This window comes from Streptomyces sp. NBC_00328 (assembly GCF_036139655.1).
Classification (GTDB): domain Bacteria; phylum Actinomycetota; class Actinomycetes; order Streptomycetales; family Streptomycetaceae; genus Streptomyces.
The window spans coordinates 4,196,224-4,311,566 of the sequence record NZ_CP108013.1 but is presented as its reverse complement, the minus strand read 5'-3'; the positions used below and the strand labels follow the sequence as shown (position 1 = coordinate 4,311,566).

General features: G+C 70.5%; 89 protein-coding genes and 3 rRNA genes (2 of these 92 only partly in view). 58 read left to right on the top strand and 34 right to left on the bottom strand.

All coding sequences use genetic code 11. The annotated features are described in order from the left end of the window. Nucleotides 1–128: the final stretch of an imidazolonepropionase gene (hutI, locus tag OG485_RS18780; protein ID WP_328669490.1), read on the top strand. The gene continues 1,048 nt to the left of window position 1, outside the view; the window shows 128 of its 1,176 coding nt (coding positions 1,049–1,176); its start codon lies off the left edge, out of view; it ends in the stop codon at nt 126–128. Nucleotides 129–218: 90 nt separating this feature from the next. Here the strand turns inward: hutI and OG485_RS18775 are convergent, their stop codons facing one another. Both OG485_RS18775 and OG485_RS18770 read right to left on the bottom strand, forming a co-directional pair. After that, complete coding sequence (locus tag OG485_RS18775; RefSeq protein WP_328669489.1) at nt 219–1,802, bottom strand: RICIN domain-containing protein; 1,584 nt, start codon at nt 1,800–1,802, stop codon at nt 219–221. A gap of 373 nt (nt 1,803–2,175) precedes the next feature. Continuing rightward, entirely contained in the window at nt 2,176–3,093 is a 918-nt protein-coding gene (locus OG485_RS18770; RefSeq protein WP_328669488.1) for an RNA polymerase sigma factor SigF, read from the bottom strand. A gap of 250 nt (nt 3,094–3,343) precedes the next feature. Between OG485_RS18770 and OG485_RS18765 the strand changes: the two genes are divergently transcribed. From OG485_RS18765 to OG485_RS18740, 6 genes are all read left to right on the top strand, one after another. After that, nucleotides 3,344–3,712 (top strand): STAS domain-containing protein, encoded by a 369-nt coding sequence (locus OG485_RS18765; protein WP_328669487.1) that lies wholly within the window; start codon nt 3,344–3,346, stop codon nt 3,710–3,712. 276 nt (nt 3,713–3,988) lie between these two features. After that, a complete protein-coding gene (locus OG485_RS18760) occupies nt 3,989–4,552 on the top strand; it encodes an ATP-binding protein (protein ID WP_328669486.1) in 564 nt (187 codons plus the stop codon). A gap of 336 nt (nt 4,553–4,888) precedes the next feature. Continuing rightward, entirely contained in the window at nt 4,889–5,623 is a 735-nt protein-coding gene (locus OG485_RS18755) for an LPXTG cell wall anchor domain-containing protein (RefSeq protein WP_328669485.1), read from the top strand. 30 nt (nt 5,624–5,653) lie between these two features. Next, a complete protein-coding gene (locus OG485_RS18750) occupies nt 5,654–6,631 on the top strand; it encodes a COG1470 family protein (RefSeq protein WP_328669484.1) in 978 nt (325 codons plus the stop codon). A gap of 5 nt (nt 6,632–6,636) precedes the next feature. Next, entirely contained in the window at nt 6,637–7,731 is a 1,095-nt protein-coding gene (locus OG485_RS18745) for a hypothetical protein (protein ID WP_328674545.1), read from the top strand. 62 nt (nt 7,732–7,793) lie between these two features. Continuing rightward, nucleotides 7,794–9,074 carry a hypothetical protein gene (locus tag OG485_RS18740; protein WP_328674543.1) on the top strand — a complete coding sequence of 427 codons (1,281 nt, stop codon included), beginning with the start codon at nt 7,794–7,796 and terminating at the stop codon, nt 9,072–9,074. A 136-nt stretch (nt 9,075–9,210) separates the two neighbouring features. Here the strand turns inward: OG485_RS18740 and OG485_RS18735 are convergent, their stop codons facing one another. Continuing rightward, nucleotides 9,211–10,716, bottom strand: coding sequence for a peptide MFS transporter (locus OG485_RS18735; RefSeq protein WP_328669483.1), 1,506 nt, complete (start codon nt 10,714–10,716; stop codon nt 9,211–9,213). Between the two features lie 525 nt (nt 10,717–11,241). Between OG485_RS18735 and OG485_RS18730 the strand changes: the two genes are divergently transcribed. Beyond that, the gene (locus OG485_RS18730) at nt 11,242–11,919 is read left to right on the top strand and encodes a response regulator transcription factor (RefSeq protein ID WP_018566970.1); all 678 of its coding nucleotides are present in this window, start codon (nt 11,242–11,244) and stop codon (nt 11,917–11,919) included. A 357-nt stretch (nt 11,920–12,276) separates the two neighbouring features. Next, nucleotides 12,277–13,560 carry an ATP-binding protein gene (locus OG485_RS18725; protein ID WP_328451726.1) on the top strand — a complete coding sequence of 428 codons (1,284 nt, stop codon included), beginning with the start codon at nt 12,277–12,279 and terminating at the stop codon, nt 13,558–13,560. A gap of 115 nt (nt 13,561–13,675) precedes the next feature. Here the strand turns inward: OG485_RS18725 and OG485_RS18720 are convergent, their stop codons facing one another. Next, complete coding sequence (locus OG485_RS18720) at nt 13,676–14,221, bottom strand: GtrA family protein (protein ID WP_328669482.1); 546 nt, start codon at nt 14,219–14,221, stop codon at nt 13,676–13,678. A 208-nt stretch (nt 14,222–14,429) separates the two neighbouring features. Between OG485_RS18720 and OG485_RS18715 the strand changes: the two genes are divergently transcribed. Genes OG485_RS18715 through OG485_RS18705 form a run of 3 tightly spaced genes read left to right on the top strand, consistent with a single transcriptional unit; the run spans nt 14,430 to nt 17,328 of the window. Continuing rightward, on the top strand, nt 14,430–15,590 hold the full coding sequence (locus OG485_RS18715; RefSeq protein ID WP_326787361.1) for a 5-(carboxyamino)imidazole ribonucleotide synthase: 1,161 nt from the start codon (nt 14,430–14,432) through the stop codon (nt 15,588–15,590). Next, entirely contained in the window at nt 15,587–16,111 is a 525-nt protein-coding gene (purE, locus tag OG485_RS18710; RefSeq protein WP_151471261.1) for a 5-(carboxyamino)imidazole ribonucleotide mutase, read from the top strand. The genes OG485_RS18715 and purE overlap by 4 nt, the downstream gene beginning before the upstream one ends. 5 nt (nt 16,112–16,116) lie before the next feature. Beyond that, complete coding sequence (locus OG485_RS18705) at nt 16,117–17,328, top strand: dipeptidase (protein WP_443048724.1); 1,212 nt, start codon at nt 16,117–16,119, stop codon at nt 17,326–17,328. A 193-nt stretch (nt 17,329–17,521) separates the two neighbouring features. Here the strand turns inward: OG485_RS18705 and OG485_RS18700 are convergent, their stop codons facing one another. Beyond that, a complete protein-coding gene (locus tag OG485_RS18700; RefSeq protein ID WP_328669481.1) occupies nt 17,522–17,881 on the bottom strand; it encodes a VOC family protein in 360 nt (119 codons plus the stop codon). A 104-nt stretch (nt 17,882–17,985) separates the two neighbouring features. Here OG485_RS18700 and OG485_RS18695 point away from each other — a divergent pair, with 104 nt between their 5' ends. Continuing rightward, nucleotides 17,986–18,645, top strand: a complete 660-nt coding sequence (locus tag OG485_RS18695) for a CGNR zinc finger domain-containing protein (protein WP_328669480.1) — start codon at nt 17,986–17,988, stop codon at nt 18,643–18,645. A gap of 333 nt (nt 18,646–18,978) precedes the next feature. Here the strand turns inward: OG485_RS18695 and OG485_RS18690 are convergent, their stop codons facing one another. Further along, nucleotides 18,979–20,322: a UDP-glucose dehydrogenase family protein gene (locus OG485_RS18690; protein ID WP_328669479.1), complete on the bottom strand. Its 1,344-nt coding sequence runs from the start codon at nt 20,320–20,322 to the stop codon at nt 18,979–18,981. Nucleotides 20,323–20,513: 191 nt separating this feature from the next. Here OG485_RS18690 and OG485_RS18685 point away from each other — a divergent pair, with 191 nt between their 5' ends. Continuing rightward, nucleotides 20,514–21,671 (top strand): acyl-CoA dehydrogenase, encoded by a 1,158-nt coding sequence (locus tag OG485_RS18685; protein ID WP_328669478.1) that lies wholly within the window; start codon nt 20,514–20,516, stop codon nt 21,669–21,671. Between the two features lie 200 nt (nt 21,672–21,871). On the opposite strand, the gene OG485_RS18680 is transcribed toward OG485_RS18685, so the two are convergent. Next, nucleotides 21,872–23,032, bottom strand: coding sequence for a tyrosine-type recombinase/integrase (locus OG485_RS18680; RefSeq protein ID WP_328669477.1), 1,161 nt, complete (start codon nt 23,030–23,032; stop codon nt 21,872–21,874). A 148-nt stretch (nt 23,033–23,180) separates the two neighbouring features. Here OG485_RS18680 and OG485_RS18675 point away from each other — a divergent pair, with 148 nt between their 5' ends. The 3 genes from OG485_RS18675 to OG485_RS18665 all read left to right on the top strand — a co-directional run bounded on the left by OG485_RS18675 (nt 23,181) and on the right by OG485_RS18665 (nt 24,809). After that, nucleotides 23,181–23,732, top strand: coding sequence for a hypothetical protein (locus OG485_RS18675; RefSeq protein WP_328669476.1), 552 nt, complete (start codon nt 23,181–23,183; stop codon nt 23,730–23,732). Nucleotides 23,733–23,752: 20 nt separating this feature from the next. Beyond that, on the top strand, nt 23,753–23,977 hold the full coding sequence (locus OG485_RS18670) for a helix-turn-helix domain-containing protein (RefSeq protein ID WP_328669475.1): 225 nt from the start codon (nt 23,753–23,755) through the stop codon (nt 23,975–23,977). A 181-nt stretch (nt 23,978–24,158) separates the two neighbouring features. Continuing rightward, on the top strand, nt 24,159–24,809 hold the full coding sequence (locus OG485_RS18665; protein ID WP_328669474.1) for a hypothetical protein: 651 nt from the start codon (nt 24,159–24,161) through the stop codon (nt 24,807–24,809). An 84-nt stretch (nt 24,810–24,893) separates the two neighbouring features. Here OG485_RS18665 and OG485_RS18660 read toward each other — a convergent pair whose 3' ends face one another. After that, entirely contained in the window at nt 24,894–25,046 is a 153-nt protein-coding gene (locus OG485_RS18660) for a hypothetical protein (protein WP_328669473.1), read from the bottom strand. A gap of 368 nt (nt 25,047–25,414) precedes the next feature. On the opposite strand from OG485_RS18660, the gene OG485_RS18655 reads away from it, so the two are divergent. Further along, nucleotides 25,415–26,356, top strand: coding sequence for a hypothetical protein (locus OG485_RS18655; RefSeq protein ID WP_328669472.1), 942 nt, complete (start codon nt 25,415–25,417; stop codon nt 26,354–26,356). Nucleotides 26,357–26,788: 432 nt separating this feature from the next. Here OG485_RS18655 and OG485_RS18650 read toward each other — a convergent pair whose 3' ends face one another. Further along, complete coding sequence (locus OG485_RS18650) at nt 26,789–27,481, bottom strand: tellurium resistance protein (RefSeq protein WP_328669471.1); 693 nt, start codon at nt 27,479–27,481, stop codon at nt 26,789–26,791. Between the two features lie 201 nt (nt 27,482–27,682). Between OG485_RS18650 and OG485_RS18645 the strand changes: the two genes are divergently transcribed. The 5 genes from OG485_RS18645 to OG485_RS18625 are packed head-to-tail and all read left to right on the top strand — an operon-like array spanning nt 27,683 to nt 32,606. After that, nucleotides 27,683–29,131, top strand: a complete 1,449-nt coding sequence (locus OG485_RS18645) for a methyl-accepting chemotaxis protein (RefSeq protein WP_328669470.1) — start codon at nt 27,683–27,685, stop codon at nt 29,129–29,131. Beyond that, nucleotides 29,128–29,601, top strand: a complete 474-nt coding sequence (locus tag OG485_RS18640) for a hypothetical protein (RefSeq protein ID WP_328669469.1) — start codon at nt 29,128–29,130, stop codon at nt 29,599–29,601. Before OG485_RS18645 ends, OG485_RS18640 begins: the two co-directional genes overlap by 4 nt. A 17-nt stretch (nt 29,602–29,618) precedes the next feature. Continuing rightward, the gene (locus tag OG485_RS18635) at nt 29,619–30,284 is read left to right on the top strand and encodes a vWA domain-containing protein (RefSeq protein WP_328669468.1); all 666 of its coding nucleotides are present in this window, start codon (nt 29,619–29,621) and stop codon (nt 30,282–30,284) included. Nucleotides 30,285–30,306: 22 nt separating this feature from the next. Further along, nucleotides 30,307–31,653, top strand: a complete 1,347-nt coding sequence (locus OG485_RS18630; RefSeq protein ID WP_328669467.1) for a PP2C family serine/threonine-protein phosphatase — start codon at nt 30,307–30,309, stop codon at nt 31,651–31,653. Beyond that, the gene (locus tag OG485_RS18625; RefSeq protein WP_328669466.1) at nt 31,650–32,606 is read left to right on the top strand and encodes a hypothetical protein; all 957 of its coding nucleotides are present in this window, start codon (nt 31,650–31,652) and stop codon (nt 32,604–32,606) included. Before OG485_RS18630 ends, OG485_RS18625 begins: the two co-directional genes overlap by 4 nt. Nucleotides 32,607–32,737: 131 nt before the next feature. Here OG485_RS18625 and OG485_RS18620 read toward each other — a convergent pair whose 3' ends face one another. Further along, nucleotides 32,738–34,039, bottom strand: a complete 1,302-nt coding sequence (locus OG485_RS18620; RefSeq protein ID WP_328669465.1) for an LCP family protein — start codon at nt 34,037–34,039, stop codon at nt 32,738–32,740. A gap of 118 nt (nt 34,040–34,157) precedes the next feature. On the opposite strand from OG485_RS18620, the gene OG485_RS18615 reads away from it, so the two are divergent. Then, nucleotides 34,158–34,706 carry an acyl-CoA thioesterase gene (locus OG485_RS18615; RefSeq protein ID WP_326787373.1) on the top strand — a complete coding sequence of 183 codons (549 nt, stop codon included), beginning with the start codon at nt 34,158–34,160 and terminating at the stop codon, nt 34,704–34,706. A gap of 29 nt (nt 34,707–34,735) precedes the next feature. Here OG485_RS18615 and OG485_RS18610 read toward each other — a convergent pair whose 3' ends face one another. Next, nucleotides 34,736–36,229, bottom strand: coding sequence for an LCP family protein (locus OG485_RS18610; RefSeq protein WP_443048723.1), 1,494 nt, complete (start codon nt 36,227–36,229; stop codon nt 34,736–34,738). 175 nt (nt 36,230–36,404) lie between these two features. On the opposite strand from OG485_RS18610, the gene OG485_RS18605 reads away from it, so the two are divergent. Then, complete coding sequence (locus OG485_RS18605; RefSeq protein WP_328669463.1) at nt 36,405–37,436, top strand: glycosyltransferase family 2 protein; 1,032 nt, start codon at nt 36,405–36,407, stop codon at nt 37,434–37,436. Nucleotides 37,437–37,542: 106 nt separating this feature from the next. Here OG485_RS18605 and OG485_RS18600 read toward each other — a convergent pair whose 3' ends face one another. The 4 genes from OG485_RS18600 to OG485_RS18585 all read right to left on the bottom strand — a co-directional run bounded on the left by OG485_RS18600 (nt 37,543) and on the right by OG485_RS18585 (nt 43,616). Beyond that, nucleotides 37,543–39,249 (bottom strand): LCP family protein, encoded by a 1,707-nt coding sequence (locus OG485_RS18600; RefSeq protein WP_328669462.1) that lies wholly within the window; start codon nt 39,247–39,249, stop codon nt 37,543–37,545. A gap of 120 nt (nt 39,250–39,369) precedes the next feature. Then, nucleotides 39,370–41,139: an LCP family protein gene (locus tag OG485_RS18595; protein WP_328669461.1), complete on the bottom strand. Its 1,770-nt coding sequence runs from the start codon at nt 41,137–41,139 to the stop codon at nt 39,370–39,372. A gap of 246 nt (nt 41,140–41,385) precedes the next feature. Further along, nucleotides 41,386–42,663, bottom strand: coding sequence for an LCP family protein (locus OG485_RS18590; protein WP_443048722.1), 1,278 nt, complete (start codon nt 42,661–42,663; stop codon nt 41,386–41,388). 197 nt (nt 42,664–42,860) lie between these two features. Beyond that, nucleotides 42,861–43,616 carry a TIGR03089 family protein gene (locus OG485_RS18585; protein ID WP_328669459.1) on the bottom strand — a complete coding sequence of 252 codons (756 nt, stop codon included), beginning with the start codon at nt 43,614–43,616 and terminating at the stop codon, nt 42,861–42,863. Between the two features lie 128 nt (nt 43,617–43,744). Between OG485_RS18585 and OG485_RS18580 the strand changes: the two genes are divergently transcribed. Both OG485_RS18580 and OG485_RS18575 read left to right on the top strand, forming a co-directional pair. Continuing rightward, entirely contained in the window at nt 43,745–45,145 is a 1,401-nt protein-coding gene (locus tag OG485_RS18580) for a peptidoglycan recognition protein family protein (protein ID WP_328669458.1), read from the top strand. A gap of 195 nt (nt 45,146–45,340) precedes the next feature. Then, a complete protein-coding gene (locus OG485_RS18575; protein ID WP_328669457.1) occupies nt 45,341–46,423 on the top strand; it encodes an NDP-sugar synthase in 1,083 nt (360 codons plus the stop codon). A gap of 297 nt (nt 46,424–46,720) precedes the next feature. On the opposite strand, the gene OG485_RS18570 is transcribed toward OG485_RS18575, so the two are convergent. From OG485_RS18570 to OG485_RS18555, 4 genes are all read right to left on the bottom strand, one after another. Beyond that, nucleotides 46,721–47,746 (bottom strand): DNA-3-methyladenine glycosylase family protein, encoded by a 1,026-nt coding sequence (locus OG485_RS18570; RefSeq protein WP_328669456.1) that lies wholly within the window; start codon nt 47,744–47,746, stop codon nt 46,721–46,723. Between the two features lie 371 nt (nt 47,747–48,117). Further along, on the bottom strand, nt 48,118–49,488 hold the full coding sequence (locus OG485_RS18565; RefSeq protein WP_328674539.1) for a coenzyme F420-0:L-glutamate ligase: 1,371 nt from the start codon (nt 49,486–49,488) through the stop codon (nt 48,118–48,120). Nucleotides 49,489–49,493: 5 nt separating this feature from the next. Next, on the bottom strand, nt 49,494–50,477 hold the full coding sequence (cofD, locus tag OG485_RS18560) for a 2-phospho-L-lactate transferase (protein ID WP_328669455.1): 984 nt from the start codon (nt 50,475–50,477) through the stop codon (nt 49,494–49,496). Between the two features lie 87 nt (nt 50,478–50,564). Beyond that, nucleotides 50,565–51,053 (bottom strand): cysteine dioxygenase, encoded by a 489-nt coding sequence (locus OG485_RS18555; protein WP_328669454.1) that lies wholly within the window; start codon nt 51,051–51,053, stop codon nt 50,565–50,567. A 728-nt stretch (nt 51,054–51,781) separates the two neighbouring features. Here OG485_RS18555 and OG485_RS18550 point away from each other — a divergent pair. From OG485_RS18550 to OG485_RS18540, 3 genes are all read left to right on the top strand, one after another. Continuing rightward, nucleotides 51,782–52,045 (top strand): WhiB family transcriptional regulator, encoded by a 264-nt coding sequence (locus OG485_RS18550; protein ID WP_003975777.1) that lies wholly within the window; start codon nt 51,782–51,784, stop codon nt 52,043–52,045. Between the two features lie 230 nt (nt 52,046–52,275). Next, nucleotides 52,276–56,010: a glycosyltransferase family 2 protein gene (locus tag OG485_RS18545; protein WP_328669453.1), complete on the top strand. Its 3,735-nt coding sequence runs from the start codon at nt 52,276–52,278 to the stop codon at nt 56,008–56,010. Beyond that, the gene (locus OG485_RS18540; protein ID WP_328669452.1) at nt 56,007–57,515 is read left to right on the top strand and encodes a DUF5719 family protein; all 1,509 of its coding nucleotides are present in this window, start codon (nt 56,007–56,009) and stop codon (nt 57,513–57,515) included. The genes OG485_RS18545 and OG485_RS18540 overlap by 4 nt, the downstream gene beginning before the upstream one ends. Nucleotides 57,516–57,564: 49 nt before the next feature. On the opposite strand, the gene OG485_RS18535 is transcribed toward OG485_RS18540, so the two are convergent. Continuing rightward, the gene (locus tag OG485_RS18535; RefSeq protein ID WP_328669451.1) at nt 57,565–58,014 is read right to left on the bottom strand and encodes a metallopeptidase family protein; all 450 of its coding nucleotides are present in this window, start codon (nt 58,012–58,014) and stop codon (nt 57,565–57,567) included. Nucleotides 58,015–58,285: 271 nt separating this feature from the next. Here OG485_RS18535 and OG485_RS18530 point away from each other — a divergent pair, with 271 nt between their 5' ends. The 9 genes from OG485_RS18530 to OG485_RS18490 all read left to right on the top strand — a co-directional run bounded on the left by OG485_RS18530 (nt 58,286) and on the right by OG485_RS18490 (nt 69,180). Continuing rightward, nucleotides 58,286–58,759, top strand: coding sequence for a DUF3499 domain-containing protein (locus OG485_RS18530; RefSeq protein ID WP_328669450.1), 474 nt, complete (start codon nt 58,286–58,288; stop codon nt 58,757–58,759). A gap of 200 nt (nt 58,760–58,959) precedes the next feature. After that, the gene (locus tag OG485_RS18525) at nt 58,960–60,576 is read left to right on the top strand and encodes an L-lactate permease (RefSeq protein ID WP_328669449.1); all 1,617 of its coding nucleotides are present in this window, start codon (nt 58,960–58,962) and stop codon (nt 60,574–60,576) included. Nucleotides 60,577–60,731: 155 nt separating this feature from the next. Then, nucleotides 60,732–62,096, top strand: coding sequence for a phosphomannomutase/phosphoglucomutase (locus tag OG485_RS18520; RefSeq protein WP_328669448.1), 1,365 nt, complete (start codon nt 60,732–60,734; stop codon nt 62,094–62,096). A 461-nt stretch (nt 62,097–62,557) separates the two neighbouring features. After that, on the top strand, nt 62,558–62,728 hold the full coding sequence (locus OG485_RS18515; RefSeq protein ID WP_078943765.1) for a Trm112 family protein: 171 nt from the start codon (nt 62,558–62,560) through the stop codon (nt 62,726–62,728). Between the two features lie 310 nt (nt 62,729–63,038). Next, nucleotides 63,039–64,166, top strand: a complete 1,128-nt coding sequence (locus OG485_RS18510) for an SIS domain-containing protein (RefSeq protein WP_328669447.1) — start codon at nt 63,039–63,041, stop codon at nt 64,164–64,166. Nucleotides 64,167–64,300: 134 nt separating this feature from the next. Continuing rightward, nucleotides 64,301–65,452, top strand: coding sequence for a mannose-6-phosphate isomerase, class I (manA, locus tag OG485_RS18505; RefSeq protein ID WP_328669446.1), 1,152 nt, complete (start codon nt 64,301–64,303; stop codon nt 65,450–65,452). 146 nt (nt 65,453–65,598) lie between these two features. Beyond that, nucleotides 65,599–66,573: a cation diffusion facilitator family transporter gene (locus OG485_RS18500; protein WP_328669445.1), complete on the top strand. Its 975-nt coding sequence runs from the start codon at nt 65,599–65,601 to the stop codon at nt 66,571–66,573. A 392-nt stretch (nt 66,574–66,965) separates the two neighbouring features. Next, entirely contained in the window at nt 66,966–68,423 is a 1,458-nt protein-coding gene (gene ahcY, locus OG485_RS18495; protein ID WP_328669444.1) for an adenosylhomocysteinase, read from the top strand. A 100-nt stretch (nt 68,424–68,523) separates the two neighbouring features. Then, nucleotides 68,524–69,180 carry a hypothetical protein gene (locus OG485_RS18490; protein WP_328669443.1) on the top strand — a complete coding sequence of 219 codons (657 nt, stop codon included), beginning with the start codon at nt 68,524–68,526 and terminating at the stop codon, nt 69,178–69,180. A 50-nt stretch (nt 69,181–69,230) separates the two neighbouring features. Here the strand turns inward: OG485_RS18490 and OG485_RS18485 are convergent, their stop codons facing one another. Continuing rightward, a complete protein-coding gene (locus OG485_RS18485; RefSeq protein WP_328669442.1) occupies nt 69,231–70,355 on the bottom strand; it encodes an RDD family protein in 1,125 nt (374 codons plus the stop codon). A 129-nt stretch (nt 70,356–70,484) separates the two neighbouring features. On the opposite strand from OG485_RS18485, the gene OG485_RS18480 reads away from it, so the two are divergent. The 4 genes from OG485_RS18480 (at nt 70,485) to rrf (ending at nt 77,333) form a co-directional block, all read left to right on the top strand. Next, nucleotides 70,485–71,492, top strand: coding sequence for a stage II sporulation protein M (locus tag OG485_RS18480; RefSeq protein WP_328669441.1), 1,008 nt, complete (start codon nt 70,485–70,487; stop codon nt 71,490–71,492). A 671-nt stretch (nt 71,493–72,163) separates the two neighbouring features. Next, nucleotides 72,164–73,689, top strand: a 16S ribosomal RNA gene (locus OG485_RS18475). A 314-nt stretch (nt 73,690–74,003) separates the two neighbouring features. Continuing rightward, nucleotides 74,004–77,127 (top strand): 23S ribosomal RNA (locus tag OG485_RS18470). A gap of 89 nt (nt 77,128–77,216) precedes the next feature. Beyond that, a 5S ribosomal RNA gene (gene rrf, locus OG485_RS18465) occupies nt 77,217–77,333 on the top strand. The 16S, 23S and 5S rRNA genes sit together here, the layout of an rRNA operon. Before the next feature lie 124 nt (nt 77,334–77,457). Here rrf and OG485_RS18460 read toward each other — a convergent pair. The 5 genes from OG485_RS18460 to OG485_RS18440 are packed head-to-tail and all read right to left on the bottom strand — an operon-like array spanning nt 77,458 to nt 83,044. Continuing rightward, the gene (locus tag OG485_RS18460; protein WP_328669440.1) at nt 77,458–78,768 is read right to left on the bottom strand and encodes a DUF58 domain-containing protein; all 1,311 of its coding nucleotides are present in this window, start codon (nt 78,766–78,768) and stop codon (nt 77,458–77,460) included. Next, complete coding sequence (locus tag OG485_RS18455; protein WP_328669439.1) at nt 78,768–79,766, bottom strand: AAA family ATPase; 999 nt, start codon at nt 79,764–79,766, stop codon at nt 78,768–78,770. The genes OG485_RS18460 and OG485_RS18455 overlap by 1 nt, the downstream gene beginning before the upstream one ends. Next, on the bottom strand, nt 79,766–80,956 hold the full coding sequence (locus tag OG485_RS18450; protein ID WP_328669438.1) for a DUF4350 domain-containing protein: 1,191 nt from the start codon (nt 80,954–80,956) through the stop codon (nt 79,766–79,768). The genes OG485_RS18455 and OG485_RS18450 overlap by 1 nt, the downstream gene beginning before the upstream one ends. Then, nucleotides 80,953–81,711 (bottom strand): DUF4129 domain-containing protein, encoded by a 759-nt coding sequence (locus OG485_RS18445; RefSeq protein ID WP_328669437.1) that lies wholly within the window; start codon nt 81,709–81,711, stop codon nt 80,953–80,955. The genes OG485_RS18450 and OG485_RS18445 overlap by 4 nt, the downstream gene beginning before the upstream one ends. Before the next feature lie 4 nt (nt 81,712–81,715). Next, nucleotides 81,716–83,044 carry a DUF7544 domain-containing protein gene (locus OG485_RS18440; protein ID WP_328669436.1) on the bottom strand — a complete coding sequence of 443 codons (1,329 nt, stop codon included), beginning with the start codon at nt 83,042–83,044 and terminating at the stop codon, nt 81,716–81,718. Nucleotides 83,045–83,185: 141 nt separating this feature from the next. Between OG485_RS18440 and mtnA the strand changes: the two genes are divergently transcribed. The 7 genes from mtnA to OG485_RS18405 all read left to right on the top strand — a co-directional run bounded on the left by mtnA (nt 83,186) and on the right by OG485_RS18405 (nt 91,970). Continuing rightward, nucleotides 83,186–84,331, top strand: coding sequence for an S-methyl-5-thioribose-1-phosphate isomerase (gene mtnA / locus OG485_RS18435; protein WP_328669435.1), 1,146 nt, complete (start codon nt 83,186–83,188; stop codon nt 84,329–84,331). 8 nt (nt 84,332–84,339) lie between these two features. After that, complete coding sequence (gene mtrA, locus OG485_RS18430; RefSeq protein WP_192582811.1) at nt 84,340–85,029, top strand: two-component system response regulator MtrA; 690 nt, start codon at nt 84,340–84,342, stop codon at nt 85,027–85,029. 1 nt (nt 85,030) lies between these two features. Then, on the top strand, nt 85,031–87,115 hold the full coding sequence (mtrB, locus tag OG485_RS18425) for an MtrAB system histidine kinase MtrB (RefSeq protein WP_328669434.1): 2,085 nt from the start codon (nt 85,031–85,033) through the stop codon (nt 87,113–87,115). After that, nucleotides 87,105–88,949: an LpqB family beta-propeller domain-containing protein gene (locus OG485_RS18420; protein ID WP_443048721.1), complete on the top strand. Its 1,845-nt coding sequence runs from the start codon at nt 87,105–87,107 to the stop codon at nt 88,947–88,949. Before mtrB ends, OG485_RS18420 begins: the two co-directional genes overlap by 11 nt. A 134-nt stretch (nt 88,950–89,083) precedes the next feature. Beyond that, nucleotides 89,084–90,010 (top strand): ComF family protein, encoded by a 927-nt coding sequence (locus tag OG485_RS18415; RefSeq protein ID WP_328669433.1) that lies wholly within the window; start codon nt 89,084–89,086, stop codon nt 90,008–90,010. A gap of 315 nt (nt 90,011–90,325) precedes the next feature. Next, complete coding sequence (gene hpf / locus OG485_RS18410) at nt 90,326–91,018, top strand: ribosome hibernation-promoting factor, HPF/YfiA family (RefSeq protein WP_387308373.1); 693 nt, start codon at nt 90,326–90,328, stop codon at nt 91,016–91,018. 205 nt (nt 91,019–91,223) lie between these two features. Continuing rightward, entirely contained in the window at nt 91,224–91,970 is a 747-nt protein-coding gene (locus OG485_RS18405; protein WP_328669432.1) for a response regulator transcription factor, read from the top strand. Nucleotides 91,971–92,042: 72 nt separating this feature from the next. Here OG485_RS18405 and OG485_RS18400 read toward each other — a convergent pair whose 3' ends face one another. Beyond that, a complete protein-coding gene (locus OG485_RS18400; protein WP_328669431.1) occupies nt 92,043–93,296 on the bottom strand; it encodes a winged helix-turn-helix domain-containing protein in 1,254 nt (417 codons plus the stop codon). A gap of 121 nt (nt 93,297–93,417) precedes the next feature. Then, nucleotides 93,418–93,984, bottom strand: coding sequence for a GNAT family N-acetyltransferase (locus tag OG485_RS18395; RefSeq protein WP_326787408.1), 567 nt, complete (start codon nt 93,982–93,984; stop codon nt 93,418–93,420). A 244-nt stretch (nt 93,985–94,228) separates the two neighbouring features. Here OG485_RS18395 and secA point away from each other — a divergent pair, with 244 nt between their 5' ends. Beyond that, nucleotides 94,229–97,069 carry a preprotein translocase subunit SecA gene (gene secA / locus OG485_RS18390; RefSeq protein ID WP_328669430.1) on the top strand — a complete coding sequence of 947 codons (2,841 nt, stop codon included), beginning with the start codon at nt 94,229–94,231 and terminating at the stop codon, nt 97,067–97,069. Nucleotides 97,070–97,216: 147 nt separating this feature from the next. Here secA and OG485_RS18385 read toward each other — a convergent pair whose 3' ends face one another. Continuing rightward, nucleotides 97,217–97,801, bottom strand: a complete 585-nt coding sequence (locus OG485_RS18385; protein ID WP_328669429.1) for an Rv3235 family protein — start codon at nt 97,799–97,801, stop codon at nt 97,217–97,219. Between the two features lie 345 nt (nt 97,802–98,146). Between OG485_RS18385 and OG485_RS18380 the strand changes: the two genes are divergently transcribed. Beyond that, complete coding sequence (locus OG485_RS18380) at nt 98,147–98,665, top strand: DUF6912 family protein (RefSeq protein WP_328669428.1); 519 nt, start codon at nt 98,147–98,149, stop codon at nt 98,663–98,665. Between the two features lie 227 nt (nt 98,666–98,892). After that, nucleotides 98,893–99,558 (top strand): HAD family hydrolase, encoded by a 666-nt coding sequence (locus OG485_RS18375; RefSeq protein ID WP_328669427.1) that lies wholly within the window; start codon nt 98,893–98,895, stop codon nt 99,556–99,558. Between the two features lie 56 nt (nt 99,559–99,614). Here OG485_RS18375 and OG485_RS18370 read toward each other — a convergent pair whose 3' ends face one another. Continuing rightward, nucleotides 99,615–100,181: a DJ-1/PfpI family protein gene (locus OG485_RS18370; RefSeq protein ID WP_328451823.1), complete on the bottom strand. Its 567-nt coding sequence runs from the start codon at nt 100,179–100,181 to the stop codon at nt 99,615–99,617. 625 nt (nt 100,182–100,806) lie between these two features. Between OG485_RS18370 and OG485_RS18365 the strand changes: the two genes are divergently transcribed. The 4 genes from OG485_RS18365 (at nt 100,807) to OG485_RS18350 (ending at nt 110,638) form a co-directional block, all read left to right on the top strand. After that, on the top strand, nt 100,807–105,744 hold the full coding sequence (locus OG485_RS18365; RefSeq protein ID WP_328669426.1) for an NAD-glutamate dehydrogenase: 4,938 nt from the start codon (nt 100,807–100,809) through the stop codon (nt 105,742–105,744). A 205-nt stretch (nt 105,745–105,949) separates the two neighbouring features. Next, complete coding sequence (locus tag OG485_RS18360) at nt 105,950–106,453, top strand: GtrA family protein (protein WP_328669425.1); 504 nt, start codon at nt 105,950–105,952, stop codon at nt 106,451–106,453. A 37-nt stretch (nt 106,454–106,490) separates the two neighbouring features. Continuing rightward, nucleotides 106,491–109,484, top strand: coding sequence for a bifunctional glycosyltransferase/CDP-glycerol:glycerophosphate glycerophosphotransferase (locus tag OG485_RS18355; protein WP_328669424.1), 2,994 nt, complete (start codon nt 106,491–106,493; stop codon nt 109,482–109,484). Further along, nucleotides 109,481–110,638 carry a glycosyltransferase gene (locus OG485_RS18350; RefSeq protein ID WP_328669423.1) on the top strand — a complete coding sequence of 386 codons (1,158 nt, stop codon included), beginning with the start codon at nt 109,481–109,483 and terminating at the stop codon, nt 110,636–110,638. Before OG485_RS18355 ends, OG485_RS18350 begins: the two co-directional genes overlap by 4 nt. 220 nt (nt 110,639–110,858) lie before the next feature. On the opposite strand, the gene OG485_RS18345 is transcribed toward OG485_RS18350, so the two are convergent. Both OG485_RS18345 and OG485_RS18340 read right to left on the bottom strand, forming a co-directional pair. Next, entirely contained in the window at nt 110,859–111,662 is an 804-nt protein-coding gene (locus OG485_RS18345) for an ABC transporter ATP-binding protein (protein WP_443048922.1), read from the bottom strand. A gap of 34 nt (nt 111,663–111,696) precedes the next feature. Beyond that, entirely contained in the window at nt 111,697–112,617 is a 921-nt protein-coding gene (locus OG485_RS18340) for an ABC transporter permease (RefSeq protein WP_328669421.1), read from the bottom strand. Nucleotides 112,618–112,776: 159 nt separating this feature from the next. Here OG485_RS18340 and OG485_RS18335 point away from each other — a divergent pair, with 159 nt between their 5' ends. Beyond that, complete coding sequence (locus OG485_RS18335; RefSeq protein WP_328669420.1) at nt 112,777–113,445, top strand: TetR/AcrR family transcriptional regulator; 669 nt, start codon at nt 112,777–112,779, stop codon at nt 113,443–113,445. A 232-nt stretch (nt 113,446–113,677) separates the two neighbouring features. Here the strand turns inward: OG485_RS18335 and galE are convergent, their stop codons facing one another. Beyond that, entirely contained in the window at nt 113,678–114,658 is a 981-nt protein-coding gene (galE, locus tag OG485_RS18330) for a UDP-glucose 4-epimerase GalE (protein ID WP_328669419.1), read from the bottom strand. Between the two features lie 133 nt (nt 114,659–114,791). Further along, nucleotides 114,792–115,343, bottom strand: partial view of a glycosyltransferase family 2 protein gene (locus OG485_RS18325; RefSeq protein ID WP_328674536.1) — the 3' end only. The gene runs 1,044 nt beyond the window's last position; 552 of the gene's 1,596 nt are visible here — the last part of the coding sequence; its start codon lies beyond the right edge, outside the window — the gene reads right to left on this strand; its stop codon occupies nt 114,792–114,794.

The following is a 115,343-nucleotide window of genomic DNA, read 5'->3' as shown; positions in this document are numbered from 1 at the left end:
GCCGGATCGCGCCGGGCGCGTACGCGGACCTCACCCTGCTGGACGCCCCCAGCCACGTCCACCTCGCCTACCGCCCGGGCGTTCCGCTGGTCACCGGCGTCTGGCGGCGCGGCGTCCGCGAGGTCTGAGCGCGCCGGCGGAGGCGGGCCGAGGCCGGCCTGCCTACGCGGACCGAGACGGTGCCGGGACCGAGACGGTGCCGGGACGAAGGGGCACCGTCAGGTGGTGCCCGCGCGCCAGCGCTGGCCCGTGCCCCCGTTCAGCGGCACCAGGGTCAGCCCGCCGTCGCCGTCCGGTGTCAGCGCCGTCTCGATGGCCACGGCCGGGCGGATCACACCGTCACCGTCGACGGTGAAGTGGAGGTTGTCGCCGTGGTCGCCGTCGAGCGAGGAGCACTCCCAGATGCCCACGCCCTTGTCGACCGAGCCGCGGCTGTCCAGGCAGAAGCCGTCGTCGGCGGCCGACCGGAGGGAACCGCTGCCGGTGTCGACGCGCCAGCGCTGGGTGGAGGAGGAGGTGCAGGGCGCGGTGACGACGTCCGTGCGCTTCTCCAGGTCGCCGTCGCGGATGTCCAGGCACAGCCCGGAGGCGACGTTCACCACCTGGGCGTAGGAGCCGCCCGGCGGGCGGAAGACGGCGGTCGGGGCCGGCTTCGGGCTCGGTGACCTCGGCGGCGCCGAGGTGCGGGACGGGGAGGGCGACGCGGACGTCGCGGACGGCGACGGCGAGGCCGAGGCGGTGGGGGCCGACGGGGTGACCGGGACCGTCGCCGTGATGGTCACCGCGGGCGGGCCCGAGGGCGTGGCGACCGAGCCCGCCGCGTCCGCGGACGGCGTGCCGCCCGAGGACAGCAGCAGGAAGAGGACCGGCGCCAGGGCCACGCCGAGCGCCGCCGCCGAGGTCAGGACGACCCGGCGGGACGGCGGCCGGGACAGCACCGACGTCCGCGGGGCGGCGGGAGGCCCGGGCGGGGCGGCCCCCGCCGCCGGCTCGTCGTTCGTGACGTACGCCGTACCCGCCCACGGCAGCAGGCCCTCGGCCAGGGCGGAGCGCGGATGGTCGCGCAGGACGGTCAGTTCCTCGTACGCGGCCGAGCAGTGCGCGCAGCGCGCCATGTGGGTGTGCAGGTCGGTGCTGGAGCGGGGGTTGTCGGGCCGCACCGACTCCTCGATCAGCCGGCGGAAGTCTCCGCAGCGCGGATCGTCCGAGGCGGCCAGCCGGTACTTCAGACAGGCCTGGCCCAGGGACTGGAGTGCCTGGGTGGTGCCGTACGTGACGTCCTCGGCCGTGAGGCCGAGCAGGACCGCCGTCCGTTCCGCCGGTTCGCGCTCCACGACCGCGTACCAGATGAGCCCCTGGGCGCGGGACGGGAGGGACTGGAAGGCCGGGAGCAGCGACGGGACGGGGCCGCCGGGGCCCGCCGTGCTGAGGACGAGGAGCAGGCCGGGGTCGAGGCCCGCTGCCCGCTGGTCCCGGGCCCACGAGGCGGCCGCCACCTGCCCGGTGAGCAGCAGGAGCCGGTGCCGCCAGGGGACGTTCGGGTCGATGCCGCGTGCCGTCTCGCGGGCCGCGAGGGTGAAGGTCTGCGCGGCGAGCTGGCCCGCCCCGGAGTCGCCGGTGGTGCACAGCCGGGCGTAGGCGAGGACCGATGCGCGGTGGCGTGCGCGGAGTTCCTGGAGGGCCGCGTACGCGGTCGAGGTCCCGGCGCGCAGCAGCTCGGTCAGCCGTGCGTCGGACGCGTCCGCGGGCAGTCCGTCGCTCCCGGCCGCGGTGTCTTTGCCGGGCGGGTCGCCCTGCGCCATGTTCGTCCGCCTCCCCGCACCTGGTGCGTGCTCGTCCCGTCCTGACGTACCGGCCAGTTTGGGATGCCCATAGTGACGGGATCGGCCCTCTGGGAAAAGAGTTGTCGAACAACGATTCCGTGGGAGCGCTCTCAACCTCCCCGCGCGACAGGCAAGTTGTCTGTGCTGCGCAGATGTTCCCTCTTCCCGGGTTCGGGGCTAGCGCTCCGACGGAGACCGGGCCGGAGTGCCGCGGGGAGGCCGGGCGGCCGGCGGGCCGGGCGGACAGTGGGGAGGCAGGGTGGCCGGGTGGGCTGCTGGAAAGACGGAGCGGTCCGGCGCTCTCGGCGCCGGACCGCTCCGATGCGCGGCCGCCGTGGGCCGCGAAGTCCTGTCACTCCTCGACGGTCAGACCCTTGCGGAGTCGCACGAGGGTGCGCGACAGCAGCCGGGAGACATGCATCTGGGAGATGCCGAGTTCGTCGCCGATCTCGGACTGGGTCATGTTCGCCACGAACCGCAGGGAGAGGATCTGCCGGTCGCGCTGCGGGAGTTCCGCGATCAGCGGCTTGAGGGACTCCACGTACTCGATGCCCTCGAGTCCGTTGTCCTCGTAGCCGATGCGGTCCGCGAGCGCGCCCTCGGAGTCGTCCTCCTCGGGCTGGGCGTCCAGCGAACTGGCCGTGTAGGCGTTCGACGCGGCCATGCCCTCGACGACCTCGTCGCGGCTGATGCCGAGCCGTTCCGCGAGCTCGTCCACGGTCGGCGCGCGGTCGAGGCGCTGGGCCAGTTCGTCGCCGGCCTTGGCCAGGTCGAGCCGGAGTTCCTGGAGCCTGCGGGGTACCCGCACCGACCAGGAGGTGTCGCGGAAGAAGCGCTTGATCTCGCCGATGATCGTCGGCATCGCGAAGGTGGGGAACTCGACGCCGCGGCTCAGCTCGAACCGGTCGATCGCCTTGATGAGGCCGATGGTGCCGACCTGGATGATGTCCTCCATCGGCTCGCTGCGGGAGCGGAAGCGGGAGGCGGCGAACTTCACCAGCGCGAGGTTGAGTTCGACGAGTGTGTTGCGGACGTACGCGTAGTCGTGCGTGCCCTCTTCGAGGGACTCCAGCCGTGCGAAGAGCGTCTTGGACAGAGCCCGTGCGTCCACCGGCCCCACCTCGTCGTACGGGGGGATCTCCGGAAGTCCGGTGAGTCCGGTGAGTGCGTCGACTCCGTCGGTTCCGGTTCCGTCGACGTGCTCCGGGGATTCCGGAGAAGGTGTCGACGTCGCCGTCAGGTTCTGCGATGCGTCGAGCCGGGGTGACATGTGTCCTCCATCGTTCTCGGCATATGGCCGCCGATGCCGATACGTGCACTGCGGTGTGCGGCGCCTCCAAAGCCGGCCGGGGTCGGATAGGTGTCTCTACTAGCCCTACCCGGTTTGCCGAACTCATCGCAAGTGTCATATGCGGCGAAATGTCCATTTTCATGGGGTTGTTCGGGTGTCGGGTGACGTGGAGAAGGCGTAGTGTTCGAGTGCGTACGTCAGTAGTCGCGACACTCGGGAGAGAGACGGCATGGACCGTGGGACGGTCGGCAGCGCTCAGTCTGGCCGGCTTCTTGTCGAGGTGCGGGAAGAGGGCACGAGTGCCGTCGTGACTCCCGCGGGTGAGCTCGATCACCACACGGCCGATCTGTTGCGTGAGCCACTCGAAGAGTGCCTCGAAAAGGGGTACGCGCGACTGGTCATCGACTGCTCCCGGCTGGAGTTCTGTGACTCCACCGGGCTCAACGTGCTGCTCGGCGCCCGGTTGAAGGCCGAGGCCGCGGGCGGCGGGGTCCATCTGGCCGCGATGCAGCCGGTGGTGGCGCGGGTCTTCGAGATCACGGGGGCGGAGGCCGTCTTCACCGTCCACGACACGCTCGAAGCGGCGCTGTCCGGCTGAGCCGCGGGGTCCTCTGCCATGGCGCCGTCCCCGTCCCGGATGTCCCTGCGTGATCGGCGCGTTACTCGCGTCACAGGTTCCGTGCCGAATAAGTGGGTGTTCGGACGGTTCCGTCGGGCAGGAGACATCCAGGATGCGTCGGCGGTCCAGGGGCCGGCGGCCGGTGCGGCGCAATTTGTTGATCCACAAGCGGTGAAAGCCGTTGATCCATCCGTACTGAGTACTGCGTACTGAGTCTTGAATCGTGAACCGGTGAATCGGTGAGGTGAAGCGCTGATGAGCACCACCCGGCCCTGCTCGCCGGGCGACCGCGGCCCGGAGTCGGGCGACGGCGGCGCTTCCGCGGTGTCCGCGGGGAGCGCGGCGCCCGTGGACGGCGCGACGTCCGTCGACAGCGCGTCCCCGGCCGCAGCGGCCCCCGCGCCCGTCGGGCGCCAGGCCCGCAGGCTGAGCCTCGAGGGCGAGAGCGGCGTCGTGCCGCTCGCCCGCGACTTCGCCCGGCAGGCGCTGTACGCGTGGGGCTGGCTGCCCGCGGCGAGCGCCGACCGGCGGGCGGCCGCCGAGGATGTCCTGCTGGTCGTCTCCGAGCTGGTCACGAACGCCTGCCTGCACGCCGAGGGCCCGGACGAACTCCGGATCTCCTGCGACAACAAGGTGCTGCGCATCGAGGTCTCCGACCGCGGGGCGGGCCAGCCCGCCCCGCGCACCCCGCACCGCGCCGGGCGCCCCGGCGGCCACGGCATGTTCATCGTGCAGCGGCTCTGCCTGGACTGGGGCGTCGTACGGACGCCCGGAGTCGCGGGCAAGACGGTATGGGCGGAACTGGGCGCCCCCGCGTAGCCCGTCCGTCCGGCCCCGCGTCCGGGTGGCGGCCTGGTGCATCGGCCCGCCCGCCCGCTTCCGGTGGCCTGGTTCATCCACCCGGCCGCCCGTGTGCGGTGGCCCGGTGCACCGGGCCGGCGCTCGTCATCGGCCCGGTCCGGCCCGGCAGTGAACCGCCCGCCGGTTTCCGGTTCTTGGTCACCCGCGGTTCGAACCCCTCTTCGTGCGGCACCCGATGCGCGCCGGATCCCCACGGATCCGGCGCGCACTTTGTCTTCCCTCCACAAGTCACCGGGCGTACCTTGACGGCCGATCTGATGTTCCGTCAGGAAATCGCCAAGGATGCCGTCAGGAATGAGGGGCAGGCCCGTGTCGTACCGGACGTACCAGAAACGAACCGCCGCGCTCGCGTTCGCCGCGGCCCTGGCCGGCTCGGCGGTGCTGACGGCCGCCCCCGCAGCCCAGGCCGCCGTGGTGGACGTCAACTACCAGTGCAAGACGCCGATCGGCGACAAGAGCGCCGTCTCGCCCATCGACATCAAGAGCGTCAAGAGCGGCAGCGCCTACAAGCTCACCATGTCCTGGCAGAAGGGCGTCTCCTCCAGCCCGGTCGAACTCGGCAAGGGCGCGATGACGCCGAGCGCCGTCATCAAGGTGGGCGGCGCGGACAGCGGCACGGTGGCGGTCAGCGGCGCGGCCAACGCGGCCGCCATCCCCGCCAACACCCCCATCAAGATCAATGACTTGAGCGGAACCTACACGCCGAAGAAGTCCGGCAAGGTCACCTTCACCGCGGGCGTCCTCACCATCAAGGCCCTCGGCACCACGACCACCTGCACGCCCTCGAACAACCCGGGGCCCTCGCTGACCCTCGACGTCACGGCGGCCGGCGGTTCGGGCTCCTCGACCTCGGGCTCCTCCGGCTCCGGTTCCAGCGGGTCCCAGAGCTCCGGCTCCGGCGACTCCCTCCCGCAGACCGGCCCCGAGGACTCCGTGATCGCTCTCGGCACCCTCGGCGGAACGGTCCTGCTCGCCGGCGCGGCAGGCGCGCTGTGGCTGACGCGCAGGCATCAGGCGGTACGCCGCTGACCGCCCCGCACCACGACCTGGAGCCGCCGCATGCCGTACGCACTCCCCGCCGCCCACGTGCTGGGCCTGACCCTGGTGCTGCTGAGCGCGGCACCGACGGCCCTGGCCGCCGAGGGCTGGTCCGTCGTCCCGGCCGCGGGCGGCACGGCCGGCGGACGGCCCTCCGTCTACGCGGAGGGCGCGCCCGGCACGGTCCTTCAGGACGCGGTGTCCGTGCTCAACCCGGGTGCGCGTCCCCTCACCGTCCGGCTGCGCGGCGCCGACGCGGACAACACCGCCGACGGAGGCTTCACCGTCCGCGAACGGCCGGCAGACGCGGGCGCGTGGATCGCCTTCGCCGGACACGCGGACGGCCGCAGGACCGCGGTGCGGGAGCTGTCCGTACGGGTGCCGGCGCGCACCCGTGCCGACGTGCCGTTCACCATCGCCGTCCCGGCCGGGGCGGCGCCCGGTGACCGTCCCGGCGCGATCGTCGCGAGCGGCGGCGGCCGCACCTCGGCGGTCCGGGTCCAGCTCCGGGTGGCGGGACCGGCGTTGTCGGCGCTGACCGTCGAGCACGTCAGGGTGGGCGGCGGACGGATCTCCTACGAGCTGGTCAACCGCGGCACCACGGTCCTCGCCCCGCGGCTCGCCGTGCACGCCGACGGGGTCTTCGGCACCCTGCTCGACCGGGGCCCGCGCGCCCTGCCCGTCGAGCTCCTGCCCGGCCGCCGCGTCACGCTCCACGAGCCGTGGACCGGCCCGCCCTCGCTCGACGCGGCGGACGTGCGGCTGACGGTGACGGCGGCGGGCGGTGTGCGCTCGACGGCCACCGCTTCGGTGCGGTTCGTGCCGTGGGGGCCGGTGGCCGGGGCGGGAGCCGCCCTGGTGGCGCTGCTGGGTGCCTTGTGCGCCGTACGGCAGCGCAGGCGGGCCGGGGTGCGCGGGCGTCCCGGGCGCCGGGCGCGGGACGGCGGGGCCGGTGAACAGGGCGGCACGGAGGTCGAGTCGACGGGGGCGGTGTCGTGAGGGTCCTGGGCGGCAGGGTACGGACGGCGGTCCTGGGGGCGGTGCTGGCGCTCGTCCTGGTCCCGTCGGCGCTGCCGGCGTCGGCCGCCGGGAAGCCGGGCGTCACGCTGTCCAAGTCCGAGGCGGGAAGCGGTGGTTCGATCACCGTCACCGGCAGCGGATGGCGGCCCGGGACGCTGCTGATGATGCTCATCTGCGGGCAGTCCGTGCCCGCGCGCGGGGTGATCGGCGGCACCAACTCCTGTGCCAACGCGGACGGACGGGCCGTCACCACCGACGCCAAGGGCGGCTTCAGCAAGAAGCTGCCGGTCGCCGAACCGCCCAAGCCCTGCCCCTGCGTGGTGCATGTCGCCACCGTCACCGGGGAGAAGGCCGAGGCCGACGCCATCTTCATGGTGGCCGGCCACGCGGTCGAGCCGCTGCCTAAGGAGGAGGGCGGCGGCCGGATCGCGGTACTGACCGACCCCCGGCTCGACGGTTCGAGCGGTCTGCTGACCTGGTTCGGCTCGCCTCCCTCGCGCACCCTCGTCCTCACCGTCGGCAACGTCGGCACCGGCCCCGTGAAGGACCCGGTCCTCCAGGTCGGCACCTCCCACGGGGTGTTCGCCCCGCAGTGGGAGGAACAGCAGTGGCGCGGCACCATCGCGCCCGGCCGCAAGGCGCAGATCAGACTCCCGGTCGAACTGCCGGCCGGGGCTCACGGCGACTACACGGTCTCGCTGAGGTACGGCGGGAAGGTGCTCGCCGAGCAGCCCTGGGGCGTGGGCCGACCCTGGGGAGTCACCGTCTTCTGGATCCTGCTCTGCGTGGTCGTCCCGGCCGCGGTGTTCCGTGCCGGCATGGCGGTGGTGGACCGGGTGCGCCCCCGCAGGCCGGCCGGGCGGGCGGGCCGGCACCGGGGGCTGAGGCCGGCCGAGCTCACCCTGCGCATGCCCTGGGTGAACGCCGCCCCCCGGACACCGGCGGACGACTCGGCCTCCCCGGTTCCGGCCCTGCCCTGGTTCACCGCGGACAACGATCCGGGGACCGGGGTGAACGGTCAGCTCTCCGCACCGCAAGAGAACGGTCCGACGACGCAGACGAGGAAGGGGCACACGTGAGCAGGCAACGGAGAGTGGTGCCGGCCCAAGGCCGCAGAGCGGGCGCGGCCGGGGTCGCGCTGATGCTCGGCGGTGCGGGCATCCTGCTGGGGGTGGCCGCCGTTCCCGCGCAGGCCGCCGAGGTGTCGTACAGGACGGAGTGCATTCCGCCCGCGATCTCCGGGCTGCCCGCCGTGCAGGGCACCACGAAGGCGGAGATCACCGCGCCCGCCGAGGCGAAGGTGGGCGACGAGGTCACCATCACCTGGAAGTTCACCCAGGCCGCCTCGAAGAACCCCGACGTCCTCGACCTCGACAAGGACACCGTCAAACCCACCGGCACGCTGAAGGCGGGCGGCGCGCAGACGGCGGACATCGCGATGGAGGGGCCGCGCACGAACCCCGCGATCCCCAAGAACAGTGACATGAAGCTGTCCGACATGACGGGCAGGCTGAAGCTGACGGCGGCGGGCGATGTCACGCTCACCCCGGACGCGTACAACATCAATGTCAGCAAGCCGATCTCCACCGACACCAAGTGCACGCCCAAGGAGGCGGTGAGCCCCTCGGTGACCATCAAGGTGACGAGCGGTGGCGGTTCGGGCGGCACGCCGACCCCGACCCCGACTCCCACCCCCACGCCGACTCCGACCTCGACGTCGCCGAGTGGTTCGGCCACCCCGTCGCCGAGCGGCAGCGGGACCGACGGGGGCGCCGACACCGGCGGTTCAGGCGGGCAGACCGACTTCACGGGCAAGGAGGTCTCCGTCCCCTACGCGTGCAAGACGCCCATCGGAGACAAGAACGCCACCTCGGCCGTCCAGATCGACGCCAAGAAGAACGGCGGGAGTTTCGGCCTCACCGTGCAGTTCAAGGCGTCGGTGATGGACAGCCCGGCGGACATCCCCGCGGACTCGGTGAAGCCGTCGATGGAGGTGGTCCTGGGCGGCGCCGACAAGGGCACGGTGCATGTGGAGGGTCCGACGAACTCCGCGCCCATCAAGTCCGGCGACCCGATCGAGATCCCCGATCTGACGGGCACCTACAAGCCGGGCGCGACCGGTAGTTCGACCCTGTCCCCGGGCGTGCTGACGGTTATGGCCCTGGGCACGACGACGACCTGCACCCCGACCAAGTCCGAGGTCTCCCTGACCCTGGACACCTCGGAGCAGGCGAGCGGCGCCTCGGGCGGCGGGTCCTCCTCGTCCGGCTCCGGTTCCGCCGGCACGTCGGCCGGCGGCGGCCTGGCGGAGACGGGCTCCGACAGCCACAGCGCCCTCAAGGCGCTCGGACTGGTGGCGGGCACGGTCGTCCTGCTGGGCGGCGCGGTCTTCACCTTCATGCCGGGGCGCCGGACACGATGACCGGCACCGGCACCCGCCGGCCCTGACCGTGGCACTCGCCCCGGTCCCCGCCCCGGCCGCCGGCCGGCCGCGGAAACGGCGAGGGGCCGCCGCACCGAACGGTGCGGCGGCCCCTCGCCGTTTCGTGGGACCGACGTCAGTGGACGTCGCCCATGAGCTGCTTGACCTTCTTGCGGTACATCCACACCGCGACACCGGCGAGCACGGCGAGGACGGCCTCCAGTGCCACGAAGCCCTTCGTGTCGAGGTTGACCCCGCCCACGGCCGGGTTGGACAGCAGGGCCGTGACCGAGTCACCCGCGGTGACCGCGAGGAACCACACGCCCATCATCTGGGAGGCGTACTTGGCAGGCGCCATCTTGGTGGTGACCGACAGGCCCACCGGAGACAGTGTCAGTTCACCGATCGTCTGGACGAAGTAGATCGCGACGATCCACATCGCCGCGGCCTTGTGGCCGTCGCCGGCGATCGACAGCGGGACGAGGAAGAGGAAGAACGACGCACCGATCAGGATGAGACCGGCAGCGAACTTCACGGCCGTGCTCGGCTCCTTGCCACGCCGGTTCAGCCACAGCCACAGCCAGGCGAAGACCGGGGCCGCCGCCATGATCATGACCGGGTTGACCGACTGGTACCAGGAAACCGGGAACTCCCAGCCGAAGACGCTGTTGTCGGCCGACGAGTCGGCGAAGATCGACAGGGTCGTGGCACCCTGGTCGTAGATCATCCAGAAGACGGCCGCAGCCACGAAGAACCAGATGTACGCGGACATCCGCGACCGCTCGGTGGAGTCCAGCCTGCGGTCCCGCTTGATGCGGGCGATGACCACGATCGGAACGATCAAGCCGATGATGGTGAGCGGGATCATGGCCCAGTTGAGCGTGAAGTGGCCGGTGAAGCCGACGACCCCGTAGAAGACCGCGGCAGCGGCCAGCCAGGTCAGGCCCTTGCGCAGGGTGGCGGACTTCTCCGCGGCGGACATCGGCGTCGGTACGACGCTGCTGCGCTCGCTCAGGTGGCGGCTGCCGAGCAGGTACTGGATCAGGCCCAGCGCCATGCCGAATGCGGCCAGCGCGAAGCCGAGGTGCCAGTTGACCTTCTCGCCGACGGTGCCGATGATCAGCGGTGCGGCGAAGGCGCCCGTGTTGATACCGACGTAGAACACGGTGAAGCCACCGTCGCGGCGGGGGTCGTTCGGGCCGTCGTAGAGGTGGCCGACCATCGTCGAGATGTTGGCCTTCAGCAGACCCGAGCCGAGGGCCACCAGGGCGAGACCGACGTAGAAGATGCCGGACACCGGCACGGCCAGGGTGATGTGGCCGAGCATGATGATCAGACCCGCGAGGGCGACCGTCTTGCGGGGGCCGAGCACGCGGTCCGCGAACCAGCCGCCGGGAAGGGCGAGCAGGTACACGAGCGACACGTACACCGATGCGATGGTGATCGCGGTCGCGGCGCTGAGGTGGAGACCGTTGTCTGCCACCAGGTACAGCGGGAGCAGGGCCTTCATGCCGTAGTAGGAGAAACGCTCCCACATCTCGGTCATGAAGAGAGTGGCCAGTCCGCGGGGGTGGCCGAAGAAGGTCTTCTCGGAGCCGGAGATTCCCGGAGTCGCCGAGTCCTTCGTCAGGCTGGACGCCATTTCGATCCTTGCTGGTCGGGACGCGCTGTTGGGGGGTCCCCCGCTCACGGGGAAACCGAGAGCTCGGGGGAATTGCGCGCCCATGGGGGGCGGCCGGCACCGGCGGGACACGGCGTCCGTCCCCACGCCCACGGGGAGTCCGCTCCGGAAGTACCGGAGCGGTGGACGGCGACCACCGGGATCCACGCCCGTCACGCGTCAGCGTGTCCGGGCCCGGCCACAGGTCTTTCCTTCGAGGCTGGCTGTCACCAGCCCGCACACAGAAGAGACCTTCAGCATCAAGTTCGAGCCAAAGGTCCCGATGTGGTGCAACAGGCGTTCGGTCACCTTACGACATCACAATGCCCCATATGGAAGGACTTGAGATATGGATCACAGGCGATCATGGAACCATGGGCGACCTTTCGAAGGTGTCAGCCAGGATCGCATCCCACACCCACAGGTAAGAAACACCCGGACGGAGGGTGTGAATCACGGACGCGGATCACTGCCCGGGCGTACTCCACGGCGGACTACCATCACCCCATGACCCGTGTACTGCTCGCCGAGGACGACGCGTCCATCTCGGAGCCGCTGGCCCGTGCCCTGCGCCGGGAGGGTTACGAGGTCGAAGTCCGCGAGGACGGCCCCACCGCGCTCGACGCCGGAATGCAGGGCGGTGTCGACCTGGTCGTCCTGGACCTCGGACTGCCCGGCATGGACGGCCTGGAAGTCGCCCGCCGGCTGCGCGCCGAGGGCCACACCGTGCCCATCCTCATCCTGACCGCGCGCGCCGACGAGGTGGACACCGTCGTGGGCCTCGACGCGGGCGCCGACGACTACGTCACCAAGCCGTTCCGGCTCGCGGAACTCCTCGCCCGGGTACGGGCGCTGCTCCGGCGCGGCGCCGCCGAACCCCAGCAGCCGCCCGCCACCCACGGCGTACGCATCGACGTCGAGTCGCACCGCGCCTGGATGGGCGACGAGGAACTCCAGCTCACGGCGAAGGAGTTCGACCTCCTGCGCGTCCTCGTCCGGGACGCCGGCCGCGTCGTCACCCGCGACCAGCTCATGCGCGAGGTCTGGGACACCACGTGGTGGTCCTCCACCAAGACCCTCGACATGCACATCTCCTGGCTGCGCAAGAAGCTCGGCGACGACGCCGCGAACCCCCGCTACATCGCGACGGTACGAGGCGTCGGCTTCCGCTTCGAGAAGAGCTGAGTCCTCACGGGAGACTCCCGAAAGGGGCCGGGTCCCGAAAGGGGCCGAGGCCCGGCCGGTCCGGTCGGCGACGGAAGACCCGCGCTCCCGGACCGGTGACGCGTCCGGCGACGGAACCCGCGCTCCCGGACCGGTGACGCGTCCGGCGACGGAACCCGCGCTCCCGGACCGGTGACGCGTCCGGCGACGGAACCCGCGCTCCCGGACCGGTGACGCGTCCGGCGACGGAACCCGCGCTCCCGGACCGGTGACGCGTCCGGCGACGGGAAAGCCGCGCTGGCGGACCGGTGACGTGCTCGGGCCGGAGCGGCGAACGTGCACACTGGTCCCGGTACAGCCATCTGCCCGGAGGGCCCCGTGCGTCGCCGTCTGATCCAGTCCACCCTCGCCGTCGTCCTCGTGGTGATCGCCGTCTTCGGTGTCTCCCTCGTCATCGTCGAGACCCGCACGATCAGCAACAGCGCCCAGGAGCGCGTGGACTCCGAGGCGCTGCGCCTGGCCAGCATCGTGGACAGCCGCATCGTCGGCGACGAGAACATCACCGGCACGACGTTCAAGAACCAGGTCACCGACCGGCGCTACGCCGTGATCAGGATTCCGGGCCGCGATCCCATCGAGGTCGGCAAGCAGCCCACCGGCGACGTCATCCAGTACACCGCCAAGGGTGAGTCGGGTGAGACCGTCACCGTCCAGGAGCCCCGCTCCTCGGTGACCAAGGAGGTCGGCCGCACGCTCCTGGTCATCGGAGCCGTCGCCCTCCTCGCGATCATCGCCGCCGTCCTGCTCGCCGTACGCCAGGCCAACCGCCTCGCCTCCCCCCTCACCGACCTCGCCGAGACGGCGGAACGGCTGGGTTCGGGCGACCCCCGCCCGCGTCACAAGCGCTACGGCGTTCCCGAGCTCGACCGGGTCGCCGACGTGCTGGACGGCAGCGCCGAGCGCATCGGCCGCATGCTCACCGCCGAGCGCCGCCTCGCCGCCGACGCCTCCCACCAGCTCCGGACACCGCTGACGGCGCTGTCCATGCGTCTGGAGGAGATCACCCTCACCGACGATCCCGACACGGTGAAGGAGGAGGCGACGATCGCGCTGACGCAGGTGGAGCGCCTCACAGACGTGGTCGAGCGCCTGCTCACCAACGCCCGCGACCCGCGTACCGGCTCCGCCGTCTCCTTCGACCTCGACGAGGTCATCAAGCAGCAGCTGGAGGAATGGCGCCCGGCCTACCGCAGCGGCGGCCGGGCGATCGTCAGCTCCGGCAAGCGCCATCTCCAGGCGGTGGGCACGCCGGGCGCGGTCGCCCAGGTCCTCGCGGCACTGATCGAGAACTCCCTCATGCACGGCGGCGGCACCGTCGCGCTGCGTACCCGCGTGACCGGCAACCAGGCCGTCATCGAGGTCACCGACGAGGGCCCCGGTGTCCCCACCGACCTCGGCGCCCGCATCTTCGAGCGCACCATCAGCGGCCGCAACTCCACCGGCATCGGTCTCGCCGTCGCCCGCGACCTCGCGGAGGCCGACGGGGGCCGTCTGGAGATGCTCCAGGCCCAGCCGCCGGTCTTCGGCCTGTTCCTGTCCCGCACCCCGCACAAGCGCCCGCCCCGGCTCGCCGAGGACGACGACGAGCGCACGGTCAGGTAGGGACGACGGGCCCACGGTCGGGCAGGGAGAGGGCCGGGCAGACGCGAACGCACCGGTCGGGCGGGAAACGCGCGGTCTCGGGCGGGAGCGGACCGTCACGCGGGATGCGGACCGCTCAGTTCGCGCGGGCCCGCGGACGGCGCGTCTCGGGCTCGGGCTCCTCGTCCAGGAACGATTCGGCGCTGGCCACCGCCTCGCGGGCCGGAAGCGCCCGGAACACCCAGGTGCGGTAGGACCAGAAGCGGAAGAGCGTCGCGACGCCGATGCCGAGGAACTTGAAGACGTTGCTCTGCAGCGGGGTGTCCCAGCCGAAGCCGTACGTCGCCGCGTACAGCACACCGTTCTCGATGACCAGGCCCACCACGCTGAACAGCAGGAACAGCGTCAGCTCCTTGGTGCGCCCGCCCTTGTCGCGGTCCCGGTAGGTGAAGTAGCGGAATCCGACGTAGTTGAAGACGATGGACACGACCGTGGCGATGACACTGGCCCGCACGACCTGCAGGCCCGTGAGATGGCGTACGAGGTTGAACACGAGCAGGTTGACGAGCAGCCCCGCACCGCCCACCGCGCCGAACTTGGCGACCTCACGGAAGAGCAGGTCGAAGCGGCGCCGAACCGCGCTGCGAGGCCCGGCTTGAGGCCCCGATGTAGCACTGTCCATGGTGTCGCCAGCCCCCGTCGGTGGGTCTTGTCTGTGCCGCGCCGGTGAACGCGCGATGGAATACGCCAACCAGCCCATGCTAACCAGCGCCCCCGCGCGGTGCCTGTGCATGTGCTCACAGGTAAGAAAAGACCCGGTCACCGGAAGGGAAAATCGGGCGAATCGGCGCGGAAACCGGCCACTGTGGCGCGGCCGATACTCTTGGAGCGTGACGTTCCCGGTAGTCGGCATGGTCGGCGGGGGGCAGCTCGCTCGTATGACACACGAGGCGGGCATCCCGCTCGGCATCAAGTTCAAGCTCCTCAGTGACACTCCGCAGGAGTCCGCGGCGCAGGTCGTCGGCGAGGTCGTCGTCGGCGACTACCGCGACCTCGACACGCTGCGTGACTTCGCGCGGGGCTGTGACGTGATCACCTTCGATCACGAGCACGTCCCCACCGAGCACCTGCGGGCCCTGGAGGCGGACGGCATCCCCGTCCGGCCGGGCCCCGACGCGCTCGTGCACGCCCAGGACAAGGGCGTGATGCGCGCGAAGCTCGACGCGATCGGTGTGCCGTGCCCACGGCACCGCATCGTGACCGATGTCGCGGACGTGGCCGCGTTCGCGGCGGAAGGCCTCGCCGAAGGGCAGGAGGGCGACGGCTTCCCGGTCATCCTGAAGACCGTCCGCGGCGGCTACGACGGCAAGGGCGTCTGGTTCGTCCGCTCCCTGGAGGAGGCCGCCGACCCGTTCCGCGCGGGCGTTCCCGTCCTCGCAGAGGAGAAGGTCGACTTCGCCCGCGAGCTCGCCGCGAACGTCGTCCGCTCCCCGCACGGCCAGGCCGTCGCGTACCCCGTAGTCGAGTCCCAGCAGGTCGGCGGCGTCTGCGACACCGTCATCGCCCCGGCGCCCGGCATCGCCGAGGAGCTGGCCCTGGAGGCCCAGGAACTCGCGCTGCGCATCGCCAAGGAACTCGGTGTCGTCGGGCACCTGGCCGTCGAGCTCTTCGAGACCCGCGACGGACGCATCCTCGTCAACGAACTGGCCATGCGCCCGCACAACTCGGGCCACTGGACCCAGGACGGCGCGGTCACCTCCCAGTTCGCCAACCACGTCCGCGCGGTCCTCGACCTCCCGCTCGGCGACCCGCGCCCGCGCGCCCGGTGGACGGTCATGGCGAACGTCCTCGGCGGCGACTACCCCGACATGTACTCCGCGTACCTGCACTGCATGGCCCGCGACCCGCAGCTGAAGATCCACATGTACGGCAAGGACGTGAAGCCCGGCCGTAAGGTCGGCCACGTCAACACCTACGGCGACGACCTGGACGACGTGCTGGAGCGCGCCCGTCACGCTGCCGGCTACCTGAGAGGGACCATCACCGAATGAGCCCGGTTGTAGGCATCGTCATGGGTTCGGACTCCGACTGGCCGGTCATGGAGGCCGCGGCCCAGGCGCTGGACGAGTTCGAGATCCCCTACGAGGTGGATGTCGTCTCCGCGCACCGCATGCCCCACGAGATGATCGCGTACGGCGAGCAGGCCGCCGAGCGCGGGCTCAAGGCGATCATCGCGGGCGCGGGCGGCGCCGCCCATCTGCCGGGGATGCTGGCGTCCGTCACCCCGCTGCCCGTCATCGGTGTGCCCGTCCCGCTCAAGTACCTCGACGGCATGGACTCGCTGCTCTCCATCGTGCAGATGCCGGCCGGCGTGCCGGTGGCGACGGTCTCCGTCGGCGGCGCCCGCAACGCGGGCCTGCTGGCCGCCCGGATGCTCGCCGCCCACGACGAGGAACTCCTCGGCCGGATGAGGGAGTTCCAGCAGGAACTGAACGACCAGGCCACCGAGAAGGGCAAGCGGCTGCGCGCCAAGGTCGAGGGCGCCGCCGGCGGCTTCGGCTTCGGGAAGTGACGCGGATGTCCTCCTCCACCCGAGCCCCCGAGTCCTCGCTGCCCTCGATCGACCGTGCCCGGGCCCTGCTCGACGAGTACCCGGTCGTCGACGGGCACAACGACCTGCCCTACGCCCTGCGCGAGCAGGTCCGCTACGACCTCGGCGCCCGTGACATCGCCGCCGACCAGAGCGCCCACCTGCACACGGACCTGGCCCGGCTGCGCGCGGGCGGCGTCGGCGCCCAGTACTGGTCGGTGTACGTCCGCTCGGACCTGCCCGGCGCCCTCACCGCCACGCTGGAACAGATCGACTGCGTACGGCAGCTGATCGACCGGTATCCGGCGGACCTGCGTGCCGCGCTGACCGCCGCGGACATGGAGTCGGCCCGCGCCGAGGGCCGTATCGCCTCCCTCATGGGCGCGGAGGGCGGTCACTCGATCGACAACTCCCTCGCCGCCCTGCGCGGGCTGTACGCGCTCGGCGTCCGCTACATGACGCTCACCCACAACGACAACATCGCCTGGGCGGACTCGGCGACGGACTCTCCCGTGGTGGGCGGTCTGTCCGCCTTCGGCCGTGAGGTCGTACGGGAGATGAACCGCGAGGGCATGCTCGTGGACCTGTCGCACGTGGCCGCGACGACCATGCGCGACGCGCTCGACACCTCCGTCGCGCCGGTGATCTTCTCCCACTCCTCGGCCCGCGCCGTGTGCGACCACCCGCGCAACATCCCGGACGACGTGCTGGAGCGGCTGCCCGCCAACGGGGGAGTCGCGATGGTGACGTTCGTGCCGAAGTTCGTCCTCCAGGAAGCGGTCGACTGGACGGCGGCCGCCGACGAGAACATGCGCGCCAACGGCTTCCACCATCTCGACACCACCGCCGAGGGCATGAAGGTCCACCGCGCCTTCGAGGAGGACAACCCGCGCCCGATCGCCACGGTCTCGACGGTCGCCGACCACCTCGACCACATGCGCGAGGTCGCCGGAATCGACCACGTCGGCATCGGCGGCGACTTCGACGGCACCGCGTTCACCCCGGCCGGGCTGGACGACGTCTCCGGCTATCCGAACCTGATCGCCGAGCTCATCGACCGCGGCTGGTCGTCCACCGACGTGACCAAGCTGACCTGGCAGAACGCCGTGCGCGTGCTGGGCGCGGCGGAGGACGTGTCCCGCGACCTCCGGTCCCGCCGGGCACCGTCGAACGCGACGCTGGAGCAGCTGGACGGCTGAGGGCCGGACCGCCGAGGGCCGGCCGAGCGCTGAGAGCCGAGGGCTCCCGGCAGCCGCCGGCCGGCTCGGTGACCGCCGGTCCCGGGCGGCCGAGGGCATGCCGCCCTCGGCTCACCGATCACTGAGCCAGGGGCATCGCCGGCAGCCCGCCTCCGCGAGGATCGCCGACCCGGCCGGCCGCCGTCGGACGTGTTCAGCAGGCGCAGAGGCAGAACGGGTGCCCGGCCGGGTCGGCGTACACCCGGAACGAACGCGCCCTGTCCTCGGTGTCCAGCGGCGTCGCGCCGAGCGCCAGCACGCCCTTCTCCGCCACGTCCAGGTCCTCGACGGCCAGGTCCAGATGGAACTGCTGCGAGCCGTCGGGCGAGGGCCAGCGCGGCGGTACGTACGCGGGTGACCCCTGGAACGCCAGCTTCCGTCCGCCGGGCACCTCCAGGTCGACCCAGTCGGTCTCCTCCGTGATGGTGCCGCCCAGCACCCCCGCGTAGAACTCGGCGAGCGCGAGCGGGTCGGGACAGTCCAGGACGACGACGTCCAGTTCGGCAAGAGCCATGACTTCCTCCGTGGGATCTCCAGCAGCACCGATGGGTTACCCGTGAACCTGCTCAAGAGGTAACGGTTACTCCATGCTCCCGCACAGGAGGTAACGTCGCAAGCATGAATGACCGAGCGTCCGCACCCGGCGGTCTGGCCCTGGTCCAGGCCCTGGTGAACACCCTGGACATCGAGTCGGGCGCCGACTCCCTGGACACGCCCGAGGGGCTGGCGCGCTTCGGCCTGGCGGCGGACGAGGCGGCGGGGGCCCGCGAGCTGCGCGAATCGCTGCGGGCGGTGTGTCTGGCGCACGCGGGGCATCCGGCACACCGGAAAGTGACCCCGCTCGGGGAGCTCCTCGCCCGCGCGCCCCTGGTGGTGACGCTGGACGAGGACGGAGGTGCCGCGCGCCTGGTGCCCGCCGCCGGGGGAACCCCGACCTCCCCGGTCCCCGGCCCGGACGCCCCGGCGCCCCTGGCCCACCGTGTCGCGGCCGCGATCGCCGAGTCGCTGATCGAGGGCACCTGGCCGCGGCTGAAGGCCTGTGAGGCCCCGACCTGCCATTGGGTGTACTTCGACCGCTCGCCCGCGGGCCGGGGCCGCTGGTGCTCGATGGCGGTGTGCGGGGCGCGCGCCAAGATGCGCCGCTACCGCGCCAGGCGGCCCGCGGCCGCCGCAGATCCTGCGGGCGGCGGAGCCGGGAGCCGGACGCAGTCCGGCGGTCTCCGGTCACCGCACAGCGAAGTGGTGCAGAATGCAACCGGCGCCGGTCCGGCCGACTGAGCCTCGGCCGGACCGGCGTCCCGCGCGAACCGGCGTCCCGCGCCCCGGCCCCGGATTCTTGCCCGGCACTGCCCGGCGTCCCGCGTCCTGGCCCCGGACCGGTGTCCTGCGTCTCGGTCCCGGGCCCTTGCCCGGCACTGCCCGGTGTCCTGCGCCCCGGCCCCGGCCTTTGCCCCGCCCGGCGCCCGGCCTCAGTCCTGTCCGCCGCCCGGACCGGGGGCCCGCCCGGCGTCCCGCCCGGAGCCCGGCGCCCGGACCTGGGGTCTGGGAGCCTGCCCGGAACCGGAACCGGAACCCGTGCCCCGACGAGCGGCGTCCGCCCTCGTCAGGGGCTCAGGCGGTGGGCCGCCCCATCGCCCGGTACGTCCAGCCGGCCCGGCGCCACGTCTCCGGGTCCAGCGCGTTCCGCCCGTCCAGCAGCACCCGGGCCGTCGCCGCCTCGCCCAGCACCGCCGGGTCCAGCTCGCGGAACTCGCGCCACTCCGTCAGGTGCAGCACGACATCGGCACCCCGTACGGCCTCCACGGCGGAGCCGGCGTACCCGAGCGTCGGGAACAGCCGCTTGGCGTTCTCCATGCCCTTCGGGTCGTACACGGTGACCTGGCCGCCCTGGAGGTGTATCTGCCCGGCGACGTTCAGCGCCGGGGAGTCGCGCACGTCGTCCGAGTCCGGCTTGAAGGTGGCGCCGAGCACGGCGACCCGCTTGCCGAGGAACGAACCGCCGCCGAGCGCGTCGCGGGCCATCTCCACCATCTGCCCACGGCGCCGCATGTTGATGGAGTCGATCTCGCGCAGGAAGGTCAGCGCCTGATCGGCGCCCAGCTCACCGGCGCGCGCCATGAAGGCGCGGATGTCCTTGGGCAGACAGCCGCCGCCGAAGCCGATCCCGGCCCGCAGGAACTTCTTCCCGATCCGCTCGTCGTGTCCTATCGCCTCGGCCAGCTTGGCGACATCGCCGCCGGCGGCCTCGCAGACCTCGGCCATCGCGTTGATGAAGGAGATCTTGGTGGCGAGGAAGGAGTTCGCGGACGTCTTCACCAGCTCGGCGGTGGGGAAGTCGGTCACGACGAACGGCGTGCCCTCGGCGACCGGCGTCACGTAGACCTCGCGCAGCAGCTTCTCGGAGCGCTCGCCGCGCACGCCCACCACGATCCGGTCGGGGTGCAGCGTGTCGTTCACGGCGAAGCCCTCGCGGAGGAACTCCGGGTTCCAGGCCAGCTCGGCGCTCTCGCCCGCGGGTGCGAGCTCGGCGAGCCGTGCGGCCAGCCGCTCCGCCGAGCCGACCGGCACGGTGGACTTGCCGACGACGAGGGCGGGACCGTGCAGATGCGGGGCCAGTGACTCGAAGGCCGCGTCGACGTACGACATGTCGCAGGCGTACTCGCCGTGCTTCTGGGGCGTGTTCACGCACACGAAGTGGACGTCGCCGAAGGCGCCGACCTCGGCCCAGTCCATGGTGAAGCGGAGCCGGCCCGTGGAGCCCTCGATCCCGGCCACGTGCTTGCGCAGCAGCTCCTCGAGACCGGGCTCGAACATCGGGACCTCGCCCCGCTGGAGCATCTCGATCTTCTCCGGCACCACGTCGAGCCCGAGGACCTCGAAGCCGAGCTCGGCCATGGCCGCGGCGTGGGTGGCGCCGAGGTAGCCGGTGCCGATCACGGTGATCTTGAGGGCCATGGATGCTCCTGAGGTGTGCGGCGCGTAGGTGCGCGCCTGAGCATAGTCGGGGCTTCGGGGAGCGCTTTCACCGGCGGTTTTACCCCTGTCGCCAAGGTCACGTATCCGTCTTGCGGGCACGCCCTTAAAATTTGTGTTACTTAACGGTAGTTAGCGCCGCCAGCACAGCACCTTTTGGAGCGTGAGAGACCTTGGCCGGATCGGCTGATTTCGACCTGTACCGCCCGTCGGAGGAGCACGACATGCTCCGGGACGCGATCCGCTCGCTGGCCGAGGCGAAAATCGCGCCGTACGCCGCCGCTGTGGACGAGGAAGCACGCTTCCCGCAGGAGGCACTGGACGCCCTGGTGGCCAACGACCTGCACGCCGTGCACGTCCCCGAGGAGTACGGCGGCGCGGGCGCCGACGCCCTCGCGACGGTCATCGTGATCGAGGAGGTGGCCCGCGTCTGCGTGTCCTCCTCCCTGATCCCCGCGGTGAACAAGCTGGGCTCGCTGCCGGTGATCCTCTCCGGCTCCGAGGAACTGAAGAAGAAGTACATGAGCCCGCTCGCCAAGGGCGACGGGATGTTCTCGTACTGCCTCTCCGAGCCGGACGCCGGTTCGGACGCGGCCGGCATGAAGACCAAGGCCGTCCGCGACGGAGACTTCTGGGTCCTCAACGGCGTCAAGCGCTGGATCACCAACGCGGGCGTCTCCGAGTACTACACGGTCATGGCGGTGACCGACCCGACGAAGCGCTCCAAGGGCATCAGCGCGTTCGTCGTCGAGAAGTCCGACGAGGGTGTCTCCTTCGGCGCCCCGGAGCGCAAGCTCGGCATCAAGGGCAGCCCGACCCGTGAGGTCTACCTCGACAACGTGCGCATTCCCGCCGACCGCATGATCGGCGAGGAGGGCACCGGCTTCGCGACCGCCATGAAGACCCTGGACCACACCCGCGTCACCATCGCGGCCCAGGCCCTCGGTGTCGCCCAGGGCGCCCTCGACTACGCCAAGGGCTACGTCAAGGAGCGCAAGCAGTTCGGCAAGCCGATCGCCGACTTCCAGGGCGTCCAGTTCATGCTCGCGGACATGGCCATGAAGATCGAGGCCGCCCGCCAGCTCACGTACGCGGCCGCCGCCAAGTCGGAGCGCGGCGACAAGGACCTCACCTTCCAGGGCGCCGCCGCCAAGTGCTTCGCCTCGGACGTCGCCATGGAGGTCACCACGGACGCCGTTCAGCTCCTCGGCGGCTACGGCTACACCCGCGACTACCCGGTCGAGCGCATGATGCGCGACGCGAAGATCACCCAGATTTATGAAGGCACGAATCAGGTCCAGCGGATCGTGATGGCCAGGAACCTTCCCTAGCAAGGTTTTTGCAGTTCAGAGCCACTTTGAGGCGTCGTGAGGGACGCTTTCGGCATGCTGCCCGTTCCGGGCCGATCAAGGCCGTTCCTGGGCGTCATGCTGGGGGAATCCTGGGTCACTGACGGCCCCGATTAGGGCTGCTGACCAGCACAAACACAACAGCCCCTGGCATCGCGCCAGGGGCTGTTGTCGTACGAGCATCAGGCGACGTCTGACGTCTCCGTGGGGTCGTCGGCGCCAGGCGTCAGCATGGTGGCGATGGCTGCTCGCCCGCGCTGCTCAGCCCCTTCGAAGATGTAGTGATAGTGCTCCCTGAGTACGTCCGTACTGCCGTGGCCCATCCAGTCGGCTACGTCGTTCTCCGGGACTCCGGCGTACAGGAGCCGGGACCCGTAGTAGTGACGGAGCGAGTGAGACTTGCTGTAGGACACCCCGCCCTTCTTCAGTGCCACCATCCAAATCTTTGAGTAGAAGTACGACGCGTACAGGTACCCGGTGCGCGTCACGTTGGGGAACAGGAGCCGTTCCGGACCCCACACGCCGTGGTTCTTGATGTGCCGCCGCAGCTCGAAGGCGACGTTGGGCGGCAGGGGAACGAGTCGCCCGGGCTCTTCCTCGTCCCGGGCCTTGATGTGCCGCCGCTGAAGCGCACTGTTCTTGCCTGACTCGGTTGCGCCGTCCTCGGTGATCTGGAAGTCCACGCGAAGCGTCTCGGCCTTGAAGTCGATCTGTTCCCGGGAGACGCCCATGGCCTCACCGAGCCGCAGCCCACACCCGGCCATGAGCCACACCATCGCCCGGTATCGGGGAGGGCAGCCGTCCAGCACGGCCAGGACTTCACGCGTCGTCAGACGGCTGGCCTTGCTCTTGTGTTCGCGGATCTCCTTGGCACGGCTCCCCGCGTGCCGGATCTTCTTGCACGGGTTGCGCCCGATGATCTCGTTGATCACGGCCCAGTCCATCATCCCGGAGAAGTACGAGAACCGCTGACGCCTGGTGCGCGTCGACAGCTTGCGATCCTGCTCCATCCACAACATCCACTGTTCGATGTCCGCGACCTTCAGGGACACGATGGAGCAGGCTTTGAAGAAGGGCTCAATGGTCGTGCCGAGGATGGATCGGTACTGCTTCTTCGTGCTGTTGGTCAGCTTGCGCTGACTCATCCACTGCTCCCAGACGGCCGTGACCGGCTGTTTGCCCAGACGGTCATCCAGGTACGTACCCGCGTCTAGCTCCTGCTTCTTCCGCTTCCGGTGGTCGTCCGCGCGCTTCTTGGTGTCGAAGCTCTTCTGCCGCTGCTTTCCGTCCGGGTCGTACCAGAACGCCGTCCACGTCTTCGGGGCGTCATTCGACCGCGTCACCCATGCCCTTGCCACAGGGTCCCCCTCCTGCTGATGACGCACGGACCGCCCGGCGCCGCGCCGGTCGCCCAGCGTGACCAAGTCTGCACACGCTCCACCCTGGGTTGTCAACACAGGGTGGAGCGCCCTGTGTGGTACGTTCGAAAGTGTGAGGGCAGACGAGAGCGGATTCGAGATCACGCAGGAGCAAGGCGCTTGGGTGATCCGCATGTGGTGGCCGACAGGGCCGGTCACCGGTGGCCCGCAGCGGATCACCGTGGAGGCGGCAGAGAACGCTGCCGTTCGGGACGTGGCGCGCGGCATCTCCACGACCGTTCTCCGGAGGCTGGACCTGGCGGCGGCCATGAAGCTTGCGAAGAGCGCGCCGGAGATGCAGGAGGGGTTGGCGGACGTGGCGTCCAAGGTCGAGCAAGCAGGGGAGGCAACAGGCTTGTTGCTGACCAGTGAAGGTGTCTCGGCGTCGTACCTGGCCATGCTGGCCGCGACGTACAAGAGCATGGCCGACATGGGGGCTCCTGCCCCTGTTCCGTGGTTGGCGCGGCTGATCGGTCGGCGCCCGGAGACGATAAAGGACCACCTCAAGCGGGCGAGGAGAGAGGGGTACTTGACCACAGTTGCGGGCAAGGCGGGCGGCGAGCTAACCGAGAAGGCCACTTCGATACTTGCCACCTGTGGTAATTCAGAAGACAGACGAGACTGATATTCGCTACTGCTGAGTTCATGCACGACGGCCTCCAGGGAACTGGGGGCTTTTCTGTTAGGTGGGGGAATATGCGCGCGAATCTCATGACGGTTAACGATGTGGCCGACTACCTGAACAAGCCCCGTTCGTGGGTGTACGGGAACTGGAAGGGCGAACAGATCCCGTTCCGGAAGGTGGGCCAAGTGCTCCGTTGTCGACCGAGTGATCTTGGCAAGTGGCTGGATGGGCGCGGAATTAACTGAGATCCGACGCCAGGGATATTCCACTGGTGCCCCCGAGGCGACTCAGGGGCCTTTACAGAGGGATTCGGAAGCAGGGCGACGTTGTCCACATCAACTCGCTTCTGCGGCCCGCTGTCGGGGACTGCACGGTCGCCGACGGCATGACCGTGCAGCGCCGGAGACTGTCGACCAGAAGCTCCCCATGGCAGAGGGCAAGCACCTACAGGTGCTCGTGGAGGACGCGGAGCGTGTCCAGCTTGCTGCCGGCCTGGACTCTCCGATCAGTCAGCAGATGATCCGGTTCCTGGCCCGTGAGGCTGACGCGTTCATGGGCAACATGATTGCCGCCGGTGCGACGGCGCTCCCGGCCATCACGCCGAATGCTGACAACATCCCGCACAGCCTGTACAGCGCGGTCCTGGACGTGATGCTGGCCCTGGACGGCAACGACCTCCCGGCAGGCCGTTACGTGGTCGTCTCGCCCCGTGTGAAGCGACACCTGATCGAACACCCTTCGGTGGCCAGCGCTGCCGCGCACGGCAAAGAAGACGTGACCGCCAACGGCGTCGTCGCTCGCCTCGCAGGGTCCACCATCCTGACCACTACGGCCATGCCCACCGGTGTGGACATCGCGGCGGGACACTCGGAGTTCGCCACCTACGCAAGCCAGTTCACCGGATTCCGTGAGGGGAAGTCGGAGAAGTGCCGGGCCGACTACATCGACACCCTGCACCTGTACGGCGGCAAGATCGTGCGATATCCCGAGCTGGACACCAAAAAGACTGACAGCATTTTTGACGAGACCAGGCCTACGAGGGGAATCGTCAAGACTGCGATCGAGTGGCCTGCCTGACGTATCAAGTGGGTCAGCTACCGGCACGACGGCTAGCCCCGGTCCAGAAGACCGGGGCTCTGCCTCGGTCGAGAGGCACGGGCTTCAGCCAACCGTCACCGAGAACCCATTACTGAGGATGATCAGCGCTCCCACGAGGACGCCAACCGTCACCAGGAGGCTGATGAGGCGCGCCGTCCGGCGCTCCTCGGCGATGGCGTATCGCACCGTCCGCCACCATTCCTTATCGAACTTCACTCTCGTCACCTCACGTCCTGAGCAGGTGAGTTGAGCTTCGGGCACCCCTCGCGGTGATGTTTCGCGGCGGTACGCTATGACGCACAAAGATTCGTGGTGAACCGTGGCGACACGAATCCGGAGCCGCCACGGTGGGGAGGGGTGCATTGGCCGGTTCGGCGAGCAGGGCGGTCGAGATCCCAGCCTCGATCCCAGAAGGCCCGCTGAGGACGTGGCTGGAGTGGCTGAAGGAGCTGCGGCGCCGAGCCAACACTCCATCCCTGAAGGTCATCGCGGAGAAGGCTCAAGAGCGCGGCGGGGCTGTTAGCACTGCCACCGTGCGCCGCCTACTTCGAGGCGACAGCCTGAGCGAGGGGACGGCCCACGCAGTGGCCTACGTCCTGGCCGATATGGACAAGCGTCCTGGTGCAGGGACCCCTGCGCAGGACTGGGATGCCTTCGACGCAGAGCTAAACAGACGGTTCCTGGCAACCATGGCAGTTGAGGAGCCACCTTTGCCGGCTACTCCCGCAGAGCAAATCCAAGGCAGGGACGGTCTGGCGGCCGTTGTGGATGCGCTGGGCACAGTGAAAGCTGGGCGTAAGTCCCTGACCAACTCCGCAGAGCCTGTAGCGGAGAGCGCCAATTTCTCGACCGCTTTCCCCATCGATACCCGGACTTATCGTTACCTGTACCGAGCGATCGGCCCAACTGGTTCAGTGTTGGGTGACAATGATGCGGTCCTGGAATCTGCGGTTGCCGTTACCAGTCATCTCGTTCTTGGGAATGTCGATCTCGTAAGCACCGAGAACCATTTTTCTGCACTCGAAACCTTTAGGCCCGGCCAATTCCACATGCAGGCAAGGGCTCTATTTGCTATTTTCGAAGGGTTCGAAAGAAGCTATGTAACAATAGAGGGCGCAATCGCTCTGGAATCATTCGCTGATGGAATCTCCCGGAGGCGAGAACAGTTCGAATCTCTCATTCATGTTGTCCCTCCGTTCGAGCTGGCAATAATCGTACTCGTAAGTGATGCATCCCCTGGCGAGGATGCATTTCCGCCGTCGGATATGGCTTCGTTCATTTCAGATGCTCCGTATGGGACAGCCATGGTGGTTGAAGTGTCACCGCCTGAGGGGCTGCCAAACGTCCTTCGCGCCCTTGAGTCTCCCCCACGGCCTCTAGCGTGGTCGGGTCCGTTTGTGGTGCTCGAATCGGCGCTATTGGGAGTTGCAGAGGTGCAGAACGTCCATGAGTTTCGGGGCAGTGGCTTCTCTGGCCGATCATGGGTGGACCCAAGGGTCACATACACCAACCGGCGTCATAGATAACGTACGTGTCCTCTGGCTGGGAACAGGACGTCAGAGCCTCAAGGTGTGACCCAAGCAACGATGCTGTTGTTACCGCACCCCAAGTGATGCAACATTGCGGGCCCTGGAGGGCTCCGCCGGCACTCCGAGCCCGCGAGGAGGGGGCCGAGTGGGTCGTGCGCGGACGGCAGCTTGCGCCATGGCGGGGGCGTCTACAAGGTGCAGCCTGGCCAGCAACGAACGTTTGTGATCATGGGGGAATCCTGGGGGAGCCCTCCTCAAATCCTCAAACGTGCCGTACTTGCAGGTCAAAGCCGTAAATGCTGCGATGCGCCCAGATCTACGAAGACACGAGCCAGGTCCAGCGCATCGTGATGGCGTGCAACCTGCCGTAGTACGCCGCCGGTCGGCAGCGAAGGTGAGAGGCACCCGGAGTGCCTCTCACCTTTTGTTTCAGTCCTTCCTCATCCGTACCCACGAGAGGCCGAACCCGTAGGCGCTGTCCATCTGCTCCTGGACCGAGCGCCGGAGGGTGCCGGTGAACCAGCGGACCTCGCGGCTGACCGTGAGGCCGCCTTCGGCGGGCGTGGCCAGGGCGATGGCGCAGCCCGTAGCACCCTCGGGGGAGTCGTCGAGGGCGATACGGAAACCGCCGGACGGGGCGGTCACGGTGGCCGTGGCGCCCAGGCTCCGGAAATCCACGGCGCCGCTGTACACGTAGACGTGGAAGAGCAGTTGCCGGAAGAGTTCGCGCCGCTCCAGGTCCACCCGGACCGTCTCCCCGTCCGAGGACGCCCCGGTACGGTCGTCCTGATCGAGTTCCATGTACGGCCACCGCGTCAGCGAGCCGAAGGTGTTCCCCAGCGGCTGTACGGCCGCGCAGGTGCCGTCCGTGAACGCGGCCATGCAGCCGAGGTCGAGGTCGGCCCCGGTCCCCGGCGGCCTGTTGAGGTTCACCTGAAGGACTCCGCGCCCCGTGATGCGGGCCTGTGGCGTCGACCTGGTCAGCATCGTCTCGGCCCGCGCGGCGGGAAGCCGCGGCGCTTCACGGGCCGCGGGGGCCGCGCGCTGCGTGCCGGTTCCGGGCCGGGCGCCGGGCGCGGGCCTCAGCCGGATGGTCGCCCGTGGACGTTCGTCGTTGCTCAAGTTTCCCCCTCACGCCGCCGTCGGGGAGAGTGGCGGGTGTCGCGAGTTTATGCGCGGAGCGTGTCCGCTGGAGTACTCTCTGTGGCCTCGGTCGCGCGTCTGGTGCGTGTGAACCGGCGGGGGTACGGCGGCACATGACACGGGTGGGGATCCACGGCGCCGTCAACGCGCCCCCGCGTCCGTCGTGTTGTGGGGGTGGGCATGCCGTCAGGCGCCCTGATGGACCGTCATGTGATCGCGCAGAGCATCGAGGAACTCGCGGAGCGGCCGACGCTCGGCACCCGGAAGGAAGAACTGACCGCGCTCGCGGCGGCACTTCGGAAGCAGGACGCCCACGAACTGGACCCGTGGTCCGAACTCGATCTCCTCGCCGCCTACGCCCGCCCCGAGAGCCTCCGGGCGGCCGGCGCGCGGGGCGGGGACCACCCGCTCTGGTCCTACGCCGAGGGCGTGCTGGGCGCGCTGGTCTTCGTGCCGCTGATGCTCACCTGGTACGGACTGACCCGGGCGTCGAGCGCGTACGGGGCGCTGACGGGAGCGGATCCGAGGGCCGCCTCGCGGCCCTTCCTCCAGCTGTGGCAGTCCGGTTTCGAGGGGCACCTCACCGGCGCCTTCACGTTCGGCCATGTGGCGATGAGCGCCACCGTCGCCATCGCGCTGCTCTTCGCGCTGGTGCTCGTGCACGGTCTGCGGCGGTCCGCCGTCGCCCGCCGGGAGGAGGACGCCGATCGCGGCCGCGAGGAGCTGATGGCGGCGCTCGTCCCGGCGCTGACCCGCGCCCAGCTCGTGCTGAACAGGCAGCGGTCGAGTTCCCCGCAGCGCTTCGCCGCCGAGCTCACCGAGGCCGCCGCGACGCTCAGGCGGCTGGGCGACAAGGCGGTCCGGGTCCAGAAGGACCTGACGTCGGCTGCCTCGGCCGTCGGCGACGCGGTGCAGGGCGCCGAACGCAGGCTGGCCGGGGTCGACACCTCCGTCAAGCCCCTGGAGATCGCGGTGGGCCGTGTCGAGGCCGCCGTCAGCGACGGCGGAGCGCAGGTCCGCAAGGCGCTCGATGACGTCCGCGACGCGAGCGGTGAGGTGCGGCTCGCCGTGCAGGGCGCCGGTGACCGTGTCGAGGACTCCGTCACGGTGCTGGCCGCGTCCCAGCGGGCCTACACCACCGGTATCGAGGTGACGTCGGACATCTCGGCCCAACTCCTGGGCCGGTTCGGCGAGGTGGCGGAGGGTACGGCCCTCGCGGTCGAGGAGTCGCAGCACGCGGTGCGCGAACTGAGCGCCCAGAGCGTCGCGTTGCGGGCGGTGGCCGACGAGTTCGCCCGGCTGGTGGCCGAGTTGCGGGCGGACCGCCAACTGCGCACCGACCCGGCGGGCCGCACCGACCCGGCGGGCCGCACCGACCCGGCGGGCCGCACCGACCCGGCGGGCCGGACCGGGTCGGCGGTCGGTCACACCTACGGGCACAGCCGGTCGGCCGACGCGGGCCATGCCCCCTCCGCCGACGCGGGCCACGCTCCCGCGGCCCGGCCCGGCACTCCCGTGGAACGGGCCGGCACTCCCGCCGATGACCCGGGCCGACCGGGCCCCCGGCACGCCGACCCCCGTCGTGAGCCCCCGCAGTCGCCTCCCACGTCCCTGACCGAGGCCCGATGAGGCGCGGGGGAAGGTTCCAGCCGCTGCACATGGCGGGCTGGCTGTTCGCGGACATGCTCCTCGTCCTCGCCCTGGTGGCCATGGGGGACCAGGGCGACCCGCAGGCCGCCGGCAAGCGCCCCGCCCCCGCGTCCTCCGCCGCCGGGAAGAAGGCCCGGCACACCGGACCGAGGGCGGTGGTCCGCACACCGGTCAAGGTGGCCGTCGACGCGCAGGCCGGCGACGGCGAGGGCATCGTGCGGGCACTGCGCGCCGCGACCTCGCGCTACCGGGGACGGCAGGCCGCCTTCGTGCTGACCTTCGGACGCCACACCGACCCGGGCGCGGGAGGCCGCTATGCCCACGAGGTCAACGCCCTGCTGGAGAGGGCCCGTCCGGACATGTTCCGCGCCGCCACCACCCGCGACTTCTGGAAGGGCGGAGCCTCCCCGGGCCACGCCGACATCGAGATCTACTTCTACACGTACTGACCCGGAGGTACGAGACCTTGCAGATCCTGCCCTTCTACCTGCTCTGCGACGAGTCCGGGTCGATGATCGGCGAGCCGATCGACGCCATCAACGGCGCCCTCCCGGACCTGCACCACGAGATCAGCACCAACCCGACCGTCGCCGACAAGACGCGTTTCTGCCTGATCGGCTTCTCCGACACCGCCACCGTGCTCCAGCCGCTCGTCGACCTCAGCGGCATCGACTCGGTCCCCGCGCTCGCCGCGGGTGGGCTCACCTCGTACGGCGACGCCTTCCGCACCCTGCTGCGCTGTGTCGAGGCCGATGTGGCGGCACTGAAGGCGGAGGGCCACGAGGTGTACCGCCCCGTGGTCTTCTTCCTCTCGGACGGCATTCCCACCGACCCGGACTGGGACCAGGCGTACAAGGAGGTCATCCAGTCACGGTTCTGCCCGAAGATCATCGCCTTCGGCATCGGTGAGGCACAGGAGTCGACGATCGCCCGGGTCGCGAACTTCCGGGCGTTCATGCAGAAGGACTCCTCGGTGTCACCGGCGCAGGCGCTGCGCGAGTTCGCCTCCAGCCTCACCCGGTCGATCGTCCGGTCCGCCGAGGGCATCGCCGCGAACGGCGGCAACGGATTCACCCTGGCCGTGGACGACACCGTGCCCGGCTTCTCCATCGTCTCTCTCGACAAGCTGTGAGGTCGCACCGATGGAGAACGACATGAACGCCCCCGGACGGTCCCGGAGGGGCCCGCGGCAGCCCGACGTGCACAGGCCCGACCTGCGCGAGCCCGACACCACCCGCCGTCCCGACCTGCGCGAGCCCGACACGCGCCATCCCGACCTGCGTCAGCCCGAAGCGCGGCAGTCGGACCCGGGACATCTGGACCCGGGACATCTGGACCCGGGACAGCCGGAGGGGTGTCAGCACGACCTGCGGCGGACGGAGTTCAGCTGGCCGGACGCGCGGGAGCCCGACCCGCTGGACGAGACCTGGCAGAGCGTCGACCTGTTCTTCAACGACCAGCCGGAGCCCGGGGCGCCCGCCGCGGTGCCCGGGACGTCCGCGGCGCAGCCCGCCGGACCGATCCCCCTGTCCTACGGGCCGGCTCCGGGGCCCTCGCCGGCGGCCGACGGGCCCGGCGCGCGGACCGGATCCGTCCCGGTGCTCGGCGCGCCGTTCCACTCCGGCCCCAAGCCCCCGCTGTACGCCCCGGAGCCCCGCGAGCTTCCCTCGGTCCGGGAGGACCCGACCGCGGCGCTGACGCCCGACATGGTGGTGGACGGCGCCGGGTACGGCCCTCTGACCGTGCGGGCGGCGTCGGTGCGCGGCGACTCGCACCGCTATCAGGGCGAGCCGCGCCAGGACTCCCTGGCCGTGGTGCGCCTCGGGGCCCCCGGCCCGGACGGGCTGCTGCTGCTCGCGGTGGCGGACGGCGTGGGATCGGCGGCCCGCTCGCACGTCGGCTCCCAGGAGGCCTGCCGGCTCGCCGCGATGGAGCTGGACGCCGTGTCCGCGGAGCTCGCGGAAACCGTGCGCACGGGCGACCAGCCGGGGTTCGCCGCACTGGTGGACACCGCCGTGGGCCGGGTCGCGACCCTGCTCGCGCACCGCGCCCGCGAACACGGCGACGACCCCGCCGCGTACGCCACCACCCTGCGCGCCCTGCTCGTCCCGCTCGATCCCCGGGTGCGGGCCCGCGGCTTCCTGGCCGTCGGCGACGGCGGCACGGCGCTGCTGCGCGCCGGGGAGTGGGACCTGTCCCTCACGGACCCCGAGCACGACGGCGACGGAATGATCGACACCCGCACCGCGGCCCTGCCGCACGCGCACCGCGCCCGCGCCCTGCTCCTTGCTCCGGCCCTGCCCGGCGACGTCCTCGTGCTGTGCACGGACGGCCTGTCCACACCGCTCGCCGGTGACGCGGGGATGCGGGACTTCCTGGGGTCCGGATGGGGCCAGGGGGCCGCTCCGGCACCGGCCGACTTCCTGTGGCAGCTCCAGTACCGGGTGAAGTCGTACGACGACGACCGCACCGCCGTCGTCCTGTGGGAGGCCGGGCCGTGAGCACCGACGACGGCGCCGACGTGACGCTCGGCTCGCTCACCCTCGGCGTGCGCGTCGGCGACGGCGGCCAGGGCGAGGTGTACGACGTCGTCGGTCCCGGCCGGCTGCTGTACAAGAGCTATCGCGAGCCGGGGAAGGCCGACGCCGGCCGGCTGGCGGCGCTCGTGGCCCTGCGCCAGGGGCTCGCCCCGGCCGACCGGGAGCGCCTGGACCGGGAGACGGCGTGGCCGCTGCGCCGGGTCGTGGACGGCGGCAGGGCGACCGGCTTCCTGATGCGCCGGGCGCCGGACTCCATGACCTGGCCGACCTCGCGCGGCGAGACCCGGCTGACCGACCTGTCCTATCTGCTCCGGCCGCCGAAGGCGGCCTGGCAGGCCGTCGCGCAGCCGTCGCCGGCCGAGCGGTTCGCGCTGCTCGTCGCCTTCCTCGGGCTCTTCCGGTGGCTGCACACCCTGGGGCTGGTCGTCGGTGACGTGTCCCACGCGAACGTGCTGTGGACCGTCCGGCCCGCACCCGCCCCGTATCTCCTGGACTGCGACGGCGTCCGCATGGCCGGGCGGCCCCCGGTCCTGGAACAGGCGGACACCCCCGACTGGCACGACCCGCTGGCCGCCGCCGGCAGCGCCACGGTGGACAGCGACCGCTACAAGGCGGCTCTGGTGGTGGGCCGTGTCGTGAGCCAGGACGCGTACGTGACGCCCGGCAAGCCCCTGAAGCCGCTGTCCGGCGTGCTCGACGACCGGCGGGCCGACGCGGTCCGTGACCTCTGGGAGCAGGCGTCGGGCCCGCGTGGCACCCGTCCCCACCTCGCCCAGTGGTGCACCGCTCTCGCGGGCCGCGACACCATCCGTCTCATGGCCGCGGAACCGGCCCCGAGGCCCGTCGTCGACCGCTCGAAGTTCGACGGCCCGCGCACCCGGGGCCGTATCACCCTGCGCTCTCTACGCAATTGACCCACCGTCACCGTCGAAAGGCGGTGTCGGTGGGCCAATGGGGGCGGCGACCTCGTGCGATGCCGGGCCGGGGCGCCGGCGGCGGCGGTCCTGAACGGGTCGGGCCGCCGTCAACGCCGTTCGGTGACGGGTCAGTTGCCTGTCACCGTGACCTTCTCGTCGTTCTTGAGCTCGTCCACGAGTGTCTTGACCTTCGCCTTGTCCCAGACGAGGTTGCCGCCGGTGGAGCCGGAGATCGGCATGTTCATGGACGTGCCGTCGCCGCTGGTGACGCCCTTCATGGCCCAGAACATGTCGGCCAGGTCCCACAGGCTCATGTCCTTGTCGACGACCAGCGAGTCCAGGCCCGCGCCCATCGTCGGGTAGAGCTTGAACGGGTTCAGGACCGTCGAGGGGGTCGCGACCTGGTGGGCCAGGGCGGCCAGGAACTTCTGCTGGTTCTTGGTGCGCTGGAGGTCCGAGGCGGCGAAGGCGTGCCGGGTACGGACGAAGGCGAGGGCCTGCTCGCCGTTCAGCGTCTGCTTGCCCGCCTTGAAGTCGGCGCCGGAGTACTTGTCCTTGAAGCCCTGGTCGAGCGTCATCTCGACGCCGCCGACCGCGTCGACGATGCCCGCGAACCCGGCGAAGCCGATCTCCACGTAGTGGTCGATGTGCAGGCCGGTGTTGTACTCGATGGTCCTGACCAGAAGGGTGGGACCGTCGAACGCGTAGGCCGCGTTCAGCTTGTTCGGGCCCAGCGGGCCCTTGATCTTGCCGGACTCGGAACCCTGGAACTTCGGGATCGTGACGTTCGAGTCACGCGGGAGCGAGACCAGCGTGGAGCCGTTGCTGCCGGTGTGCAGGATCATCATCGAGTCCGTGCGCTTGCCCTCGGCGGAGCCGGTGTGCAGCTTCTTCTTCTCCTCGGCGGACATGCCGGCGCGGCTGTCGGAACCGACGATCAGATAGTTCGTTCCCTCGCCGGTCTCCGGCCGGTCTATGACCTTGGAGAGATCCACGTCACGGTGGAGCTTGGAGTCGGCCCAGAAGTACGTTCCGACGGAGACCACGACCAGCGCGGTGACCAGCGTGATCGCGGTCCACTTGATCCGGCGCCGCCAGTTCGGCGCGGGGCGCCGGGGGTAGGCGTCACCGCCGCCGCCGGGGCCCTGCGGATCTCCCGGCCCGTTGCCGTACACGTGACCGGTGTTGTAGCCGGAGTCGTACCCGTTGTCGTAGCCCTGGCCCTCGTCGTGGCCCTGGCCGTCGACGTACGAGGGCTGCCGGGGCACCCCGGCGCCGTACGGCGGCGCGCCCTGGCCCGGTGCGGGTGCGGCGGGCCCACGGCGGACCTGGCGCATGACGCGGGCGCTCTCAGGCTGTGCGCCTGCGCTGCCGCGTCCGTAGCGGTTGCTGCGGTTGTCGTCGGACCACCCGTCGGGCCAATCATTCATGCCGACCAGTGTGCCGCCCTCCACCAGGCGCCTTACAAGAGAGCAGGGAGATCTGGGTCACGCCTGTTGCAGACCTGATGCAAAGAGACCGCCATGCGCCCGGCATAAGGTGGAGGACATGACAGACCAGGCCCCCAACCCGGAAAACGACATCCCGGGCAAGCCGACCTCCGCGTCCCGGACCACCCTCAGCCACATCATGACCCACAACGACACGAACCTTCTGGGGTCGGTGCACGGTGGCGTGATCATGAAGCTCGTCGACGACGCGGCGGGCGCCGTGGCGGGGCGGCACTCCGGCGGGCCCGCCGTCACCGCCTCGATGGACGAGATGGCCTTCCTCGAACCCGTGCGCGTGGGTGACCTGGTCCATGTGAAGGCCCAGGTCAACTGGACCGGACGGACCTCGATGGAGGTCGGTGTGCGGGTCCTGGCCGAACGCTGGAACGAGTCCACCCCGCCTCAGCAGGTCGGTTCGGCGTATCTCGTCTTCGCCGCCGTCGACGGCGACGGCAAGCCCCGCCGGGTGCCACCGGTCATCACCGAGACCGAGCGGGACGAGCGCCGCTTCCAGGAGGCGCAGATCCGCCGTACGCACCGGCTGGCCCGCCGCCGCGCGATCATGGAACTCCGCGAGAAGCGAGCGGCGGAAGGTCTCGACGAGTAGGGCCTGTCGTTCGGATCACCCATCCCGGGTCAGGGGCACACCACCTGGTCTCCGGTGACCACCCCGGACTCGCCCTGAGCGGGATCGTCGGCCCGTACCCGCGTCACCCGCTTGAAGTCCGCACCGGCGATCACCTTCAGCAGCGGGCCCTGCCCGCGGACCGCGCGCAGCTCGGCGCCGGGCAGCGCGGCCGCGAGGGACTTCGCCGAGCGGTCCCAGCGGGGGTCGTACGCGACGACGGTGCGCCGGACCGTGGGGTCGGGGGCCGTCGTGGGCCGGCCCGTCGTCCGGAAGCCGGTGGCGGCGAGCGCGCCGTCGACCCGCTTGCCGAGACCCGTCGTGGAGGTCCCGTTCTCGATCTGGACCCGGATCCGCTGCGGGGCCACCGCGACCCGGACGGCCGCCGGCCGCGGGGCCCTGGGCGCGGCGAGCGGCTTGTCCTCACGCAGCTCCTGGAACAGCTTCCTCGCCTTCGGCCCGTCCCACTTCAGGGTCGAGCCGATGCCCTTGACGGCATAGGCCATCTGTCCGATCGGCACGGTCGTGAACTCGGACGAGGACGGGGAGAAGTTCCGCATCGCCCGGCCCAGGTCCAGCAGTTCGTCCGTGCCGAACCCCTTGTCGGCCCGCACCGAGCCCAGCACCGCCCGTGTCACGTCCCGGAACCTCATCGGGTTCAGCAGCACCCCGGACGACGTGGCCTGGGAGACGAGTGAGGCCAGGAAGCGCTGCTGGCGCTTCATCCGGCCGAGGTCGGAGGAGCCGTCGGTGTGCCGGGACCGTACGTACTGAAGGGCCTGTCCGCCGCCCAGCACATGCGGGCCGGCCGCCAGGTCGAGGCCGGTGTACCTGTCCTTCAGCGGCTGCGCGGTGCAGATACGGACGCCGCCGAGCACGTCGACGGTCTTCATGAAGCTGGTGAAGTCGACCTCCATGTAGTGGTCGATCTTCACGTGGGTCATGTTCTCGACGGTCCGCACGGTCAGGGTCGGGCCGCCCTCCGCGTACGCCGCGTTCAGCTTGAGGGGGTGGGGGGCGTGCCGTCTGCCGGTGACCTCGTCGGTGTGCTCGGGCGCCTCGGCGTAGGAGTCGCGCGGCAGGCTGACGATGGTGGCTCGCTCCCGGTCCTCCGAGATGTGCACGATCATGACCGTGTCGGTGCAGTGGCAGGGCGCGCCGCCGAGCCGGTACTTCCGCCGATCCGCCTCGGTGATCTTCTCCCGGCCGTCGGTACCGACCATCAGCAGATTCATGCCGTGGCCGCCCTCGGGCCGGTTCTTCATGTCCTTGAACGGGTCGACCCGGGCGATGTCCGCGTCCAGGCTGCTCAGCACCGCGTGTCCGATGCCCGCCGAGGCGAGGACCACCACGGAGACGGTGGTCAGCGCCCGCATGGCCCAGCGTGGCCTCCTGCGCCGTACGGGTCGTACGGGCCGTCCTTCGGAGCGCCGGACGGGACGCCGCGCGGGAGACGGCTGCGGGGGGCGCTGAGGGCGGACGGGGGAGCGGGGCGGCGTGGGCAAGGGGGACACCTCCGCGAGGCTGGACGGGGGAGGGAAGCGTTCCGCTGGGCGGGACGGAGCCGCGTTCCGCTGGCGTGGGGATCCGTGTGCACGGTAGGCCCATACGATCTGCGGCCCGGTCCTTACGCCGGGCGGCGCGCGACTGTGTCCCCCGTTCGCGGTAACGTGAGCTCCGATGAGCGAGAAGTCTGACGTGCGGTCCCCCGCCGTTTCTGTGATCATGCCCGTCCTCAACGAGGAGCGGCATCTGCGCGGGGCCGTCCAAGCGATCCTGGCGCAGGAGTACGACGGCGAGATGGAGGTCGTGATCGCCATCGGTCCCTCAACGGACCGGACGGACGAGATCGCCGCCGAACTCGTCCGTGAGGACCCGCGCGTCCACACGGTGCCGAACCCGACCGGGCGCACGCCCGCGGCCCTGAACGCCGCGATCAAGGCGTCCCGGCACCCCGTCGTCGTACGCGTCGACGGGCACGGCATGCTGTCCCCGAACTACATCGCCACCGCCGTACGGCTCCTGGAGGAGACCGGCGCGCAGAACGTCGGCGGCATCATGCACGCCGAGGGCGAGAACGACTGGGAGCACGCCGTCGCCGCCGCCATGACGTCGAAGATCGGCGTGGGCAACGCGGCCTTCCACACGGGAGGTGAGGCGGCCCCGGCCGAGACCGTGTATCTCGGGGTGTTCCGGCGCGAGGCGCTGGAGCGGCAGGGCGGGTACAACGAGGAGTTCATCCGCGCCCAGGACTGGGAGCTGAACTTCCGGATCCGTGAGGCCGGCGGACTGATCTGGTTCTCGCCCGAGCTGAGGGTGTCGTACCGGCCGAGGCCGTCCGTCAAGGCGCTGGCCAAGCAGTACAAGGACTACGGCCGCTGGCGGCACGTCGTCGCCCGCTACCACGAGGGCTCCATCAACCTGCGCTACCTCGCCCCGCCGACCGCCGTCTGCGCGATCGCGGCGGGCGTGGTCGTCGGCGCGGTGCTGACGCCCTGGGGCCTGATCGTCCCGGCCGGCTATCTCGCGGCCATCGGACTCGGCTCGCTGCCCGCGGGCAAGGGGCTGCCGGCGAAGGCCCGGCTCCAGATCCCCGTGGCCCTCGCGACGATGCACATGTCGTGGGGCTGGGGCTTCCTGACGAGCCCCAGGTCCCTGGCGAAGAAGGTCATCGCGTCCCGTCGGCCGGCGGTCGTCGGCGCGACCCGCTGAGCCGCCGTCCCACCAGACATGAGTTGGGCCCCTCTCGACTTCGAGAGGGGCCCAACTGCCTTTCACCGTCGGCCGGTTACCGTCGGCCGGTTACCGTCGGCCGGTGCTACGACCAGGTGTAGTCCGGGTTGACGTGCATGCAGGCCTTGGTGTCCGAGCCCTTGTCGAGCTTCGCGGACTCGGGCGCCGAGTCGTCGTCCTCGGGCGCCTTGTACGTCGTACCGTCCCGCCAGTCGGCGCCGACGACGAGCGTGACCCCGGAGACGTCCGCCGACTTCTCCACCGCGTGGGTCGACATCCCGAGGGCCTTGGCGAGCCGCAGGGCGTCACCCTCCAGATCGGCGCTCGGGTAGCGGATGACCGTGGCCGCCTCGGTGGTCACCGTCGACGGGTCGGCCTTCGCCTGCGTGAATCCCTCGCCGACGAGCAGCTCGCTCACCGCGCTCGCGCGTCCCGGCACCGGGGCCAGCGTGCTGGTGCGGGTGCCGTTCTGCACCTGCACGGCGATCTTGTCGTCCGCCGCGGCCGGATCCGAGGAGGTCTTCTCCGCGGGCTTCTTCTTGCCCTTGCCGTCCAGCGCGATGTCCTCGCGCAGCAGCCGCCAGACCTTGTCCGCGTCCGTCGGCTTGGGCAGCACCCGGTTGCCGTCGCTGGAGTACACCCACGGCATCGTGGTCATGGTGATGCGCTTGGTCGGGACCTTCTTCAGCTCTTTGCTGAGGTCGTAGAGCTTGGTGACCGAGCCCAGGCCCTGGTCGACGGTCAGCGCGCTGGTGGCCGTCTCCGCGAGGCCGCGCAGCTTGCCAGGGTTGCTCAGCGTGGCGTTCTCACGGAGCTGGCGCACCATCGAGTTCATGTACTGGTGCTGGGCCTTGGTCCGGCCGATGTCGCTGCCGTCCTCGAAGCCGTACCGCGTGCGCAGCCACTGCAGGGCCTGCTTGCCCTTGACGGACGTCGTGCCCTTCTCGAGCTTGAGTCCGGAGCCGTGACCCGTGGAGGTGTGCGAGTAGATGTTGGCGTCCACGCAGACGGGGACGCCGCCGATCGCGTCGGCCATCGACACGACACCCGCGAAGTCGACCATGATGAAGTGGTCGACGTGGATGTCGGTCAGCTTCTCCCAGGTCGCGACCGTACAGCCGGGGCCGCCGCGGCCCAGCGAGTCGTTCGTCATCGTCAGCGACGAGCTCGCGGCGTAGGTCTTCCCGGTTTCCGGGTCGGTGCAGTTGGGTATCTGGAGCAGGGTGTCGCGCGGCATGCTCACGACCGACATGTTGGTGCGGTCCGCGGACAGGTGCAGCAGCATCTGGACGTCCGCGCGGGCCGGTGTGTCGAAGGTGTCCTTCGCGCCGCCGAGCTTCTGGTTCTCGGTGGAGTTCCGGGCGTCCGAACCGATCAGGAGAATGTTCAGCGGGGTCTGGCCCGCCGCGTTCGGTTTCGACTTCGCGGCGCGGTCCTTCGCGTCGCCGATGTTCAGGTCTTCCTGCTTGAGGTTGTTGTTCAGGTGCCGGTAGTAGAGATAGCCGGCACCGGCGGTGCCGAGTATCAGGACCGACAGCACCATCGCCGACCAGCGCAGTATTCGGCGTCTGCGCCGGGGGCGGCCCGTGGTCCCGTGCCGTCCGTCGTCGTCCCCGCCGCGCGGACCCTGCCCCTGCGGACCGGTGCCGTCGCCGTCGGCCCGGGTGCTGACGCCGTCCGCCGTCCGGACGGAGTCGCCGCCCTCCTCGTACATGCTGTCGTCCCAGCCCAGTTCGCCGGCCTGCGGGACACGTGGTCGTGCTCCCTCCCCGCGCACACTGCTTCGCGCCATCTCCCAGCCTCTCCCCACCCTGCGCCTGACAAACGGGTCCGTCGGGCGTCCGGCCGGGCGTTTCCACGCCCGGCCGGACAGCCGCTCGCGCCCTGTAGGACGCCTGACGGACCCGTTAGGTCACTTCGCGCACACCGTTTTGTCCGCCGTGGACTTCTCCACGTCCGGCGCCTTCGTCGCAGCGGTCAAAGGCACTCCGGCGCCCTTGAAGTCCTTGCCCAGGGTCAGCACGATCGCGGGCAGCCCCTGTGAGTTCTTCTCGCTCTTGCCGGGCTTCATCGCCGAGCCGGACAGCCCCATGAGATCCGCCAGCTTGCGTGCCTGGTCGGCCTGGTCGGGAGAGTACTCCAGGGTCGTCTTGCTCAGCGGTGCGTCGGCGTTGCCCAGCTGGCTGGACTTGAGCACGCCCTCATCATTCTGCAGCCAGTTAAGAGTTTCCTGTGCGGAGCCGGACTGGGCGCCGCCGTTGTAGATGTCGACGCGGATCTCGGAGGCGGCGGAACGGGAGCCCTTGAGACGGGCGGCCACCGCGGCCTTCTCCTTCTTCTCCTTCTGCTTCACGGCGCTGAAGGAGACGTCGTTCTTGATCGCGTCGAAGACCGCCTGGGCCGTGTTCGGGTTGGGGACAACCGTGGCGTGCACCTTCTCGGCCGGGTTGTCTATCACCGGAACCGTGGTGAAGGTGATGTTCTTCGGCGGCACCTTCTTCAGCTCCAGGGCCATGTCCTTGAGCGTGTTGACGTTGCCGATGCCGGTGTCGACGGTGAGTGCCTTGGTGGCGGCCTCGGCCAGCTTGACCAGTTTGGTGGGGCTGGTGAGGGTGTCGCTGGAGCTCATCTTGCGCATCAGGGAGCCGATGAACTGCTGCTGCACCTTGATGCGGTCGAGGTCGCCCTGGTTGCCGAAGCTGTGCCGGGTGCGCACGAAGGCGAGGGCCTGCTCGCCCTCGATGGTGTGCTCGCCGGCGGAGAGCTTGAGGTGCGAGTCGTCGTCGTCGACGTCCTTGGCGAGACAGACGTCGACACCGCCGACCGCGGTGGTCAGCGTCTTGACGGCGTTGAAGTCGGCCATCATGAAGTGGTCGACCGTGATGCCGGTGACCGCCTTGACCGTGTCCATCGTGCAGCCGGGGTTCCGGCCCTCCTGGCCCAGGCTCGTGTTGAAGCGGACGTTCTCCGAAGGCTGGATGACCTTCTCGGTGCCGTCCTCCTGCTTCGACCTGCACTCGGGGATGTCGACGATCAGGTCGCGCGGGATGCTCATCGCGGTCGCGTTCGTCCGGTCCTTGGCGACGTGCAGCAGGATGTTCGTGTCGGCGTGCCCGACGCTGTTCTTGTCGCCGTATCCCGAGTTGCCCGCACCGGTGCGCTTGTCGGTGCCGATGATGAGGATGTTGAAGGCCTCGTCCTTGCTGAAGCCGTCCTTGGCGGAATCGCCGACGTCCTCGGTCTGGACATTGCCCTCGAGGTGCTTGAGGTAGGCGTACGCGGCGCCCGAGACAGCCACCAGGACCAGCGCCATGGTGCCGCCGGTCCAGAGCACTATCTTCTTCGCCTTCGATTTCTTGGGCGGCCCCTTGCGGCCGCGCCTGCGCCCCGGCAGGGGCTCAGGAGGCTCGGCGCGCCGACGGCGCGGCCCCGGCACGTCGGGGCCGGGGTCCTCACGGTCCCGTCCCGGTGCGTCACGGTCCCGGCCCGGTGCCGCGCGGTCCCGTCCCGGCGCGCCTCGGGTGCGCGTGGCCGCGGAGGGTGAGCCCCTCCGCGGTCGCGGCACGCCCGATTGCGCTCCGGAAGGGGGCAGTCGCAGTTCGTATTCACCGGTGTTCGGGTTGAGCACCCACTGGTCTGCGGGGTCGATGTCGTCCGCCCGCCCACGGCCTTGCGCGTCCACGGTTGTCTGAATCCTCCGTCGGGGCCACGCGGCGCCCTTTTCCCCCTAAAAGGCGCTCGGGTCTCGGTCAAGCAGTGCGCGACCCCCAGGACGGACCTCGTGGCCGGGTGCACCGGATCGCTCACACTATCCGCCCAGTTCAGCGTCCAGCGACGGCCGTGACAAATTCAACGTTCCTACAACCGGGCAATCCGCCCTATTTTCAGAGACTTCTTAGCTCAGCTGTTCCCCGCCTTGGTGTGCGCTTTACTCGCAGGCGTCCTGTGCCGCCGTGTTGCCTCGGAAAGTCGGGGCCGGATCGGGTGTGCCGGAGAGGCGGGCAACCCCTATTGCCGTCGAAACCGTCGACATTCCGTCGCCGTTCGACTCCTCTTCGTAATCGCGCAAAGAGTTTCCGTACAGGCTTACGGAATGCGGCGCCTGGCCCCGGGCGGGTCGCGCCGGCGGTTCCTTCGCGACCACGACGGGCTTGTCCGCGCGCAGCCGCTTGAAGAGGCGGGCCGCCGCGGGCTCCATGAGCTGATCGCGGTTGGCGTTGAGGACGTAGGACGTCCGGGGCACGGTCAGGAACTGGATGCTGTCCGTGGGGATGTCGCGCAGGCCGCGGACGAGGTCGTACAGGCCGCGCAGGCTCGCCAGCCCCGGGTCGGTGGTCAGCGACGAGGTGGCCGCGTCCAGCACCGGATACAGCTTCGCCGGGTTGAGCAGGACGTCGTCGCTGCGCACCTTGCTGATCAGCGCGCCGAGGAACTTCTGCTGGCGGTCCATCCGGTCGGTGTCGCTGCCGTTGCCGATGCTCTTGCGGGCGCGCACGTAGCCGAGCGCCTGCTCGCCGTCGAGGACGACCTTGCCCGCGGGCAGTCTCAGCTTCGCCGCCTTGTCGTCGATCGGCTCGCGCAGGCACACCTCGACGCCGTCCACCGCGTCGACCATGTCCTTGAAGCCGTGGAAGTCCACCACCATGTGGTGGTCGACGCGGATGTTGGTGAGCTTCTCGACGGTCCGGATCGTGCAGGCCGAGCCGCCCACCTCGAAGGCGTAGTTGAACATCGCGAACATGGGGTCGGTGCGGGTCCCGTCGGGGCGCCGGCAGCCCGGCACGTCCACCATCAGGTCGCGGGGCAGCGACATGGCGGTCGCGCTGCGCCGGTTCGCCGCGAGGTGCAGCAGGATCGTGGTGTCGGACCGTTCCGTCCCCGAGTCGCGGCCGTACTTCTTGTTGCCGGCACCTGAGCGCGAGTCGGACCCGATCAGCAGGATGTTCTGCGCGTCGCGCACGAGCGCGGTGGGCCGTTCCCTCTCGTACCGGGCGAGCTCGGCCGCCGTGTCGTTGTCGGCCGTGATGTTCCCGTTCAGTTTCTCGTACGCGGCCCAGCCGACCGCCACGGCGCCCAGGACCACCACGCTCACCCCGGTCGCCGTCCAGCGCAGCCAGCGCCGCCGCCGGCGTCCCGCCCCGGTGGGCGACGCTCCCCGCCCCTGCTCCTCCGGGCTTCCGGAGGGAGTGCCCGCGGTGTCGGTCACGTCGGGACCACCACCCCTCATGGCGTACGAACGGGTCCGGCTGTTCCTACGACCATGTCCCGGCGCGGCAGGTGAGGGGGGTTGATGATGGGCCGAACGGGCGACGCCCCCGGCGCGGAGGCCACCCCGCGAGAGCCCCGCCGGGAGACGGACACCCCTTGCCGGCCTGTCGCGCCGACCCGTCTTGCCGGCCCGTCCTATCGGGCCGTCGCGGTCACCCGCTCGCTCTCGATCCGCCGGGCGAGCGCGTCGTCGTCCAGCCCGCCGAGATTGCGGCACAGCACCACGGACCCGCCGGTCGCCAGCGGCGCGTACAGGCCCGCGGCCACGCCCTCCCAGGTGTCGTACGAGAGGGCCGACAGGATGCGTGAACCGGGGCCCGTCAGATCCAGGCCCGGGGCGTCGGCGCGGGCCTGCTCCACGACCTCCGCGCCCGTGTACGCGGCCCCGGCGACGACCAGGGCCCGCTCCTCCGGGTCGACGGGCGCGTACGGCGCGAAGCGGTCGCCCTGGCTCGGCACCTCGACGGCGTAGTCGGCGTATCCCGCGGGCGGCGTCGGGAAGCGGCGGCCGAGCGGCGCGAGCGAGAGGGCGACGCGCTCACCGGAACAGGCGAGCCCGGCGTCGAACCGGCCGGGGCCCGCGACGACGTGGTCGGCGGCCGCCGGGTCGCCGCCGAGATCCGCGACGACGCCCACCGAGGAACAGGCGAGCAGCCACACCGCCGTCTGCCAGTGCGCGGGCAGCAGCAGCGCGACCCGCTCGCCGGGCTCGGCGGACATCTCGCCCTGGAGCAGGTTGGCGGTCTTGGCCACCCAATTGGCGAAGGTGGCCACGGACAATTCGACCCGTTCGCCCGTCGCGTCGTCGTAGAAGGTCACCAAAGGACGTGCGGGGTCCTCGGAGAGCGCGGATCGCAGCAGGTCGGCAGGGGTGCGGTCGGTGGCTTTCACGCGAGCAAGCGTACGCGGGGACGCCGCGCGGCACGGGCCGCGCGCACCACCGGTTCGGCGGAGCGCGTCCGACGGTCCGTCAATTCCGCGATGGACAGATATGTATGACTATGTTCAGGATCAGGAGCATGCGTGGATTCCTTGCTTCCTCGGTCGGCGTCACCTGCGCGGCCGCTCTCGCCCTTCCGCTGACCCTGCCCGCCACCCCGGCCAAGGCCGGGCCGTCGACGCTGAGATCGGAGGTCGCCGCCCCCGGCAGCACCCAGTCCCTGCCCCTCGTCCCCCTCACCCGTAAACGGTCTCTCGGCCCGGCCGCACCGACCCAGGGCCTCGCGCGCCGGAACGTACGGCCCTTCTCCCTGGTCGGCGTCGTCTGGGACGACCCGGGCAGTGAGCTGAACGGCCGTGTCCAGGTCCGTACCCGGGCCGCCGCCACCGGCGACTGGTCGGACTGGCAGGACGTCGAGGCCCACAACGACGAGCACGCCGCCGACCCGGACACCGCCGAGAGCGCGTCGAGCCGGGTGCACGGCTCCACCGCTCCCCTGTGGGTCGGGAACTCGGACGGCGTCGAAGTCCGCGTCGAGGCGGAACGGGCGGCGCGGGACGCCGGGGAGGCTTCGGAACCGGAGGACGACGCCGGATACGGCCCCGAGGACAGACGCGCGGCCGCGTCGCTGCCCGGCGGCCTGCGCCTCGAACTGGTCGATCCCGGAGGGGATCCCCCGAGCCGGGACGCCCGGACGGCCGGACGGACCGGGAGCGCGCCCTCGGGCCTGCGCGCCAAGAGCGTGCGCCCGGGCGGGCACGCGGGCGTGACGGACGGCGTCGGTGCGAAGTCCACCGTGATCCCCGCGCTCTCCCGCGAGGAGACCGCGCGCACGTACTCCTCCGACGGCACGGCCCAGCGGCGCACGGCGCCGTACATCGGCCCGCGCCCCCGCATCATCACGCGGCACGGCTGGGGCGCGAACGAGAATCTGCGCGAGCGCGGCTTCCTCTACACGAAGACGGTCAAGGCGGCCTTCGTGCACCACACGGCGTCGGGCAACAAGTACACCTGTTCGCAGGTGCCTTCGATCATCCGCAGTATCTACCGCTATCACGTGGTGAGCAGCGGCTGGCGCGACATCGGCTACAACTTCCTCGTCGACAAGTGCGGCAACATCTACGAGGGCCGCGCGGGAGGCGTCGCGAAGGCGGTCATGGGCGCCCACACCCGCGGGTTCAACACGAACAGCATGGGGATCGCCGTGATCGGCACGTTCGGCGCCACGAAGCCGACCGACGCCGCGCTCAAGGCCGTCTCCCGGCTGACGGCATGGAAACTCGGTCTGTACGGAGCCAATCCGCGTGGCAAGACATACCTGAAGTCGGCCGGTGGCAACCTCTACCGAAAAGGAAAGAACGTACGACTGAACGTGATCTCCGGCCATCGGGACGGGTTCGCCACGGAGTGCCCCGGACGGCTTCTCTACGGCAAGCTCGGCTCCGCCAGGACGACCGCGGCCCGCTACCAGGGCCGTTAGACCGCCGCACGGCTCCCCGGAACGGCACGGCCGGCGGCGGACCGGCCGGGCCGCGCCGGGGGAGATCACCTGAAGTCACGGCAGAGGCCCGTCGAAGGACACCGCACGGCCATCGAGGGCGCCATCGAACGGTCTGCATACACTGGCCGGCCGAAAGACAGTTCGGCCGGTCCCGGCAGGAAGCAGAGACGACAGGTGACAGAAGCGATCCTCCTGGTCGGCGGCAGAGGCACCCGGCTGCGTCCGCTCACCGTGCGCACCCCCAAGCCGATGGTCCCGGCGGCCGGGGTCCCCTTCCTCACGCACCAGCTCGCGCGGGCGCGCGCGGCGGGTGTCGAGCACATCGTGCTGGCGACCTCCTACCTCGCCGAGGTCTTCGAGCCGTACTTCGGTGACGGCTCCTCGCTGGGCCTCCACATCGAGTACGTCACCGAGGAGGAGCCCCTGGGCACCGGCGGCGCCATCCGCAACGTGGCCTCCCGGCTGCACTCGGGCCCCGACGACCCGGTCCTGATCTTCAACGGCGACATCCTCACCGGCCTGGACATCCCGGCGCTGGTGGCGGCCCACGAGACGACGGGCGCGGAGGTCTCCCTGCACCTCACCCGTGTGCAGGACCCGCGCGCGTTCGGCCTGGTCCCCACCGACGCCACCGGGCGCGTCACGGCCTTCCTGGAGAAGCCGCAGACCCCCGAGGAGATCGTCACCGACCAGATCAACGCGGGCGCGTACGTCTTCCGCCGCTCGGTCATCGACACGATCCCCGCGGGCCGCCCGGTCTCGGTCGAGCGCGAGACCTTCCCGGAGCTCCTGGCCACCGGCGCCCACCTCCAGGGCATGGTGGACTCCACCTACTGGCTGGACCTCGGCACCCCGCAGGCCTTCGTCCGCGGCTCCGCCGACCTGGTGCTCGGGCGCGCTCCGTCCCCCGCCGTACCCGGCCGCTGCGGCGACCGTCTGGTCCTGCCCACGGCCACGGTGGCCCCCGACGCCAAGCTCACCGGCGGCACGGTGGTCGGTGAGGGCGCCCGCATCGGCGAGGGCGCCCGGATCACCGGCAGCACGGTCCTGGCCGGCGCGGTCGTCGAGCCCGGCGCCGTCGTCACCGACTCCTTCGTCGGCGCGGGCGCCCGCATCGGCGAACGCACCATCCTGACCGGCACGGTCATCGGCGACGGCGCGGTCGTCGGCCCCGACAACGAACTCCGCGAGGGAGTCCGCGTCTGGTGCGACGCCCAGATCCCGGCAGCAACGCTCCGCTTCTCCTCGGACCAGTAGATCCACCCGCCACCTCACCGGAGGGGCAGACCCCAGCCCTGATTCCAGTCCTGGATTCCAGCCCCTCCGGCACCCTTTCGACTGCACGGGCAGATTTCAGTCCCTCGGCGTCCTGTCGGCCGCGGGGCGGATTTCAGCCCCTCCGGCGTTTGAGGAGCGGGGTCCGGGGCGGAGCCCCAGGTACGGGAAGGGCAGGGGCGGAGGGGGCGAAATCCCGCTTGTGCTCAGGCATGACCGACGGGGACCGCGCAAGCAGGGGCGGCTGGAGACGGCGGACGCCGGGCCGGCCAGGCCCGGCTAGAGCAGCCCGATGTCCGTGCGAGGCATCTTCGGCGTACGCCGCGGCGGCGTACGCCCGGCCAGCAGAATCAGCCGAGCGGCCCTGTGCCGCTGCCCGGCATAGGGCTCCAGCAGCTCCAGCATGACGGAGTCGTCCGCGTCCCGGTCCCCGGCCAGCGCGTACCCGACGATCCCCGGCAGATGCAGATCCCCCACGGTCACGGAATCCGCCGAGCCATGACTGCGCTGCACGACCTCCGCCGACGTCCACGGCCCGACACCGGGCACCAGCTCCAGCCGCCGCCGCGCCTGTACGGGATCGAACCCGACGGCCTCCTCCAGCCGCGCCGCGACCCGTACGGCCCGCAGGATCGTGGCGGCCCGCTTGTCGTCGACCCCGGCCCGGTGCCACTCCCAGGAGGGGATCAGCGCCCAGGTCCGCGGCGCAGGGATGACGTACATCCGCTCGGGAGCGGGCCCCGGCGCGGGCTCCCCGAACTTCCGCACGAGCAGCCGCCACGCCCGGTACGCCTCGTCGGTGGTGACCTTCTGCTCCAGGACGGACGGGATCAGCGACTCCATGACGAGCCCGGTCCGCACCAGCCTCAGACCGGGCCGCCGATGCCGGGCGAGCGCGATCAGCCGGTGCCGCGGCTCGAAGGCCTCGGGATCGTCGGCGGCGCCGAGCAGGTCGGGGAGCCGGTCGAGCAGCCATTCGGCTCCAGGACCCCAGGCCTCGCCCCGGACGACCCCGCCGCGCAGAGCGACCCGCAGCGTCCCCGGCCCGGCGGGCGTACGACTGGTCCGCCACGTGGAGCCGTCGGACGTCGTACGGAACGTCGGATCGCCCGGTCCGCGCCGCAGCGGCCCGAGCACGAGCCCGAGGTCCAGCGGCCCGGCGGGTGTCCAGGTGCGGACGTGTCCGGGCCCGGCCGCCTGGCGGGGCAGTCCGCCCGGCATGCCGCCAGGAGTCCCGCCGGGCACCACGACGTGCCCGCCGCGCACGGTCGTACGCGTCGGCCGGGGAGCGAAACGTCCAGACACGGATGAGGTCCTAGAGATTCTCGGGCTGTCCTACGAGAGTAGGCGCTCCCCCCACGACACGAGGTCCGAACACCACGGACGCCCCCCGAACCAGAACCCACACCCGCCCCGGCCCCCACGCCGAAACGGAACCGCCACCCACGACGAACCCGCCCCGCCACCCACGCCGAAACGGAACCGCCACCCACGACGAACCCGCCCCGCCACCCACGCCGGAACGGAACCGCCACCCACGAGGGACCCGGCCCGCCACCCACGACGGGCCGGAGGGCCACCGTCCCCCGGTGAACGCCCCGGTCGGTGAAGGCGCCCCGCCCGGCAAGGCGCCCCCGGCAGAGGCGCCCCGCCCGATGAAGGCGCCCCCGCCAGAATCAGCGCAGCTCGATGAACGCGGCGCCGTCCCGTTCGGGCCGGGCTCTCGGCTCCTCCGCCGCGTGCCCGACGGCCACGGCCCCCATCGGATCCCAGTTCTCCGGCAGCCCCAGCACCTCACGGACGACGTCACGGCAGAACATCGTCGACGACACCCACGCGGAGCCCAGCCGCTCCCCGGCCAGCGCGACCAGGAAGTTCTGCACGCCCGCCCCGGTGGCGACCACGAACATCTCGCGCTCGGCGCCGTCCCGCCGTCCGTCGCCGTAGGTGTGCGAGCCGTCCATGACCAGGCACGGCACCACGAGGTACGGCGCCTTGCGCAGCACGTCGCCCCTGCGGACCCGCCTGGCGATGGACTCCTCGCTCTTCCCGTCGCCCCGCAGATCCGCGATCCACGCGTCCCGCATGGCGTCGAGCAGCCGCGTCCGCGACCCGGCGGACTCCAGGAGCACGAACCGCCAGGGCGTGGTGTGGTGCGGCGCGGGAGCGGTCACCGCCGCCGCGACCGCACGGCGCACGGCGCCCGGGTCGACGGGCTCGTCGGTGAAGGCCCGTACCGTACGCCGCTGGGTCACGGCCTCCCGTACGGCCTCCGAGGTGCCCAGCCGGAACATGTCGTCCCGAGCGTCGCGCACCATCGCCCGCGCACCCGTGTCCTCCGCGTCGGTCACCAGATGCGCCAGACCGCGCACGACGGCGACGGGCAGCCCGGAGGCCTTGCCCTTGACCAGGTCACCGGCGGCGGCGAGTTCGTCGGCCGTGGCCACGACGGTCGCGCTCAGCGGGTTGCCGTGCGCGTCGGTGTGGCCGCGCAGGTCGTCCAGCACCCGCACGCCCGCGGCGCCGATGGCGACATCGGTGAGCCCGGTGCGCCAGGGCCGTCCGAAGGTGTCCGTGATCACGACGCCGACGTCCACGCCGAGGGCGTCGCGCAGTCCCGCACGGATCGCCTGCGCGGAGGCGTCGGGGTTCTCGGGCAGCAACAGCACTGTCCCGGCGGGGGTGTTGGAGGCGTCGACCCCGGCGGCGGCCATCACGAGACCCTGCCGGTTCTCGACGATCCGCAGAGCCCCGCGCCGTGCCACGACCCGGACGGTTTCGGCGTCGATGGCGGCCTCCCGGTCGGCGGCCTCGACCATCCGGCCCTCGGCCTTCGAGACGATCTTGGAGGTGACGAGCAGCACGTCCCCGTCCACGAGTCCGGGCCCGGCCGTCGCGATGAGCTTCGCCAGGTCGTCCCCCTGACGCACTTCGGGAAGCCCGGCCGGCGCCCAGACCCGGTAGCCCGCGTCGGCGGGCCGCTCCCGGAGCTCCCCGCCGGTCCGCCCTCCCGCGCGTCCCGCCTCACCGCGAAAGGCCGCGTCCATGGTGCTCACGGCGTCCGTACCTCCTCCGCCAGTGCCAGCGCCTCCCGCGCCATGCGCGCCGTCGCGTCGAGGTCGGACATCATCAGCGGTACGGCCCGGCAGCGGATGCCGGCCGCCTCGACGCGTTCCACGGCGGAGGCGTCGACCGTGTCGACGAGCCAGCCGTCCAGCAGGCCCGAGCCGTAGTGCTCGGCGACCGCGGCGGCGGTGGACTCGACGCCCACCGCGGCCAGCACCTTGTCGGCCATGCCCCGCACGGGCGCGTCACCGACGATGGGGGAGAGACCCACGACCGGGACGCCCGCCTCGGCGATGGCCTCGCGGATGCCGGGCACGGCGAGGATGGTGCCGACGGAGACCACGGGGTTGGACGGAGGGAAGAGGATGACGTCCGCCCCGGCGATGGCCTCCAGCACCCCGGGAGCGGGCTTCGCCTGCTCGGCGCCGACCGGCACGATCGCCTCGGCCGGCACGGAGGCCCGCAGCCGTACCCAGTACTCCTGGAAATGGATCACCTTGCGCTCGCCCGCGGCCCCGGCCGGGTCGCCCTCCGGCAGCGTGACGGCGACATGGGTCTCGACCCGGTCGTCGGACATGGGGATGAGACGCACGCCCGGCTTCCACCGGTCGCACAGGGCTTCCGTGACGGCGCTGAGCGGATAGCCCGCGCCCAGCATCTGCGTCCGCACGATGTGCGTCGCGAAGTCCCGGTCGCCGAGCCCGAACCACTCGGGTCCCAGCCCGTACGCCGCGAGCTCCTCCTTCAGATGGAAGGTCTCGTCGGCCCGCCCCCAGCCCTGCTCCTCGTTGATGCCGCCGCCGAGCGTGTACATCACCGTGTCGAGGTCCGGGCAGACCTTCAGCCCGAAGAGGTGGATGTCGTCGCCGGTGTTGCCGATGACCGTGATGTCAGCGTCCGGCACGGCCCGCTGGAGACCACGCAGGAACCGTGCACCACCGATACCGCCTGCCAGAACCACAATGCGCATGGGGTTCAGTCTCGCAGGCGGGTACGACAACGTGTCAGCCGGTTACGAGACCCCGGTGACGGCGGGCCGCTCTCCGGCGCGATCGCGTCACACGGTTTCGGTGACAGCGCAACGCGCGGCGTGCATCGGCATCTCGGTGAGGCCCGGGTAGTAGATGTGCAGGCTGACGGCCGGTTCGAGCGCGTCGTTGACGACCTCGTGGACATAGCTGGGCGCGAACACGCGCTGCGCGCCGGAGCCCAGGGCGCGCGTGCCCCGCTCGGTGCGCTCGGTCAGCGCGCCCTCCAGGACGGTCAGTACGCCGGAGGATCCGCCGTGGTCGTGCAGCCCGCTGCCCTGTCCGGGTACCCAGGACAGGAGCCACACCTCGTAGCCGGGGCCCGTCCGCAGCCGGTGGTACCAGCGCGAGGAGGCGTCGTAGCGGACGAGGTGTTCCCACTGGGACCGGTCGGCGGCGATGGAGCGCGCCAGGCCGGCGAACTCGGCCACGGTGGAGGGGTGTTCGCGCGGCGGCTGGAGCAGGTGCGGGACTTCGAGGATGTCGCCGGCGATCTGGAGGTCGTTGTCGCTGTTCATGGATGCGGTGGTTCCTCGGCGGGAGAGTGCTGGGGTGTCGCTGGCCGTTTCCGCCCGGGTCGCGGGCGGGGATTCCGCCCGGGTGGGGAGCGGGGAGGAGCCCTGGTGCGGGCAGTGGCCCCGGTGGGGGCGGGATGCGCCTCAGTGGCGGCGAGGCAGCTGGAGCGCGGTAGGGCTCAACAGCTGGAACAGCAACAACAGCTACAGCGCGCGTGGGCAGCACCGAGGGACCCGGCGGTGCGGGTCGAGGTGGTTGCCAAGTGCGCGAGCATGCCCACAAGGACACCGGTTCACACCTCGACTGTCAACTGCATGTCCGGTATGCGAGAGATCTTTCACCTCATCCGGTTCATCTGGCAGGCGAAAGGTTTGTTCAGGCGACTCCCCGGACACATGGCGCACAACCGGGTGAACAAACCTCGCCGCGGACCCGTGATCTAAATGTGATCAGATTCGCTTCGGGGTCTGCGTCGGAACGAGATCGAACGCCTGGACGTCCCCCTCTGTGAGGAGACGGGCGTCTGACCTGGACCTCTTGGGCCGTCAGGGTTTATGCCGATTTGAACACTTTCCGCATAGCCTTGGTTCCGGAGAGTGAATAAGGGGCCCAATAGCAGATCTCGGCTTGACTGGCCCGGATCGGCACACTTGTAATTTCACTCGTGTCGTTCAGCCGGGATCGGTAACGGCAGCATCACGGGGACGCGAAAGACAGACGAGGGGCGCACATGACCGAGCTGGTGCAGCAACTGCTGGTCGACGACGCGGACGAGGAACTCGGCTGGCAGGAGCGCGCGCTGTGCGCCCAGACCGACCCCGAGTCCTTCTTCCCGGAGAAGGGCGGCTCCACCCGCGAGGCCAAGAAGGTCTGCCTCGCCTGCGAAGTCCGCTCCGAGTGCCTCGAATACGCGCTCGCCAACGACGAACGGTTCGGCATCTGGGGCGGTCTGTCCGAGCGGGAACGGCGCCGCCTGAAGAAGGCCGCTGTCTGAAAACCGTCGCACGGAGAAGCGGACGCGGAACACCGGTGGCACCCGCGGGTGCCACCGACCAAACGGCACACACTCTTACGTAAGGAACGGCCCGTCGCGTGTGGGTTATCCACAGGCGGCGGGCCGCCGTCTTTCCCAGCCGTTAGTGTGGGCCCTCGTCCGAGACGTCCCGCTGTCCCCGCCGGACACAGACGTCCACCGCAGTCCATCGAACCGGGGCCCGTACCTCGATGTCCGTGCACAGCCTTTCGGCAGCCAGTAACGACGCCGCTGCCGCCCCTGAGTTTCCGCGCCACGTGGTGACCGCGGTGCTCGTCTCCCACGACGGCGCCCGCTGGCTGCCACAGGCGCTCGCCGGGCTGCTCGGCCAGGACCGCCCCGTGCAGAACGCGGTGGCGGCCGACACCGGCAGCGCGGACGAATCCGCCCAGCTGCTCACCGAGGCGCTCGGCGCCGACCGCGTGCTGCACCTGGCGCGGCGCACCGGCTTCGGCCAGGCCGTCGAGGAGGTGTCCCGCACCGCCCCCGAACTGACCCCGGACGACCTGCCCTACCTCAAGCGTCCGAGCGGCTGGGACCCCGTCACCCGCAGCTGGCGCGACGACGCCTACGACCTGCCGGACCTCCCGCACGGCGAGCCCGAGCAGTGGCTCTGGCTGCTGCACGACGACAGCGCCCCCGAGCCCGACGCGCTGGCCCAGCTGCTGCGTGTCGTGGAGAACGAGCAGGAAGCCGGCCAGGACGTCGCCGTCGTCGGCCCCAAGCTCCGCGGCTGGTACGACCGCCGGCAGCTCCTCGAGGTCGGCGTCACCATCGCCAACTCGGGCCGCCGCTGGACCGGTCTCGACCGACGCGAGCAGGACCAGGGCCAGCACGACCACGTGCACCCCGTGCTCTCCGTGTCCACCGCGGGCATGCTGATCCGCCGCGACGTCTTCGAGGAACTCGGCGGCTTCGACCGCCGGCTGCCCCTCATGCGCGACGACGTCGACCTGTGCTGGCGCGCCCAGGCCGCCGGCCACCGGGTCCTCGTCGCCCCGGAAGCCGTCGTACGGCACGCCGAGGCGGCCTCCCGCGAGCGCCGCGCCGTCGACTGCGTGGGCCGCACCGCCGCCTCCCCGCACAAGGTCGACAAAGCGGGCGCCGTCTACACCCTCCTCGTCAACGCCCGCACCGCGCAGCTCCCCTGGATCCTGATCCGCCTCGTCCTCGGCACCCTGCTGCGCACGCTCGCCTACCTCGTGGGCAAGGTCCCCGGGCAGGCCGTCGACGAGATCCGCGGCCTCCTGGGCACCCTGCTGCGCCCCGAGCGGATCATCGCCGGGCGGCGCAGGCGCGGCCGCCCGCAGGTCGACAAGGGCGAGCTGCGCCCCCTGTTCCCGCCTCCGGGCGCCACCGTCAGGGCCACCCTCGAGCAGGTCGCCGGCAACCTGACGAGCCGCTCCGAGGCCGACGTCACCACGGGCGCCGGACGCCACGGAGGCGCCGTCGAGTCCGGACCGGGCGGCGACGACGGAGACTTCCTGGAGATCGAGCAGTTCGCCCGGATCAAGCGCATCGCGCGCAACCCCGGCCCGATGCTCTTCCTGGTGCTCCTGTTCGTCTCGCTCCTCGCGTGCCGCCAACTGCTCGGCGGCGGGGCCCTCGCGGGCGGTGCGCTGCTGCCCGCCCCCGCCGACGCCTCGGAACTGTGGGCGCGCTACCTCGACGGCTGGCATCCGGTCGGCGCGGGCTCCACCCGGTCCGCTCCGCCCTACCTCGCGCTCGTCGCACTGCTGGCCTCCGTGCTCCTCGGCTCCACCGGACTCGCGGTCACCGTGCTCCTCGTGGGATCCGTGCCGCTGGCCGGCTTCGCCGCGTACTTCGCCTCACGGCCCCTCGTCGAGTCCCGGCTCCTGCGGGCCTGGGCGTCCGTCGCCTACGCCTTCCTGCCCGCCGCCACCGGCGCGCTGGCGGGCGGCCGTATCGGCACCGCCGTCCTCGCGATCCTGCTGCCGCTCATCGCGCGGGCGGGCGTCGCGGCGAGCGGTCTCGCGAACGGCTCCCGCGCGCGCGGCAGCTGGCGCGCGACCTGGGCGTACGCCCTGCTGCTGACCTTCACGACGGCGTTCACCCCGATCGTGTGGCCCATCGCGCTGGTCCTCGGCGTCGCGCTCCTCGTGGTGCGACGCAGGGAGATCCCCGCCTACGGGCTGCGGTTCCTGGCCCAGCTCGGCACCCCGCTGCTGGTCCTCGCCCCCTGGTCGCTGACCCTGCTGCCGTTCGGCTTCTTCCGGCAGGCCGGCCTTGACTACGGCGCGAGCACGGCCTCCGCGCTCGACCTGCTCAGCGCCGGCCCCGGCGGGCCGGGCACCGTCAGCGGACTGATGCTCTTCGGCATCGTGCTGGCCGCCCTGGCCGCGCTGCTGCGCTCCGAGCGCCAGGCGGGGATCAGGACCGCCTGGGTCATCGCCGTCGTGGCACTCGTCTTCGCTGTCCTGTCCAACCGTTCCACCTGGGCGGGACCCGCGACCCTCGTGTACGGTCTCGCGCTGCTCGCCGCCGCCGCCGTCGGCTCCGACGGGGCACGCGCGCGGGTCGCCGAGCAGAGCTTCGGCTGGCGCCAGCCGGTGGCCGCGCTCATCGCCTTCGCGTGCGCCGCAGGGCCCCTGCTCGTCGCGGCCGGATGGATCATCCGCGGCGCCGACGGACCCGTCGAGCGCCGCGACCCGGTGCAGGTGCCCGCGTTCGTCGCCGAGGAGAGCGGTACGCGCGACCAGGCCCGCACCCTCGTCCTCGACAGCAGTTCGGCCGCCAGGGTCGGCTACGTCCTCGTCCGCGGCTCCGGCGCCCGTCTCGGCGACGCCGAGCTCGCCTCGGCCGGCGGCGAGAACAAGAAGCTCGACAAGGTCGTCGCCAACCTCGTGGCGGGCTCCGGCGCCGACCAGGCCGACCAGCTCGGCGGCTTCGCCGTGCGCTACGTCCTGGTCCGCAAGGGCGCGCCGCGCGAGGTGAGCCGTGTCCTGGACGCCACCACGGGCCTGTCCCGGCTGAGCCAGCAGGACGGCAGCGCCCTGTGGCGCGTCGACCAGCAGGTCTCACGCGCCGCGATCGTCCCCGCGTCGGGCGACCCGGAGTCCATCGCCGCCGGTCCGGTCGAGGTGCACACCACGGTCCCCGCCGGTGACGAGGGCCGCCTCCTGCGGCTGGCCGACAGCGCCGACGCCGGCTGGACGGCGACCCTGGACGGCAAGCCGCTGACCCGCACCACGGTCGACGGCTGGGCCCAGGGCTTCCGGCTGCCCGCCGACGGCGGCAGGCTGGACGTCACGTTCGACGCACCGCTGAGCCACACGGCCTGGCTGTGGGCCCAGGGCGCCCTCGCCCTGGTCCTCGTGGTGCTCGCCCTCCCCGGGCGGCGCCGGGACATCGACGACGACCTCCCCGAGGAACAGCAGCCCGTGACCGCCGAGGACATGACGGGCGACGGGCGCCGCGCCCGCCGCCTGCGCGCCCAGGCCGAGGCCGAGGCGGAGCCCGGACGGCCGGACGCCGACCCGGAGTTCGACGGCGGGTTCCCCGCGGACGCCGACGAGGACGAAGAGATCCCGGCCGTCGTCCCGCATCAGCAGGCGTACGGCGAATGGGACAGCCCGAGTTACGCGAACGCCGAGCACGACACCTACGGCGGCGAGCAGTACGAGGGACAGCAGGGGCAACAGGGGCAGCAGGGGTATCCGGCGGGCACCTACCAGCAGCCGTACCAGGCGGATCCCTACCAGGGCGGCCAGTACGACCCGTACGCCTACGGCGGCACGGCGGCGTACGACCAGAACTACGGCCAGGGCTACGACGCCGACGGCAGGCCCTTCGATTCCCGGGGCCAGGGCTACGAGACGGGCGAGCAGGGCTACGACCCGGCGTACGACCCCACGCGGCCCCCGCACGGCAACGACAGTGAGCGCCCCGACGGGAGCCATCAGTGAACCGCACCACCCTGTCCCTGATCGCCGCGGCGACCGCGCTCGCCGCCGTCACCGGGTTCGCGACCCTCAAACCGGCCGGCACCTCCGGCGGCGGCGCGTCCGCCACGGCCGCGCGGCTGCCCGTGGAGCGCACCAGCCTGCTCTGTCCGCAGCCGAGCGCCTCCGACATAGCGGACACCACGTACACGTCCTTCACGCCCGTCGTGGAGGGTGCGAGCGGCAGCGGCAAGGCTCAACTCCAGGCCGCCACCGAGGAGTCGGCCGACGGGGCCGACTCGTCCGACGGCAAGAAGAGCGGTGCCAAGGCCGCCAAGCCCGTCGTCCAGCCCAAGGAGCCCGGCAAGCCGGCCGCCGGCGACACCTCGGGTGCCGACGCGCCCGCCCTCGTCGGCCTCGCGTCGGGCAAGTTCGCGCCCGGCTGGACGGTCCAGGAGACCACCGAGGTCGCCGCGGGCGCCGGGCGTGGTCTGCTCGGCACCAACTGCACCGCGCCCGACACCGAGTTCTGGTTCCCGGGCGCCAGCACCGCCGCGCAGCGCACCGATTACGTACATCTGACGAACCCGGACGACGCCGCGGCGGTCGTCGACATCGATCTGTACGGCAAGGACGGCACGCTCAAGTCCACGGTGGCCGACGGGATCACGGTCAAGGCGCACGCCAGCGAACCGATCCTGCTGAACACCCTGGCCGGCGATCCGCAGGCCGACCTCACCGTGCATGTGAAGGTCCGCAGCGGCCGGGTCGGAGCCGCCGTGCAGGCGCTCGACGCCAAGACCGGCGGCGACTGGCTGGCGTCCTCCGCCGACCCCGCGGGCAGCCTCGTCATGCCGGGCATCCCCAAGGACGCCACCTCCGTGCGCCTGGTCGCCTTCGCGCCCGGTGACACGGACGCCGACCTGAAGGTCCGCCTCGCCTCGCCCTCGGGGACGATCACCCCGGCGGGCAACGAGACACTGCACGTGAAGGCCGGTATGACCTCCGCCGTCGACCTCGGGGACGTCACCCGCGGCGAGGCGGGCTCCCTGGTGCTCACCCCCACCGGCTCGTCCGTGCCGGTCGTCGCCGCCCTGCTGGTGGTGCGGGGCAAGGGCGCCGATCAGGAGACCGCGTTCATTCCGGCCACCGCTCCGGTGGGCGCCCGTGCGACGGTCGCGGACAACACCGCCAAGGGGTCCACGCTCGCCGTGACCGCCCCGGGCGAGGGGGCCAGGATCAAGGTCACCGCGTCCGCGGGCAGCGGGGGCGGCACGGCCGTGTCGAAGACGTTCACCATCAAGGGCGGGACCACCCAGAACGTCGAGGCACCCGTGCCGAGCGGTCTCAAGGGCACGTACGCCCTGACCGTCGAGCCGGTCTCGGGAGGCCCCGTCTACGCCTCCCGGATGCTCTCGGCGACCCAGGAGGGCGTTCCCGCGTTCACCATCCAGGGTCTCCCGGACGACCGCGGGACGGTCTCGGTGCCGGAGGCCGAACAGGACCTCTCGGTGCTGCTCAAGCAGTGACCGGGGACCGGTGATCCGCCCGGGCCGGAGCGAGGTTCCCGGGTGGTTCTCAGTCCTCGTCGTACCGCGGGTCGACCGTCTCCGGCGTCAGGCCCAGGAGTTCCGCGACCTGCTCCACGACGACCTCGTGCACCAGGGCGGCGCGCTCGTCGCGCCCCTTGGTGCGGATCTCGATCGGACGGCGGTAGACGACCACGCGCGCGGGATGTCCCTCGCGCGCCGCGATCGTGCCGCCCAGCGGCACCGCCTCATCGCTCCAGTTCTCGCCCGAGCGCTCCAGACGGGGGACCTCGAGGACCATGAAGTCGATGTCCGCCAGCTGTGGCCAGCGTCGCTCCAGCCGTTCCACGGAGTCCTGCACGAGGTCCGCGAAGACCTCGGCACGGCTCGCCGCGAGCGGTACCTGGGGCGGCGCCACGGGGCCGCGCATGCCCCTGCCGTGGCGGTCACGACGACGGGGACCGGCTGCTGCGGCGCGGGGCGGTACGGGGTTGTCCATCACTGACGAAGAGTAGTCCCCGCCCGGCCCGGCCGCCCGGCCCCACGCGGCGGTCGCCGGCGGCCCGGCGGCGGTTCATCGGCCGGCGGCCCCCGGCCCGGCCCGTCTTCCGAATGACGCCCGATGACCGTTCCCGTCAAGATTCGGCTCGATTTCGTATCTCTCCAAGACCGTCTCTGACATGGCAATTGGCATGATTCGCACCAAGTGGTGACCGGATTCAGGTCTGTTCGGTATCTCGGCACCCGATGTCGCCCCAGGTCAGGGTCTGATGCTCCGGAAGCGGTGTGGGGCGTCTCACAGGACGACACGGGGGGATGACCTGGGGGAGAGTCGTCGCGGCCCGCTCAAGAGTGCGGTACCGTCCAACGTCGTGAGCCTTGTACGTCGCTGTTCGCGCACCGCTTGCGGCCGTCCCGCCGTCGCGACGCTGACGTACGTCTACGCCGACTCGACCGCGGTTCTCGGCCCGCTCGCCACCTATGCCGAACCCCACTGCTACGACCTGTGCGCCGAGCACTCCGAGCGCCTCACCGCGCCGCGCGGCTGGGAGGTCGTCCGCCTCGCCGACTCCTCCGGTCCCGCGCGCCCCAGCGGCGACGATCTGGAGGCGCTGGCGAACGCGGTGCGCGAGGCGGCCCGTCCGCAGAAGCGCGCGGCGGAGGGCGGCGGCGCCCGCTCGGCGGACCCGATGGAGGTCGCGCGCCGCGGCCACCTGCGGATCCTGCGCTCGCCCGAGAACTGAGCGTCACCCTCGCGGACGCGCGCGGTTCTCCGTGCCGCGGCCTCCCCTCGTACCCCGCGGCCCGCCTCTCCGCCGCGCCCTTCCCCGACGCCGATTCCCTTGGGCGGCGCACACCCATTGACGTGAAGTTGTCGCGGACATGACGATTTCGGTATTCGTGTGAAATTGCTTTCCGCATCGCGGAATCCGGGGAGGCGTCCGTGTACGTCCAGGAACTGCGACCCGTCGCCGACTCGCTCGGCCTGTCCGCCCTCGTGGCGGCCCTGCCCCTCCTCGTCGTCCTGATCCTGCTCGGCGGCGTCCGGCTCAAGGCCCACCTGGCGGGCCTGGCGGGCCTCCTGGCGGCCTCGCTGGTCGCCTGCCTCGCCTACGGCATGCCGGTGGACCAGACGCTCTCCAGCGCCGCCCAGGGCGCCGCGTTCGGCCTGTTCCCCATCCTGTGGATCGTCGTCAACGCCCTGTGGGTGTACCGGATGACCGTCCGCACCCGGCACTTCGACATCCTGCGCCGCTCGTTCGGGCGCCTGTCCGACGATCCACGCGTCCAGGCGCTCGTGGTCGCCTTCTGCTTCGGCGCGCTGCTGGAGGCCCTCGCCGGTTTCGGCGCACCCGTCGCGATCTGCTCCGTGATGCTGGTCGCCCTCGGCTTCGACCCGGTGCGCGCGGCGGTCGTCGCCCTCGTCGCCAACACCGCGCCGGTCGCCTTCGGCGCGATGGCCACCCCGGTCGTGACCCTCGCCCAAGTCACCGGTCTGCCCCTGGACTCCGTCGCCTCGCTGGTGGGCCGGCAGACCCCGCTGCTCGCGCTGGTCGTGCCCCTCGTCCTGGTCGGGCTCGTCGACGGCCGGCGCGGACTGCGCGAGACCTGGATACCCGCCCTCGCCTGCGGAGTCGCCTTCGCCGCCGTCCAGTTCGCCGCCTCGAACTACGTCTCCGCGCAACTCGCCGACATCGGCGCCTCCTTGGCCGGAGCCGCCGCCCTGTTCGCCGTACCGCACGCGCGCGTGCCAGCGGCCGAGGCCGTACGGGCGTCGGTCCTGACCGGTGCGCGCAGCGAGGAACTCGACGAGCGGGACCCGCGCCGCGAAGTCGTGCTCGCCTACGCCCCGTACGCCCTGATCGTCGCGGTCTTCTCGATCGCGCAGATCCCGCCCGTGAAGGACTGGCCGGCGCGGGCGACCCGGACGTACGACTGGCCCTTCCTCGACGTCGTCGGCCCGAACGGCCTGCCGGTGGGCGGGAACGTCTTCACCTGGCCGATCGTGTCGACCGGCGGCACCCTCGTGCTGCTCGCGGGGCTGTGCACGGCCGTCGTACTCGGGGTGCACGCGCGCGTGGCGGTCCGGGAATGGCTCGCGACCGTGCACGAGTTGAGGTTCGCGATCCTGACCGTGACGTCCGTGCTGGCCCTCGCCTACGTCATGAACCTCTCCGGACAGGCCGCCACGATCGGCCACTTCGTGGCGGCGGCCGGATCCGGACTCGCCTTCCTGTCGCCCGTTCTGGGGTGGTTCGGTGTGGCGGTCTCGGGCTCCGACACGTCGTCGAACGCCCTCTTCGGCGCTCTCCAGGTGAGCGCCGCCCGGGAGTCGGGGCTGTCGCCCGAACTCCTCGCCGCCGCCAACAGTTCGGGCGGTGTCCTCGGCAAGATGATCTCGCCGCAGAACCTGACGATCGCCTGCGCGGCCGTCGGGCTCGACGGCCGCGAGGGCGACCTGCTGCGCAAGGTGCTGCCCTGGAGCCTCGGACTGCTGCTCATCATGTGCCTGATCGTGGTGGGACAGAGCTCGCCGGTCCTCTCCTGGATGCTGCCCTGAGGTTCGCGGACGCTGCCTCGAGACGGGCGGGTTTCCCCCGGATGACGGGGACGGTTCGCAGGTCACGTATGCGCTCCACTCGGGTTCGGCACGGCTCGCCGTCATCCCGGACGGGTAGTTTGTGGTGACCGAAGTGGACTCCTGGAGGGTTGGCCGTGACTGCTGATCTGTCGCAGCTCGTGAAGGCGTACGACGTACGCGGGGTGGTCCCGGACCAGTGGGACGAGCCGCTCGCCGAGCTGTTCGGTGCCGCCTTCGTCCAAGTGACCGGAGCCGACGCCATCGTGATCGGGCACGACATGCGGCCGTCGTCGCCCGGCCTCTCCCGAGCCTTCGCGCGCGGCGCCGCGGCGCGCGGGGTCGACGTGACCGAGATCGGCCTGTGCTCCACGGACCAGCTCTACTACGCGTCGGGCGCGCTCGGCCTGCCGGGCGCCATGTTCACCGCCTCGCACAACCCGGCCCAGTACAACGGCATCAAGATGTGCCGGGCGGGCGCGGCCCCCGTCGGCCAGGACACCGGCCTCTCGGAGATCCGCCGGCTCGCCGAGACCTGGCTCGACTCCGGCGCCGCCCCGGCCTCGGACGCCACGCCCGGAACGATCACGCGGCGGGAGACGTTGGAGGACTACGCGGCGTACCTCCGCTCGCTCGTCGACCTGACCTCGATCCGCCCCCTGAAGGTCGTCGTCGACGCGGGCAACGGCATGGGCGGACACACCGTGCCCACCGTTTTCTCCGGTCTGCCGCTGGAGCTCGTCCCGATGTACTTCGAACTGGACGGCACCTTCCCGAACCACGAGGCCAACCCCCTCGATCCGGCGAACATCGTGGACCTCCAGAAGCGCGTCCGCGAGGAGGGCGCCGACCTCGGGCTCGCCTTCGACGGCGACGCCGACCGCTGCTTCGTCGTCGACGAGCGGGGCGAGCCGGTCTCCCCGTCCGCCATCACCGCGCTGGTCGCCGCCCGCGAACTGGACCGGAACGGCGGCGGCACGGTCATCCACAACCTCATCACCTCCTGGTCGGTCCCGGAGGTCGTCCGCGAGCACGGCGGCACCCCGGTCCGCACCCGCGTCGGCCACTCCTTCATCAAGGCCGAGATGGCCACCTCCGGCGCGATCTTCGGCGGCGAGCACTCCGCGCACTACTACTTCCGCGACTTCTGGAACGCCGACACCGGCATGCTGGCCGCCCTCCACGTCCTCGCCGCCCTCGGCGGCCAGGACGGCCCGCTCTCCGGGCTCGTCGCGGAGTACGACCGCTACGTGGGCTCCGGCGAGATCAACTCCACCGTGGACGACCAGGCGGCCCGCCTGGCCGCGGTCAGGGCCGCCTACGAGGGCCGCGAGGGCGTCGTCCTCGACGAGCTCGACGGCCTGACGGTCACGCTCGGGGACACGTGGTTCAACGTCCGCCCCTCGAACACCGAGCCCCTTCTCCGCCTCAACGCCGAGGCCCGCGACGAGGCGACGATGGCAAGGGTCCGGGACGAGGTGCTGAAGATCATCAGAGCCTGACCCCCGCCACTGCTGCTGCCGCCACCGGGAGCGGGCCACGGTCGGACACCGTCGCCCGGCAGCGGCAGCGGCAGCGGCAGTGGGAGCAGAAGTGGCAGCGGCCTCGGCCTGACCCGCCGTCCGTGGCGGGTCATGGCGGGGAGCGGCCCGGTGGCCCCGACCGGCTGCCGCGACCGGCCCCGGCGGCCTCGTCCCGGCCGGTCCGCCGTGCCCAGCGGGGCTCTGCCCACCCCGGTCCGCCCGAGGCCGGGCCAGGGCGTTCGGTCACGGTGCCGGTCGGTGGCGCCCCCCGTCGCCGGTCGGCGGAGGGCCGGCGCGGGCACGGATACGGAGCGGACGTGGGCCGCGGAGACCCGCGTACCCGTTCCGCGCGCCGGGCGAACCGGTGGCGCGCCCCGGCGACAGGCCTCCCGCAGCGGTACCCTGACCAGGCCGCATCCACCGTTTCGGAAGGACACCCCATGCCGCTCGAAGCCGGCCTCCTGGAGATCCTCGCCTGCCCGGCCTGCCATGCCCCGCTCAAGGAGCAGGAGACCGAGCTGATCTGCACGGGAGCGGACTGCGGCCTCGCCTACCCGGTCCGCGACGGCATCCCCGTACTCCTGGTCGACGAGGCCCGGCGCCCCGCGTAACCGACGCGTCCGCCTCGCGCACACGGCGCCGCGACCGCCGTACGCGAGGCGACAGCGGCGCTGTCCCCGCCCGCGGGCGGGCCGACGGCGCGGCAGGCACGACGACGAGCCACGGCACCCGACGACGAGCGACGGCACAGCCGCCCGCACGGACGACGGCGACGCGGCCGTCCCGATCGGCGACCGGCGCACACCCGGCCGGCACCCGGTCCGACCCAGCACCGCTCGGCACCTCCCGCGAGCGACCCCGTGCAAGCGACCCCGGCGGCTCACGCGCAAGCGCCCCCGGCGATCGGAGGCTACCGACCCCATGCTCGACGAATCGCTCCTCGACGATCCCGACGCGCTCACCCGGGCGGACCGGCGGGCCCTGCTCCGCGGTGCCGCCGAGGCCGGCGCCCGGGTACGCACCGCGGTCCGGCACGCCACCGAGGCCGGCATCTCCGAGCTGAAGCCCGACGGCCGCCCGCGCGCCGTCCTGATCGCGGGCCCCGGCATGGCAGCCACCGGCGTCGCCGAACTGCTCGGCACCCTCGCCGGAGCGAGCTGCCCCCTCACCCGGCTCACCCCCACCGGCGTCGCCCCCGCCGGAGGCGCCCTGCGCTGGGACCTGCCCGGCTGGGCGGGCCCCGTCGACCTCCTGCTGATCGCCACTCCCGACGGCAGCGAACCCGGACTGGAACTGCTCATCGAGCAGGCCTACCGGCGCGGCAGCACCGTCGCGGCCGTCGCCCCCGCCGGCTCCCCCCTCGTCGAGTGGGTGGAAGGCGCCCACGGCCTGTTCGTACCGATGGCGACCGCCCCGTACGAGCAGGACGGGACCCAGGCGGCCTCGGCCCCCGGCGTGCTCTGGGCGCTGCTCACCCCGCTGCTCGTCCTCCTCGACCGCACCGGCCTGGTCTCGGCCCCGCCCCAGGCGCTGCAGAAGGTCGCGGACCGTCTCGACCGCGTCGCCGAGCGCTGCGGCCCGGCCATCGCGGCCTACAGCAACCCCGCCAAGACGCTCGCCGTCGAACTGGCCGAGGCGCTCCCGGTGATCTGGACGGAGGGCACCTCGGCGGGCCCGGCCGGACGCCGGTTCACCGCCGCGCTCGCCGAACTCGCCGGCCGCCCCGCGCTCACCGCCGAACTCCCAGAGGCCCTCGCCTCGCACAGCGTGCTGCTCGCCGGCGCGCTCGCCGCCGGCGCGGACCCCGACGACTTCTTCCGGGACCGCGTCGAGGAGCAACAGGCACTGCACGCGCGCGTGGTGCTGCTCCGCGACCGTCCCATCGGCGGGATCAGCGCCGCCCCCGCCGCCCGCGAACTCGCCCTCAGCCACGACACCGCGATCAGCGAACTCGAACCCGAGGAGGGCGGCGAACTGGAAACCCTCGCCGAGCTGATCGCCATCACGGATTTCGCCGCCGTTTACCTGGCGCTCGCTTCGGGGGCCTGATCTTGGGCGTGACCTCGCGTCCGGCGCCCGTAGAGGGTGCCCGGCCCCGCGACCGGCGCCCCTGACACCACGCTTCCCGATCGACGCCCGCGCCCAGCGGGCCGCGCAGCGCACGTATGGAGAAGAAGACACCGATGGACCGCCTCGACAACACCGTCCGCCCCTACGCCTGGGGTTCCACCACCGCCATCCCCCGGCTGCTCGGCGTGGAGCCGACCGGCGAACCGCAGGCGGAGATGTGGATGGGCGCCCACCCGGGCGCACCCTCGCGCACCGGGCGCGGTCCGCTCAACGAGGTCGTCGCCGAGGACCCGGCGAAGGAACTCGGCCGCGCCGCCGTCGCCAGGTTCGGCCCCCGCCTGCCGTTCCTCCTGAAGCTCCTCGCCGCCGGCGCCCCCCTCTCCCTCCAGGTGCACCCCGACCTCGAACAGGCACGGGAGGGCTACGAGGACGAGGAGCGCCGGGGCGTCCCGATCGACGCCCCGCACCGCAACTACAAGGACGCCAACCACAAGCCCGAACTGATCTGCGCCCTCACCGAGTTCGACGGCCTGTGCGGCTTCCGCGCCCCCGAGGAGGCCGCCGCGCTCCTCGCCGCCCTCGACGTCGACTCCCTCAAGCCGTACGTCGACCTGCTGCGCGCCCACCCGGAGGAGGCGGCGCTGCGCGAGGTCCTCACGGCGGTGCTGAGCGCCGACCCGGACGACATGGCCCGTACGGTCGCCGAGACCACCGCCGCCTGCGCCCGCCTCGGCGGCGACTACGCCCCGTACGCCGGCCTCGCCCACCACTACCCGGGCGACCCCGGAGTCATCGCCGCGATGCTCCTCAACCACGTCCGGCTCCAGCCCGGCGAGGCCCTCTACCTCGGCGCCGGTATCCCGCACGCCTATCTGAACGGCCTCGGCGTCGAGATCATGGCCAACAGCGACAACGTCCTGCGCTGCGGTCTGACCCCCAAGCACGTCGACGTCCCCGAACTCCTGCGCGTGGTCCGCTTCGAGGCGGCCGACCCCGGCGTCCTGCGCCCGGAGGCGTCCCCCGACGGCGAAGAGGTCTACGCGACCCCCATCGACGAGTTCCGCCTCTCCCGGTACGTCGTCGCCGAGGGCGCCGACCCGCGCGACCTCACCCGCGAGACCCCGCAGATCCTGCTCTGCACCTCGGGTTCCGTGCGCGCCGACGGCATCGACCTGACCCCCGGCACCTCGGTCTTCGTACCGGCCGGCGAAAAGGCCGAAGTGTCCGGGTCCGGCACGATCTTCCGTGCGACAGTTGTCGCCTGACGGGACGACGGGACCTACCTGAGGCGCGTCGCCGACGGACCGGGCTGCAAGAATGGCCCACCGCAAAGGACGGGCAAAGTCCGGGCCGGGCGGGGTACGAGGGTACGAACGGGTCCGGACGGCGTACGAAGGGACAGCAGGAGCAGATGAGCGCTTCAGGCGGCACCAAAGCGATCGTGGCGGCACTCGGCGCCAACCTCGCGATCGCGGTATCGAAGTTCGTGGCGTTCGCGTTCAGCGGCTCCTCCTCGATGCTCGCCGAGGGCGTTCACTCGGTCGCCGACTCCGGCAACCAGGCACTGCTCCTGATCGGCGGCAAGAAGGCCCAGCGCGAGGCGACCCCGCAGCACCCGTTCGGCTACGGCCGCGAGCGCTACATCTACGCCTTCCTCGTCTCGATCGTCCTGTTCTCGGTCGGCGGCATGTTCGCCGTCTACGAGGGCTACGAGAAGATCAAGCACCCGCACGCGATCGACCACTGGTACTGGCCGGTCGGCGTCCTGGTGTTCGCGATCATCGCCGAGAGCTTCTCCTTCCGTACGGCCATCAAGGAGTCCAACGAGCTGCGCGGCTCCCACTCCTGGTCCCAGTTCATCCGCCGCGCCAAGGCCCCCGAGCTGCCCGTCGTCCTCCTGGAGGACTTCGGCGCGCTCATCGGTCTGGTCCTCGCGCTCGGAGGCGTCGGCCTCGCCCTGCTCACGGACAACGGCGTCTGGGACGGCATCGGCACGGTCTGCATCGGTGTCCTGCTCATCCTGATCGCGCTGGTGCTCGCCGCCGAGACCAAGTCGCTCCTGCTCGGCGAGTCGGCGGGCCCGGAGGAGACCGCGAAGATCGAGGCGGCGATGGTCGACGGCGCCACCGTCACCGGCATCATCCACATGCGCACGCTCCACCTCGGCCCGGAGGAACTCCTGGTCGCCGCGAAGATCGCCGTCAAGCACGACGACACGGCCGCCCAGGTCGCCACCGCCATCGACGCCGCCGAGTCCCGCATCCGCGCCGCCGTCCCGATCGCCCGGGTGATCTACCTGGAGCCGGACATCTACAGCGACGCCGAGGCGGCCAAGGGCCCGAACCCCGCCGCCACCCCCGGCGGCCCGACGCCGGCCGGCCACTGACCCCACCCGCTCGTACGCCGCCGGGGCCCGTCCGACAACTCGGACGGGCCCCGGCGGCGTTCCCGCCTCCAGCGTCCGTCTCTTCCGCCCAGGACCTCGGCCGAGCCCCTCGGCCCGGGCCGGTGGGGGCCGCTTTGTCCGGAGGTGGACTGGGGAGGGACAGCCTCACCGGTGTAGCTTGGGTGCTGAGCCAGACGTCGCTGCTGATGGCGGTCGGGCGGTCCCACCGCGGACCGGCCGAGGGAGAGAGGGCCTCCGACGGATGCGCTGCGCGCACCGGGCACAGCTGTGCCCTGCCGGTGCACGTCCGTGCCCCGGTCGGGCACGCGTACGTGCCGCCGCCGCGCAGGACAGCCCTATCCACCTCGCCCCGATTCCGAGGAGCAGCTCGTATGACGACTGTCGACAACCGACAGGACTTCAAGGTCGCCGACCTCTCCCTGGCCGCCTTCGGCCGCAAGGAGATCACCCTCGCCGAGCACGAGATGCCCGGCCTGATGTCGATCCGCCGGGAGTACGCCGAGGCGCAGCCGCTCGCGGGCGCCCGCGTCACCGGCTCCCTGCACATGACGGTGCAGACCGCCGTCCTCATCGAGACCCTGGTCGCCCTGGGCGCCGAGGTCCGCTGGGCCTCCTGCAACATCTTCTCCACCCAGGACCACGCCGCCGCCGCCATCGCGGTCGGCCCGGACGGCACGCCCGAGAACCCGCAGGGCGTCCCGGTGTTCGCCTGGAAGGGCGAGACCCTGGAGGAGTACTGGTGGTGCACGGAGCAGGCGCTGACCTGGCCGAACACCCCCACCGGCGGCCCGAACATGATCCTGGACGACGGTGGTGACGCCACCATGCTCGTCCACAACGGCGTCCAGTACGAGAAGGACGGCAAGGTCCCCTCGGTCGACACCGCCGAGTCCGACGAGCACCGCGTCGTCCTCGAACTCCTGCACCGCACCATCACGGACGGCTCGCAGAAGTGGACCCAGCTCGCCTCGGAGATCCGCGGCGTGACCGAGGAGACCACGACCGGCGTCCACCGCCTGTACGAGATGTACCGCGACGGCACCCTGCTGTTCCCGGCGATCAACGTGAACGACGCCGTCACCAAGTCGAAGTTCGACAACAAGTACGGCTGCCGGCACTCGCTGATCGACGGCATCAACCGCGCCACCGACACCCTGATCGGCGGCAAGACCGTCGTCGTCTGCGGCTACGGCGACGTGGGCAAGGGCTGCGCGGAGTCCCTGCGCGGCCAGGGCGCCCGGGTGATCATCACCGAGATCGACCCGATCTGCGCCCTGCAGGCGGCGATGGACGGCTACCAGGTCACGACGCTGGACGAGGTCGTCGACAAGGCGGACATCTTCGTCACCACGACGGGCAACAAGGACATCATCATGGCCGCGGACATGGCCAGGATGAAGCACCAGGCGATCGTCGGGAACATCGGTCACTTCGACAACGAGATCGACATGGCCGGCCTCGCGAAGATCCCCGGCATCGTCAAGGACGAGGTCAAGCCCCAGGTCCACACCTGGAAGTTCCCCGACGGCAAGGTGCTCATCGTGCTGTCCGAGGGCCGCCTGCTGAACCTGGGCAACGCGACCGGCCACCCGTCGTTCGTGATGTCCAACTCGTTCGCGGACCAGACTCTGGCCCAGATCGAGCTGTTCACCAAGCCCGAGGAGTACCCGACCGACGTCTACGTGCTGCCCAAGCACCTGGACGAGAAGGTGGCCCGTCTCCACCTCGACGCCCTCGGCGTGAAGCTGACGACGCTGCGCCCCGAGCAGGCCTCCTACATCGGTGTCGAGGTCGACGGCCCGTACAAGTCGGACCACTACCGCTACTGAGCACGCCCGCCGAGCAGCGGTACCACCGCTCGGCGTCCGGATGTCAGCAGGCCCTCGCCGTCCCGGCGGGGGCCTGTCCCCGATGAGGACCTGAACGCCCATGCCCCGCGGCCGCTATTCGCTCCATGATCCGCACGATCACACCCCCCTCGCCGACGAACACTTCCACTGCGCGCCCGGCCCCTCGGGCTGGCGCTATGTCTCCCAGCTCACGACCCCCTCCGGCCCGGCGCCCGACGGCCTCCCCGAGCCCGCGACGACGACGGTCACCGGCTCCGTCGACCTCGCCCTCGACGATCTCGGCCGCCCCATCCGCCTCGAACTGCACGCGGCGGGCTGGCAGGTGCGGGGAGCCGCCCTCGACGGCGTGACCTGGGTCCGCACCGACCCCACCGGAACCGAGGCCACCGAAGGCAACGTGCCCGCCCATGCCTTCACCGGTACCTCTCCCGCCTTCCTCGTCGCCGCCGCCCGCCTCCTTCGCCTCACCCCTTCCGCCGCCCCCTCGGCGACCCGTGTCCGCCTCGTCGCCTTCACCGACCCGGTCCTCGCCCCGCGCACCCTCGACCAGTCCTGGGCCTTGATCGCAAGCGAAACACACGCCACTGACAACGGTCCGCTGACCGTGGACGAATACCAGGTCACAGCGCTGGACACGGGGGAACAGCACGCCGTGCACATCGCCGGCGACGTGGTGCTCGCGGCTCCCGGCATCGAACTGGAACACCTCGAATCACCGCCGTCGGTGTTCACCTGACGGCGGTGCCGGGCCGTTCCGAGCCACCGCCGATCCTGCGGCGAGGGCGGCTACGCGGGCGGCGCGAAGCCGGTCGACGGACGCTCGTCCCGGCCGGCGTGCTCGACCGGAGCGACCGGAGCGACCGGAGCGACCGGGTTCGGCGGGGCGACCGGGTTGGCCGAACCGGCCGGAGGCGGGGACGGCTGCTGAGGAGCGACCCCATACCCGGCGGGGGCAGGCCGGGTGGGGTGAGCGCCGGGACCCGGATGGAACGGGTGGCCGACAGGAGCGCCTGGCTGAGGGGGATAGCCGGCGGCAGCGCCAGGCTGGAAGGGATAGCCGGCAGGCACGCCGGGCTGCACGGGGTGGCCGACAGGCCCACCCGGTTGCCCCGGCTGCGGGAAGTGATGGCCACCGGGTGCGGGGGACGCGAATCCGCCCGGCACAGCACCGAACGTCCGACGGGCCTCGCGGGTCTGCCGCTCGTGCACGACAGCCGCCAGATACGCGCCCGCCGGTACGCCCTGCGGCGCCGGAGCCCCGGTGCGAGCGGCGAGATCCACGGCGAGCCGTTCCGCCATCGCCCCACCGATCTGCGGATCCAGTTGCCGCATCCGCGTCAGGTACTGGCGGACGGCCAGCCACAGCCCGTCCGGTACGGCGGACAGATCGAGCTCCGCGAACCGTCCCGCCAGCCAGGGCGGCGGCGCGGGAACGTACGGCATGCGTCCCACCGGAATCCGCTCCCGCACGACGAGGGTCCCGGCGAACACGTCACCGAGCCGCCGCCCGCGCTCCGACACCAGCGAAGCGATGCACGCGACGATCCCGAACGTCATCAGGATCTCGACCACCCCCACGGCACCGCGCACCAGAGCGTGCCGGAACCGGATCGGCCCGCCGTCGTCCCGCACCACCCGCAGCCCGCACGCCAGCTTTCCCAGGGAGCGGCCGTGACTGAGCGTCTCCACGGCGATCGGACCGCCCACCAGCACCAGCAGGAAGCTCGCGATCGAGACGGCGATCTGCGCCGCGTCGTCCAGTGCGGCGGTCGCGGCGACCAGACCGATGGTCACGACGATGTAGACCGCCACCGCCAAGGCCAGGTCGAGCACCACGGCAAGCGCCCGGCTCGGCAGTTTCGCGGGCCGCAGCTCCAATGCCACTGCCTCGCCCGTCACCAGCTCACTCACGCGCACCGCCCTTCCCCTGACCTGCCCCGACAACCGCCAGTCTGCCAAGCTGAGGGCGCATCGCGCCCCAGTAGGACAACCTGACATCAACGACGAGCCCCCGATGCGCAGCGAGGAGCAGGCAAACCGATGGACCTCGACGTCTTCGTCTCCGCCCACCGAGCCGAGTGGGACAGACTCGACGCCCTGCTGCGCCGCCAGCGCCGGCTGACCGGGGCCGAGGCCGACGAACTCGTCACCCTGTACCAGCGAACCGCCACCCATCTCTCGCTGATCCAGTCCAGCGCGCCCGACCCCCAGCTGACCGGGCGTCTCAGCCAACTCGTGGCACGCGCGCGCAGCGCGGTGACAGGCACCCGCCGAGCCTCGTGGCGCGATGTCACCGGCTTCCTGACACACGGTTTCCCCGCGGCCGTCTACCGTTCCCGCCACTGGTGGGTGCCCACGGCGCTCCTGTCCACTGCGATAGCCGCCCTCCTCGGGTGGTGGATCGGCACCCACCCCGAGGTCCAGGCCGCCATCGCGGCCCCCGGCGAACTGCGTTCCCTCACCCGCCCCGGCGGTGAGTACGAGACCTACTACTCCAGTCATCCCGCCGCCGCCTTCGCCGCCCAGGTGTGGACGAACAACGCCGAGGCGGCCGCCCTGTGCCTGGTGCTGGGCGTCTTTCTGGGCCTTCCGGTCCTCGGGGTCCTCCTCGAGAACATGCTCAACCTGGGTGTCGGCATCGGCCTGATGTCGTCGGCCGGCCGCCTCGACACCTTCCTCGGCCTCGTCCTCCCGCACGGCCTGCTGGAACTGACCGCCGTCTTCGTCGCCGCGGGGACGGGACTGAAGCTGGGCTGGACCGTGATCGACCCGGGCCCGCGATCCCGTCGTACAGCTCTCGCGGAAGAGGGACGCGCCGCGCTGGGCATGGCGATCGGACTGGCGCTGATCCTGTTCGTCTCGGGTGCCATCGAAGGCTTCGTCACTCCGTCGGGCCTTCCGACCTGGGCGCGTATCGGCATCGGGATCGCTGCTGAACTGGCCTTTCTCGCGTACGTCTATGTCCTCGGAGGTCGCGCGGCACGCTCCGGCGAGACCGGAGACGTCACAGCGTCCGAGCGCAGCGCCACTCTGCCGACGGCCGCCTGATGTGCGCGTGCCCCGGCTGACCTGCTAGCCTTCTCGTTACCCCAGAAAACTCGTTGACACGGGTTGAGCGGGGAGGTAGATTTGAACAGTTGCCTAGAACTGGACACATCCGGTGGCAGCGGCTAGAGTCTGCTCGCTTCTCAAAGCAATCGACACGTCGATTCAGAAGAAGCCCCTCCTGATGATTCAGAAATGGTTGCCGGTCAATCCGGCCCACAGATTCTGATAAAGTCGGAGTCGCTGAAAAGGGAAACGCGAAAGCGGATTACCTTGAAAGCACCGAGGAAATCGGGCCCGAAAGGTTCTGATAGAGTCGGACTCGCCGGAAAGGGAAACGCGAAAGCGGAAACCTGGAAAGCGCCGAGGAAATCGGATACGGAAACGGTCTGATAGAGTCGGAAACGCAAGACCGAAGGGAAGCGCCCGGAGGAAAGCCCGAGAGGGTGAGTACAAAGGAAGCGTCCGTTCCTTGAGAACTCAACAGCGTGCCAAAAATCAACGCCAGATTTGTTGATACCCCGTCTCCGGCCGTTCGGTCGGGACGAGGTTCCTTTGAAAAAGTCCTGCCGGGCATTGTTCCGGCAGGCGCATCAGCGAGGACGCTGTGAACGCCGGTCCTATTCCGACCGGTTGTTCCGCTCTCGTGGTGTCGTCCCGATTACGGGAAAACATTCACGGAGAGTTTGATCCTGGCTCAGGACGAACGCTGGCGGCGTGCTTAACACATGCAAGTCGAACGATGAAGCCCTTCGGGGTGGATTAGTGGCGAACGGGTGAGTAACACGTGGGCAATCTGCCCTTCACTCTGGGACAAGCCCTGGAAACGGGGTCTAATACCGGATAACACTCCTGCCCGCATGGGTGGGGGTTAAAAGCTCCGGCGGTGAAGGATGAGCCCGCGGCCTATCAGCTTGTTGGTGAGGTAGTGGCTCACCAAGGCGACGACGGGTAGCCGGCCTGAGAGGGCGACCGGCCACACTGGGACTGAGACACGGCCCAGACTCCTACGGGAGGCAGCAGTGGGGAATATTGCACAATGGGCGAAAGCCTGATGCAGCGACGCCGCGTGAGGGATGACGGCCTTCGGGTTGTAAACCTCTTTCAGCAGGGAAGAAGCGAGAGTGACGGTACCTGCAGAAGAAGCGCCGGCTAACTACGTGCCAGCAGCCGCGGTAATACGTAGGGCGCAAGCGTTGTCCGGAATTATTGGGCGTAAAGAGCTCGTAGGCGGCTTGTCACGTCGGGTGTGAAAGCCCGGGGCTTAACCCCGGGTCTGCATTCGATACGGGCTAGCTAGAGTGTGGTAGGGGAGATCGGAATTCCTGGTGTAGCGGTGAAATGCGCAGATATCAGGAGGAACACCGGTGGCGAAGGCGGATCTCTGGGCCATTACTGACGCTGAGGAGCGAAAGCGTGGGGAGCGAACAGGATTAGATACCCTGGTAGTCCACGCCGTAAACGGTGGGAACTAGGTGTTGGCGACATTCCACGTCGTCGGTGCCGCAGCTAACGCATTAAGTTCCCCGCCTGGGGAGTACGGCCGCAAGGCTAAAACTCAAAGGAATTGACGGGGGCCCGCACAAGCAGCGGAGCATGTGGCTTAATTCGACGCAACGCGAAGAACCTTACCAAGGCTTGACATACACCGGAAAGCATTAGAGATAGTGCCCCCCTTGTGGTCGGTGTACAGGTGGTGCATGGCTGTCGTCAGCTCGTGTCGTGAGATGTTGGGTTAAGTCCCGCAACGAGCGCAACCCTTGTTCTGTGTTGCCAGCATGCCCTTCGGGGTGATGGGGACTCACAGGAGACTGCCGGGGTCAACTCGGAGGAAGGTGGGGACGACGTCAAGTCATCATGCCCCTTATGTCTTGGGCTGCACACGTGCTACAATGGCAGGTACAAAGAGCTGCGAAGCCGTGAGGCGGAGCGAATCTCAAAAAGCCTGTCTCAGTTCGGATTGGGGTCTGCAACTCGACCCCATGAAGTCGGAGTTGCTAGTAATCGCAGATCAGCATTGCTGCGGTGAATACGTTCCCGGGCCTTGTACACACCGCCCGTCACGTCACGAAAGTCGGTAACACCCGAAGCCGGTGGCCCAACCCCTTGTGGGAGGGAGCTGTCGAAGGTGGGACTGGCGATTGGGACGAAGTCGTAACAAGGTAGCCGTACCGGAAGGTGCGGCTGGATCACCTCCTTTCTAAGGAGCATCTAGGCCGCCGGGCTTGCCCGGTGGTCCAGGGCCATTACGTCGGCAGATGTTCGACGGTGGTTGCTCATGGGTGGAACGTTGATTATTCGGCACTCTCAGTCATCTCGGGCTGCAAGTACTGCTCTTCGGAGCGTGGAAAGCTGATCATGAGTGGCGAGGGTGTCGGGCACGCTGTTGGGTGTCTGAAGGTACGGCCCGTGTGGCTGCCTTCAGTGCCGGCCCCAGTGCACTCGAACTACTGGTTCGGGGTGATGGGTGGTTGGTCGTTGTTTGAGAACTGCACAGTGGACGCGAGCATCTGTGGCCAAGTTTTTAAGGGCGCACGGTGGATGCCTTGGCACCAGGAACCGATGAAGGACGTGGGAGGCCACGATAGTCCCCGGGGAGCCGTCAACCAGGCTTTGATCCGGGGGTTTCCGAATGGGGAAACCCGGCAGTCGTCATGGGCTGTCACCCATACCTGAACACATAGGGTATGTGGAGGGAACGCGGGGAAGTGAAACATCTCAGTACCCGCAGGAAGAGAAAACAACCGTGATTCCGGGAGTAGTGGCGAGCGAAACCGGATGAGGCCAAACCTCAAGCGTGTGAGACCCGGCAGGGGTTGCGCTTGGGGGGTTGTGGGATCTCTCTTTCACAGTCTGCCGGCTGTGAGACGAGTCAGAAACCGTTGATGTAGGCGAAGGACATGCGAAAGGTCCGGCGTAGAGGGTAAGACCCCCGTAGTCGAAACATCAACGGCTCGTTTGAGAGACACCCAAGTAGCACGGGGCCCGAGAAATCCCGTGTGAATCTGGCGGGACCACCCGCTAAGCCTAAATATTCCCTGGTGACCGATAGCGGATAGTACCGTGAGGGAATGGTGAAAAGTACCGCGGGAGCGGAGTGAAATAGTACCTGAAACCGTGTGCCTACAAGCCGTGGGAGCGTCGCGCATTGAGTTTACTCAGTGCGTCGTGACTGCGTGCCTTTTGAAGAATGAGCCTGCGAGTTTGCGGTGCGTTGCGAGGTTAACCCGTGTGGGGAAGCCGTAGCGAAAGCGAGTCCGAATAGGGCGATTCAGTAGCGCGCTCAAGACCCGAAGCGGAGTGATCTAGCCATGGGCAGGTTGAAGCGGCTGTAAGAGGTCGTGGAGGACCGAACCCACCAGGGTTGAAAACCTGGGGGATGACCTGTGGTTAGGGGTGAAAGGCCAATCAAACTCCGTGATAGCTGGTTCTCCCCGAAATGCATTTAGGTGCAGCGTCGTGTGTTTCTTGCCGGAGGTAGAGCACTGGATAGGCGATGGGCCCTACCGGGTTACTGACCTTAGCCAAACTCCGAATGCCGGTAAGTGAGAGCGCGGCAGTGAGACTGTGGGGGATAAGCTCCATGGTCGAGAGGGAAACAGCCCAGAGCATCGACTAAGGCCCCTAAGCGTACGCTAAGTGGGAAAGGATGTGGAGTCGCACAGACAACCAGGAGGTTGGCTTAGAAGCAGCCACCCTTGAAAGAGTGCGTAATAGCTCACTGGTCTAGTGATTCCGCGCCGACAATGTAGCGGGGCTCAAGCGTACCGCCGAAGTCGTGTCATTGCAGCAATAGGGCCAACGCCCGCTGTGATGGGTAGGGGAGCGTCGTGTGCCGGGTGAAGCCGCGCCGGAAGGCAGTGGTGGACGGTTCACGAGTGAGAATGCAGGCATGAGTAGCGATACACACGTGAGAAACGTGTGCGCCGATTGACTAAGGGTTCCTGGGTCAAGCTGATCTGCCCAGGGTAAGTCGGGACCTAAGGCGAGGCCGACAGGCGTAGTCGATGGATAACCGGTTGATATTCCGGTACCCGCTGTGAAGCGTCAAACATCGAACCAGGCGATGCTAAGTCCGTGAAGCCGCCCCGGAGCCTTCGGGCAAAGGGGAGTGGTGGAGCCGACGGACCAGACCTGTAGTAGGTGAGTGATGGGGTGACGCAGGAAGGTAGTCCATCCCGGGCGGTGGTTGTCCCGGGGTAAGGGTGTAGGCCGTGTGATAGGCAAATCCGTCACACATTAAGGCTGAGACCTGATGCCGAGCCGATTGTGGTGAAGTGGATGATCCTATGCTGTCGAGAAAAGCCTCTAGCGAGTTTCATGGCGGCCCGTACCCTAAACCGACTCAGGTGGTCAGGTAGAGAATACCGAGGCGTTCGGGTGAACTATGGTTAAGGAACTCGGCAAAATGCCCCCGTAACTTCGGGAGAAGGGGGGCCATCACTGGTGATCCGATTTACTCGGTGAGCTGGGGGTGGCCGCAGAGACCAGCGAGAAGCGACTGTTTACTAAAAACACAGGTCCGTGCGAAGCCGTAAGGCGATGTATACGGACTGACGCCTGCCCGGTGCTGGAACGTTAAGGGGACCGGTTAGTCACTCTTCGGGGTGGCGAAGCTGAGAACTTAAGCGCCAGTAAACGGCGGTGGTAACTATAACCATCCTAAGGTAGCGAAATTCCTTGTCGGGTAAGTTCCGACCTGCACGAATGGCGTAACGACTTCTCGACTGTCTCAACCATAGGCCCGGTGAAATTGCACTACGAGTAAAGATGCTCGTTTCGCGCAGCAGGACGGAAAGACCCCGGGACCTTTACTACAGTTTGATATTGGTGTTCGGTTCGGCTTGTGTAGGATAGCTGGGAGACTGTGAAGCTTGGACGCCAGTTCAGGTGGAGTCGTCGTTGAAATACCAGTCTGGTCGTGCTGGATGTCTAACCTGGGTCCGTGATCCGGATCAGGGACAGTGTCTGATGGGTAGTTTAACTGGGGCGGTTGCCTCCTAAAGAGTAACGGAGGCGCCCAAAGGTTCCCTCAGCCTGGTTGGCAATCAGGTGTTGAGTGTAAGTGCACAAGGGAGCTTGACTGTGAGACCGACGGGTCGAGCAGGGACGAAAGTCGGGACTAGTGATCCGGCGGTGGCTTGTGGAAGCGCCGTCGCTCAACGGATAAAAGGTACCCCGGGGATAACAGGCTGATCTTCCCCAAGAGTCCATATCGACGGGATGGTTTGGCACCTCGATGTCGGCTCGTCGCATCCTGGGGCTGGAGTCGGTCCCAAGGGTTGGGCTGTTCGCCCATTAAAGCGGTACGCGAGCTGGGTTTAGAACGTCGTGAGACAGTTCGGTCCCTATCCGCTGTGCGCGTAGGAATATTGAGAAGGGCTGTCCCTAGTACGAGAGGACCGGGACGGACGAACCTCTGGTGTGCCAGTTGTCCTGCCAAGGGCATGGCTGGTTGGCTACGTTCGGGAGGGATAACCGCTGAAAGCATCTAAGCGGGAAGCCTGCTTCGAGATGAGTATTCCCACCCCCTTTGAGGGGTTAAGGCTCCCAGTAGACGACTGGGTTGATAGGCCAGATCTGGAAGCCCGGCAACGGGTGGAGGTGACTGGTACTAATAGGCCGAGGGCTTGTCCTCAGTTGCTCGCGTCCACTGTGTTGGTTCTGAAACCACGAACAACCCCACGTTTGTCACAGAGCGTGGTGCGGTTGACAGTTTCATAGTGTTTCGGTGGTCATAGCGTGAGGGAAACGCCCGGTTACATTCCGAACCCGGAAGCTAAGCCTCACAGCGCCGATGGTACTGCAGGGGGGACCCTGTGGGAGAGTAGGACGCCGCCGAACAAATTTTGAAGAAAACCCCCGGACCGGGGATACCGGTCCGGGGGTTTTCTGCGTTCAGGATATTCCCGCGGACCCCTATGCCCGGACCCTGTGGTCCGGGCTTTTTCTGTTTTCTGGTGTCTGGTTACAGGCGGCCCGCGGCTTTCAGAGCGAGGTAGGCGTCCGCGAGGGCCGGCGCCAGGTCGTCCGGAGTCGCGTCGACGACGGTGACTCCACGGCGTCGCAGCTGCTCGGCGGTGCGTTGACGTCCGGCTTCCGCCTGGGCCGCCGCCGCTGCCTCGTACACCGCGTCGATGTTTCCCCGGGCCTTCGCCATGTGCGCGATGTGCGGGTCCGCGACGGAAGCCAGCAGGACCGTATGGCGCTGGGTGAGGCCGGAGAGCACGGGGAGCAGACCCTCCTCGACGGGGGCCGCTTCGAGGCTCGTCAGGAGCACGATCAAGGAACGGCGTGGGGCGGTACGCAGGGCTGTGGCGGTCAGGCCGCGGGCGTCCAATTCGACGAGCTCCGGTTCGAGCCCGGCCATCGCGTTGACCAGGGACGGAAGGACGTCGCCCGCCGCACGGCCCTGGACCAGGGCACGTACTCGGCGGTCGTAGGCGAGGAGGTCCACGCGGTCGCCGGCGCGGGAGGCCAGCGCGGCGAGGAGCAGGGCCGCGTCCATGGAGGCGTCGAGGCGGGGCGCGTCTCCGACACGGCCCGCCGAGGTGCGGCCCGTGTCGAGGACCAGAAGGATGTGGCGGTCGCGCTCGGGACGCCAGGTGCGTACGGCGACCGTCGTTCGGCGAGCCGTGGCGCGCCAGTCGATGGACCGGGTGTCGTCACCGGGAACGTACTCGCGCAGACTGTCGAACTCCGTGCCCTCACCGCGCGTCAGCACACTGGTGCGGCCGTCGAGTTCACGGAGCCGGGCCAGTTTGGAAGGGAGGTGCTTCCGACTGGTGAAAGGCGGCAGGACGCGTACGGCCCAGGGGACTTCGTGGCTGCCCTGACGGGAGAACAGACCGAGCGGGCCGAACGAGCGGATCGTGACACGGTCGGCCCGGCGGTCACCGCGGCGCGTGGGGCGCAGACGGGTCGTCAGACGGCGGCGTTCGCCGGCGGGGACCGTCAGACGGTGACGGGAGGCCTCGACCTCCGTGCCGGGTTCCCAACTGCTGGGCGGCCAGGCGTCGCGGAGGTGTGCGCGCAGCGGTCGGCCGGAGGGATTGGTGACCGTGAGCGTGACGTCCGCGGATTCACCGAGGCGCACCGAGGTGTCCCCGGAGCGGGTCAGGCCCAGGCGTCGTACGGGAGCCGCGAGGGCGGCGTCGCAGGCGCAGGCCAGGGCCAGGGGGACGTTCACGGCGAGGATGCCTGCCCAACCGGGTCCCCAGATGCCGACGGGGATCGCGCCCAGGGCCGCCAGGAGGGCGGCGCGTCCGGTGAGTGCCATCAGCGGGGGACGGGGACGTGGGTGAGGATCGCGTTGATGACGGAGTCGGCCGTCACGCCCTCCATCTCGGCTTCGGGGCGGAGTTGCACGCGGTGACGGAGGGTCGGCAGGGCCAGGGCTTTGACGTCGTCGGGGATGACGTAGTCGCGGCCGGTCAGCCAGGCCCAGGCGCGGGCCGTGGCGAGCAGGGCCGTCGCGCCGCGCGGGGAGACGCCGAGGGTGAGCGACGGCGACTCGCGGGTCGCGCGGCACAGGTCGACGACGTATCCGGTGATCTCGGGGGAGACCGCTGTCTTGGCGACCGCCGCGCGGGCGGCTTCGAGGTCGGCGGGGCCGGCCACCGGACGCAGGCCCGCGGCGCGCAGGTCGCGGGGGTTGAAGCCCTCGGAGTGGCGCGTGAGGACGTCGATCTCGTCCTGGCGGGAGGGCAGCGGGATCGTCAGTTTGAGCAGGAAGCGGTCCAGTTGGGCTTCCGGGAGGGGATAGGTGCCCTCGTACTCGACCGGGTTCTGGGTCGCGGCGACCAGGAAGGGCTCGGGGAGCGGGCGAGGAGTGCCGTCGACGGTGACCTGGCGTTCCTCCATCGCCTCCAGCAGCGACGCCTGGGTCTTGGGAGGCGTGCGGTTGATCTCGTCGGCGAGCAGGAGATTGGTGAAGACCGGGCCGGGCTGGAAGGAGAACTCGGTGGTGCGGGCGTCGTAGACGAGAGAGCCGGTGATGTCGCTCGGCATGAGGTCGGGGGTGAACTGGACGCGCTTGGTGTCGAGTTCCAGCGCGGACGCGAGGGCGCGGACGAGCAACGTCTTGGCCACTCCGGGGACTCCTTCGAGGAGAACGTGTCCGCGGCAGAGGAGGGCGACGACGAGGCCGGTCACAGCGGGGTCCTGGCCGACCACGGCTTTGGCGATTTCGGCCCGCAGGGCCTCCAGGGAGGAGCGGGCGGTGTCCGCGTCCCCGGAGTACCCGGCGTACCCGGCGTTGTCAGTGGTCGGGTCCATCATGAAATGCGTACCTCTCTTTCGAGGGCGTCGAGTTGGTCGGCGAGAGAGACGAGGGCCGCGTCGTCGCGGGGCGGCGGCCCGAAGAGGAGCGGGAGCAGGGCCTGTGAGTCGCCGTCGACGTGGGCGGCCAGGGCGGGGAGCAGGGTCTCGGGCGCATGGGCCTGGGCAGGGGGTACGCCGATGAGGGGGGCGAGGCGGGTGCGGGTGGCGGAGCGGAGAGCGGCGGCCGCGCGGTCGCGGGCGGACGACTTGCGGTAGAGGCGGGCGCGGCCTTCTGCGGTTTCGGAGGCGCGGATCGCGACGGGAAGCCGTTCGGGTACGAGCGGGCCCATGCGGCGTGCCCGCCACAGTGCTGCCATGCCGGCCGCGACGAAGAGCTGGAGTGTGCCCCAGAGCCAGCCCGAGGGGAGCAGGTCGAAGAAGCTCTGGTCGCCCGCGTCGGTGGCCGAGTCGTCGGAGAGCGAGGGGAGGTACCAGACCAGATGGGTGCGGGAGCCGAGGAGTTGGAGCGCGAGCGAGGCGTTGCCCTGCTCGTCGAGACGGTCGTTGAAGAGGATGTCGGGGGCGCCGAGGACGACGGTGTCGCCGCTTCCGGAGCGTGCCGGAACGCGCAGGAGCGTGGGCAGTCCGTCGCTCGGATAGCAGGTGTCGGCGTTCGGGTCGGTGGTGCTGTAGCGGATGCCGCCCGTGTCGGCGCTGCCCGCCCGTCGGGCGGCGGGCAGACCGCAGCGGGGGGAGAGCGTGGAGTCGAAGCCGACCGCGGGATCGGCGGTGACTTCGGGGGCGAGGGTGCCGAGGGAGGGCGGTCCGGGCGAGATCAGGACCGTACGGCCGCCGGAGCGCTCCGTCGCCGTGCGCAGAAGGCGCTGTTGACGCTTGGTCAGCAGATCGGGGGAGGCGATCAGCAGGGTGGTGTCGGGGCCGGCCGCGGAGGCCGCCTCGCCGAGACTGGTGACCGGACGTGTGGAGACCCCCTGGTCGGCGAGGAGCCGGGCGACGGCCCGGCTGCCGGAGGGGTCCGCGGAGCGCGGGTCGAGGCGGCCGTGCCGGGCGTCCGAGCGGACCGCGGCTATCGCCACGGCGGCCGCGAGCAGGAGGACGAGCGCGAGGACGACTCCGCGCGTGCGGGTCCACAACTGCCGGGTGGTGGGCGAGGACGAGGTGGAGGCGAGGCCGGCCTCGGTCATGAGGCGGCCCCCTGGCGGCTGTCGCGGGCCCTGTTCCGGTGCGTGCCGGGGGCGTTGTCCGTGAGTACGGGCCTGGTGCGCTCCAGGTCGCGGTCGAGCTCGGTGAGGCGCTGGTACGCGCATGGGTCGCCGGATCGGCCGCCGTACGTGATGTCGTCGAAGTCGCGTGCCGAGGCGCGCAGCCGGTCGGTGTGGGAGGGCAGGGAGCGGCTTGCCTCCGCGGCGGCCTCGTCGGCCGTGCGGCCGGGGCGCGGATCGAGCAGGGCGCGTTCCTCCAGGGATCGCACGACGGCGCGCATGCGTTCCTGGACCGCCTGGTTCCAGTGGCCCTGGGCGGCGTGTGCCTCGGCGGCGGCGCGGTGTTCGGCGGCGCTCCTGGGGCGGTTGTCGAAGAGGGTGGCGGACGAGGCCCGGGTGCGATGCGGAGTGCCCAGGCGCCACCACAGGGCGGCCACGACCGCCACGGCCGCGAGGACGATGACGACGAGTCCGAGCGTTCCGCCGGGTGTCGCGGCCGAAGCGGCGCCGAACAGCCTGTCGACCCAGTCCCAGAAGGCGTTCAGGGCGCGTTGGACGAGGCCGGGGTCGTTCTCGTGGTACATCCGCTTGGACAGTTCGCGTCTGGCCGCCTCCCGTGCGGCCTCGCGCGGCGTGGTCACCGGTGGTGTGTCGCTTCGGGACAGCGCGAGGACCGTTGTCGCACCGGTGTGCGGCCCCGCGAGTACCGCCGTGAGAACTCCCCCCGCCCCGTTCACCGCATCAACTCCCTGGTGTGGTGCGGGTGGTTCCGGAGGCCACGCTGCCGTAGTCCTGGAGGCCGGCTGCTCGGGCCAGGTCGAGGTCGAGGGCCTCGCGGCGGATGCGCCGGTCGATGTACAGGAGCACCGTGACGCCGGCGGTGATCGGGAAGGTGATCATGGATCCGATCACCGAGCCGATGCCGCTGACGATGAGGAAGGTCCAGCCGAGGTCGTCGGCGGAGCTGTCGAGGAAGCCGGTGAAGCCGTCGCCGCTCAGTGCGGCGGCGAGGACGGCGAAGGGGATCACGATGATCGTCGCCACGATGTTGGCGATGATCGTGGCGAGGAGCTGGATGCCGAACACCCGCCACCAGGAGTCGCGTACGAGTTTCGCGGAGCGGCGCATCGACTTCAGGATGCCCTGCTTCTCCAGCATCAGGGCGGGAGAGGCGAGCGAGAAGCGGACCATCAGCCACAGGGCGACGAAACACGCGGCGAAGGCGCCGAGGACGGCGAGCGCGACACCGGCGTCGTGCGAGCCGCCCGCGACGACGAGCAGACCCGGCAGTGCGCCGGCGCCCATGATCGCGAAGGCGATGAGCGGGAGCAGCAGGGTCAGTCCGAACAGCTTGGCCAGCTGGGGACGCGCGTCGCGCCACGCCTCGCTCGTGGTCACCGTCTTGCCGATCACGGCGCGGCTGGTCACCGAGGTGAGCAGGGCCGTCGCGACGATGGTGCCGAGCAGGGTGACGAGCAGGACGAGACCGGAGCTGAGCAGGGTGTCGCCCATGGCCCGGCTCAGCTCGCCGAGGGTGGCGCTCGGGTCGTTGAGCGCTTCCGTGGCGGCGCTGTCGTCCAGGACGAAGCCCTGGAGCAGGATGATGGCGATCTGCGTGACGACGGCGACGGTCAGCGAGATGCCGAGGACCGTGCGCCAGTAGCCGCGCATGGTCGAGACGGCGCCGTCCAGGATCTCGCCGACGCCGAGCGGGCGCAGCGGGATCACGCCGGGCCTGGCGGCGGGCGGCGGTGCGCCCCAGGTGCCGCCCCAGCCCACGGGCCCGCCCTGTCCGGGGCCTCCCCAGCCGCCGTGTCCACCGCCCTGGCCGCCGGGAGGCCGTCCGCCCCAGCCGGGACCTGGCGCGGCGGGCGGCGGGGCCCCCGCGGGCCCCTGTGCGCCGGGCGCGGACCACTGGGCCGGCGGGGGCTGCTCCTTGGACCACTTCGAGGGCTGCTCGGGCGGATTCGCTCCGTCCTGGTCCGCGGGCCGCGGGGTGCCGGACGAGTCCGGCTCCTTTTCGCCGGAGGGGGCGGATCCGGGCGACGCCCAGCCCGGAGTGTCGTTCATCGTCGCTCCTTCACGGTGCCCGTCCCGCGGTCGCGGCGGCAAGTCGACAGCCATCGTGTCACGGCGCGCCCGGCAACGGTCGGGCCCCCGTATGGGCTGCACACCTTCAATTGTCCGCCGGGTACGGGGCAGACTGGGCGAATGGCCGATCAGTACGCGCAACCCCGCGAGGACAGCGGACCGACGGAGATACCCGCGATCCGCTGGCACGAACCGCCCGAAGGCCCTGTGGTGGTCCTTCTCGACCAGACGAGGCTTCCCGCGGAGGAGGTCGAGCTGGTGTGCACGGACGCGCCCGCGCTGGTGGAGGCGATCCGTACGCTCGCCGTGCGGGGGGCTCCGCTGCTCGGGATCGCCGGGGCGTACGGCGTCGCGCTCGCCGCCGTACGCGGATTCGACGTGGAGGAGGCCGCCCACGCGCTGGCCGGTGCCAGGCCGACCGCCGTGAATCTCGCGGTCGGTGTGCGCCGGGCCCAGGCGGCCCACCGGGCGGCGCTGTCCGCGGGCGGGGACGAGGCGGCGGCCGCGTCGGCGGCGCTCGGCGCGGCGCGGGCGCTGCACCGCGAGGACGCCGAGGCGAGCTCGCGCATGGCCGGGCACGGGCTGGCACTGCTCGACGAGCTGCTGCCGGGCGGCGGCCACCGGGTGCTCACGCACTGCAACACCGGTGCGCTGGTGTCCGGCGGTGAGGGAACCGCGTTCGCGGTGGCGCTCGCCGCGCACCGGGCGGGGCAGCTGCGGCGGCTCTGGGTGGACGAGACGCGGCCTTTGCTCCAGGGTGCCCGTCTGACGGCCTACGAGGCCGCTCGCAGCGGAATGGCGTACACCCTGCTCACGGACAGCGCGGCGGGCTCGCTGTTCGCGGCCGGGGAGGTGGACGCGGTGCTGATCGGGGCCGACCGCATCGCCGCCGACGGTTCGGTGGCGAACAAGGTGGGGAGCTATCCGCTCGCGGTGCTTGCCAGGTACCACCATGTGCCGTTCATCGTGGTGGCGCCGGTGACGACGATCGATCAGGACACGCCCGACGGCGCATCCATCGAGGTCGAGCAGCGCGCGGGTCATGAAGTGACGGAGATCGCGGCTCCGCAGGTGCCGGTGGTGGGTGTGGAGCCGGGAAGAGGTATACCTGTGGCACCCCTGGGGACCCAGGCGTACAACCCGGCGTTCGACGTGACGCCGCCGGAGTTGATCACGGCGATCGTCACCGAAGAGGGCGTTGTTTCGCCCGTGACGGCTGAGGCTCTCGCCGAGCTGTGTGACTTGTCACGCCAGGTAACGATTTAGTTAATGGGATGATGTCGTTTATGAAGGGACGAGTCCTTGTCGTCGATGACGACACCGCACTGGCCGAGATGCTCGGCATCGTGTTGCGTGGTGAAGGTTTTGAGCCGTCTTTCGTAGCCGATGGCGACAAGGCGCTGGCCGCTTTCCGCGACGCCAAGCCCGACCTGGTGCTCCTGGACCTCATGCTGCCCGGAAGGGACGGCATCGAGGTGTGTCGCCTGATCAGGGCGGAGTCCGGGGTGCCGATCGTGATGCTCACGGCGAAGAGCGACACCGTCGATGTCGTGGTCGGCCTCGAATCGGGCGCCGACGACTACATCGTGAAGCCGTTCAAGCCAAAGGAGCTGGTGGCGCGGATCAGGGCGCGGCTGCGCCGTTCGGAGGAACCCGCACCCGAGCAGCTGTCGATCGGCGATCTCGTCATCGACGTTGCCGGTCACTCTGTGAAGCGGGAAGGCATGTCGATCGCGCTGACGCCGCTGGAGTTCGACCTGCTGGTCGCTCTGGCGCGCAAGCCGTGGCAGGTGTTCACGCGTGAGGTCCTCCTGGAGCAGGTGTGGGGCTACCGGCACGCGGCGGACACCCGTCTGGTCAACGTGCACGTCCAGCGACTGCGCTCCAAGGTCGAGAAGGACCCGGAGCGCCCGGAGATCGTGGTGACCGTTCGAGGCGTCGGATACAAGGCAGGACCGAGCTGACATGTCATGGGACAGTGCCGCTTCGGCGTCCGCTGAGCTGGGGGATCGTTCGGGGCGGCCTGTCGGCCGGAAAATGAAGGGCTCCCGCTGGGAGCGGTTCTTCGAAGGAGGGCTGCTCCAGGGCGGGGTCCAGGGCAGTCCGGTTCTCCGGCTGTTCATACGCTGGGTGCGTCGTCCGCTGCTGCCCGTGATGCGGCTGTGGCGGCGCAACATCCAGCTCAAGATCGTCGCGACGACGCTGATGATGTCGATGGGCGTCGTCCTGCTTCTCGGCTTCGTCGTGATCGGGCAGGTACGCAACGGTCTGCTCGACGCCAAGGTGAGGGCCTCGCAGAGCCAGGCCACCGGCGGTTTCGCCGTGGCCAAGCAGCAGGCGGACGCGGTGGCGACGGCGAACGGCGACGACGGCACGGACGCCGACGGCCGCCCGTCCAAGAACGTCAGCCAGTGGATGACCGACCTCGTCGTGTCCCTGTCCAGTGGCGGGCAGGGCGCGTTCGACGTGGTGACGCTCAACTCCACCGCCTCGGGCGACGGCAGCGGCGGCCTCGCACCGCGATCGTCGGGCCAGGTCGACTCGACGGTGAGCATCCCCGAGAACCTGCGCGAACGGCTCGACGAGAGCACCACGGCGGCGCAGAGCTACACCCGAGTCGTCTACAAGGACGGCAAGCAGTCCCAGCCGGCGCTGGTCATCGGCAAGCAGGTCAACGACCCCAACCGGGACGCGTACCAGCTCTACTACCTCTTCCCGCTCACGCAGGAGGAGAAGTCGCTGAGCCTGGTCAAGGGCACCCTCGCGACGGCCGGACTGTTCGTCGTGGTGCTCCTCGGGGCCATCGCCTGGCTCGTGGTGCGCCAGGTCGTCACACCGGTGCGGATGGCGGCCGGGATCGCCGAGCGGCTCTCCGCCGGACGCCTCCAGGAACGTATGAAGGTCACCGGCGAGGACGACATCGCGCGCCTCGGCGAAGCCTTCAACAAGATGGCGCAGAACCTCCAGCTCAAGATCCAGCAGCTCGAGGACCTCTCCCGGATGCAGCGGCGGTTCGTCTCCGACGTGTCGCACGAACTGCGCACACCGCTGACCACCGTGCGGATGGCCGCCGACGTCATCCACGACGCGCGCGTGGACTTCGACCCGGTGACCGCGCGGTCGGCCGAACTCCTCGCCGACCAGCTCGACCGCTTCGAGACGCTCCTCGCCGACCTGCTGGAGATCAGCCGGTTCGACGCGGGCGCGGCGGCGCTGGAGGCCGACGCCATCGACCTCAGGGAAGTCGTACGACGGGTGGTCGGCGGAGCCGAGCCGCTCGCCGAGCGCAAGGGAACGCGGATACGCGTGGTCGGCGACCAGCAGCCGCTGATAGCCGAGGCGGACGCCCGGCGGGTCGAGCGGGTGCTGCGCAACCTCGTCGTCAACGCCGTGGAGCACGGCGAGGGCAAGGACGTCGTCGTCAAGCTCGCCGCCGCGGGCGGAGCGGTCGCGATAGCGGTCCGGGACTACGGCGTCGGGCTCAAGCCCGGCGAGGCGACCCGGGTGTTCAGCCGCTTCTGGCGGGCCGACCCGGCACGCGCGCGCACCACCGGCGGCACGGGTCTGGGGCTGTCCATCGCCCTGGAGGACGCGCGGCTGCACGGCGGCTGGCTGCAGGCCTGGGGCGAGCCGGGCGGCGGTTCGCAGTTCCGGCTGACCCTGCCGCGGACGGCGGACGAGCCCCTCAGGGGATCACCGATACCCCTGGAACCCAGGGATTCCCGGCGCAACCGCGGACTCGACGACGCCGGTCTGCCGCACGGCGGAGCCACGAAGCGCGCCACGGTCCCGGTGCAGCAGGCCGGGTCCGCGGCGGATCGGATACCGCCGCCCGGGGCCATGGCCCCACGGCTGGCCGGGGTCTCGCCCACGGCCGATCCGACGGCGCTGCCGGGCAACGGAGCTCGTGTGGTGCCCCGGCCCGCCGGGGCGCCGCGCCGCCAGGAGGAGACATCCGGCACCGGCCGGGAACGGACCGCGCAGGAGCGGGGGCGGGACGGCGAGACGCCGGAGGAGCTCGGACATGGGGAGGCATTTCGTGGGCGCTGACCGCGGGGGGAACGGCGTCCGCGGACGCCGTTCGGTGAGCGTCATGGTGTACGCGGGTTGTGGAGTCCTGCTGCTGGCGGGGTGCGCCTCGATGCCGGACAGCGGGGATCTGCGCGGGGTGGAGTCCACCCCGCGCCAGGACTCGCAGGTCCGCGTCTACGCCGTGCCGCCGCATCCCGGCGCCTCGGCGGCGGAGATCGTCCAGGGTTTCCTGGAGGCGCTGACCAGCGACGACGCCAAGTACGAGACGGCCGGCAAGTACCTCACCGACAGTGCGCGCAAGACGTGGGACCCCTACCGTTCGACGACGGTCCTCGCGGACGCGCCGGAACCCGTGGGAGCGCCCTCGGGGACCAAGGAAGGCAGTCGTGACGTCCTGTTCCGGCTGAACGGCAGCAAGGTCGCCACCGTGGACGCCCGGCATGCCTACGGGCCGGACTCCGGTCAGTACAGCGGATCGGTGCATCTGACCAAGCTGAAGAGCAACAAGCAGTGGCGTATCGACGGGCTGCCGCAGGGCGTCGTGATGGGCACGTCGGACTTCCAGCGCAACTACGTGTCCGTGAACAAGTACTACTACGCGTCGAACGGGACCTCCGGGGCCGACCGTCCCCTGGGGACCGTCGCCGACCCGGTCTTCGTGCGCGCGCAGGTGGATCCGATGACGCAGATCGTGCGCGCCCTCCTGAAGGGGCCCACGAGCTGGCTGAACCCGGTGGTCAGGTCGAGCTTCCCCTCGGGCACGGAACTGAAGAACGGCGATGTGTCGCTGTCGCCCGACGACCGCAACAGCGTCACCGTGCCGCTGAACGCGAGGGCCGACCGGGTCGGAAGCCCCCAGTGCAGGAAGATGGCGGCCCAGATCCTGCTCACCCTCCGGAACCTGACGCCCACCGGCGTCGACGAGGTGGAGCTCCAGAGGTCGAACGGCTCGCAGCTGTGCGTGCTGACCAAGGCCAAGGCCGAGAGCGTCGCCTCGCACGGCACGGGCGAGCACCCGGAGTACCAGTACTTCATCGATCACGACCAGCGGCTCGTACGGATGCCCGGCGGCAACGGTGACAAGAAGCCCGAGCCGGTGCCCGGTGCGCTGGGCGAGGGCGCCAAGAAGCTGCGGGCCGCCGCGGTGTCGCGGGACGAGGGCACCGCCGCCGGGGTGTCGGCCGACGGCCGGAACCTGTACGTCGGGTCGCTGGTGCCGGGCGGTTCGCTCGCCGAGCCGGTGGTGCGCAGCCAGGGCAGGACGGCCGACGACCGGCTGACGGCGCCCAGCTGGGACGCGCACGGCGATCTGTGGGTCGCCGACCGCGACCCGAAGAACCCCAGGCTGATTCTGCTGCCCAAGGGCGCGGGCGAGCCCGTCGTCGTGCAGGCGCCGAGGCTCGACGGGCGCGTCGAGGCGGTGCGGGTGGCCGCCGACGGTGTGCGCGTCGCGCTGATCGTCGAGAAGGACGGCAAGAGCTCGCTCCAGATCGGGCGCATCGAGCGGTCCCAGTCCGACGAGCCCGACGGCGCGTACATCGTCGAACCGCGTTCCGTCGCACCCCGGCTGGAGGAGGTCACGGCCATGTCCTGGGCCGGGGACAGCCGCCTCGTGGTGGTCGGCAGCGAGAAGGGCGGCGTGCAGCAGATGCGGTACGTCCAGGTCGACGGTTCCACCCCGCTGGGCACCTCGCCCTCCGCGCTGGCCAACGTCAAGGAGATCGCCGCGTCGGAGGACGAGCAGCTGCCGCTCGTGGCGCACTCGGAGGCCGACGGGATCGTGCGGCTGTCGGCGGGCGAGCAGTGGCAGAAGGTGGTCCAGGACGGGACGGCGCCGGTCTACCCCGGGTAGAGCCGTGTGCGTCCGCGGTGGGCCCGTCCGGTTTCCGGGCGGGCCCACCGCCGTTTCGGGACTGTCCACAGGCGGTTCCCCAGGGTTTTCCACAGGGGTGGCCGAGCGGTCCGGCCGTTGGCACAGTGGTGGCCATGCGGGGGTGGTGGCGGGACCTCACGGATCTGGTGCTGCCGGCCGAGTGCGGAGGCTGCGGGCGGCCTCGCACGGTGCTCTGTCCCGAGTGCCGTGCCGCCCTGACGGGGGCCGCTCCGTGCCGGGTGCGACCGGTGCCCGAGCCGGCGGGGCTGTCCGTGGTGCACGCGGCGGCTCCCTACGGGGACGAGGTGCGGGCCATGCTCCTCGCCCACAAGGAACGGGGTGCGCTGGCGCTGGCGGCACCCCTGGGCGTGGCCCTCGCGGGGGCTGTGCGGGCAGGTCTGGAGCCCGCGGTACGTCCTGGTCAGGCAGGGCGGCCCACGGCTTCGCAGGGGCCGCAGGGGTTCGGGAAGGGGGATGTGCGGGGAGAGCGGGAGGGGGCGGACACCGCTGGAGCGGCGGTCCGGGCGGCCGGGGCTGGGCACGGGCCCGTGCTGCTCGTGCCCGTGCCGTCGGCGCGGCGGGTGGTCCGGGCGCGGGGGCACGATCCGACGCGGCGGATCGCGCTCGCGGCGGCGGGGGAGCTGCGGCGTACCGGAACGCCGGCCCGGGTGCTCGGTGTGCTGCGGCAGAGGCGTGCCGTGGCTGACCAGTCGGGGCTGAACTCCCGCCAGCGGGCGGTGAATCTGGCGGGCGCTCTGGAGGTCGTCGCCGGAGGCGGGAGGATGCTGGCCGAAGGAGGGCGGGTCGTGCTGGTGGACGACCTGATGACCACCGGGGCGTCGTTGGCGGAGGCGGCGCGGGCGGTGCGGGCGGCGCAGTCGGGTGTGCGGGCACTGCGGTGGACGGGTGAGAGGACGGGACGGGCGGAGGTGTACAGGCGAATCCCGGGTAGGGAGCAGGCCGGAGGAAGGAGTGGTGCGACGGTCGGTTCGGCCGTGATCGCGGCACCGCCGGACGCCTTCGAAATAAACCGGAACTGACCGAGAACTTGCAACGTTGCAGGTAATAAGAGGGTCAATTCACCTGAACGGAGGTACGTATCAGTAGAGGGTGACGACATCCGTCCGGGCGAGATATGTTCGGTTGTGAGGCAATGGCGCAGGCCGTACCTCGCGCGTCCGAGTGCCGAGGCATCACTTTCCGGCAATCACCCGCATCGGTGGGGTGGAGATCTTGTCCTTGGGGGAGGAGGAGGTAAAAGTCACCGAGTCCGAGGTTCCGGGGCTCACCGGAGCCTGGTGCAAAAGGGAGATGCTCCGCCAGTGGAGCGGGGCTATCCGGGAACGGAGTTCTGCGTGGACATCGTCGTCAAGGGCCGCAAGACCGAGGTGCCTGAGCGGTTCCGCAAGCACGTGGCCGAGAAGCTGAAGCTGGAGAAGATCCAGAAGCTCGATGGCAAGGTGATCAGCCTCGACGTCGAGGTGTCCAAGGAGCCCAACCCCCGACAGGCCGACCGCAGTGACCGGGTGGAGATCACGCTCCACTCCCGCGGGCCGGTGATCCGGGCGGAGGCAGCGGCAAGCGACGCGTATGCAGCACTCGACCTGGCCGCGGACAAGCTCGAGGCCCGGCTGCGCAAGCAGCACGACAAGCGCTACACCCGCCGTGGCAACGGCAGGATCTCGGCGGCCGAGGTCGCCGACGTCGTCCCGGGGGCCGCGACCCTGAACGGCAGCGGTGACGTCGTCCACGACGAGGAGCCGGACGCCGTACCCACCAAGAAGATCGGCTCTCTCGAGATCATGGGCGAAGGCCCCTGTGTCGTCCGGGAGAAGACCCACGTGGCCGCACCGATGACGCTCGACCAGGCGCTCTACGAGATGGAGCTGGTCGGGCACGACTTCTACCTCTTCGTCGACTCCGAGACGAAGGAGCCCAGCGTCGTCTACCGGCGCCACGCGTACGACTACGGGGTCATCCACCTCAACACGGACCCGATGGTCACCCAGGCCGGAGCGGACGCGCCGGGTGGCGCGCTCGGCGGCTGACCGTCCCCGGTGACGGATGAGCCGGTGCCCCTGGAGCGCGAGTGCGCCCCCAGGGGCACCGGTGTGCGACCACTTCACGCCCCGCTCCGTCACCCCGCCGCCGTCCGGACATGGAATCATGGCCGCACCGGCCCAACCGGTGGGTCGTTGCCTTGGGTTGGCGATGCCGCGGAAACACAGGCCACGGCCTTCAGGGGGAGGAACGATGGCGGACAGCTTCGGACCGATGCGTGCCGGCGACACCGACGGCGGAGTCGCCGCATCCGGCCCGGACGGGGGCTCTTCACGCAAGGAGCCCATCAGGGTCCTTGTCGTGGACGACCACGCTCTCTTCCGCCGCGGTCTGGAGATCGTCCTCGCGGCCGAGGAGGACATCCAGGTCGTCGGTGAGGCGGGGGACGGCGCGGAGGCGGTCGACAAGGCCGCCGACCTGCTGCCCGACATCGTGCTGATGGACGTACGGATGCCCAAGCGCGGCGGTATCGAGGCGTGCACCTCCATCAAGGAGGTGGCCCCCAGCGCGAAGATCATCATGCTGACGATCAGCGACGAGGAGGCCGACCTCTACGAAGCGATCAAGGCGGGGGCGACCGGGTACCTCCTCAAGGAGATCTCCACGGACGAGGTGGCCACCGCCATCCGCGCGGTCGCCGACGGGCAGTCGCAGATCAGTCCGTCGATGGCGTCGAAGCTCCTCACCGAGTTCAAGTCGATGATCCAGCGCACGGACGAGCGTCGGCTGGTGCCCGCGCCGCGGCTCACCGACCGCGAGCTGGAGGTCCTCAAACTGGTGGCCACGGGGATGAACAACCGTGACATCGCCAAGGAGCTGTTCATCTCCGAGAACACCGTGAAGAACCACGTACGCAACATCCTGGAGAAGCTGCAACTGCACTCCAGGATGGAGGCCGTGGTGTACGCGATGCGGGAGAAGATCCTCGAGATCCGCTAGGCGCCGTCCCCGGGCGCCGCGAGGTGCCGCCCGACGATTCCGCCAGGCGCCGTCCGACGACTTCGCCGGACGTCACCCCAGGATGCGCACGAGCTCCGCGGCCAGCGGTTCGCGCAGGTCCGGGGCGTCCACCCGCTCGACCCGGACATCCGTGCAGTCCACCCAGTCCGCGGCCTCCGCCAGGGCCTGGGCCACCGCCGGGACCGCCTTCACGCCGTCCAGGGTGACCTGTCTGGCGACCAGCGTGCGGCCCTCGCGCGCCGGGTCGACCCGGCCGACGAGCCGGCCGCCGGCGAGGACCGGCATCGCGAAATAGCCGTGGACCCGCTTCGGCTTGGGCGTGTACGCCTCCAGGCGATGCGTGAAATCGAAGATCCGCTCCGTGCGCGCCCGCTCCCAGATGAGCGAGTCGAACGGCGACAGCAGTGTCGTGCGGTGACGGCCGCGCGGGACCGTCTCCAGCGCCACCGGGTCCGCCCACGCGTCTGCGGCCGGTCTTGGTCCCGGGCTCCCCGCGCCGCCCTTCCCGGCCGCGGCCCTGCCCCAGCCCTCCACCGTCACGGGGACCAGACCCGAGTCACCGATCACCGCGTCGACCTGATCCAGCTTGAGGCGGTGGTAGTCGGCGATGTCCGCGCGCGTGCCGACGCCGAGGGACTGTCCGGCCAGGCGGACGAGACGGCGCAGGCACTCCCTGTCGTCCAGCTCGTCGTGCAGCAGCGCCTTCGGGATGGCACGCTCCGCGAGGTCGTAGACCCGCTTCCAGCCGCGCCGCTCCACGCACACCACCTCGCCGTACATCAGCGCGCGCTCGACGGCCACCTTCGTGCCCGACCAGTCCCACCACTCGCTGGTCTTCTTCGCCCCGCCCAAGTCCGTGGCCGTCAGGGGGCCTTCGGCGCGCAGCTGCTTGAGAACCTGGTCGTAGGCGCCGTCGGGCAGGTCGTGGTTCCAGTGCGGGCGGGCGCGGTAGGCGCGGCGGCGGAACGCGAAGTGGGGCCACTCCTCCACGGGCAGGATGCAGGCCGCGTGGGACCAGTACTCGAACGCGTGCGGTGCCGGGGGAGTGTCGGCGGGCGGTGCCGACGTCCAGTACGCCTGTTCCACGGTCCTGCGGCCGACGGCGCCGAGCCGGGCGTACGGAATCAGTTCGTGGGAGCGGGCGAGGACGGAGATCGTGTCGAGCTGGACCGCGCCGAGGTGCCGCAGGACTCCGCGGACGCCCGCCCTGCGGTCCGGGGCGCCCAGGAAACCCTGCGCCCGCAGAGCGATGCGGCGGGCTTCGTCCGCGGAGAGTTCGGTGGTGGGACGCGGGAGACTCGTCATGCCCACACGTTAGGGGGTGCCACTGACAACCGGGGCGCCCACGGAGGGACCGCGGCGGCGCGAGCGCGGGACCCGGGCCCGTGTCCCTGAACGGGATCCGCTCCGGGACCCGCCACGGCGCTCACCTGGCCGGCAGGTACGGCGCCGTCGACGGGAGGCCCAGGTCCGAGGGGAGCAGCGAACCCACCCAGCAGTCCCTGCGCACGCCCTTGTTGTTGACGGCGGAGCGGAGGGTCCCCTCGATGGTGAAGCCGGCACGTTCGGCGACCGCGCGGGACCCGGTGTTGCCGACCTCGGCGCGCCATTCGACGCGGTCGACGGACAGGTCGGTGAAGGCCCAGCGGGAGGCGGCGACGGTGGCTTCGACGATGTAGCCGTTGCCGCGGTGCTCCTTCGTCGCCCAGTAACCCACCTCGCCGACGCCGAGGGAGCGCATGGTGATCGAGAGCATGCCCGCCAGCTCCCCGGAGGGGAGGAAGACACCGAACGCGAACGCCGAGCCGTCCACCCAGCCCTCGGGCACGATCTGGTCCGTGAAACCCGACGCGTGCTCGCGCAGATAGGGCGACGGGATCGTGGTCCAGCGCTGGATGTCGGGATCCTGGGCGGCCTCGAAGACGGCGTCGGTGTCGTCCACGCCCACGGCGCGCAGGACGAGACGATCGGTGGTCAGCGTGACGGGGTCCATCGGCCGATTCTGCTCGGGCAATCGAAAGGACGCCATTCCTTTGCCCTGGGTGATTGGTTCGCTACTTTTCGCTGTGCGAACGCGGCACCTTCGGCAACCCCAGTCCGTTGTCCTGGTGGCTGTCACCGGCAGACCTCCCGGCGCGGTGTGGTCCTCGCTTACGATGGCCGTTGCTCAAGCTGTGATTTGAAACTGTCATTGAAACCGACCGTCCCAGGCCCGACCGGCAAGGAGACAAACCCCCGTGTCCGTCCTCTCGAAGATCATGCGTGCAGGCGAAGGCAAGATCCTGCGCAAACTGCACCGCATCGCGGACCAGGTCAACTCCATCGAAGAGGACTTCGTCGACCTCTCCGACGCCGAGCTGAGGGCCCTCACCGATGAGTACAAGCAGCGGTACATCGACGGCGAGAGCCTCGACGACCTGCTGCCCGAGGCCTTCGCGACCGTCCGCGAGGCGGCCAAGCGTGCCCTTGGCCAGCGTCACTACGACGTGCAGATGATGGGTGGCGCCGCGCTCCACCTTGGCTATGTAGCGGAGATGAAGACCGGTGAGGGCAAGACGCTCGTCGGCACCCTGCCCGCGTACCTGAACGCTCTCTCCGGCAAGGGCGTCCACCTCATCACGGTCAACGACTACCTGGCCGAGCGCGACTCCGAAATGATGGGCCGCGTCCACAAGTTCCTCGGGCTCGAGGTCGGCTGCATCCTCGCCAACATGACTCCGGCCCAGCGCCGCGAGCAGTACGCGTGCGACATCACGTACGGCACGAACAACGAGTTCGGCTTCGACTACCTGCGCGACAACATGGCGTGGTCCCAGGACGAGCTCGTCCAGCGCGGCCACAACTTCGCGATCGTCGACGAGGTCGACTCGATCCTCGTCGACGAGGCCCGTACGCCGCTGATCATCTCCGGCCCGGCCGACCAGGCCACCAAGTGGTACGGCGACTTCGCCAAGCTGGTCACCCGCCTGAAGAAGGGCGAGCCCGGCAACCCCCTGAAGGGCATCGAGGAGACCGGCGACTACGAGGTCGACGAGAAGAAGCGCACCGTCGCCATCCACGAGCCCGGTGTCGCCAAGGTCGAGGACTGGCTGGGCATCGACAACCTCTACGAGTCGGTGAACACCCCGCTCGTCGGTTACCTGAACAACGCCATCAAGGCCAAGGAACTGTTCAAGAAGGACAAGGACTACGTCGTCATGGACGGCGAAGTCATGATCGTCGACGAGCACACCGGCCGTATCCTCGCCGGCCGCCGCTACAACGAGGGCATGCACCAGGCGATCGAGGCGAAGGAAGGGGTGGACATCAAGGACGAGAATCAGACGCTCGCCACGATCACCCTCCAGAACTTCTTCCGCCTCTACAAGCGCCACGGCCACGACGGCAAGGAACAGCCCGGTCTGTCCGGCATGACCGGTACGGCGATGACCGAGGCCGCCGAGTTCCACCAGATCTACAAGCTCGGCGTCGTCCCGATCCCGACCAACCGGCCGATGGTCCGCAAGGACCAGTCCGACCTGATCTACCGCACAGAGGTCGCGAAGTTCGAGGCGGTCGTCGACGACATCGCCGAGAAGCACGAGAAGGGCCAGCCGATCCTCGTCGGTACGACGTCGGTCGAGAAGTCCGAGTACCTCTCGCAGCAGCTCTCCAAGCGCGGTGTCCAGCACGAGGTGCTGAACGCCAAGCAGCACGACCGGGAGGCGACGATCGTCGCCCAGGCCGGGCGCAAGGGTGCCGTGACCGTGGCGACGAACATGGCCGGTCGTGGTACGGACATCAAGCTCGGTGGCAACCCCGAGGACCTCGCCGAGGCGGAGCTGCGCCAGCGCGGCCTCGACCCCGAGGAGCACATCGAGGAGTGGGCGCACGCCCTGCCCGCGGCCCTGGAGCGGGCCGAGGCGGCGGTGAAGGCCGAGAAGGACGAGGTCCACGACCTCGGCGGGCTCTACGTGCTGGGCACCGAGCGCCACGAGTCGCGGCGTATCGACAACCAGCTGCGCGGTCGTTCCGGCCGTCAGGGCGACCCGGGCGAGTCCCGCTTCTACCTCTCCCTGGGCGACGACCTGATGCGTCTGTTCAAGGCGCAGATGGTCGAGCGCGTGATGTCGATGGCGAACGTGCCGGACGACGTGCCGATCGAGAACAAGATGGTCACGCGTGCCATCGCGTCCGCCCAGTCGCAGGTCGAGCAGCAGAACTTCGAGACCCGCAAGAACGTCCTGAAGTACGACGAGGTGCTCAACCGGCAGCGCGAGGTCATCTACGGCGAGCGCCGCCGCGTCCTGGAGGGCGAGGACCTCCAGGAGCAGATCCGGCACTTCATGGACGACACCATCGACGCCTACATCGCGGCCGAGACCGCCGAGGGCTTCGCCGAGGAGTGGGACCTCGACCGGCTGTGGGGCGCCTTCAAGCAGCTCTACCCGGTGAAGGCCACCGTCGACGAGATGGAGGAGGAGGCCGGCGACCGCGCCGGTCTGACCGCCGAGTTCATCTCCGAGTCCATCAAGGACGACATCCACGACCAGTACTCGGCCCGCGAGGAGCAGCTCGGCTCCGAGATCATGCGTGAGCTGGAGCGCCGGGTCGTGCTGTCGGTCCTGGACCGCAAGTGGCGTGAGCACCTCTACGAGATGGACTATCTCCAGGAGGGCATCGGCCTGCGTGCGATGGCCCAGAAGGACCCGCTGGTCGAGTACCAGCGCGAGGGCTTCGACATGTTCAGCGCCATGATGGACGGCATCAAGGAGGAGTCCGTCGGCTACCTGTTCAACCTGGAGGTCCAGGTCGAGCAGCAGGTCGAGGAGGTCCTGGTCGAGGACTCCGCGCCGTCCCTGGCCAAGCAGGAAGCCGTTCCCGCGGGCGCCGGGCGCCCCGAGATCCGCGCCAAGGGTCTCGACGCCCCGCAGCGGCCGGACCGGCTGCACTTCTCCGCGCCGACCGTGGACGGCGAGGGCGGCATCGTCGAGGGCGACTTCGCCAGCGACGAGCCGGTGCGGTCCGAGGCGGACGGCCTCACGCGCGCGGAGCGCCGCAAGGCGCAGAAGGGTGGCGTGCGCCGCCGCAAGAAGTGAGTGAGGGGCGCGGGCTGCGGGCGACCGCCGCCGCGCGCGACCGATGACACGGCAGGGGCCGGACACCAGGTGTCCGGCCCCTGCCGTGTCCCGGGCCCGTGTCCCGGGCCCGTGTCCCGGGCCCGGAGGCCGGTGACCCGGTGGTGTTCAGTCGGTGGGGCGGGGTGTGCGGGGGCCGCCGAGTTCGATCGCGGTGCAGCGCCAGCGGAGGTCGGGGCCCTGCTCCAGCCGGAAGGCCATGGCGCGGAGCTGGTCGCCGGCGCCGATGCGGGCGAAGGCCTCGACGGCGCCGGGGCGCGCGACGTAGTAGCCGATGTCCCGGACGACGGGGCGCGTGCCGCGGGTGCGCAGGGGGCCGCGCTCGGCGAGCCGGACCAGTTCGTCGTAGGCCCGGCCCGCGGTGTGGCGCAGCATGCAGTGGACGGGGCGGGCACCGCTCAGCACGGCCAGCAGACGCTCGGCGAAGACGTCGGTGGGGCGGGGCCGCGGAGCGGGGCCCGCGGGCGCTTCGGGGGCCGTCGTGGCGAGCGGCCGGGCCCCGTCCGGCGACAGAGTGCCCGCGGAGGGGGCGGGGGGCCGGCTCGTGTCCTGCGGCGGGCCCCCGCCCGGCCGCCGGGCGGGGGTGCCCGTGCCCGGGGTGCGCGGTGGGGCGCCGCCGGGGCGGCGGGAGTCCTGACGGCCGGGCGGGCGGGTGCCCGGGTGGCGCCTGGTCCTGGTCATCACCTTGTTCATGCGTCGTCCCCGCTCGTCGTCCGGACCGGTGATACCGGTCGGTAACTTTCGTGTCGGGGATCTTGTACGAGCCGGGAAGGTGCCCGCGCAAGGGCGGAGGCCGCGCGCCGCGGCCGCCGGAGAGTTCACCTATCAGGGTTGCGGGGAGCGGCGGAACCCTTGGCGGCCAAGGGGAGTACCGGGTGAATCGCGGGCGTGGGGTGGACGCCGCGGAGGGCGCGGCCGGGACCTCGAAAGGGGACGCCCGCACGTATCCTGAGGGCCCTCCCCAAGGCGCGGGACCGCCCTCCCCGGAGTGCTCGCACCGCGTGACCATCGGAGCCCCGACTACGAAAGCGGCCAGCCATGCGCGTCTACGTCCCCCTGACCCTCTCCGGTCTCGCCGAGGCGTACAAGACGGGAGAGCTGGAGACGGGACCGTTCGTCGCGTACGCCGTCACGCCCGCCCTGCGCGAGTGGTATCTCTCCGACGACATCGAGGAGCTGGAGTACGCGGCGCTGAGCCGTGCCGCGCTGGCCTCGCTGCGGCTCCTGGCGGCCGATCCCCAGGCCGTGCGGCGCCGGGTCGTGGTCGCGGTCGACGTTCCGGACCGGGCCGCGGCAGCCGACCCCGACCGGGGACTCGATCCCGCGGCGCTCGGCGAGGTGCGGGTCTCCCAGGACGTGACCCTGGCCAAGGCGGCCGCCGTGCACGTCGACGCGGCCGACGCCGAGACGGACGTGACCGCGGCCGCGGGGGCGCTGGGCGCGGCCGAGGCCGGGGACGACGACGCCCAGTTCGTCGTCGACGGGGCCGATGACCACGAGCTGCTGTGGTTCGCCACGCAGGAGATCCCCGGCCTGGTGGGACTAGGGCCTGTCTGACAATTCCCGTCTGCCCGGCGACGCCATGCACGCCCTCTCGCCGCACCGGCCCCAGACCCGAGTACGTCCAGTACGCAGGTCTGGGGCCGGCACGCCGAGAGCACGTACCTGACGCCGCCGGGCCGCCCTTCGGGCGACGACGCGAATTGTCAGACAGGCCCTGGAGCAGCCGCCCGGTCTCCGCCCGCGATGAGGTGTTGTCGGTGGCGGCGGGTACGTTTCTCGGTATGGGGAAGCAAGGAAACGCGCACATTGTCTGGGACTGGAACGGCACGCTGTTCCATGACAATGACGCGATCATCGGGGCGACGAACGCGGCCTTCGCGGAGCTGGGTCTTGAGCCGATCACCCTGGAGCGGTACCGGGCGATGTACTGCGTGCCCGTGCCGAGGTTCTACGAGCGGCTGATGGGCCGGCTGCCCACGGACACCGAGTGGCAGATCATGGACGACACCTTCCACCGGTACTACGCCGAGCACCGCAGGGCGTGCGGGCTGACCGCCGGAGTGCCCGCGCTGCTCGCCGGGTGGGAGGCGGCGGGCCGCAGCCAGTCCCTCCTGAGCATGTACGGGCACGAGGAGCTGGTCCCGCTGGTGCGGGGCTTCGGGATCGAGCCGCACTTCGTCCGGGTCGACGGACGGACCGGGCCCTCGGGCGGCAGCAAGGCCGAGTACATGGTGCGCCACCTCGGCGCCCTCGCGGGTGTCGAACCGGCCCGCGTGGTGGTGATCGGCGACGCGGTGGACGACGCGACGGCCGCACGGCATGTCGGCGCCGGGGCCGTCCTCTACACCGGGGGCTCCCACAGCCGCGCAAGCCTGGAGGGGGCCGGCGTTCCCGTGGTGGACAGCCTGGAGGAGGCGGTCGAGGAGGCCGGCAGGCTGGCGGCCTGAGGATCCTGCCCGCCTCCCGGACAGCTCGCCGGAGGGCGGGCCGTGCCGTCGGCGCGTCAGTTCACCGGGGCCTTCGAGCGCAGCACCTTGAGGAACTCGCGCATCCAGGCGGAGTGGTCCGGCCAGGCGCGGGCGGAGACCAGGGTGCCGTCGACGACGGCCTCCGCGTCCTGGAAGGTCGCGCCCGCCGCCTGCATGTCGAGCTCCAGCGCGGGATAGGCCGTGACGCGGCGCCCGCTCAGGCTGTCCACGGACGCGGTCAGCAGGGGGCCGTGACAGATCTGGGCCACCGGCTTGTCCGCGTCGAAGAACGACTTCAGGATCTTGCGGAGTTCGAGGTCGTTGCGGAGGTACTCCGGGGCGCGCCCGCCGGGGATGACCAGGGCGACGTAAGCGCCGGGGTCGACCTCCGCGAACGCCAGGTCCGCGGGCCAGGTGTAGCCGGGCTTCTCGGTGTACGTGTCGAAGCCGGGCTCGAAGTCGTGGACCACGAACTGCAGCTTCTTGCGGGTGGGGGCCGCGATGTGGACCTCGTACCCCTCCTCGCGCAGACGCTGATAGGGGTAGAGGACTTCCAGCGACTCCGCCGCGTCGCCGGTGACAATGAGGATCTTCGCTGCCATGGTGCTGCGCTCCCGTCGGCCGTCCTGCGCGTCGCGTTCGCCGTCCCTGCCAACCTGTCTCGGGGGGAAGTGTTTGCCAAGGGGCAGAACACGGTCCGTAGGACGACGGTAGCCCGCAGTCGGCCCGCACTGCATGCCGTCGCCCTCTCCGCCCCTGTGCATAGTGTCAAAGTTGCCCCCCTGCTTTTGTACACATACGGCTCATGACGACTCCCCGGTCGGGGGCGATAGCCTGGTGGCGTGATCAGCGCGATATCTCGCGGGGGCATCGTCGCCCCTGCCCCGCGCCCGGAACGCACGGACGACATCCGTGACCGGGCGTCAATCGCTGATCTTCACGGGCGGGACGGGATCACGGCGACGGCCGTGGGCGCGAGCGGAAACGCGGCGAGCGCCGGCGGCAACGCACTCCGTACGTCGACGGCACCCGGGGAACGGACGTCGCCGAGAGCGGCGTCACACCCTCCGGGGTGGTCCAGAATGACCGATACCCCTCCGCCCGTCTCCCCTTGCGGCATAGCGTCGAACCAGACCGGACACCCCGCGTCGCGGCGTTGCGTCGGAAGCTACGAGACCGTATTTCCTTCAACGTCACGCAACGGCGCGCGACAGGAGCCAGAGGACAATGCAGACCAAGCTGGACGAAGCCAAGGCCGAGCTGCTCGAGAGGGCCGCCCGGGTAGCTGAGAACAGCCCGGTCGGGGGGCACCTACCGACTGGGACGACGGGCGAGGGCACCCCCGACCGGGACACCGTGCTCGCGTTCCTCCAGCGCTACTACCTGCACACGGCCCCGGAGGACCTCACCGACCGCGACCCGGTCGACGTCTTCGGAGCGGCCTTCTCCCACTACCGACTGGCCGAGAACCGCCCGCAGGGCAAGGCCAACGTGCGCGTGCACACGCCCACCGTCGAGGAGAACGGCTGGACCTGCAGCCACTCCGTCGTCGAGGTGGTCACGGACGACATGCCCTTCCTCGTCGACTCGGTGACCAACGAACTGTCCCGGCAGGGACGCGGCATCCACGTCGTCATCCATCCGCAGTTCGTCGTACGGCGCGACCTCACCGGCAAGCTCATCGAGGTGCTGCCCGCGCGGCCCTCCGCCGAGGACCTCCCGCACGACGCGCACGTCGAGTCGTGGATCCACGTCGAGATCGACCGGGAGACCGACCGCGCCGACCTGAAGCAGATCACCACCGATCTGCTGCGCGTCCTGTCCGACGTCCGCGAGGCCGTCGAGGACTGGGAGAAGATGCGCGACGCGGCGCTGCGGATCGCGGAGGAGCTCCCCAAGGAGCCCACCGCCGACGATCTGCGCGACCAGGAGGTCGAGGAGGCCCGCGAGCTGCTGCGCTGGCTCTCCGGCGACCACTTCACCTTCCTCGGGTACCGCGAGTACCAGCTGCGCGAGGACGACTCGCTGGCCGCCGTCCCCGGCACCGGGCTCGGCATCCTGCGCTCCGACCCGCAGCACGGCGAGGACAGCCACCCGGTCAGCCCGTCCTTCGAGCGGCTGCCCGCCGACGCCCGGGCCAAGGCCCGCGAGCACAAGCTGCTGATCCTGACCAAGGCGAACAGCCGCGCCACCGTGCACCGCCCGTCGTACCTGGACTACGTCGGGGTCAAGAAGTTCGACGAGAACGGCGAGGTCATCGGGGAGCGCCGCTTCCTGGGCCTGTTCTCCTCCGCCGCGTACACCGAGTCCGTGCGCCGGGTGCCCGTCGTCCGCCGCAAGGTCGAAGAGGTCCTGCGCGGCGCCGGGTTCTCGCCCAACAGCCACGACGGACGAGACCTGCTCCAGATCCTGGAGACCTACCCGCGCGACGAGCTGTTCCAGACCCCCGCCGACGAGCTCCGGGCGATCGTCACGTCCGTCCTGTACCTCCAGGAGCGCCGCCGGCTGCGGCTCTACCTGCGCCAGGACGAGTACGGGCGCTACTACTCGGCCCTCGTCTACCTCCCGCGCGACCGCTACACCACCGGTGTGCGCCTGCGGATCATCGACATCCTCAAGGAAGAGCTCAACGGAACCAGCGTCGACTTCACGGCCTGGAACACCGAGTCGATCCTGTCCCGGCTGCACTTCGTGGTCCGGGTCGAGCCCGGCACCGAGCTGCCGCAGCTGTCCGACTCCGACAAGGAGCGCATCGAGGCGCGCCTCGTCGAGGCCGCCCGCTCCTGGGCCGACGGCTTCGCGGAGGCGCTGACCGCCGAATGCGGCGAGGAGCGCGCTGCCGAGCTGCTGCGCCGCTACGGCAACGCCTTCCCCGAGGGCTACAAGGCCGACCACTCCCCGCGCTCGGCGGTCGCCGACCTGGTCCACCTCCAGGCACTCGGGCAGGAAACGAGCAAGGACTTCGCGCTCAGCCTGTACGAGCCCGTGGGCGCGGTCCCGGGTGAGCGCCGCTTCAAGATCTACCGCACCGGCGAGCAGGTCTCGCTGTCCGCGGTCCTGCCGGCCCTGAACCGCATGGGCGTCGAGGTCACCGACGAGCGGCCGTACGAACTGCGCTGCTCGGACCGTACGACGGCGTGGATCTACGACTTCGGGCTGCGCCTGCCCAAGTCCCTCAACGGCAACGGCGACCACCTCGGCGACGACGGCCGCGAGCGGTTCCAGGAGGCCTTCGCCGCCACCTGGACCGGACAGGCCGAGAACGACGGCTTCAACGCCCTCGTGCTGAGCGCCGGGCTCACCTGGCGGCAGTCGATGGTGCTGCGCGCCTACGCGAAGTACCTGCGCCAGGCCGGTTCCACCTTCAGCCAGGACTACATGGAGGACACCCTCCGCAACAACGTCCACACCACCCGGCTGCTCGTCTCGCTGTTCGAGGCGCGGATGTCGCCGGAGCGCCAGCGCGCCGGTGTCGAGCTGACGGACGCGCTGCTGGAGGAGCTGGAAGCGGCCCTCGACCAGGTCGCCTCGCTGGACGAGGACCGGATCCTGCGGTCCTTCCTCCACCTGATCAAGGCGACCCTGCGCACGAACTTCTTCCAGCAGACGGCCGGCGGCACGCCGCACGAGTACGTCTCCATGAAGTTCGACCCGACGGCCATCCCGGACCTCCCGGCGCCGCGCCCGGCGTTCGAGATCTGGGTGTACTCGCCGCGCGTCGAGGGTGTGCACCTGCGCTTCGGCAAGGTCGCGCGCGGTGGTCTGCGCTGGTCCGACCGGCGCGAGGACTTCCGTACGGAGATCCTCGGCCTGGTCAAGGCGCAGATGGTGAAGAACACCGTCATCGTGCCGGTCGGCGCCAAGGGCGGCTTCGTCGCCAAGCAGCTTCCCGACCCGTCCGTGGACCGTGACGCGTGGCTGGCCGAGGGCATCCGCAGCTACCGGACCTTCATCTCCGCGCTGCTCGACATCACCGACAACATGGTGGCCGGCGAGATCGTCCCGCCCGCCGACGTCGTGCGGCACGACGAGGACGACACCTACCTCGTGGTCGCCGCCGACAAGGGCACGGCGACGTTCTCGGACATCGCCAACGAGGTCGCGGAGAGCTACGACTTCTGGCTCGGCGACGCGTTCGCCTCCGGCGGCTCAGCCGGGTACGACCACAAGAAGATGGGCATCACCGCCCGCGGCGCCTGGGAGTCCGTGAAGCGGCACTTCCGGGAGCTCGGCGTCAACACCCAGACGCAGGACTTCACTGTGGTCGGCGTCGGCGACATGTCCGGCGACGTGTTCGGCAACGGCATGCTGCTCTCCGAGCACATCCGCCTGGTCGCCGCGTTCGACCACCGGCACATCTTCATCGACCCGACCCCGGACGCGGAGACCTCCTACGCTGAGCGCCGCCGCCTCTTCGAGCTGCCGCGCTCCTCGTGGGCCGACTACGACACCGAGCGGATCTCGGCCGGTGGCGGCGTCTTCCCTCGCAGCGCCAAGGCCATCCCGGTCAACGCGCACATCCGCGAGGCCCTCGGCATCGAGTCGAACGTCGTGAAGATGACGCCGGCCGACCTGATGCGGGCGATCCTCCAGGCGCCCGTCGACCTGCTGTGGAACGGCGGCATCGGCACGTACGTGAAGTCGTCCGCCGAGTCGCACGCCGAGGTCGGCGACAAGGCCAACGACGCGATCCGCGTCGACGGCGCCGACCTGCGCGTCAAGGTCGTCGGCGAGGGCGGCAACCTGGGGCTGACCCAGCTCGGCCGGATCGAGTTCGCCCAGCACGGCGGCAAGATCAACACGGACGCCATCGACAACAGCGCGGGCGTGGACACCTCCGACCACGAGGTGAACATCAAGATCCTGCTCAACGCGGTGGTGGCCAACGGCGATCTGACCGTCAAGCAGCGCAACAAGCTGCTCGCCGAGATGACCGACGAGGTCGGCGCCCTGGTGCTGCGCAACAACTACGCGCAGAACACGGCGATCGCCAACGCGCTGGCCCAGTCCCCGAGCATGCTCCACGCCCAGCAGCGGTTCCTCCGTCACCTGGTCCGCGAGGGGTACCTCGACCGGGCCCTGGAGTTCCTGCCCACCGAGCGGCAGATCCGCGAGCGGCTCAACGCCGGCCAGGGTCTGACCGGTCCCGAGACGGCGGTCCTGCTCGCGTACACGAAGATCACGGTCTCCGTCGAGCTGCTCGCCACCTCGCTGCCCGACGACCCGTACCTTCAGAGCCTGCTGCTCGCCTACTTCCCGACGGCGCTGCGCGACCGGTTCCGCGAGCAGATCGAGGGGCACGCGCTGAGCCGCGAGATCGTGACGACCGTCCTGGTCAACGACACGGTCAACACGGGCGGTACGAGCTTCCTGCACCGCCTGCGCGAGGAGACGGGTGCCTCGCTGGAGGAGATCGTCCGGGCGCAGACCGCGGCCCGCGCGATCTTCAACTCCAGCGCGGTGTGGGACTCGGTGGAGGCGCTCGACAATGTCGTCGCCGCCGACGTGCAGACCCGGATCCGGCTGCACTCGCGCCGTCTCGTCGAGCGCGGCACCCGCTGGCTGCTCAACAACCGGCCGCAGCCGCTCCAGCTCGCCGAGACGATCAGCTTCTTCACCGACGGCGTCGAGCAGGTGTGGTCGGAGCTGCCCAAGCTGGTCCGCGGCGCGGACCTGGAGTGGTACCAGCAGATCTACGACGAGCTGTCGGACGCCGGCGTGCCGGACGAACTCGCCACCCGCGTGGCCGGGTTCTCCTCCGCCTTCCCGGCGCTGGACATCGTCTCGGTGGCCGACCGCACGGGCCAGGACCCGATGGCCGTCGCCGAGGTCTACTACGACCTCGCCGACCGTCTCGGGATCACCCAGCTCATGGACCGCATCATCGAGCTGCCGCGTGCCGACCGCTGGCAGTCCATGGCCCGCGCGTCGATCCGCGAGGACCTGTACGCGGCCCACGCGGCGCTGACCGCCGACGTCCTGGCGGTGGGCGGCGGGGCTTCCACTCCCGAGCAGCGCTTCGAGGCCTGGCAGGAGAAGAACACGGCGATCCTCGGGCGGGCCCGCACCACCCTGGACGAGATCCAGGGCTCGGACTCGTTCGACCTCGCCAACCTGTCGGTGGCGATGCGGACGATGCGGACGCTGCTGCGCTCGCATTCCTGAGCGGTACGCGAACGGGGGCGCCCCGGGCCGGTGACGGCTCGGGGCGCCCCCGTTTCGTGTGCGAGAGGCGCACCTCGGCTTTCTTGCCTGTCTCTGGTGCTTCTGCGACGAAATTCCGGCTCGCGATTTACCTATACCTGGTAAATAGGACATTTAGCTTAGGGTGGGCTCGACCGACGGACAGACCTGTGGAGGTTCCGGACCCGTGACAGTGCATCTCTCCGAGCGCCCTGCGCCCGTCGCGACCCTGCCCGTCGTCCGCCCCCGCACTGCCCCGAGTGCCCCGAGCGCCCCGAGGGTCCGCCGGCTCGCCCTGGAGGTGGCCCGGTTCTCCGTCGTCGGCGGCAGTGGGGTCGCCGTCAACATCCTCTTCTTCAACCTGGCGCTGCACGGTCTGATGTGGGCCCCGATGGCCGCCACGGTGGTCGCCAGCTGTGTCGCGATGGGGACGAACTACCTCGGCTTCCGCTACTTCGCCTACCGGGACCGGGCCTCGCGCACGCGCCGCCAGATCGCTCTCTTCTTCGCGTTCAGCGGGCTCGGTGTCGCCATGGAGAGCGTGCTGTTCTATGCCGGCTACCACGGCCTGGGGATGAGCGGACCGCTCGGCTCGAACGTCGCCAAGGCCCTGTCGATCGTCCTGGCCTCGGCGTTCCGCTTCGTGGTGTACCGGACATGGGTGTTCCAACACGCGAGGAACGGCCGATAACGCCCCAAAGGGGGCCGCAGTGTCTACGATTAATAGGATGAATGTGGATCAACCTCAGTCGTCCGCCAAGCAGGGGGCAGAATCCGCCGGAGAGGGGACGGAGTCCGCCGGGCACGGGACAGAACCCGCCGGACCAGGGACGGTGTCCGCGGGCTCCCCCGCCGGGGACACCGGGTCCGGGCGAGGGAAGCCCGCCGTCTCCGTGGTCGTCATCGTCTACAACGACGCCGCCCGGCTGCCCACGGCCGTGCGCTCCGTCCTGGACCAGACGCTGCACGACGTCGAGGTGATCGTCGTCGACGACCGGAGCACCGACGGCTCGTACGAGGTGGCACGGGGACTGGCCGCGGCGCACCCCGACCGGGTCCGCGCCTGCCGGCTGCCCGAGAACAGCGGCGGCTGCGGCGCCCCCCGCAACCGCGGCATCACCGAGGCCCGCGGCACCTACGTGCTCTTCCTCGACAGCGACGACGTCCTGGAGCGCAACGCCTGCCGCAACATGCTGGAGGCCGCCGAGGCCACCGGCGCCGACCTGGTCTCCGGCCTGTGCGTGCGGGTGCACGTCGACGCGCGCACCCGCAAGGAGGTCAAGTGGTACCCCTGGCTGTACGGGCGCACCCGGACCCTGGAGTCGATCTCCGAACTGCCCGACCTGCTGGTCTTCGACACCCTGTCGACCAACAAGTGCTACCGCAGGCGGTTCCTGCTCGACGAGGGGCTGCGCTTCCCGGTCGGCATCCACTACGAGGACCTGCTCTTCTCCGCCCAGGCCTACGCCACCGCCCGCCGCATCACCCTCATCCCCAACCGGGTGTACGACTGGCGGGTCGCCGACAGGGCGGCGGCGAAGTCCATCAGCAACCGGCGCGACGAGATCGCCAACTTCACCCACCGCATGGAGATCCACCGCAGGGTCGACCAACTCCTCGCGGACAAGGGGCTCCTGGAGCTGAAGTTCGCCAAGGACGTCAAGTTCCTCAAGCACGACCTCGTGCTGCACCTGCGCGAACTGCCCTTCCGCGACGCCGCCTTCCGTGAGGAGTTCGCGGCGATCGCCCGGCGGTACCTGGAGTCGATTGACCGCGCCGCCTTCGACGAGACCGAACCCATCCAGGCCATCTGCGCCTATCTCCTCCAGGTGAGCGACTGGGACAACCTGCTGCCCGCCGTGGACACCCTCACCAACCGCGACAAGATCTCCTCGCCGCTCGTCGAGCGCGACGGCCGCGTGTACTGGTGCGCCGAGCATCTCGACGACCCCTTCGGCCGGCACGTCCTGGACGTCACTGACCTCGGCCACCACATCAAGCCGGTCGACCGGATGTTCCTGCGCAACGCGCTGACCTCGTACGAGAGCACCGGCGCGACCGTCCGGCTGGCCGGGCGCGTCACCAACCCGCTCGGGGTGATTCCGCCCGGTGCCCGGCTCGCCGGCGAGCTGGAGTTCTACGCCCGCCGCCCCGGAGTGCGCTTCCAGACCTTCCGCTTCCCCGTGAAGAACGTGTGGCACGCGGGCGAGACCGTCGCCTGGGAGGGCGCGGCGAACCTGATGGCCGTACGGCCGCTGGGCATCGTGGACGCCGTGTGGGACGTACGGTTCCACCTCGACGTCGACGGCGTGCGCACCGGCACGAGGCTCACCGCGGCCGAACCCGGTCTGGTCACCGGTCAGGTGCCCGTCCGTCCCCGGCTCACGCGGCTGGTCGCCGACCGCATGGAACCGGTCGTCTCCTCGCGCGGACATCTGTCCTTCCGGCTGGTCCCCGACAAGAAGGCCAACGTCGTCGTGCAGCGCGGTGTGCACGGCCGGGCCGGCACACTCGCCAAGACCGGCTACCGCAAGGCCCGTTCGCTGCGCAAGGAACTCACCTCCGGCGAGACCAAGATCCGTCTCTACCACGAGGTGTTCAGCCGGCTGCCCGTCCGCACCGGGCTCGTCGTCTTCGAGAGCCACCTGGGCCGCCAGTACAGCGACAGCCCCCGGGCGATCTACGAGGAGATGCGCCGCCAGGGGCTGGAGTTCGAGCCGGTCTGGGCGTACAGCGGCAGCCCGGACGGCTTCCCGGACGACGCCACCCTCGTACGCCGCTGGTCGCTGCCGTATCTCAGGGCCCTCGCGCAGGCCGAGTTCTGGGTCGACAACCAGAGCTACCCGCTGAAGCTGACCAAGCGGCCGGGTACGACGTACATCCAGACGTGGCACGGCTCCGCGCTCAAGCGGATGGGCTTCGACGAGGCCGAATGGAAGCTCAAGTCCCGTGAGGCGCAGGCCGAACAGCAGAAGACGCTGGACCGCTTCGACCGGTTCCTCATCCGCTCCGAGCACGATGTGCGCACCCTCGCGCGGGCGTTCCGGCTCCAGGAACGGACCCTGCTGCGGGTCGGGTACCCGCGCAACGACGCGCTCGTGCGGGCCAGACAGCGGGAGACGGCCGGTGACGGGCGCGAACGCAGCCCGCTGGCTGCGGAGTTGGGCATCCCCGAGGACCGGCAGATCCTCCTGTACGCCCCGACCTTCCGCCGTCGCGGCAACGGACAGAAGCGGTTCGAGCTGCCCTTCGACGTCGAGCGCTTCGCCGACACCTTCGGCGACCGCTACGTCCTCCTGGTCCGCTCCCACTACCTGAACCACGTCGTGCTCCCGCCGTCCGTGCGCGGCCGGGTCGTCGACGTCACCGCCCACCACGACATGACCCCGCTGCTCGCCCTCGCCGACGGGCTGATCACCGACTACTCGTCCGTGATGTTCGACTACGCCCTCCTCGACCGCCCGATGTTCTTCTTCGCGTACGACTACGACGCGTACGTGCACGAGGACCGCGGAACCTACTTCGACCTGCTGGAGCGGGCACCGGGACCCGTGGTGCGGACCGAGGACGAACTGCACACGGTGCTCGGCTCGCTGGAGGAACAGAGCGTCAAGTACGCGCCCAGGCGCGAGCAGTTCCTCGCCGACTTCGGCGAGTACGACAAGGGGACGGCGGCCCGGAGCGTCGTCGACCAGTTCTTCGGGCACTGGAGGCGTGGATGACCGGCCCTGCGCAGCGGGACATCTTCTTCGTCTCCAACAGCGTCGACGAACTGGGCGGGGTGACGACCTGGTCGCACCAGATGGCCCGGCTCTTCACCGAGCGCGGTCACCGCGTGCACGTGGTGGGCGTGACGGAGCCCGCCGTTCCCCAGGAACTGGGCGAACTCCCTTACCCCACCACGACGTTGTACGACATCCACCCGCCCCGGGTCGGACCGGCGCGCGGCCTCGGGGGGCGGCTCGACGTCGCCGGGCGGAGAGTGCGTGCCGAGCGGGCGGCGGGCATGCGGGAGAAGGCCGCCGGACTGACCGCGCTGTTCCGGGCCGCGCGCCCCGGTGCGGTCGTGATCGTCACCCAGGTGTGGGCCATGGAATGGGTGGAGCTCGCCGACACCGGCGGACTGACCGTCATCGGGATGAGCCACGAGTCCTTCGAGTACTGCCGGACGACCTCGCGCTTCAGGCGGGTCCTGAAGTACTACCAGGACGTCGACCGGATGCTCGCGCTCACCCGTGAGGACGCCGACCTGTGGATCGGGCAGGGCATGAACAACGCCTCCTTCATGCCGAACCCCCTGCCGTTCATGCCCGAGGTGCCCTCGCCGCGCACCGGGAACGCCGTCGTCAGCGTGGGCCGGCTGCACGACCAGAAGGGCATCGACATGCTCCTCGACGCCTGGGCCGAGGTCGCCCCGCTCCACCCCGACTGGCGGCTGCGCGTCCACGGCTCGGGCGAGGACGAGGACGAGGAGATCCTGAGGAAGCAGTGCGCCTCGCTCGGGCTCGAGGACTCGGTCGACTGGATGGGACGGACGAGCGATGTCCCCGGCGCGCTGCGCGGCGGCTCGGTCTTCGTGCTCTCCTCGCGCGGCGAGGGCTTCCCGCTCGCCCTCATGGAAGCGATGGCCGCCGGTCTGCCGTGCGCCGCCTTCGACTGCGCGCCGGGCGTCCGCGAGATCGTCCGGGACGGCGAGGACGGTCTGCTGGCCACCCTCGGCAACACCGGTGAACTGGCCCGCCGGCTCGACACGCTGATGTCCGACAAGGCGCTGCGGGACTCCATGGGCGAGGCGGCGCGCGCGAACATCCGGCGCTTCGCCACGGACGAGGTCGTCCGCAGGTGGGAGGAACTGTTCGCGTTCCTGGAGCGCTGAGCGGTCCGGAGAGCCGAGTGTCTGCCGGGGCGGCGAGTGGCCGCGGGCGGCGAGCGTCCCGGATCATCGAGCGTCCCGGAGCGCCGAGCTCGCGCGGGTGCGTACGAGGGCCGGAGCGCTGCGCTCGCGGGGTGCGTACGAGGACCGGGGCGGGGCCGTCGACGGCCCCGCCCCGGTCACCGCTCACGCGGCACGCGCGTACGCGCCCTTGTGCCGGTGCCTACTTGCCCGTGAACTTCTCGTACTCCTTGAGGACGTCCGCGGTCGGGCCGTCCATGCGCAGCTCGCCGCGCTCCAGCCACAGCACGCGGTCGCAGGTGTCGCGGATCGACTTGTTGTTGTGGCTGACCAGGAACACCGTGCCCGCGCTCTTGCGCAGCTCACGGATGCGCGCCTCGGACCGCTTCTGGAAGGAGCGGTCACCGGTCGCGAGGGCCTCGTCGATCATCAGCACGTCGTGGTCCTTGGCCGCCGCGATCGAGAAGCGCAGCCGGGCCGCCATGCCGGAGGAGTACGTCCGCATCGGCAGGGTGATGAAGTCGCCCTTCTCGTTGATGCCCGAGAAGTCGACGATCTCCTGGTAGCGCTCCTTGACCTGATCGCGGGACATGCCCATGGCGAGGCCGCCGAGGTAGACGTTCCGCTCGCCGGTGAGATCGTTCATCAGGGCCGCGTTCACGCCGAGCAGAGAGGGCTGGCCGTCGGTGTAGATCTTGCCGTTCTCCACCGGGAGCAGGCCGGCGACCGCCTTGAGCAGCGTGGACTTGCCGGAGCCGTTGGTGCCGATCAGGCCGATGGCCTCGCCGCGGTAGGCGGTGAAGGAGACGCACTTGACCGCGTGGACCTTGCGGACGCCCGACGCCTTCTCGGACTGCTTGCGGCGCAGGATGCGGTTGAGCGCGGCGGTGGCGCTGCCCCGTCCGGCGCCGGTGCCGTTGACGCGGTACACGATGTCGACGCGGTCCGCGACGACGGTCGGGATGCGCTCGGCGTCGGCCGCGGGGGCGGCTCCGGCCGCGCTCACGGCGTCCTGCGGCTGGGTGTCCTGCGTGATGATGTCAGCCACGGCCGTACGTCTCCTCAGCCTTCCAGAAGTAGATGAAGCCGCCGATGCCGGCGACCAGCGCCCAGCCCACCGCGAGTGCCCAGACATGGTGGGGCAGCTGGTGCGCGTGGAAGCTGTCGATCAGCGCGAAGCGCATCAGGTCGATGTAGACGGCCGCCGGGTTGCTCTCCAGCAGGACCATCGCCCAGTGCGGCAGCTTGTTGTTGCTGAGCACCTTGTCGATGCTCCACATGACACCCGAGACGTACATCCAGGTGCGCAGCAGGAAGGGCATGAGCTGCGCGATGTCCGGCGTCTTGGCGCCCATCCGGGCCACGATCATCGCGACACCCGCGTTGAACATGAACTGGAGCACCAGCACGGGCACCGCGAGCAGCCACGAGACGCTCACCGGGACGCCGAAGCACAGCAGGATGACGACCAGCGCGGCCATCGAGAACAGCAGTTGCTGGAGCTGCTGGAGGGCGAACGACACCGGCAGCGCGGCGCGCGGGAAATGCAGGGCGCGGACCAGGCCGAGGTTGCCCGAGATCGCCCGGGTGCCCGCCATGATCGAGCTCTGGGTGAAGGTCCAGACGAAGACGCCGGTGACCAGGAACGGGACGTAGTCCGGCACGCCGTTCTTCGTGCCGAGCAGGATGCCGAAGATGAAGTAGTAGACCGCCGCGTTCAGCAGCGGGGTCATCACCTGCCACACCTGGCCCAGCTTGGCCTGGCTGTACTGCGAGGTGAGCTTGGCGGTGGCGAAGGCGGTGATGAAGTGGCGCCGTGCCCACAACTGGCGGACGTACGCGGGCAGGCTCGGGCGCGCGCCGCTGACGGTGAGGCCGTACCGGGCGGCGAGGGCCGCGGCGTCGTCGGCGGGGGAGACCGGCGTCGCTGTCGGGGGCGGTGTGTTGAGAACCTGGCTCACATCCGTTGCTTTCGCTCGGGGGGTGGGGGTGCGGTCGGCCCCGAAACCTTTCCGACGGGTTTTCCTGCCGTTTTCTTACGTCGGAACGGGACCGTATCGTCGTAACGCGAGAGTAGGCCCAGTCGACGTCGGAACGCAACCGTTTCGTCGTAACGCCCTATGCTGGTCCGTATGACGACGAACGCCGACACAGCCGCGAGTGCCGCCACGCCCGCGCCTGCCGACGGGAAGGCCCGGCGGCGCCGGGCTCCCGCCGGTGCGGCCGTCCTGCGCGAGGACGTCACCGAGGCGATCCGCGCCGCCGTCTTCGAGGAACTCGCGTCCGTCGGCTACGCCAGGATGTCCATCGAGGGCATCGCCCGCCGTGCGGGCGTCGGCAAGACCGCGGTGTACCGGCGCTGGCGCTCCAAGCTCCATCTCGTGCTCGACCTGGTCTCGGCGATCGCGGTCCAGGGGCTTCCCGCGCCGGACACGGGTTCTCTCGAGGGCGATCTGCGGCTGCTGTACGAGGTCACCTCGCGCGCCCTGCGGCACCCGGTGGCCGGCCAGATCATCCCCGACCTCCAGGCGGAGGCGGCCCGCAACCCCGAGATCGCGGACGCCATGCAGGCGGCGCTGCGGGAGGGCCAGCAGTCGGTGGCGAGCGGGATCGTCGCGTCGGCCGTCGCGAGGGGCGAGATCCGGGAGGGCGTCGACGTCGAACTCGCGCTGGACCTGATGTCGGGCCCGCTGTACTGGCGCGCGGTGGTCGTCCGCGGCCCCAAGGTTCCCAAGGGCTACCTGGCCAGCCTGGCCCGGGCCACGGCGGCGGCACTCAAGGCACTCTGACCCGCCTGCGCCGGTCAGGCCTGCCGGGTCCGCTCCCCGGGCAACCGGAGCGCGAGCTCCGTGACCCCGGCCGCCGGCAGGCGGAGTTCGGGGGGGGGGGGGCTGGTGGCCGGCGGCTGGTGGGGGAGTTCGGACAGGGGGAACCAGGGTCTGTCGTTTGGATCAGGTGGCGTCGAGGCGCGGTGCCTTGTCGGCTGCCCCGCGTCCCGCCGCATGATCCAAACGTCAGGCCCTAGCTCCGGCTCGCGTCCGGGTGGTGGTGGAGCCAGCCGGACCAGGCTGAGGTGATCATGTCCTCGACGTCGTAGCGGGCCTTCCAGCCCAGTTCGTCGGCGATGCGGTCGGCGGAGGCGACGACGCGGGCCGGGTCGCCGGGGCGGCGCGGGGTGGTGACCGGGGGACGGGCGTGGCCGGTGAGCGCGTTGATGCGGTCGATCATCTCGCGGACCGAAACACCCTCGCCGCGGCCGATGTTGAGGGTCAGGCCGGTGCCGGGGGAGGACCGCAGGGCGCGGGCCGCGGCCACATGCGCCTCGGCCAGGTCGACCACGTGGATGTAGTCGCGCACGCAGGTGCCGTCCGGCGTCGGGTAGTCGTCGCCGAAGACGCGCGGCGGGGCGCCGTCCGTCAGCTTCTCGAAGACCATGGGGACGAGGTTGAAGACCCCCACGTCGGCCAGCTCGGGGGTCGCCGCGCCGGCCACGTTGAAGTAGCGCAGACAGGCCGTGGACAGACCCGTCGCGCGGCCGGTCGCGCGCACCAGCCACTCGCCCGCCAGCTTCGTCTCGCCGTACGGGCTCAGCGGCGCGCACGGTGTCTCCTCCGTCACCAGGTCCACGTCCGGCATCCCGTACACCGCGGCCGAGGACGAGAAGACGAACGCGGTCACCGAGGCCGCGGTCACCGCCTCCAGCAGGACGCGCAGGCCCTCGACGTTCTCCCGGTAGTAGTGCAGGGGCAGCTCCACGGACTCGCCGACCTGCTTCTTCGCCGCCAGGTGGACGACACCGGTGACGGAGTGCTCCGTGAGCGTCCGGGCCAGCAGCTCGCCGTCCAGGGTCGAGCCGACCACCAGCGGAACGTCCGACGGCACCCGCTCCGCGATCCCCGTGGACAGGTCGTCGTACACCACGGCCTGTTCGCCCGCCTCGCGCAGCGCGCGGACGACGTGCGCTCCGATGTAGCCGGCGCCGCCGGTGATCAGCCAGGTCATGTGAGGCCGTTCCCCTCGTGAGTGAGTCCGTGCTGCCGGACCGTGTGCCTGCGGCCGGGGAGAGGCGGTCCCGCGTGACGGTGCCGGCGTCCGCGCCTCGCGTCTCCGTGCCCCGCGTCTCCGCGTCCGCGTATCAGTGAAGCAGGCGACGGAGCCTTCGGGACACCACCCCGGTCATTCCTCGCCAACCGGACGCGGTCCGCAGACCCAGTGCCCCCGCGTGCGTCCGGTACGGCTGCACGAGGAGAACGCCGTGGTGAGCGTCCGCGACCGCGCGGCGGCGCAACAGACCGGGGCCGCCGAGCGCGTGCCCCGACACCATCCGGCTCGTACCGTCGTGAAAGCGCACGGCCAGGCGCAGATCCCAGGTGCCCGCGCCCAGTGCCGACAGCTCCACGGACGTCTCCGCGCACCAGGAGCCGCCGTGCCGGTCGGCCACCAGGGCCGCCGTGCCGCTCAGGCCCACCCGCCCCTCCTCCCGGTGGACGAACTCCAGGTCCACCGAGGCGGGACCGGCCGCGGCCATCCGCCCGTACAGCTCGTGCAGGCGCAGCCGCAGCCGGGTGCCCCGCGCGCGGGGGCGCAGTTCCGCGTCGACGGCGGCGGGCAGCAGGTGGGCGGGCCGGCCCAGGAAGTGCTCCAGGGTCACCTCGGGCAGGTCGGCGGACCACACGGGGGTGCCGTC

Bases quoted from the DNA above. Each gene is read 5' to 3' on its own strand.
- OG485_RS18775 (WP_328669489.1), bottom strand. From the start codon at position 1,802: ATGGCGCAGGGCGACCCGCCCGGCAAAGACACCGCGGCCGGGAGCGAC.
- OG485_RS18770 (WP_328669488.1), bottom strand. From the start codon at position 3,093: ATGTCACCCCGGCTCGACGCATCGCAGAACCTGACGGCGACGTCGACA.
- OG485_RS18765 (WP_328669487.1), top strand. From the start codon at position 3,344: ATGGACCGTGGGACGGTCGGCAGCGCTCAGTCTGGCCGGCTTCTTGTC.
- OG485_RS18760 (WP_328669486.1), top strand. From the start codon at position 3,989: ATGAGCACCACCCGGCCCTGCTCGCCGGGCGACCGCGGCCCGGAGTCG.
- OG485_RS18755 (WP_328669485.1), top strand. From the start codon at position 4,889: ATGAGGGGCAGGCCCGTGTCGTACCGGACGTACCAGAAACGAACCGCC.
- OG485_RS18750 (WP_328669484.1), top strand. From the start codon at position 5,654: ATGCCGTACGCACTCCCCGCCGCCCACGTGCTGGGCCTGACCCTGGTG.
- OG485_RS18740 (WP_328674543.1), top strand. From the start codon at position 7,794: ATGCTCGGCGGTGCGGGCATCCTGCTGGGGGTGGCCGCCGTTCCCGCG.
- OG485_RS18735 (WP_328669483.1), bottom strand. From the start codon at position 10,716: ATGGCGTCCAGCCTGACGAAGGACTCGGCGACTCCGGGAATCTCCGGC.
- OG485_RS18730 (WP_018566970.1), top strand. From the start codon at position 11,242: ATGACCCGTGTACTGCTCGCCGAGGACGACGCGTCCATCTCGGAGCCG.
- OG485_RS18720 (WP_328669482.1), bottom strand. From the start codon at position 14,221: ATGGACAGTGCTACATCGGGGCCTCAAGCCGGGCCTCGCAGCGCGGTT.
- purE (WP_151471261.1), top strand. From the start codon at position 15,587: ATGAGCCCGGTTGTAGGCATCGTCATGGGTTCGGACTCCGACTGGCCG.
- OG485_RS18705 (WP_443048724.1), top strand. From the start codon at position 16,117: ATGTCCTCCTCCACCCGAGCCCCCGAGTCCTCGCTGCCCTCGATCGAC.
- OG485_RS18700 (WP_328669481.1), bottom strand. From the start codon at position 17,881: ATGGCTCTTGCCGAACTGGACGTCGTCGTCCTGGACTGTCCCGACCCG.
- OG485_RS18695 (WP_328669480.1), top strand. From the start codon at position 17,986: ATGAATGACCGAGCGTCCGCACCCGGCGGTCTGGCCCTGGTCCAGGCC.
- OG485_RS18690 (WP_328669479.1), bottom strand. From the start codon at position 20,322: ATGGCCCTCAAGATCACCGTGATCGGCACCGGCTACCTCGGCGCCACC.
- OG485_RS18670 (WP_328669475.1), top strand. From the start codon at position 23,753: ATGCACGACGGCCTCCAGGGAACTGGGGGCTTTTCTGTTAGGTGGGGG.
- OG485_RS18665 (WP_328669474.1), top strand. From the start codon at position 24,159: ATGGCAGAGGGCAAGCACCTACAGGTGCTCGTGGAGGACGCGGAGCGT.
- OG485_RS18645 (WP_328669470.1), top strand. From the start codon at position 27,683: ATGCCGTCAGGCGCCCTGATGGACCGTCATGTGATCGCGCAGAGCATC.
- OG485_RS18640 (WP_328669469.1), top strand. From the start codon at position 29,128: ATGAGGCGCGGGGGAAGGTTCCAGCCGCTGCACATGGCGGGCTGGCTG.
- OG485_RS18630 (WP_328669467.1), top strand. From the start codon at position 30,307: ATGAACGCCCCCGGACGGTCCCGGAGGGGCCCGCGGCAGCCCGACGTG.
- OG485_RS18620 (WP_328669465.1), bottom strand. From the start codon at position 34,039: ATGAATGATTGGCCCGACGGGTGGTCCGACGACAACCGCAGCAACCGC.
- OG485_RS18615 (WP_326787373.1), top strand. From the start codon at position 34,158: ATGACAGACCAGGCCCCCAACCCGGAAAACGACATCCCGGGCAAGCCG.
- OG485_RS18605 (WP_328669463.1), top strand. From the start codon at position 36,405: ATGAGCGAGAAGTCTGACGTGCGGTCCCCCGCCGTTTCTGTGATCATG.
- OG485_RS18600 (WP_328669462.1), bottom strand. From the start codon at position 39,249: ATGGCGCGAAGCAGTGTGCGCGGGGAGGGAGCACGACCACGTGTCCCG.
- OG485_RS18580 (WP_328669458.1), top strand. From the start codon at position 43,745: ATGCGTGGATTCCTTGCTTCCTCGGTCGGCGTCACCTGCGCGGCCGCT.
- OG485_RS18565 (WP_328674539.1), bottom strand. From the start codon at position 49,488: ATGGACGCGGCCTTTCGCGGTGAGGCGGGACGCGCGGGAGGGCGGACC.
- cofD (WP_328669455.1), bottom strand. From the start codon at position 50,477: ATGCGCATTGTGGTTCTGGCAGGCGGTATCGGTGGTGCACGGTTCCTG.
- OG485_RS18555 (WP_328669454.1), bottom strand. From the start codon at position 51,053: ATGAACAGCGACAACGACCTCCAGATCGCCGGCGACATCCTCGAAGTC.
- OG485_RS18550 (WP_003975777.1), top strand. From the start codon at position 51,782: ATGACCGAGCTGGTGCAGCAACTGCTGGTCGACGACGCGGACGAGGAA.
- OG485_RS18545 (WP_328669453.1), top strand. From the start codon at position 52,276: ATGTCCGTGCACAGCCTTTCGGCAGCCAGTAACGACGCCGCTGCCGCC.
- OG485_RS18535 (WP_328669451.1), bottom strand. From the start codon at position 58,014: ATGGACAACCCCGTACCGCCCCGCGCCGCAGCAGCCGGTCCCCGTCGT.
- OG485_RS18530 (WP_328669450.1), top strand. From the start codon at position 58,286: ATGCTCCGGAAGCGGTGTGGGGCGTCTCACAGGACGACACGGGGGGAT.
- OG485_RS18515 (WP_078943765.1), top strand. From the start codon at position 62,558: ATGCCGCTCGAAGCCGGCCTCCTGGAGATCCTCGCCTGCCCGGCCTGC.
- OG485_RS18510 (WP_328669447.1), top strand. From the start codon at position 63,039: ATGCTCGACGAATCGCTCCTCGACGATCCCGACGCGCTCACCCGGGCG.
- manA (WP_328669446.1), top strand. From the start codon at position 64,301: ATGGACCGCCTCGACAACACCGTCCGCCCCTACGCCTGGGGTTCCACC.
- OG485_RS18500 (WP_328669445.1), top strand. From the start codon at position 65,599: ATGAGCGCTTCAGGCGGCACCAAAGCGATCGTGGCGGCACTCGGCGCC.
- ahcY (WP_328669444.1), top strand. From the start codon at position 66,966: ATGACGACTGTCGACAACCGACAGGACTTCAAGGTCGCCGACCTCTCC.
- OG485_RS18490 (WP_328669443.1), top strand. From the start codon at position 68,524: ATGCCCCGCGGCCGCTATTCGCTCCATGATCCGCACGATCACACCCCC.
- OG485_RS18480 (WP_328669441.1), top strand. From the start codon at position 70,485: ATGGACCTCGACGTCTTCGTCTCCGCCCACCGAGCCGAGTGGGACAGA.
- OG485_RS18460 (WP_328669440.1), bottom strand. From the start codon at position 78,768: ATGGCACTCACCGGACGCGCCGCCCTCCTGGCGGCCCTGGGCGCGATC.
- OG485_RS18455 (WP_328669439.1), bottom strand. From the start codon at position 79,766: ATGGACCCGACCACTGACAACGCCGGGTACGCCGGGTACTCCGGGGAC.
- OG485_RS18450 (WP_328669438.1), bottom strand. From the start codon at position 80,956: ATGACCGAGGCCGGCCTCGCCTCCACCTCGTCCTCGCCCACCACCCGG.
- OG485_RS18440 (WP_328669436.1), bottom strand. From the start codon at position 83,044: ATGAACGACACTCCGGGCTGGGCGTCGCCCGGATCCGCCCCCTCCGGC.
- mtnA (WP_328669435.1), top strand. From the start codon at position 83,186: ATGGCCGATCAGTACGCGCAACCCCGCGAGGACAGCGGACCGACGGAG.
- mtrA (WP_192582811.1), top strand. From the start codon at position 84,340: ATGATGTCGTTTATGAAGGGACGAGTCCTTGTCGTCGATGACGACACC.
- mtrB (WP_328669434.1), top strand. From the start codon at position 85,031: ATGTCATGGGACAGTGCCGCTTCGGCGTCCGCTGAGCTGGGGGATCGT.
- OG485_RS18415 (WP_328669433.1), top strand. From the start codon at position 89,084: ATGCGGGGGTGGTGGCGGGACCTCACGGATCTGGTGCTGCCGGCCGAG.
- OG485_RS18405 (WP_328669432.1), top strand. From the start codon at position 91,224: ATGGCGGACAGCTTCGGACCGATGCGTGCCGGCGACACCGACGGCGGA.
- OG485_RS18400 (WP_328669431.1), bottom strand. From the start codon at position 93,296: ATGACGAGTCTCCCGCGTCCCACCACCGAACTCTCCGCGGACGAAGCC.
- OG485_RS18395 (WP_326787408.1), bottom strand. From the start codon at position 93,984: ATGGACCCCGTCACGCTGACCACCGATCGTCTCGTCCTGCGCGCCGTG.
- OG485_RS18385 (WP_328669429.1), bottom strand. From the start codon at position 97,801: ATGAACAAGGTGATGACCAGGACCAGGCGCCACCCGGGCACCCGCCCG.
- OG485_RS18380 (WP_328669428.1), top strand. From the start codon at position 98,147: ATGCGCGTCTACGTCCCCCTGACCCTCTCCGGTCTCGCCGAGGCGTAC.
- OG485_RS18375 (WP_328669427.1), top strand. From the start codon at position 98,893: ATGGGGAAGCAAGGAAACGCGCACATTGTCTGGGACTGGAACGGCACG.
- OG485_RS18370 (WP_328451823.1), bottom strand. From the start codon at position 100,181: ATGGCAGCGAAGATCCTCATTGTCACCGGCGACGCGGCGGAGTCGCTG.
- OG485_RS18365 (WP_328669426.1), top strand. From the start codon at position 100,807: ATGCAGACCAAGCTGGACGAAGCCAAGGCCGAGCTGCTCGAGAGGGCC.
- OG485_RS18355 (WP_328669424.1), top strand. From the start codon at position 106,491: ATGAATGTGGATCAACCTCAGTCGTCCGCCAAGCAGGGGGCAGAATCC.
- OG485_RS18350 (WP_328669423.1), top strand. From the start codon at position 109,481: ATGACCGGCCCTGCGCAGCGGGACATCTTCTTCGTCTCCAACAGCGTC.
- OG485_RS18335 (WP_328669420.1), top strand. From the start codon at position 112,777: ATGCTGGTCCGTATGACGACGAACGCCGACACAGCCGCGAGTGCCGCC.
- galE (WP_328669419.1), bottom strand. From the start codon at position 114,658: ATGACCTGGCTGATCACCGGCGGCGCCGGCTACATCGGAGCGCACGTC.